This window comes from Burkholderia sp. YIM B11467 (assembly GCF_052952715.1).
On record NZ_JBQVSQ010000002.1, the window covers coordinates 219,919 to 334,637 of the forward strand.

At 68.2% G+C, this 114,719-nt stretch carries 93 protein-coding genes (1 of these 93 running past the window's edge); 49 read left to right on the forward strand and 44 right to left on the reverse strand.

Translation table 11 applies throughout. From position 1 onward, the window contains the following. Positions 1 to 8 precede the first annotated feature (8 nt). Both mgtA and ACTRWB_RS08215 read right to left on the reverse strand, forming a co-directional pair. Positions 9 to 2,771: a magnesium-translocating P-type ATPase gene (gene mgtA, locus ACTRWB_RS08210; protein ID WP_446901543.1), complete on the reverse strand. Its 2,763-nt coding sequence runs from the start codon at positions 2,769 to 2,771 to the stop codon at positions 9 to 11. A 713-nt stretch (positions 2,772 to 3,484) separates the two neighbouring features. Beyond that, entirely contained in the window at positions 3,485 to 5,125 is a 1,641-nt protein-coding gene (locus ACTRWB_RS08215; protein WP_419689590.1) for a S8 family peptidase, read from the reverse strand. Between the two features lie 420 nt (positions 5,126 to 5,545). Between ACTRWB_RS08215 and ACTRWB_RS08220 the strand changes: the two genes are divergently transcribed. The 3 genes from ACTRWB_RS08220 (at position 5,546) to ACTRWB_RS08230 (ending at position 8,620) form a co-directional block, all read left to right on the forward strand. After that, complete coding sequence (locus ACTRWB_RS08220) at positions 5,546 to 6,442, forward strand: glutamate/aspartate ABC transporter substrate-binding protein (protein WP_446901544.1); 897 nt, start codon at positions 5,546 to 5,548, stop codon at positions 6,440 to 6,442. Positions 6,443 to 6,760: 318 nt separating this feature from the next. After that, positions 6,761 to 8,008, forward strand: a complete 1,248-nt coding sequence (locus ACTRWB_RS08225; RefSeq protein ID WP_446901545.1) for a multidrug effflux MFS transporter — start codon at positions 6,761 to 6,763, stop codon at positions 8,006 to 8,008. Between the two features lie 90 nt (positions 8,009 to 8,098). Beyond that, complete coding sequence (locus ACTRWB_RS08230; protein WP_446901546.1) at positions 8,099 to 8,620, forward strand: GNAT family N-acetyltransferase; 522 nt, start codon at positions 8,099 to 8,101, stop codon at positions 8,618 to 8,620. A 28-nt stretch (positions 8,621 to 8,648) separates the two neighbouring features. On the opposite strand, the gene ACTRWB_RS08235 is transcribed toward ACTRWB_RS08230, so the two are convergent. From ACTRWB_RS08235 to ACTRWB_RS08245, 3 genes are all read right to left on the reverse strand, one after another. Further along, positions 8,649 to 9,338 carry a hypothetical protein gene (locus ACTRWB_RS08235; protein WP_446901547.1) on the reverse strand — a complete coding sequence of 230 codons (690 nt, stop codon included), beginning with the start codon at positions 9,336 to 9,338 and terminating at the stop codon, positions 8,649 to 8,651. Between the two features lie 262 nt (positions 9,339 to 9,600). Further along, positions 9,601 to 11,841 (reverse strand): penicillin-binding protein 1C, encoded by a 2,241-nt coding sequence (gene pbpC, locus ACTRWB_RS08240; RefSeq protein WP_446901548.1) that lies wholly within the window; start codon positions 11,839 to 11,841, stop codon positions 9,601 to 9,603. 7 nt (positions 11,842 to 11,848) lie between these two features. Further along, positions 11,849 to 17,881, reverse strand: coding sequence for an alpha-2-macroglobulin family protein (locus tag ACTRWB_RS08245; protein ID WP_446901549.1), 6,033 nt, complete (start codon positions 17,879 to 17,881; stop codon positions 11,849 to 11,851). 305 nt (positions 17,882 to 18,186) lie between these two features. Here ACTRWB_RS08245 and ACTRWB_RS08250 point away from each other — a divergent pair, with 305 nt between their 5' ends. The 5 genes from ACTRWB_RS08250 to ACTRWB_RS08270 all read left to right on the forward strand — a co-directional run bounded on the left by ACTRWB_RS08250 (position 18,187) and on the right by ACTRWB_RS08270 (position 23,369). After that, positions 18,187 to 18,693 (forward strand): sugar dehydrogenase complex small subunit, encoded by a 507-nt coding sequence (locus ACTRWB_RS08250; protein WP_446901550.1) that lies wholly within the window; start codon positions 18,187 to 18,189, stop codon positions 18,691 to 18,693. After that, positions 18,693 to 20,312, forward strand: coding sequence for a GMC family oxidoreductase (locus ACTRWB_RS08255; protein WP_193100339.1), 1,620 nt, complete (start codon positions 18,693 to 18,695; stop codon positions 20,310 to 20,312). The genes ACTRWB_RS08250 and ACTRWB_RS08255 overlap by 1 nt, the downstream gene beginning before the upstream one ends. Before the next feature lie 2 nt (positions 20,313 to 20,314). Then, positions 20,315 to 21,592: a c-type cytochrome gene (locus tag ACTRWB_RS08260; RefSeq protein ID WP_419689583.1), complete on the forward strand. Its 1,278-nt coding sequence runs from the start codon at positions 20,315 to 20,317 to the stop codon at positions 21,590 to 21,592. A 190-nt stretch (positions 21,593 to 21,782) separates the two neighbouring features. Further along, on the forward strand, positions 21,783 to 22,202 hold the full coding sequence (locus ACTRWB_RS08265; RefSeq protein WP_048252135.1) for a DoxX family protein: 420 nt from the start codon (positions 21,783 to 21,785) through the stop codon (positions 22,200 to 22,202). Positions 22,203 to 22,265: 63 nt separating this feature from the next. Continuing rightward, the gene (locus ACTRWB_RS08270) at positions 22,266 to 23,369 is read left to right on the forward strand and encodes a porin (protein ID WP_048252125.1); all 1,104 of its coding nucleotides are present in this window, start codon (positions 22,266 to 22,268) and stop codon (positions 23,367 to 23,369) included. 89 nt (positions 23,370 to 23,458) lie between these two features. Here ACTRWB_RS08270 and ACTRWB_RS08275 read toward each other — a convergent pair whose 3' ends face one another. Further along, positions 23,459 to 24,778, reverse strand: coding sequence for an MFS transporter (locus tag ACTRWB_RS08275; protein ID WP_446901551.1), 1,320 nt, complete (start codon positions 24,776 to 24,778; stop codon positions 23,459 to 23,461). Positions 24,779 to 24,820: 42 nt separating this feature from the next. Next, positions 24,821 to 26,005, reverse strand: a complete 1,185-nt coding sequence (locus ACTRWB_RS08280; protein ID WP_446901552.1) for a M20 aminoacylase family protein — start codon at positions 26,003 to 26,005, stop codon at positions 24,821 to 24,823. 182 nt (positions 26,006 to 26,187) lie between these two features. Between ACTRWB_RS08280 and ACTRWB_RS08285 the strand changes: the two genes are divergently transcribed. Next, a complete protein-coding gene (locus tag ACTRWB_RS08285) occupies positions 26,188 to 27,090 on the forward strand; it encodes a LysR substrate-binding domain-containing protein (protein WP_129515101.1) in 903 nt (300 codons plus the stop codon). 200 nt (positions 27,091 to 27,290) lie between these two features. Beyond that, entirely contained in the window at positions 27,291 to 27,611 is a 321-nt protein-coding gene (ppnP, locus tag ACTRWB_RS08290) for a pyrimidine/purine nucleoside phosphorylase (protein ID WP_006478890.1), read from the forward strand. 91 nt (positions 27,612 to 27,702) lie between these two features. Here the strand turns inward: ppnP and ACTRWB_RS08295 are convergent, their stop codons facing one another. From ACTRWB_RS08295 to ACTRWB_RS08310, 4 genes are all read right to left on the reverse strand, one after another. Then, the gene (locus ACTRWB_RS08295) at positions 27,703 to 28,038 is read right to left on the reverse strand and encodes a hypothetical protein (protein WP_021162025.1); all 336 of its coding nucleotides are present in this window, start codon (positions 28,036 to 28,038) and stop codon (positions 27,703 to 27,705) included. Between the two features lie 512 nt (positions 28,039 to 28,550). Next, a complete protein-coding gene (locus tag ACTRWB_RS08300) occupies positions 28,551 to 30,338 on the reverse strand; it encodes a chloride channel protein (protein WP_048252121.1) in 1,788 nt (595 codons plus the stop codon). 20 nt (positions 30,339 to 30,358) lie between these two features. Then, complete coding sequence (locus tag ACTRWB_RS08305) at positions 30,359 to 30,772, reverse strand: MarR family winged helix-turn-helix transcriptional regulator (protein WP_412024371.1); 414 nt, start codon at positions 30,770 to 30,772, stop codon at positions 30,359 to 30,361. Between the two features lie 121 nt (positions 30,773 to 30,893). After that, positions 30,894 to 32,069 (reverse strand): HPP family protein, encoded by a 1,176-nt coding sequence (locus ACTRWB_RS08310; RefSeq protein WP_446901553.1) that lies wholly within the window; start codon positions 32,067 to 32,069, stop codon positions 30,894 to 30,896. A 363-nt stretch (positions 32,070 to 32,432) separates the two neighbouring features. Here ACTRWB_RS08310 and ACTRWB_RS08315 point away from each other — a divergent pair, with 363 nt between their 5' ends. Then, positions 32,433 to 33,401: a LysR family transcriptional regulator gene (locus tag ACTRWB_RS08315; protein ID WP_129515097.1), complete on the forward strand. Its 969-nt coding sequence runs from the start codon at positions 32,433 to 32,435 to the stop codon at positions 33,399 to 33,401. A 39-nt stretch (positions 33,402 to 33,440) separates the two neighbouring features. Here ACTRWB_RS08315 and ACTRWB_RS08320 read toward each other — a convergent pair whose 3' ends face one another. Both ACTRWB_RS08320 and ACTRWB_RS08325 read right to left on the reverse strand, forming a co-directional pair. Next, positions 33,441 to 34,805: an MFS transporter gene (locus tag ACTRWB_RS08320; RefSeq protein WP_446901554.1), complete on the reverse strand. Its 1,365-nt coding sequence runs from the start codon at positions 34,803 to 34,805 to the stop codon at positions 33,441 to 33,443. Positions 34,806 to 34,867: 62 nt separating this feature from the next. Then, positions 34,868 to 35,806: a 2-hydroxyacid dehydrogenase gene (locus ACTRWB_RS08325; RefSeq protein ID WP_446901555.1), complete on the reverse strand. Its 939-nt coding sequence runs from the start codon at positions 35,804 to 35,806 to the stop codon at positions 34,868 to 34,870. 113 nt (positions 35,807 to 35,919) lie between these two features. Here ACTRWB_RS08325 and ACTRWB_RS08330 point away from each other — a divergent pair, with 113 nt between their 5' ends. The 3 genes from ACTRWB_RS08330 (at position 35,920) to ACTRWB_RS08340 (ending at position 39,432) form a co-directional block, all read left to right on the forward strand. Further along, positions 35,920 to 36,828, forward strand: a complete 909-nt coding sequence (locus ACTRWB_RS08330; protein ID WP_446901556.1) for a LysR substrate-binding domain-containing protein — start codon at positions 35,920 to 35,922, stop codon at positions 36,826 to 36,828. A gap of 682 nt (positions 36,829 to 37,510) precedes the next feature. Next, on the forward strand, positions 37,511 to 38,284 hold the full coding sequence (locus ACTRWB_RS08335) for a hypothetical protein (protein ID WP_446901557.1): 774 nt from the start codon (positions 37,511 to 37,513) through the stop codon (positions 38,282 to 38,284). 20 nt (positions 38,285 to 38,304) lie between these two features. Further along, positions 38,305 to 39,432, forward strand: a complete 1,128-nt coding sequence (locus tag ACTRWB_RS08340) for a transporter substrate-binding and LysM peptidoglycan-binding domain-containing protein (RefSeq protein WP_446901558.1) — start codon at positions 38,305 to 38,307, stop codon at positions 39,430 to 39,432. Positions 39,433 to 39,521: 89 nt separating this feature from the next. On the opposite strand, the gene ACTRWB_RS08345 is transcribed toward ACTRWB_RS08340, so the two are convergent. Next, entirely contained in the window at positions 39,522 to 40,610 is a 1,089-nt protein-coding gene (locus tag ACTRWB_RS08345; RefSeq protein ID WP_446901559.1) for a calcium:proton antiporter, read from the reverse strand. A gap of 550 nt (positions 40,611 to 41,160) precedes the next feature. Between ACTRWB_RS08345 and ACTRWB_RS08350 the strand changes: the two genes are divergently transcribed. The 5 genes from ACTRWB_RS08350 to ACTRWB_RS08370 all read left to right on the forward strand — a co-directional run bounded on the left by ACTRWB_RS08350 (position 41,161) and on the right by ACTRWB_RS08370 (position 46,849). Then, positions 41,161 to 42,717 carry a 3-hydroxyacyl-CoA dehydrogenase gene (locus tag ACTRWB_RS08350; protein WP_446901560.1) on the forward strand — a complete coding sequence of 519 codons (1,557 nt, stop codon included), beginning with the start codon at positions 41,161 to 41,163 and terminating at the stop codon, positions 42,715 to 42,717. Between the two features lie 59 nt (positions 42,718 to 42,776). Further along, the gene (gene paaK / locus ACTRWB_RS08355; RefSeq protein ID WP_193100355.1) at positions 42,777 to 44,090 is read left to right on the forward strand and encodes a phenylacetate--CoA ligase PaaK; all 1,314 of its coding nucleotides are present in this window, start codon (positions 42,777 to 42,779) and stop codon (positions 44,088 to 44,090) included. Positions 44,091 to 44,128: 38 nt separating this feature from the next. Beyond that, positions 44,129 to 44,929, forward strand: a complete 801-nt coding sequence (locus tag ACTRWB_RS08360) for an enoyl-CoA hydratase-related protein (RefSeq protein ID WP_446901561.1) — start codon at positions 44,129 to 44,131, stop codon at positions 44,927 to 44,929. A gap of 127 nt (positions 44,930 to 45,056) precedes the next feature. After that, positions 45,057 to 45,728 carry a MarC family protein gene (locus tag ACTRWB_RS08365; RefSeq protein ID WP_048250875.1) on the forward strand — a complete coding sequence of 224 codons (672 nt, stop codon included), beginning with the start codon at positions 45,057 to 45,059 and terminating at the stop codon, positions 45,726 to 45,728. A 140-nt stretch (positions 45,729 to 45,868) separates the two neighbouring features. Next, on the forward strand, positions 45,869 to 46,849 hold the full coding sequence (locus ACTRWB_RS08370; RefSeq protein ID WP_446901562.1) for an aldo/keto reductase: 981 nt from the start codon (positions 45,869 to 45,871) through the stop codon (positions 46,847 to 46,849). A gap of 34 nt (positions 46,850 to 46,883) precedes the next feature. Here ACTRWB_RS08370 and ACTRWB_RS08375 read toward each other — a convergent pair whose 3' ends face one another. Continuing rightward, the gene (locus ACTRWB_RS08375; RefSeq protein ID WP_193100358.1) at positions 46,884 to 47,750 is read right to left on the reverse strand and encodes a CPBP family intramembrane glutamic endopeptidase; all 867 of its coding nucleotides are present in this window, start codon (positions 47,748 to 47,750) and stop codon (positions 46,884 to 46,886) included. A gap of 92 nt (positions 47,751 to 47,842) precedes the next feature. Beyond that, positions 47,843 to 48,499, reverse strand: a complete 657-nt coding sequence (locus ACTRWB_RS08380) for a VC0807 family protein (RefSeq protein WP_412024382.1) — start codon at positions 48,497 to 48,499, stop codon at positions 47,843 to 47,845. 318 nt (positions 48,500 to 48,817) lie between these two features. Between ACTRWB_RS08380 and ACTRWB_RS08385 the strand changes: the two genes are divergently transcribed. Continuing rightward, entirely contained in the window at positions 48,818 to 50,029 is a 1,212-nt protein-coding gene (locus tag ACTRWB_RS08385; protein WP_446901563.1) for an MFS transporter, read from the forward strand. A gap of 44 nt (positions 50,030 to 50,073) precedes the next feature. Continuing rightward, a complete protein-coding gene (locus tag ACTRWB_RS08390) occupies positions 50,074 to 50,559 on the forward strand; it encodes a DUF3331 domain-containing protein (RefSeq protein ID WP_446901564.1) in 486 nt (161 codons plus the stop codon). A gap of 24 nt (positions 50,560 to 50,583) precedes the next feature. Here the strand turns inward: ACTRWB_RS08390 and ACTRWB_RS08395 are convergent, their stop codons facing one another. Further along, on the reverse strand, positions 50,584 to 51,786 hold the full coding sequence (locus tag ACTRWB_RS08395) for a GNAT family N-acetyltransferase (RefSeq protein ID WP_446901565.1): 1,203 nt from the start codon (positions 51,784 to 51,786) through the stop codon (positions 50,584 to 50,586). 167 nt (positions 51,787 to 51,953) lie between these two features. Here ACTRWB_RS08395 and pdxR point away from each other — a divergent pair, with 167 nt between their 5' ends. The 4 genes from pdxR (at position 51,954) to ACTRWB_RS08415 (ending at position 57,351) form a co-directional block, all read left to right on the forward strand. After that, positions 51,954 to 53,426, forward strand: a complete 1,473-nt coding sequence (pdxR, locus tag ACTRWB_RS08400; protein WP_446901566.1) for a MocR-like pyridoxine biosynthesis transcription factor PdxR — start codon at positions 51,954 to 51,956, stop codon at positions 53,424 to 53,426. Positions 53,427 to 53,641: 215 nt separating this feature from the next. Next, positions 53,642 to 55,216: a trypsin-like peptidase domain-containing protein gene (locus ACTRWB_RS08405; RefSeq protein ID WP_446901567.1), complete on the forward strand. Its 1,575-nt coding sequence runs from the start codon at positions 53,642 to 53,644 to the stop codon at positions 55,214 to 55,216. Between the two features lie 227 nt (positions 55,217 to 55,443). Next, a complete protein-coding gene (locus tag ACTRWB_RS08410; RefSeq protein WP_446901568.1) occupies positions 55,444 to 56,655 on the forward strand; it encodes an MFS transporter in 1,212 nt (403 codons plus the stop codon). Positions 56,656 to 56,805: 150 nt separating this feature from the next. Beyond that, positions 56,806 to 57,351, forward strand: a complete 546-nt coding sequence (locus tag ACTRWB_RS08415; protein WP_446901569.1) for a DUF4303 domain-containing protein — start codon at positions 56,806 to 56,808, stop codon at positions 57,349 to 57,351. A 57-nt stretch (positions 57,352 to 57,408) separates the two neighbouring features. Here the strand turns inward: ACTRWB_RS08415 and ACTRWB_RS08420 are convergent, their stop codons facing one another. The 7 genes from ACTRWB_RS08420 to cobA form a co-directional block, all read right to left on the reverse strand. Next, on the reverse strand, positions 57,409 to 58,107 hold the full coding sequence (locus ACTRWB_RS08420; RefSeq protein WP_048250865.1) for a fumarylacetoacetate hydrolase family protein: 699 nt from the start codon (positions 58,105 to 58,107) through the stop codon (positions 57,409 to 57,411). Positions 58,108 to 58,233: 126 nt separating this feature from the next. Then, complete coding sequence (locus tag ACTRWB_RS08425) at positions 58,234 to 59,175, reverse strand: helix-turn-helix transcriptional regulator (protein WP_048250863.1); 942 nt, start codon at positions 59,173 to 59,175, stop codon at positions 58,234 to 58,236. Between the two features lie 91 nt (positions 59,176 to 59,266). Then, the gene (locus ACTRWB_RS08430) at positions 59,267 to 60,055 is read right to left on the reverse strand and encodes a YkgJ family cysteine cluster protein (protein WP_446901570.1); all 789 of its coding nucleotides are present in this window, start codon (positions 60,053 to 60,055) and stop codon (positions 59,267 to 59,269) included. A 61-nt stretch (positions 60,056 to 60,116) separates the two neighbouring features. Then, on the reverse strand, positions 60,117 to 60,716 hold the full coding sequence (locus ACTRWB_RS08435) for a uracil-DNA glycosylase family protein (protein ID WP_446901571.1): 600 nt from the start codon (positions 60,714 to 60,716) through the stop codon (positions 60,117 to 60,119). A 102-nt stretch (positions 60,717 to 60,818) separates the two neighbouring features. Continuing rightward, a complete protein-coding gene (locus tag ACTRWB_RS08440; RefSeq protein WP_446901572.1) occupies positions 60,819 to 61,871 on the reverse strand; it encodes a CmpA/NrtA family ABC transporter substrate-binding protein in 1,053 nt (350 codons plus the stop codon). Between the two features lie 5 nt (positions 61,872 to 61,876). After that, a complete protein-coding gene (locus tag ACTRWB_RS08445; RefSeq protein ID WP_129515077.1) occupies positions 61,877 to 62,473 on the reverse strand; it encodes an ANTAR domain-containing response regulator in 597 nt (198 codons plus the stop codon). Positions 62,474 to 62,593: 120 nt separating this feature from the next. Then, a complete protein-coding gene (gene cobA, locus ACTRWB_RS08450; RefSeq protein ID WP_419689543.1) occupies positions 62,594 to 63,355 on the reverse strand; it encodes a uroporphyrinogen-III C-methyltransferase in 762 nt (253 codons plus the stop codon). Positions 63,356 to 64,005: 650 nt separating this feature from the next. Between cobA and ACTRWB_RS08455 the strand changes: the two genes are divergently transcribed. Genes ACTRWB_RS08455 through ACTRWB_RS08470 form a run of 4 tightly spaced genes read left to right on the forward strand, consistent with a single transcriptional unit; the run spans position 64,006 to position 72,537 of the window. Further along, entirely contained in the window at positions 64,006 to 65,331 is a 1,326-nt protein-coding gene (locus ACTRWB_RS08455; RefSeq protein ID WP_193100371.1) for an MFS transporter, read from the forward strand. Between the two features lie 21 nt (positions 65,332 to 65,352). Further along, entirely contained in the window at positions 65,353 to 67,950 is a 2,598-nt protein-coding gene (gene nirB, locus ACTRWB_RS08460) for a nitrite reductase large subunit NirB (protein WP_446901573.1), read from the forward strand. 38 nt (positions 67,951 to 67,988) lie between these two features. Beyond that, positions 67,989 to 68,333 (forward strand): nitrite reductase small subunit NirD, encoded by a 345-nt coding sequence (nirD, locus tag ACTRWB_RS08465; RefSeq protein ID WP_047903106.1) that lies wholly within the window; start codon positions 67,989 to 67,991, stop codon positions 68,331 to 68,333. A gap of 16 nt (positions 68,334 to 68,349) precedes the next feature. Beyond that, positions 68,350 to 72,537, forward strand: coding sequence for a molybdopterin-dependent oxidoreductase (locus ACTRWB_RS08470; protein WP_446901574.1), 4,188 nt, complete (start codon positions 68,350 to 68,352; stop codon positions 72,535 to 72,537). Positions 72,538 to 72,580: 43 nt separating this feature from the next. On the opposite strand, the gene ACTRWB_RS08475 is transcribed toward ACTRWB_RS08470, so the two are convergent. Continuing rightward, positions 72,581 to 73,357 carry an SDR family oxidoreductase gene (locus ACTRWB_RS08475; protein WP_446901575.1) on the reverse strand — a complete coding sequence of 259 codons (777 nt, stop codon included), beginning with the start codon at positions 73,355 to 73,357 and terminating at the stop codon, positions 72,581 to 72,583. A gap of 4 nt (positions 73,358 to 73,361) precedes the next feature. Then, positions 73,362 to 73,799, reverse strand: a complete 438-nt coding sequence (locus ACTRWB_RS08480; RefSeq protein WP_412024399.1) for a GlcG/HbpS family heme-binding protein — start codon at positions 73,797 to 73,799, stop codon at positions 73,362 to 73,364. A 95-nt stretch (positions 73,800 to 73,894) separates the two neighbouring features. Here ACTRWB_RS08480 and ACTRWB_RS08485 point away from each other — a divergent pair, with 95 nt between their 5' ends. From ACTRWB_RS08485 to ACTRWB_RS08500, 4 genes are all read left to right on the forward strand, one after another. Next, positions 73,895 to 74,803 (forward strand): LysR substrate-binding domain-containing protein, encoded by a 909-nt coding sequence (locus ACTRWB_RS08485; RefSeq protein WP_446902034.1) that lies wholly within the window; start codon positions 73,895 to 73,897, stop codon positions 74,801 to 74,803. Positions 74,804 to 74,883: 80 nt separating this feature from the next. After that, positions 74,884 to 75,318, forward strand: coding sequence for a hypothetical protein (locus ACTRWB_RS08490; RefSeq protein ID WP_446901576.1), 435 nt, complete (start codon positions 74,884 to 74,886; stop codon positions 75,316 to 75,318). A gap of 429 nt (positions 75,319 to 75,747) precedes the next feature. Then, complete coding sequence (gene mprF, locus ACTRWB_RS08495; protein ID WP_446901577.1) at positions 75,748 to 78,342, forward strand: bifunctional lysylphosphatidylglycerol flippase/synthetase MprF; 2,595 nt, start codon at positions 75,748 to 75,750, stop codon at positions 78,340 to 78,342. Continuing rightward, positions 78,339 to 79,619: a virulence factor family protein gene (locus tag ACTRWB_RS08500; RefSeq protein ID WP_446901578.1), complete on the forward strand. Its 1,281-nt coding sequence runs from the start codon at positions 78,339 to 78,341 to the stop codon at positions 79,617 to 79,619. Before mprF ends, ACTRWB_RS08500 begins: the two co-directional genes overlap by 4 nt. A gap of 302 nt (positions 79,620 to 79,921) precedes the next feature. Here ACTRWB_RS08500 and ACTRWB_RS08505 read toward each other — a convergent pair whose 3' ends face one another. From ACTRWB_RS08505 to uxuA, 7 genes are all read right to left on the reverse strand, one after another. Beyond that, positions 79,922 to 81,328 carry a hypothetical protein gene (locus ACTRWB_RS08505; RefSeq protein ID WP_446901579.1) on the reverse strand — a complete coding sequence of 469 codons (1,407 nt, stop codon included), beginning with the start codon at positions 81,326 to 81,328 and terminating at the stop codon, positions 79,922 to 79,924. Positions 81,329 to 81,888: 560 nt separating this feature from the next. Then, the gene (locus ACTRWB_RS08510) at positions 81,889 to 82,332 is read right to left on the reverse strand and encodes a DUF934 domain-containing protein (RefSeq protein WP_446901580.1); all 444 of its coding nucleotides are present in this window, start codon (positions 82,330 to 82,332) and stop codon (positions 81,889 to 81,891) included. Then, on the reverse strand, positions 82,329 to 84,113 hold the full coding sequence (locus ACTRWB_RS08515; RefSeq protein ID WP_446901581.1) for a nitrite/sulfite reductase: 1,785 nt from the start codon (positions 84,111 to 84,113) through the stop codon (positions 82,329 to 82,331). Before ACTRWB_RS08515 ends, ACTRWB_RS08510 begins: the two co-directional genes overlap by 4 nt. A gap of 205 nt (positions 84,114 to 84,318) precedes the next feature. After that, entirely contained in the window at positions 84,319 to 84,708 is a 390-nt protein-coding gene (locus tag ACTRWB_RS08520) for a hypothetical protein (RefSeq protein ID WP_343494445.1), read from the reverse strand. A gap of 86 nt (positions 84,709 to 84,794) precedes the next feature. Further along, positions 84,795 to 86,228: an aminotransferase-like domain-containing protein gene (locus tag ACTRWB_RS08525; protein ID WP_446901582.1), complete on the reverse strand. Its 1,434-nt coding sequence runs from the start codon at positions 86,226 to 86,228 to the stop codon at positions 84,795 to 84,797. A 117-nt stretch (positions 86,229 to 86,345) separates the two neighbouring features. Beyond that, entirely contained in the window at positions 86,346 to 87,656 is a 1,311-nt protein-coding gene (locus ACTRWB_RS08530) for an MFS transporter (RefSeq protein ID WP_048250834.1), read from the reverse strand. Between the two features lie 71 nt (positions 87,657 to 87,727). After that, entirely contained in the window at positions 87,728 to 88,780 is a 1,053-nt protein-coding gene (gene uxuA / locus ACTRWB_RS08535) for a mannonate dehydratase (RefSeq protein ID WP_446901583.1), read from the reverse strand. Positions 88,781 to 89,048: 268 nt separating this feature from the next. On the opposite strand from uxuA, the gene ACTRWB_RS08540 reads away from it, so the two are divergent. The 3 genes from ACTRWB_RS08540 to ACTRWB_RS08550 all read left to right on the forward strand — a co-directional run bounded on the left by ACTRWB_RS08540 (position 89,049) and on the right by ACTRWB_RS08550 (position 92,839). After that, the gene (locus ACTRWB_RS08540) at positions 89,049 to 89,771 is read left to right on the forward strand and encodes a FadR/GntR family transcriptional regulator (RefSeq protein WP_343494448.1); all 723 of its coding nucleotides are present in this window, start codon (positions 89,049 to 89,051) and stop codon (positions 89,769 to 89,771) included. 171 nt (positions 89,772 to 89,942) lie between these two features. Then, positions 89,943 to 91,067, forward strand: coding sequence for an extracellular solute-binding protein (locus ACTRWB_RS08545; protein WP_446901584.1), 1,125 nt, complete (start codon positions 89,943 to 89,945; stop codon positions 91,065 to 91,067). Further along, positions 91,064 to 92,839, forward strand: a complete 1,776-nt coding sequence (locus tag ACTRWB_RS08550; RefSeq protein WP_446901585.1) for a diguanylate cyclase domain-containing protein — start codon at positions 91,064 to 91,066, stop codon at positions 92,837 to 92,839. The genes ACTRWB_RS08545 and ACTRWB_RS08550 overlap by 4 nt, the downstream gene beginning before the upstream one ends. Before the next feature lie 113 nt (positions 92,840 to 92,952). Here ACTRWB_RS08550 and ACTRWB_RS08555 read toward each other — a convergent pair whose 3' ends face one another. From ACTRWB_RS08555 to ACTRWB_RS08565, 3 genes are all read right to left on the reverse strand, one after another. Further along, entirely contained in the window at positions 92,953 to 93,252 is a 300-nt protein-coding gene (locus ACTRWB_RS08555; RefSeq protein WP_129515059.1) for a DUF4148 domain-containing protein, read from the reverse strand. Positions 93,253 to 93,527: 275 nt separating this feature from the next. Continuing rightward, on the reverse strand, positions 93,528 to 93,782 hold the full coding sequence (locus ACTRWB_RS08560) for a hypothetical protein (RefSeq protein WP_027791787.1): 255 nt from the start codon (positions 93,780 to 93,782) through the stop codon (positions 93,528 to 93,530). 54 nt (positions 93,783 to 93,836) lie between these two features. Then, on the reverse strand, positions 93,837 to 95,162 hold the full coding sequence (locus ACTRWB_RS08565; RefSeq protein ID WP_446901586.1) for a D-serine ammonia-lyase: 1,326 nt from the start codon (positions 95,160 to 95,162) through the stop codon (positions 93,837 to 93,839). Positions 95,163 to 95,265: 103 nt separating this feature from the next. Between ACTRWB_RS08565 and ACTRWB_RS08570 the strand changes: the two genes are divergently transcribed. Further along, the gene (locus tag ACTRWB_RS08570) at positions 95,266 to 96,222 is read left to right on the forward strand and encodes a LysR substrate-binding domain-containing protein (protein ID WP_446901587.1); all 957 of its coding nucleotides are present in this window, start codon (positions 95,266 to 95,268) and stop codon (positions 96,220 to 96,222) included. Positions 96,223 to 96,546: 324 nt separating this feature from the next. Here the strand turns inward: ACTRWB_RS08570 and ACTRWB_RS08575 are convergent, their stop codons facing one another. After that, the gene (locus tag ACTRWB_RS08575) at positions 96,547 to 97,395 is read right to left on the reverse strand and encodes a sulfite exporter TauE/SafE family protein (RefSeq protein WP_412024414.1); all 849 of its coding nucleotides are present in this window, start codon (positions 97,393 to 97,395) and stop codon (positions 96,547 to 96,549) included. A 331-nt stretch (positions 97,396 to 97,726) separates the two neighbouring features. On the opposite strand from ACTRWB_RS08575, the gene ACTRWB_RS08580 reads away from it, so the two are divergent. Together ACTRWB_RS08580 and ACTRWB_RS08585 are read left to right on the forward strand one after the other, a co-directional pair. After that, positions 97,727 to 98,623 (forward strand): LysR family transcriptional regulator, encoded by an 897-nt coding sequence (locus tag ACTRWB_RS08580; RefSeq protein ID WP_446901588.1) that lies wholly within the window; start codon positions 97,727 to 97,729, stop codon positions 98,621 to 98,623. A 128-nt stretch (positions 98,624 to 98,751) separates the two neighbouring features. Further along, positions 98,752 to 99,384: a LysE family translocator gene (locus ACTRWB_RS08585; RefSeq protein ID WP_193100392.1), complete on the forward strand. Its 633-nt coding sequence runs from the start codon at positions 98,752 to 98,754 to the stop codon at positions 99,382 to 99,384. A 100-nt stretch (positions 99,385 to 99,484) separates the two neighbouring features. On the opposite strand, the gene ACTRWB_RS08590 is transcribed toward ACTRWB_RS08585, so the two are convergent. The 4 genes from ACTRWB_RS08590 to ACTRWB_RS08605 all read right to left on the reverse strand — a co-directional run bounded on the left by ACTRWB_RS08590 (position 99,485) and on the right by ACTRWB_RS08605 (position 103,271). Continuing rightward, on the reverse strand, positions 99,485 to 99,913 hold the full coding sequence (locus tag ACTRWB_RS08590; RefSeq protein WP_446901589.1) for a VOC family protein: 429 nt from the start codon (positions 99,911 to 99,913) through the stop codon (positions 99,485 to 99,487). Between the two features lie 120 nt (positions 99,914 to 100,033). Then, positions 100,034 to 100,978: an aromatic amino acid DMT transporter YddG gene (yddG, locus tag ACTRWB_RS08595; protein WP_446901590.1), complete on the reverse strand. Its 945-nt coding sequence runs from the start codon at positions 100,976 to 100,978 to the stop codon at positions 100,034 to 100,036. 215 nt (positions 100,979 to 101,193) lie between these two features. After that, complete coding sequence (locus ACTRWB_RS08600) at positions 101,194 to 101,475, reverse strand: hypothetical protein (protein ID WP_446901591.1); 282 nt, start codon at positions 101,473 to 101,475, stop codon at positions 101,194 to 101,196. 110 nt (positions 101,476 to 101,585) lie between these two features. Beyond that, complete coding sequence (locus ACTRWB_RS08605; protein WP_446901592.1) at positions 101,586 to 103,271, reverse strand: purple acid phosphatase family protein; 1,686 nt, start codon at positions 103,269 to 103,271, stop codon at positions 101,586 to 101,588. 317 nt (positions 103,272 to 103,588) lie between these two features. Here ACTRWB_RS08605 and ACTRWB_RS08610 point away from each other — a divergent pair, with 317 nt between their 5' ends. From ACTRWB_RS08610 to ACTRWB_RS08650, 9 genes are all read left to right on the forward strand, one after another. Then, complete coding sequence (locus tag ACTRWB_RS08610; protein WP_048251049.1) at positions 103,589 to 103,888, forward strand: YXWGXW repeat-containing protein; 300 nt, start codon at positions 103,589 to 103,591, stop codon at positions 103,886 to 103,888. 226 nt (positions 103,889 to 104,114) lie between these two features. Then, positions 104,115 to 104,900 carry an RNA polymerase sigma factor gene (locus tag ACTRWB_RS08615; RefSeq protein WP_446901593.1) on the forward strand — a complete coding sequence of 262 codons (786 nt, stop codon included), beginning with the start codon at positions 104,115 to 104,117 and terminating at the stop codon, positions 104,898 to 104,900. Then, positions 104,897 to 105,316 carry a hypothetical protein gene (locus ACTRWB_RS08620; protein ID WP_446901594.1) on the forward strand — a complete coding sequence of 140 codons (420 nt, stop codon included), beginning with the start codon at positions 104,897 to 104,899 and terminating at the stop codon, positions 105,314 to 105,316. The genes ACTRWB_RS08615 and ACTRWB_RS08620 overlap by 4 nt, the downstream gene beginning before the upstream one ends. Beyond that, the gene (locus ACTRWB_RS08625; RefSeq protein ID WP_446901595.1) at positions 105,313 to 105,816 is read left to right on the forward strand and encodes a periplasmic heavy metal sensor; all 504 of its coding nucleotides are present in this window, start codon (positions 105,313 to 105,315) and stop codon (positions 105,814 to 105,816) included. The genes ACTRWB_RS08620 and ACTRWB_RS08625 overlap by 4 nt, the downstream gene beginning before the upstream one ends. Positions 105,817 to 105,937: 121 nt before the next feature. Next, the gene (locus ACTRWB_RS08630; protein WP_446901596.1) at positions 105,938 to 106,696 is read left to right on the forward strand and encodes a phage holin family protein; all 759 of its coding nucleotides are present in this window, start codon (positions 105,938 to 105,940) and stop codon (positions 106,694 to 106,696) included. A gap of 240 nt (positions 106,697 to 106,936) precedes the next feature. After that, on the forward strand, positions 106,937 to 108,331 hold the full coding sequence (locus ACTRWB_RS08635; protein WP_048251054.1) for a DUF1800 domain-containing protein: 1,395 nt from the start codon (positions 106,937 to 106,939) through the stop codon (positions 108,329 to 108,331). 2 nt (positions 108,332 to 108,333) lie between these two features. Beyond that, positions 108,334 to 109,491, forward strand: a complete 1,158-nt coding sequence (locus ACTRWB_RS08640; protein WP_446901597.1) for a DUF1501 domain-containing protein — start codon at positions 108,334 to 108,336, stop codon at positions 109,489 to 109,491. 58 nt (positions 109,492 to 109,549) lie between these two features. Continuing rightward, a complete protein-coding gene (locus tag ACTRWB_RS08645; RefSeq protein WP_129515042.1) occupies positions 109,550 to 109,768 on the forward strand; it encodes a YXWGXW repeat-containing protein in 219 nt (72 codons plus the stop codon). Between the two features lie 174 nt (positions 109,769 to 109,942). Further along, complete coding sequence (locus ACTRWB_RS08650) at positions 109,943 to 110,341, forward strand: lysozyme inhibitor LprI family protein (RefSeq protein WP_446901598.1); 399 nt, start codon at positions 109,943 to 109,945, stop codon at positions 110,339 to 110,341. Positions 110,342 to 110,422: 81 nt separating this feature from the next. On the opposite strand, the gene ACTRWB_RS08655 is transcribed toward ACTRWB_RS08650, so the two are convergent. After that, complete coding sequence (locus tag ACTRWB_RS08655; protein ID WP_446901599.1) at positions 110,423 to 111,616, reverse strand: tyrosine-type recombinase/integrase; 1,194 nt, start codon at positions 111,614 to 111,616, stop codon at positions 110,423 to 110,425. A gap of 188 nt (positions 111,617 to 111,804) precedes the next feature. Further along, positions 111,805 to 112,980 (reverse strand): helix-turn-helix transcriptional regulator, encoded by a 1,176-nt coding sequence (locus tag ACTRWB_RS08660; RefSeq protein ID WP_193100404.1) that lies wholly within the window; start codon positions 112,978 to 112,980, stop codon positions 111,805 to 111,807. Positions 112,981 to 113,203: 223 nt separating this feature from the next. On the opposite strand from ACTRWB_RS08660, the gene ACTRWB_RS08665 reads away from it, so the two are divergent. Beyond that, positions 113,204 to 113,584 (forward strand): DUF4377 domain-containing protein, encoded by a 381-nt coding sequence (locus ACTRWB_RS08665; RefSeq protein WP_446901600.1) that lies wholly within the window; start codon positions 113,204 to 113,206, stop codon positions 113,582 to 113,584. Positions 113,585 to 113,593: 9 nt separating this feature from the next. Here the strand turns inward: ACTRWB_RS08665 and ACTRWB_RS08670 are convergent, their stop codons facing one another. Further along, on the reverse strand, positions 113,594 to 114,719 hold the 3' portion of the coding sequence (locus ACTRWB_RS08670; RefSeq protein ID WP_446901601.1) for a DHA2 family efflux MFS transporter permease subunit. The gene runs 263 nt beyond the window's last position; 1,126 of the gene's 1,389 nt are visible here — the last part of the coding sequence; the start codon falls outside the window, past its right edge — the gene reads right to left on this strand; the stop codon is at positions 113,594 to 113,596.

Below are 114,719 nucleotides of genomic sequence, written 5' to 3' on the forward strand. Positions count from 1 at the left end.
GAACGGAATCAGAACCACTGCTTGTAGCGGCGCACGTAGATCGTCTTGACGATCTGCGCGAGCATGATGTAGCCGACCATCGTCGCGACGAGCCACAGCCAGAAGGTGCCCGGCAGGTGCATGAAGCCGATTGCTTCCGCGAACGGCGAGAACGGCAGCCAGCAGCCGATCGCGATCGCGGTGAACGTCGACAGCAGCACCGGCAGCGACGCCGTGCTTTGCAGGAACGGGATCTTCTGCGTGCGCAGCAGGTGCACGACGAGCGTCTGCGACACGAGGCTCTCGATGAACCAGCCGGAGTTCATCACGATCTGGCCGCCCGTGCCGCCGTTCAGGTGATACATCGCGCCCGCGCCGAACACGGTCCACATCAGGATGTACGTCGTGATGTCGAACACCGACGACGTGGGCCCGACCCACAGCATGAAGCGGCTGATGTTGCCGGCTTCCCACTTGCGCGGCTTCTTCAGGAACTCGGGATCCATCTTGTCCCACGGCAGCAGCATCTGCGACGTGTCGTAGATCAGGTTCAGCACGAGCAGCTGCGTCGCGAGCATCGGCTCCCACGGCAGGAAGGCGCTGGCGACAAGCACCGAGAACACGTTGCCGAAGTTCGAGCTCGCGGTCATGTTCAGGTACTTCAGGATGTTGCCGAACGTCTCGCGGCCCTTGATCACGCCTTCCTCGAGCACCATCAGGCTCTTCTCGAGCAGGATGATGTCGGCGGTTTCCTTCGCGATGTCGGCGCCGCTGTCGACCGAGATGCCGACGTCGGCGTCGCGCAGTGCGGGCGCATCGTTGATGCCGTCGCCGAGGAAGCCGACCGTGTGGCCGTTCGCCTGAAGCGCCTTGACGATGCGCGCCTTCTGCAGTGGCGTGAGCTTCGCAAACACGGTCGTGCGTTCGACGACCTGCGCGAGCGTCGCGTCGTCGAGCGCTTCGATTTCCGCGCCGAGCATCGGCTTGCCGGGTTCGAGGCCGACCTGGCGGCACACCTTCATCGTGACGGTCGCGTTGTCGCCCGTCAGCACCTTCACCGCGACGCCGTTTTCGCGCAGCGCGGCGAGTGCCGGTGCGGCCGATTCCTTCGGCGGGTCGAGGAAGGTCAGGAAGCCGCGCACGACGAGATCGTGTTCGTCGGCGGTGCGGTACTGCGCACGCTCGTCGCCGCGCGGAATCGTGCGGGTCGCGACCACGAGCACGCGGAAGCCGTCCTCGTTGTACGCGTTGGCCTGTTCGAGCAGCCGCTTGCGTGCGACGAAGTCGAGCGGGCGTACGCCGTCTTCGTCCTGGACGTGGGTCGACACGGCCAGCATTTCCTCGACCGCGCCCTTGCAGATCAGCAGGTGCGTGCCGCGCGTGTCCTCGACGACGACCGACAGGCGGCGCCGCACGAAGTCGAACGGCAGCTCGTCGATCTTCTTGTAGCCCTGCGGCTTCACGCGTTCGCCGATCTCGTCGGCGCGCGCGACGACCGCGATGTCGATCAGGTTCTTCTGGCCGCTCTGGTGGAAGCTGTTCAGCCAGCCGAGCCGCAGGATTTCCTCGTTCTTGTGACCGGACAGGTCGAGGTGGTGTTCGAGGATGATCTTGTCCTGCGTGAGCGTGCCGGTCTTGTCGGTGCACAGCACGTCCATCGCGCCGAAGTTCTGCACCGAGTTGAGCCGCTTGACGACCACCTTGCGGCGCGCCATCGCGACCGCGCCGCGCGCGAGGTTCGCGCTGACGATCATCGGCAGCATTTCGGGCGTCAGGCCGACGGCCACCGCGAGTGCGAACGTGAGCGCGCTCAGCCAGTCGCCCTTGGTCAGGCCGTTGATCATGAACACGATCGGCACCATCACGAACATGAACTTGATCAGCAGCCAGCTCACGCTCGAGACGCCGCGATCGAAGCTCGTCTCGATGCGCTTGTGGCTCACGACGTTGCGCGCGAGCGAACCGAAGTACGTGTCTTCGCCGGTCGCGACGACGACGGCCGTCGCCGTCCCGCTGACGACGTTGGTGCCCATGAAGCAGACGTTCTCGAGATCGAGCAGCGACGCCGACGTGTCGGTCGCCGCGCCGGCCGCGCGCGTGCTGGCGGATTTGCCGGCCACCGCGCCGAGCGTGTCGTACTTCTCGACGGGCAGCGCCTCGCCGGTCAGCACGGCCTGGCTGATGAACAGGTCGCGCGATGCGAGCAGGCGCACGTCGGCAGGGATCATGTCGCCGGCCGACAGGTGCACGATGTCGCCAGTCACGACTTCGCGCATCGGCACCTCGCGGCGCGTCGGCTCTGACGTATCGGTCATCGCGCGCTGCACTGTGGCGGTCGTGCGGACCATCGCCTTGAGCTTCTCGGCCGCGCGCAGCGAACGGAATTCCTGCACGAAGCGCAGCAGCGCGCTGATCGTGACCATCGTCAGCAGGATCGTCATGCCGACATAGTCGCGATCGTCGGGCGCGGCGAACCAGACGTCGGTGCAGAAGCTGATCGCGGCCAGCACCAGCAGCACGTAGACGAACGGGTTGTGGAACGAGAGCAGCAGCTGGCGGGTCCAGTGCGGCGGCTTGTCGTGCGCGATTTCGTTCGGGCCGTAGTGCTGCAGACGGTCGGCGGCCTGATCGTAGGTGAGGCCGCGCGTGCTGGTATGCAGCGACTTCAGCGTGTCCTCGAGCGGGCGGGCTGCTTCCTGCGCCGCCCGCATGATGCGCGGTTCGTTCTGCTGGCCTGCACCAGCCTTGATGAAGCCGCGCTGTTTCTTTTGCGATGTGTTGTGTCGTGTCATGAGTCGCTCCTTGCGCACGAGGCGGCGGGCGGGGAGCGACCGTGACGTTATCGACGCACGAGCGCTCCCCGCCGCGTCGCGTCAGGCGCGATCGGATTGGGATCGGGGAAAGCGGGAACGCTCGCCGGCGCGCATGGTGCGGTCGGCGTGTCGATGCGCAGCGTCGCACCGGCGAGCGGTAATCGACTACTGTCGTCTGAGTTCATCTGCACTCCTGTCGGTTGCGGATAATCGGCACGGGCGATCGGCAGCGGCGCACGCACGAAGGCGCGCGGCCGGACGGCACGCGAACGGAGAACGCACGCGGCTGGCGCCGCGCGCAACACGAACGCACACGCGCGACGGCGCGTCGCGTGCATTCGACAACATTGAAAATTCGGCGGGAGATCTGGCCAGTCAGGCCGGAAGGACGCCGCATCCTGCTTCCCGGGATGCGGCAGAAGACGAGGCTCTGCGCGTTTTCCTCAGGCAGCAGTCGAGTTGGTCAAGCACCAACTACAACTCGCATCGGTGTTCACAGAACACTCCATGTAATTAGACGGGAGCGATGGTAATGGCTCGCTGTGCGAAGCGTCAACCCTTTTGTCAGGCGTTATTTCGAGAAACGTAATCGGGTCGATACGCGCGCGCCGGATCGCCGCATTGCCGGCAACAAAACGGCCGCGCGCACGCCAGGTCGGCATGCGCGCGGCCGCATCGAGGCAGGGTGCCGGTTACTGGTTGGCTGCCGCGACGGCGGCCCCTGCGTCGACGATGCCCGAGCCTGCCGGCATCGCGGTGCACGACGTGCCGGCCGCCAGCTTGGTCGTGCGCGCGCCGCCTTGCAGCTTCTGCTGGATCTGCGCAGGCGTGAGGTTGCCGTTCACCGACAGCATCAGCGCGGCGATGCCCGTCACCTGCGGTGTCGCGAGGCTGGTGCCGTTCGCTAGGCCGTAGGTGTCCGTGCCCGGCGTCGTCGTGCCGGTGTTCGACGTCGACAGAATGTTGACGCCCGGCGCGCTCAGCGCGACATCGGCGCCGAAGTTGCTGAACGATGCGCGGCGGCCCGTTGCGTCGGTCGCGCCGACGCTGATCACGCCGCGGCAGTTCGCGGGCTGGTCGAGACCGGTCGACAGGCCGTCGTTGCCGGCGGCGACGACGACGGTCACGCCCTTCGCGGTCACATCGTCGATCGCCTGCTGGAACGTCGTGCTGCACGCGCCGACGCCGCCGAGGCTCAGGTTGATGACCTTCGCGGGCGTCGGGTTCGTCGGGGCGCCGTTCACCGGGATGCCGGCTGCCCAGCGCATTCCGTCGGCGATGTCGCTCGTCACGCCGCCGCATTTGCCGAGCACGCGAACCGGCAGGATCCGGCCGAGCCACGATATGCCGGCGATGCCGGTACCGTTGTTGGCGGTCGCGCCGATCACGCCCATCACGCGCGTGCCGTGCCAGCTGCTGTCGCTCGCCTGGGTCGCGCATTGGTAGTACGGGCCGCTGGCGTTGGCGAGTTCCTGCGGCGTGACCCAGTCGCCCGGATCGGTTGCGTCAGGGCCGCGCGACAGGCCGTTGTTGCTGGTGTTGACGTTGGTGATGAAGCTGTAGCCGGGCAGCAGGTTGCCGACGAGGTCGGCATGCGGCCGATAGCCGGTGTCGAGCACGGCCGTGACGACGGTCGGCGAACCCTTGGTCGTGCTCCACGCGGGCGACATGTCGATGCCGGCGGTCGGGTCGGACAGGTACCACTGCTGGTTGTAGAGCGGGTCGCTGGGCGTGTCGCGGATCGCCATCGGATGATCCGGCTCTGCGTAGTCGACGTCGGTATCGGCCGCGAACGCCTGCGCGAGCGCGGTCGCGTCGGTGGCCGCGATGCGCTGGCCGAGCGACAGCACGGCCGCGCCGTTCGAGATCGTCCGTTCGACCTGCACGTTGAGCGGCAGTTGCGAAACCGTGCTCGCATAGGCGCGTGCGCTGCCGGCCACTGGTGCCGTCCAGCGCGTCATCGAGCGCTGGATCACCGCGTCGAGCCGCGTGCCGTTGTCGATGGTGGCCATCGCACGCGTGGCCGTCAGCGTCTTCAGCTTGACGATCAGGTGATCGACGGGCGGTTCGACCGGTGCCGCCTGCGCAGCCATCTGAACGGCGGCCTGCTGCGTCGCGCATGCATTGCTGCCGGTCGTGGCGGGTGGGGTCGTCGGGGCGGGGGCCGGCGCGGGTGCCGGTGCGGCGTTGGAAGAAGACGGGTTGCTGCCGTCGCCGCCGCCGCCTCCGCCGCAACCGGCGAGGGGCAGGAGGGCGGCGGCAGACAACATGCCGGCGAGCATGCGCGCATGAGCGGAGCGGGCCAGCGCGAAATTGAAACGTTTGGCTCTCATGTTGAGACTCGATCCTCGTAGATAACCGTCGTGCCGGCGGTAAAGCTGGGTCCGGCAAGACCGGACCTCGTCGTTTTTTGTCTGACGGCAGCAGGGTTGCTGCTACGCGCCATGCTCTGGGTAACGGCCGGCGTGGCGGGTTCTTGAGGCGATTTCGCGAGAAAAAAACAGGGGCGCGCAAACGATTACGTTGCTGCTTTGCGGCATGAACGCGCGTTTGGAACGGATGGCACAAAAGGTGCGGCGAGCCCGTGCGCGGCGGGTCAGGCGAAACGTGCGGCGCGGGCCGGTTTGCGCGGCACGGAAAACGTCTTTCACGGCCCGGCCACGCTGGAAGGTTGTTTACGCTTTCCCTGATGCGACGCGAATTTTGTCGGGCGTACGATCGCGATTCGATCAACGTTTCGTCAGGAGAAAAGCATGGATCGCCGCTTCCGTTGGCTGGCCGTCGCGCTGTCCTGTGCGCTGGCGGGCCCCGCGCATGCGCAAGCCCTCACCGGTACGCTGAAGAAGATCAAGGACACGGGCATCGTGTCGCTGGGCATTCGCGAATCGTCGGTGCCGTTCTCGTATTCGGACAATCAGCAGAAAAACATCGGCTACTCGCGGGACATCTCGTCGCGCATCATCGACCAGTTGAAGACGGAGTTGAACCTGCCGAGCCTCACGGTGAAGGAAATTCCGATCACGTCGCAGAACCGGATTCCGCTGCTGCAGAACGGGACGATCGATTTCGAGTGCGGATCGACGACCAACACGCTCGAACGGCAGAAGCAGGCCGCGTTCTCGAACAGCATCTTTCTGTACGGGATCCGCTTCAGCACGCGCAAGGATTCGGGCGTGAAGGACTTCGCGGACCTGGCCGGCAAGACGGTCGCAACGACGGCCGGCACGTCGGACGAGCGCCTGCTGCGCAAGCTCAACGAAGAAAAGGCGATGAACATGACGATCATCAGCGCGAAGGATCACGCCGAAGCGTTCATGAACGTCACGACCGGGCGCGCGTTCGCGTTCGTGATGGACGAGCCGCTGCTGTACGGCGAGATCGCGAAGGATCGCAACCCGGGTGCGTATACGGTGGCGGGCACGCCGCTCGTGCACGAGAACTACGCGTGCATGATGCGCAGGGACGATCCGGCGTTCAAGCATGTCGTCGACGGCGTGATCGCGAAGCTGCAGACGTCGGGCGCGGCCGAGAAGCTCTACAACCAGTGGTTCACGCAACCGATTCCGCCGAAGGGCGTGAGCCTCAACTATCCGTTGTCGGCGGAAATGAAGCAGCTGTTCAGGAATCCGACGGACCAGGCGCAGTATTGATCTGATGCCGTACTGATCGCGGTATCGCGACGAAAAACCGCCGGCGCATGCCGGCGGTGTCGAGGATGGGAGCGAGCGGCGCGCCATGCGCCGATTTCCGGGCCGCGTGCGGCCGGGGCCGTGACGATCGAAATCGCCCCGGCGCTAACGCATTTCCAGGTGTGCCGCAATCGGCATTCAACCGCGTCCGCGCCAGGGGCATCCTGTCGCCTGACGCAACAACAGGCACAATACGCCATTCGCCACGACCGCACGCGTGTTCGCAATTCGAACATCGCGCGGCTGCGTCACCGCTGCCCGACATCCTTCCCAGTCGTCATGAACGCCACGCCCACCCCCGCGCGCGAGTCGAATTCGCCGCGCTTCCTGCTGTTCCTGATCTGCCTGTTCGCGTCCGCGGGTCAGCTCGCGATCGATATCTACGTGCCCGCGCTGCCCGATATGGCACGTTCGTTCGCGACGACGCCGCAGGCGATCCAGTCGAGCGTGTCCGGCTACATGGCGGCCTACGCGCTCGGCCAACTGATCTTCGGCCCGATCGCCGACGCGTACGGGCGCAAGCGCGTGCTTGCGTTCGGGCTCGTGATCTACACGATCGGCTGCCTGCTGTCGCTCAGCGCGCAGAACCTCGAGACCTTCGTGCTGGCACGCTGCCTGCAGGGCTTCGGGATCGCGACCACCAACCTGCTCGCGAAGGCGATCATCACCGATTCGTTCTCCGGCCAGGCGCTGATGCACGCGTTCACGTACATGTCGATCGCGTGGGGGCTCGCGCCGATCGTCGCGCCGGTGATCGGCGCGCACCTGCAGACGTGGTTCGGCTGGCGCGCCTGCCTCGTGTTCCTGCTCGTCTACTCGCTGGTGATGTGGGCGCTGCTGTGGCGCTATCGGGAAACCTTGCCGAAACCGGTGCATCTCGAGCCGCGCACGCTGATGGCGAATGCGGGCAAGGTGCTGGCGAGCCCGGTGTTCCAGAGCTGCTTCCTCGCGCAGGGGCTGTGCTACAGCATCCTGCTCGTGTTCAACATCGTCGGGCCGTTCATGGTGCAGACCACGCTGCACAAGCCGCCGACCTTCTTCGGTTATCTCGCGCTCGGCATCGGGCTGATGTATTTCCTCGGCGGGCTGTCGAACCGGATTCACGGGCGCGGGCTGCCGAGCGCCGAGCAGCGGCTGCGCATCGGCGCGCGCGTGATGGCGGGCGCGTCGGTCGCGATGCTGGTGCTCGCGCTGACCGTCGGCCTGCGCGTGTGGACGCTCGCGACGCCGGTGCTCGTGATGGGCTTCTGCGCGGGCGCGATGTATCCGACGCTGATGGCCAAGGGCAATTCGCTGTTTCCGCATATCGCGGGCCTGACAAGCGCGATCCTTGGATGCGCGCTGCTGCTCGTGTCGTCCGCGATGATGGGGCTGGCCGGTTTCGTGTCGATCCATGTGCTGACGCCGCTCGCGGTGTTCTTCGTTGCGCTGTCGTTCATCGTCGTGTGGATGGTGACCAAGCTGCTGCGGTACCTGACGCTGCAGCAGGCCGCGCCAGTCGCGTGCGGGAGCGGGGAAGCCGCGTAAGCGTTTCGTTGAACGATCGCGGGCGACCGGCGCGGGTGAACGGCCGCGCTTGCCGGACCACCCGTGCAATCCATCGCATCCGACCGAACCATGAGCCTGATCCTGCTGAACCGTGTCGCGCGTACCGACGCCGCCGACCTGATCGCCGCCAATCGCGCGAGCCGGAGCCACCATCTGCCGTGGGTCGATTCGTTCTCCGACCAGGCGGGATTCGACCAATGGTTCTCGCGCTGCCTGACGGGGCCGAATGTGGGCCTCGTCGCGCGCGAGCGGACGTCCGGGGCGGTAGCCGGAGTGGTGAACCTCAACGAGATCGTCGGCGGCGTGTTTCAGAGCGCGTATCTCGGCTACTACGGGATGGCGGAATTCAGCGGCAAGGGGCTGATGACGGACGCACTGCGCGCGGCGATCGGCGTCGCGTTCGACGAGCTCGGGCTGCATCGGCTCGAAGCGAACATCCAGCCCGGCAACCACGCGTCGATTGCACTGGTTCGGCGGCTTGGTTTCCGGAAAGAGGGTTTTTCGCCGCGCTATCTGCGTATCGGCGGCGCATGGTGCGACCACGAACGGTGGGCGCTGCTGGCCGACGATACGCGCGAAGCGGGCGCCTGACGCCCGCTCCGTTGCCGCGGCGGTCCGCCTACAGCGGATGCGCGGCGCCCGCCTGAGTCAGCAGCGACACGGCAACCGGGTCCGGCAGTCCGTTCGAATCGATCGCACCGGCCTTGGCCAGCGCGACGAGATCGCTGTCGACGCCCGGTTGCCCGACCACGAACGACGTCGTCAGGAATGCCGGCGTAACCAGCGTGAGCGCATAACGCTGCTGCAGATTCGTCACGACCGCCGATTGCGCGTCCTGCACCGTATTCGGGCTGTTCATCACCTGCTGGAAGTGCAGGTTGCCCTGGAAATTGCCGATCAACCCGGCCGTGTTCGTGCCGAGCTGCGCGGCGAGATAGACCAGCATCAGCTCGGTCTCGGGCGTCGTGTTGAAGGTGCCGCCCGCATACGCGAGCGAATGCAGGCTCGTGCCGCCCGACGTCACGGTGATCACGCACGGCAGAGCGGCGTTGAGCGTCAAGCTGTAGTTGCCGCCGCCGTCAGTCAGCGTCGTGGCCGAGCCCACCGCGCAACTGACCGCGACCGGCGCGCTCGCGAGCGCGTCGCCCGTGGCGGCCGTGCCCGACAGCGACACGGTTTGCGTGTTGTTGTTGAAGCAGACATCGACGCCGAAGCAGGCGTCGCCGTTGCAGGCCGGAAGCGCCGCGAGCGTGGCGGCGCAGAGCGCGCCCAGTGCGGGGCGGGTGAAGCGCGTAGGGCGAATGTTCATGGTCGCGGGTGTCCGGGAGAAGGGAGCAACCGGTGTGCGCCCGGGGTAGCGGCGCTGTTCCTATTCTAGGTTCCGGATCCGCGCGCTGCTTGCCCGTTTGCGTATCGGGCCGGAATCCTTTCAGTTCCGTTCGGAACGGGGCATGCCGGGCGTCGAACGAAAACGTCGAGAGAACGCATCGTTCCCGCCGGGCGGGCGCGCTGTCCGGCGGCGCGCGCCTTGCGGTAGCGCGGCGCGGTCGGCAAGCGGCCGGCCCATGCGCTCAGGGCTTGCGCGCGGCCGTTTTCGCGAATGCGCCGCGCACCTCGAAGCTGATCGTATCCGCAACATTCCCGCGCGCGTCGACGAGTTCGAGCCGGTGTCGCCCCGGCCACGGCATCCACGCGACGCGGTCGGCATGCCCAATCACCTTGTCGTCGAGCCGCCACGCGAACTTCGTGGCGCGTCCGGCCGAGCGCTCGAACCAGATTCGCTGGTTCTTCGGCGGAATGTCCGGGTCGATCGCGAAGATCGTGCCGTCGGTTGGTGCGCCGATCGTCAGCGGCGCGCGCGCGCCGTCCTTGCCCGGCGTGACGGGTGCGGCGAGGCGGATCGTGTCGAGCGCCGTGCCCGCGATGAACCACTCGTTGCGCGCAGGCTCGATGTCGCGCTCGAACGTGATGCGGCGCGTCTCGACGCCGGCCGGCGCGCGCGGCGCACGGCTCGGCAGGTCGCGGTGCAGGTAGCCGACGATGGCCGACCACACGGGCGACGCGCCCGTGACGCCCGACACGTCCCACATCGGCGAGCCGTCCGCATTGCCGACCCACACGCCGACCGTGTAGCGCGACGTGAAGCCGACGGTCCAGTTGTCGCGCATGTCCTTGCTCGTACCGGTCTTGACCGCCGAGAAGAAGCGCGTCGCGAGCGGGTTGTCGAAGCCGAACGTGCGAACGCGCGCGTTGTTGTCGGAAAGGATATCGGTGACGACGAAGCTGGCCGCTTCGCTGAATACGCGCGTGCCGCCGTCCGCATGCGCGGGCGCCGAAGCGCCGGACGCGCCGGACGCCGGCGCGGGCAGGTCGACGACCTTGCGCGCGACGCCACCGTTTGCGAGCGCGCGATACGCGTTGGTCAGCGACAGCAGCGTAACGTCGGCGCTCCCGAGCGCGAGGCTGAAGCCGTAGTAGTCGCCTTCCTGCGCGAGCGGCAGGCCGAGCGCGGTCAGCGTGCGGGCGAAGCGGTGCGGCGTGACGAGCACGAGCGTGCGCACGGCCGGCACGTTCAGCGAGCCGCCGAGCGCGCTGCGCACGCTCACCCAGCCCTTGAAATCCTTGTCGTAGTTCTGCGGAATGTACAGGCCGCCGCCGGCGGCGAGGTTGATCGGCGCGTCGTCGAGCAGCGACGCGGCCGTCAGCCGCTTTTCGTCGAGCGCCTGCGCATAGAGGAACGGCTTGAGCGTCGAGCCGGCCTGGCGCGGCGCGAGCACGGCGTCGACGTCGCGCGCGCTCGACAACGCCCCCGATGATCCGACCCATGCGCGTATCTCGCCGGTCGCATTGTCGATCACGACGGCCGCGCCGTCCTGCACGTTGCGTCGGTGCGCGGGCGCGTTGAGTTCGGTCAGCGCGCGCATCAGCGTGTCGCGCGCGAAGCGCTGCAGCGGTGCGTCGAGCGTCGTGCGCACCTGCGCACCGGCCGCCGGCCGGACCTCGGCCGCGATGCGCCGCGCGAAATGCGGGGCGAGGGCTGCGCCGTCGTCGCGCACGGCATTGGCCGGGCGCGCGGTGACGAGCTGCACGTAGCCGTCGAGCGACGCGCACGCCTGATCGGCATGCATGTCGTGCAGGATCCGGCAGGCGCGCTCGGCGACCTTTGCGGGCGTCGCGTTGGGCGCACGCACGAGCGCGGCCGCGATCGCGGCCTCGCGCGCATCGAGGCCGGACGGTGCCTTGCCGAACAGCACCTGCGACAGCGCGCCGAGCCCGACCGTCTCGCCGCGGAACGGCACCAGATTCAGGTAGGCCTCGAGGATCTGGTCCTTGCGCCAGCCGCGTTCGAGCAGCAGCGCGTTCATTGCCTGCGTGGCCTTCTGCGGCAACGAGCGTTGGCCCGAGCGGCGCGGCGAATCGCTGAGCAGCCCGGCGAGCTGCATCGTCACGGTCGACGCGCCGCGCGTGCGCTCGTTCCACAGGTTGCCCCACGCGGCGCCGGCGATGCCGCGCCAGTCGACACCGCTGTGTTCGTAGAAGCGCTTGTCCTCGGAAACGACGATCGCCTCGCGAAACGCGGGCGATACGTCCGCGAGCGACACCCAGTCGCCGCGCCGTTCGGTGAGGTCGACGCGTGTGCGCTGCAGCGGCGTGCCGTCGCGTGCGAGCAGCACCCAGTCGGAACTGCGCCAGTTGCGGCGCACGTCGTCGTAGCCGGGCAGCGCGTGTGCGACGAGCGGCGCGGCCAGCACCACGGCGACGAATACGCGGCCGGCGAAACGCGCCGGCCGCGGCAAGACCCGATCAATCATCACATGCTCACGACTTGCCCGCGTCGGCCGGCTTCACGGTCATCGGCGGGTTCGGCCACAGGCCGTAGACGGACGGCGCGTACAGCGCCTCGACGCGTGTCGGCGGCAGCCCGAACGTGCCGACGTTGTTCAGCCGCACCGTGTACTCGACCGAGAATTTGCCCTTCGGCAAATAGTCGTAGTACGCGCGATAACCGTCGAAGTCGCGCTCGATGAAGGCCGGCCACGTGCCGTCCGATGTCTTCTCGCCCTGCGTTGCCGCTTCGGAATCGCGGCCGAGGCCCGAACCGAGGATCGTCGCGCCGGACGGGATCGGATCGTTGACGACGACCCACGTCATGTCGCTCTGCGCGTCGATGTCGAGATGCACGCGCACGACGTCGCCGCGCGTCAGCACGCCCTTGACGGCGGGCGACACGGGCGTGACGGTCTTCGTGATCCGGTAGCCGGCCGCGAACGGCGCGCGCAGCGGCACGGCCGCGAGGCTCTCGATCGTCGCCCACGGGCGGCCCGTGCCGTCTTGCGTGACGGACAGCGTGGCCGGTGCCTGCGCCGCGCGCGGCCACGGCAGCATCACGCTGCGCGCGGCGGCGGCGCGGGTGGCCGCGGTGGCCGGCGTATCGGCGGGCGCCGGCGCCTGCGACCACGAGATCGAGCGCGCGTCGCCGCCGAGCGCGACCTTCGTCGCACCGGAGACGGGCGTGCTCTCATAGGTGCGCGAGAAGCGCTCGACCGCGAGCTGCCCGAGCGCGTTCGACGTCGTCGTCTGCCATGCACCCTGGCGCTGCAGCGCGAGCAGGCCGGCCGTCACGCGCGGCATCTCGTCCTTCCACGCCGGATCGCCCGCGAATTCCAGCGCGAGACGGGCAGCATTGGTCTCGTTGCTGGTCATCAGCCACCATAGGTCGTCGTCGCGCGCGGTCGAGAACACGAGCTGCGTGCCCTGGTACGTGAGGCGTGCCCGCAGGATCTGCTCGACCTGCGCGCGCTTCTCGTCGCGTTGCGGGATGTCCTTCACGCGCGTCAGGATCGCGTGATAGTCGATCACCGCCGACGTCGGCCACTGGTTCGGCGCGATCTCGATCGAGCCGAGCATGCGGCCCTGCGCGGCACCGTAGCGCGACAGCGCCTCGATCGCGGCGAGCTTGCGCAGGTCGCGATCCTGGCGCGGCGCCCACGCGTTGCGCTCGATGCGACCGTCGACGAAGCGCGCGAGCCCGGCTTCGAGCTGCGTGCGCAGGTCTTCCGGCAGCGCGAAACGCGGGTCGAGACGGCTTGCCTCGTCGGACACCACGAGCAGGTACGACGACAGCGTCGGGCTGCCGTAGTGCGAATCGTCGGACGACGGCGGGAAGTAGCTCGCGAGCCCGTCGCTGTCGAGGTAGACGGGCATGCGTGCCACCAGCGCCTGCCATTGCGCGGCGTCGTGCAGGCCGATCGCGCGCGACGTTTGCTGTTCGAGGCAGCGGTACGGATAACGCTCGAACCAGCGCTTCACGCCGGGCAGCCCGTCGGCGAGCTTCGACTGCAGCGACACGGCGATGCCGCCGCGCGGCAAGCCTTGCGCGTTGTTCGCGGCGCCAGCCGGGGAGGCCACCGGCACCGTCAGCGTGCCGTCCACCTGCGCGAGCGTCGCCTGCTGCACGGTCACCGGCAGCGCGGGCACCACCTTCTGCGCCACCGCCAGCGCGTCGGACGCGCGCTTGCCGCCTTGCTCGGCCGCTTCGATGCGCCAGTTCAGCGCACCGGCCGCGTCGAGCGCCTGCTCGGGCACGGTGATCGTCCACGCGACCTCGGTCGCCGTATTGGCCGCGAGCGACACGGTTTGCGGCGCGACGTCGAGACCCGTCACGCGCGGCGTCACGACGACCTGCATCGCGCGGTCGGTCGTGTTGCGCAGCGTGACCTGCGCGCGGAACGCGTCGCCTTCGCGCACGAGCGGTGGCAGGCCGGAGATCAGCTGCAGATCCTGCGTGCTGCGGATCGACGTGCTGCCGGTGCCGAAACGGTCGGGGCCGACCGCCGCGATCGCGACGATCCGGAAGCGCGTCAGCGCGTCGTTCAACGGCACCTCGACGGTCGCGCTGCCGTTCGCGTCGAGCGTCACGCGCGGATTCCACAGCAGCAGCGTGTCGAACAGCTCGCGCGTCGGCGCGCTGCCGCCGCCGCCGCCGGCCGGCACGGCCTTGCGGCCGAAGTGGCGGCGGCCGACGATTTCCATCTGCGCGGTGGCCGTCTCGACGCCGTACGCGCGCCGGCGCAGCATCGCGTCGAGCAGGTCCCAGCTGTTGTTCGGCATCAGTTCGAGCAGCGCCTCGTCGACGGCCGCGACCGCGATCTGCGTGCCGGCCGGCGCGGGCTGGCCGTTCGGCAGCGTGACCTTCACGTGCGCCTGCGCCTTGCTGCGCACCGTGTAGCGCGTCGCGTCGGTCGTCACGGTCACGCCGAGACGGTGGACGCCCGTGCCGACCTTGATCTCGCCGAGGCCGTAGCGGAACGCGGGCTTCGACAGGTCGACGAACGCGGTCGGCGCTTCATAGTGGCGGCCTTCGCGCCAGAACGCGCGCGCCCATTCGACCGGCGCTTTCCAGCCCCACGTGAAGAACGAGTACCACGGCACTTCGCGAATCCGGCCGCGCAGCGCGAGCACCGACACGTAGACGTTCGGCCCCCACGATTCGCCGACCTTCAGGTCGACGGTCGGGTTCTTGCCGTTCAGCTCGACGATGTGCGTTTCCATCACGCCGCCGCGTTCGACCGCGACGAGCGCAGTCGCGTAGCGGAACGGCATCCGCACCTGGAAGCGGGCGGTTTCGCCCGGTTCATACGAGGTCTTCTCGGGGATCACGTCGATCCGGTCGGTGTTGTCGCCGCCGAACCAGAGTTCGTCCTCGCGCGTGACCCAGACCGACGTCGATGCGTTCGACGTGCGGCCGTCGCCGTCCTTCGCGACCGCGATCAGCTGGATGTTGCCGGCCTGTTCGAGCGTCGCGTCGCAGGCCATGCGGCCCTTGTCGTCGGTCTTGCCCGAGCACAGCACGCCGAGGTCGCGCGTGTCGCTCTTGTTGTCGTATGCGTAGAAGCCGCCGACCATCCGCTTGCGCGACGACGTCGTGATGTGCGCGACGCCCTTGATCTCGATCGGCACCGACGCACGCGGCTTGCCCTGCAGGTCGACTGCGAGCGCCTGCACGGGTACGCGCTGGCCGACCGACACCCAGCGGCCGGCCTTGATGCCGGCCACCACCGCGGCCGGCCACAGGATCGTGTCGCCGCGAATCGTTTGCACTTCGCCGTTCGGGTCCGCGAACGTCGCCTCGAGCGCGATGCGCTTCGGCGCGTCGACGTCGGGCAGGCCCTTGAGCGTGACGGTGCCCGCGCCGTTGCGGTCGAGCGTGAGCGGCAGCTTGTCGGCGATCAGCTTCGTCGCATCGGGATCGTTGTTCGACGCCGACGCGTTGTCGCCGTCCTGCGAATCGTCGTCGGCGTTGCCGTCGCTCGTGTCGGGGCGATACGGCGTGAAGCTGAAATCCTCGAAGCGATCCGCGAACGGCGGCGACGCCCACTTCATCAGCGCCGACACCTGCACGGGCAGGTTCGATGCGCCGCCGCCCGACACGTAGTCGATCTGCACCGCGAGCGGCGCTTCCTTCACGGCGACGAGCGGGCTCTTCTGCGCGTCGCGCGCGCCGATCGATCCCTTCAGCACCGGCAGGCGGAAGGCCTCGACGCGGAAGCTGCCGCTGTAATAGGTGGCGGTCGGCGCGTCTTCCGGGCCGCCTTCGAGTTCGACGCTGTATTCGCCGAGCTTCGCGGCGGGCGGCAGCGTGAACTGCGTATCCGCGCTGTGGTCGGCGGCCCACGTGAGCGGCAGCTTGTACGTCTGGCCCGTGCCGAGATGGCGGATCGTCACGCGCGTCGGGTATTGCGACGGGAACGCGAGGCTCTGCAGCGTCTCTGTACGGATGAAATGCTTCATCGACACGGTTTCGCCCGCGCGCAGCAGCGTGCGGTCGAACACCGTGTGCGCACGCACGGTCGGCGCGCTGTCGGTGTCGGTCGGCACGTTGAAGCGCCACGATTCGATCCCGCGGTTCCAGCCCGAGCTGACGAACGCCATGTCGGGGCCCGTCTTCGGATCGTCGACGCGTGCCGACACGAAGTAGTCGTCGAAGCGCTCGGACGAACTGCATTCGTGCTTCGGCTCGAACGGCCCGTCGATCTTCAGCAGGCCCTGCGCGTCGGTCTTGCCGGCCGCGATCTGATCGCCGTTGCAGTCCGACACGCGGATCTGCGCGTTCGGCACGGGCTTGCCCTTGTCGAGCGTCGTGACCCACACGAGGTTGTTCTCGCGGCCCTGTTTCAGGTGCACGCCGAGGTTCGTGACGAGCACGGTGGTGCGCACGTACATGCTCGACGGCTTCGCGAGCAGCGAGCGGCCGAGCGCGGGCGACGCGAGTTCGAGCACGTAGAAGCCGGGCTTGTCGATCGGCACGCCGACGATCTCGAACGGACGCAGCGTCTTCGGGTCGGCCTGCGGCAGCGTCAATGCCTGCGCGCCGGGCTCGCCCTTGAGCAGCGACAGCGAGCGCACGTCGATGCGGCGGTCCTTCGCCGCGGGCTGCTTTTCGCCGGCCTGGAGCGGCACGTAGACGGGGTGCTGGCCCTTGCGCTCCAGCAGGCCGGGAATCTGGCTGTCGATCGAACCGGCCGTCATCGACCAGTTGTCGAAGCGGTCGACGGTGCGCATCCACTGGCGGATCGCGGTGTCGTTCTCGACCTTCAGGTTCGCGAATTGGGCGCCGCCCGCGTTGAGGCCCGCGATATGCAGGTCGGCCTCGACGTTGCGCAGCGTGACGGGTACGAGCGCGGGCGTGTCGGGTTCGGCGAAGCGCTCGATGATCCCGAAGGTGCCCGACGAGAATTTCGCGAGCGGCGGCATCGGCGCGGTGCGCGTCGCGAGCGGGAACAGGTCGGCGTTGGACAGCGCGCGGTCGGTCACGTCGCGCAGGCCCGACGGCAGCTCGATCGTCAGGCCGGCCTGCGCGGGCAGCGGCGGGTTGAACGTGACGGTCGTCACTTCCTCGCTGTGGTCGTCGGCCGCGAAGGTCGGCGACAGCGAGCCGTCGGGGCCGCGCACCTTGATCGCCTCGGCGTTCTTGCGCGAGATCGGCGCGTTGAACGACAGTGTGAGCGGGCGCAGCGGCGTGCACGGCGCCTTCGCGTTCTCGCGTTCGCACGAGAAGCTCGCGGCGAACGGCGCGCGCACGGTGAAATCGAAGCGCCGTTCGGTTTCGTTCGCGATGCCGCTCGGGCTCGCGACCCCCTTTCCGTACACGAGCTGCATCTTCGCGCTGGCCGGCAGCGCCTGCGCGCACGACAGCGTCAGCACGCGCGCGGCATCCTTCTTCAGCCCGAAATGGTCGAGTAGAGCGTTGCGCGTATCGTCATCGGCGGCCGTGACGGGAATGCGGTTGCCGATACCGGCCGCTTCACACCAGATGTTTGCGAGCGCCGAGCGCGGTTCGGCCGGGCCGTTCAGCTTCATCACGAAGACCTGCCGTTCCTCGATCTCGCGCGAGCCGGGGCGCACGTTCACCGGGAACGGGCCGCCCGTCTGGAACGTGAAGCGGCGCGGGCCGCTGGCCGCGTTGCCGGCGACCGAGCGCAGCGTATCGTTGAGCGCGACCGAGCAGCGCACGCCGGGCGGCAGGTCGTTTTCGAAATCGTAAACCCAGGTCTTGTCGTCGAGCCAGTGGCCCTGGCCGCGCGCGGCGGTGGAGTCGTTGCAGGTCACGCGCGCGGGATTCGGCGCGGAGGCCGAGCCGAACGCGACCATCGGTTCGTCGAACTTGACGACGCTCTGCCGGACTTCGGTGACGGTGCCTTGCGGCGATACGCTCACCGTGCGCGCCGCGAGCGCATGCAGCGACAGCGCCGCGGCGGCGCCGAGCACCGCGACGGCGCCGATGCGCCAGACGAGCCGCGTGGTGTGGTTGGTTCGCTTCGTTTCGTTGTTGTGCTTGTCGTACTGCTTCATCGCTCGATGCCCTCGGAGGGAAGCTTTCTGTTTGATTGCTGGCGATTCTAACCGACGGCCGTGCCGGCGCATCGCGGCACGCAGTGTGTCGCCGGCATGCGACACGCGTGTGTGCGCGCCGCAATTTTGTCGCGCCGACGACACAAAAAAGCAGCGAAATGTCGATTGTCTCGGATTGCGGAACATTTAATGGACTATAAAAAGATTGTTCGATCCGATTTGAGCGCGTACATTTCAGGTCCGCGCCAATGTTTGAGAAATATCAAGCGTGGTTTTCCCGAATCCGGTGTTCGAGAGAAGGAAACATGCACAACGACAACACCCCCCACTCGCGTCGCAATGGCGACGCAGCCGCAACCGGCATCACGCGGCGTCAATGGCTGCAGGGCGCACTGGCGCTGACGGCGGCGGGCCTCACGGGCTCGCTGGCGTTGCGGGCCCTGGCCGATGATCCCGGCACCGCGCCGCTCGATACGTTCATGACGCTTTCCGAAGCATTGACCGGCAAGAAGGGGCTGAGCCGCGTGCTCGGCCAGCGCTTCCTGCAGGCATTGCAGAAGGGTTCGTTCAAGACGGCCGACAGCCTGCCGCAACTCGCCGGCGCACTCGCGTCCGGCTCGCTGAATCCCGATCAGGAAGCGCTCGCGCTGAAGATTCTCGAAGCGTGGTATCTCGGCATCGTCGACAACGTCGTGATTACCTACGAAGAAGCATTAATGTTCAGCGTCGTATCCGATACGCTCGTGATCCCTTCGTATTGCCCCAACAAACCCGGCTTCTGGGCCGACAAACCGATCGAGAGGCAAGCCTGATGGCGGATACCGATACGCAAAAGGCCGACGTCGTCGTCGTCGGGTCGGGTGTCGCCGGCGCGATCGTGGCGCACCAGCTCGCGATGGCGGGCAAGTCGGTGATCCTGCTGGAAGCCGGCCCGCGCATGCCGCGCTGGGAAATCGTCGAGCGCTTTCGCAACCAGCCCGACAAGACGGACTTCATGGCGCCGTACCCGTCGAGCGCGTGGGCGCCGCATCCGGAATACGGCCCGCCGAACGACTACCTGATCCTGAAGGGCGAGCACAAGTTCAACTCGCAGTACATCCGCGCGGTGGGCGGCACGACGTGGCACTGGGCCGCGTCGGCGTGGCGCTTCATCCCGAACGACTTCAAGATGAAGACGGTGTACGGCGTCGGCCGCGACTGGCCGATCCAGTACGACGACCTCGAGCATTATTACCAGCGTGCCGAGGAAGAACTCGGCGTGTGGGGCCCGGGCCCCGAGGAAGATCTTTACTCGCCGCGCAAGGCGCCGTACCCGATGCCGCCGCTGCCGTTGTCGTTCAACGAGCAGACGATCAAGAGCGCGCTCAACGGTTATGACCCGAAGTTCCACGTGGTGACCGAGCCGGTCGCGCGCAACAGCCGTCCGTACGACGGCCGGCCAACCTGTTGCGGGAACAACAATTGCATGCCGATCTGTCCGATCGGCGCGATGTACAACGGCATCGTGCACGTCGAGAAGGCCGAGCAGGCCGGCGCGAAGCTGATCGAGAACGCGGTCGTCTACAAGCTCGAGACCGGGCCGGACAAGCGCATCACCGCCGCGGTCTACAAGGACAAGTCGGGCGCCGACCATCGCGTCGAAGGCAAATACTTCGTGGTGGCCGCGAACGGCATCGAGACGCCGAAGATCCTGCTGATGTCGGCGAACCGCGATTTCCCGAACGGCGTCGCGAACAGCTCCGACATGGTCGGCCGCAACCTGATGGACCACCCGGGCACCGGCGTGTCGTTCTACGCGAACGACAAGCTGTGGCCGGGCCGCGGCCCGCAGGAGATGACGTCGCTGATCGGTTTCCGCGACGGCCCGTTCCGCGCGACCGAAGCCGCGAAGAAGATCCACCTGTCGAACATGTCGCGCATCAACCAGGAGACGCAGAAGATCTTCAAGAGCGGCAAGCTGATGAAGCCCGAGGAGCTCGACGCGCAGATCCGCGACCGCGCCGCACGTTTCGTCGAGTTCGACTGCTTCCACGAAATCCTGCCGCAACCCGAGAACCGCATCGTGCCGAGCAAGACGGCCACCGACGCGATCGGCATCCCGCGCCCCGAGATCACGTATGCGATCGACGACTACGTGAAGCGCGGCGCCGTGCACACGCGCGAGGTCTACGCGACGGCCGCGAAGGTGCTGGGCGGTACCGAAGTCGTCTTCAACGACGAGTTCGCGCCGAACAACCACATCACGGGCGCGACGATCATGGGCGCGGATGCACGCGACTCGGTCGTCGACAAGGACTGCCGCACGTTCGACCATCCGAACCTGTTCATCTCGAGCAGCTCGACGATGCCGACCGTCGGTACGGTGAACGTGACGCTGACGATCGCGGCGCTCGCGCTGCGGATGTCGGACACGCTGAAGAAGGAAGTCTGACCGTGCGGAAATCTACTCTCACCTTCCTCGTCGCCGGCTGCCTCGCGCTGCCGGGTCTCGCGCGCGCGGCCGACGCGGCCGATCCGGCGCTGGTCAAGCGCGGCGAATACCTCGCGGTCGCGGGCGACTGCATGGCGTGCCACACCGCGAAGGGCGGCAAGCCGTTCGCGGGCGGCCTCGGGATGCCGGTGCCGATGCTCGGCAAGATCTACTCGAGCAACATCACGCCCGATCCCGATACGGGCATCGGCAACTGGACCTTCGACGACTTCGAGCGCGCGGTGCGCCACGGCGTGTCGAAGAACGGCGACAACCTGTACCCGGCGATGCCGTACGTGTCGTACGCGAAGATCAACGACGACGACGTGCAGGCGCTGTACGCGTACTTCATGCACGGCGTCGAACCGGTCAAGCAGGCGCCGCCGAAGAACGAGATCCCCGCGCTGCTGAGCATGCGCTGGCCGCTGAAGATCTGGAACTGGCTGTTCCTGAAGGACGGCGCGTACGAGCCGAAACCGGCGCAAAGCGCCGAGTGGAACCGCGGCGCGTATCTCGTGCAGGGCCTCGCGCACTGCAGCACGTGCCACACGCCGCGCGGCATCGCGTTGCAGGAGAAGTCGCTCGACGAGACGGGCGGCAGCTTCCTGTCGGGCTCGGTGCTCGCGGGCTGGGACGGCTACAACATCACGTCCGACCCGAATGCGGGGATCGGCGGCTGGACGCAGCAGCAGCTCGTCCAGTACCTGCGCACCGGCAGCGTGCCGGGTGTCGCGCAGGCGGCCGGTCCGATGGCCGAGGCGGTCGAGCACAGCTTCTCGAAGATGACGGAATCCGACATCGGCGCGATCTCGACGTACATCCGCACGGTGCCGGCGGTTGCCAGCGGCGACGCGAAGCAGTCGCGCTCGTCGTGGGGCAAGCCGGCCGAGGACGGACTGAAGCTGCGCGGCGTCGCGCTCGCATCGTCCGGCATCGATCCCGCGCGGCTGTATCTCGGCAACTGTGCGACCTGCCACCAGATGCAAGGCAAGGGCACGCCGGACGGTTATTACCCGTCGCTGTTCCACAACTCGACGGTCGGCGCGTCGAATCCGACCAACCTCGTGCAGGTGATCCTGAACGGCGTGCAGCGCAAGGCCGGCAGCGAGGATGTCGGCATGCCGGCGTTCCGCTACGAGCTGTCGGATGCGCAGATCGCCGCGCTGACGAACTACCTGACCGGGCAGTTCGGCAATCCGGCCGCGAAGGTGACCGAGCAGGACGTCGCGAAGCTGCGTTGACGCGGCGCGCGACGGCGCGGCAGGGCAATATCGAAGAAGAGCGGCATCGAAGAAGAGGAGGAGCACAGCACATCGGGCGGACCCCGATGCCGGTTGTTGCAGAGCGGGGCGGGCGGCGCAGGCGGCGGTCCGTCCCGGTTCACAGGCAATCCGGTGCGCCAGCCGCGCATCGTTTTCGTTGATCGACACCATGACACCGAATCAACCGTTTCTCGCGTCCCAACGCGATGTGCTGCTGCTGCTTTCGCGCATCCTCCTCGTGATCCTGTTCGTGATGTTCGGCTGGAAGAAGATCATCGACTTCCCCGGTACCATCGCGTTCATGGGCTCGGAAGGCGCGCCCGCGCCGATCATGTCCGCCGCGATCTCCGTCGTGATGGAGCTGTTCGTCGGGATCGCGATCCTGGTCGGCTTCCAGACGCGCGCACTCGCGTTGCTGCTTGCGCTGTATACGATCGGCACCGGCATCATCGGCCACCACTACTGGACGATGACGGGCGGCGAGCAGATCAACAACATGATTCATTTCTACAAGAACATCGCGATCTCGGGCGGCCTGCTCGCGCTCTGCGCGGCGGGCCCCGGGCGTTTTTCGATCGATCGCGGATAAACAGACCCAGGGCGCGCGCATGGGGCACGCGTCGGATGGTCGAGACTCCGAGGGGGCATCATTTTGCGACTCAAACATTTCGCATGGCTGATTGCGGCCGCCACGCCGGCGGCCGCTTTCGCACAAACGAGCGTAACGCTGTACGGCCGTGTCGACGGCGGCATCGAGTACCTGAACCACATCGCGACGCCGAACGGCAGCAAGTCGCGCTGGGCCGCGGAAAGCGGCGACTGGGGCACCAGCATGTTCGGCCTGAAGGGCATCGAGGATCTGGGCGGCGGGCTGTCGACGGTCTTCGATCTCGAGACCGCGTTCCAGGTGATGAACGGCCAGACGGGCGGCGGACGCATGTGGTCGCGGCGCGCGTATGTCGGCCTGAAGAGCAATACGTGGGGCCAGTTGCAGGCCGGCCGCAACCTCTTCATCGACAGCGACGGCGTGTGGGAATTCGATCCGTTCGTGCAGCAGGCGTTTTCGTCCGCGTCGCTCGTGCGCGGCCGCAACTGGCAGCAGACCAGCAACAACATCGAATATCACAGCCCGGTGATCGGCGGCTTCGACGTGCAGGCGCAATACGCGTTCGGCAACCAGTCGCGCGGCTTCAACTACGGCGCGGCCGACGATTTCGGCCGCTCGGACGGGATCATGATCTCGTACCACTCGCCGCTGCTCGACGTGCGCGGCATCTATGACGAGCTGCGCGACAACAACGGCAAGTTCAGCAACATCTTCACCGCGTCGCGCGAGTATTTCGTCGGCGCGAACGTGAAGGTGTCGAAGTTCAAGATCCAGGGCGCTTACACGCATTACCAGGCGCCGGACAGCCCGGCCGGTGTCGCCGATCGCGCCGATCACTACTGGCTCGGCGCGACCTACACCGCGACGCCGCAGTGGGCCGTGACGGGCGGCGGGTACTACGTGAAGGTCGGCGACGGCGGCGGCGATGCGTCGCACGATCCGTCGGGCCACGCGATGATGTATGTGCTCGGCACCACGTACAACCTGTCGAAGCGCACGTTCCTGTACGGCACGGTCGCGTACGTACGCAACGGCGGCAACTCGAACTTCTCGCTGCTCGCGACGCCGCGCGATGCGACGTCGGGCACGAGCCCGCTGACGGGCGAGTCGCAGACGGGTGCGTATGTGGGGATGATGCATACGTTCTGAGCGCGAGCGGCGCCAGATGCGAAAAAGGCACGGGTCGTCGAACCCGTGCCTTTTTGCGTTGACGGCGCGCACCGCGCATCGACCGTCGTTCAGTCGAGTGCCTTCCCGGCCTTTTCGTCCATGCAGCGGATGGCGAGCAACGTGCACGCGCCGCAGCCGATCGCATACCACGCGGGCGCATTCGGGTTGCCGGTCGCCGCGATCAGCCACGTGACGAAGAACTGCGCGAAGCCGCCGAAGATCGCGACGCCGACGCTGTACACGAGCGCGCCGCCGGTCGCGCGTACCGCACGCGGAAAGAGTTCGCCGAGCACCGCGCCGGTCGCGCCGACATTGATCGCATGCACGATCGACAGCGCCGTGATGATCGACAGCAGCGACGCGGCGCCCGGCCAGCGGTTCAGCGCGATGAACGCCGGGTAGACCGCGACCATCAGTACGATGCGGGTCCACCAGATGATCCGGTTGCGTCCGTAGACGTCGGACAGGTGGCCGCCGATCGGCGTCACGAGCATCAGGATCGCGCCGGCGACGCAGCCGGCCGTCATCGACAGCCAGGTCGGCAGGTGCAGCACCTGCACGCCGTAGATCGCCATGTAGAACACGATGATGTAGTGGATCGACGTGCCGCCGATCGTCACGCCGAGGCCCGCGAACACGGCCCTGCCGTGATGGCGCAGCACGTCGGCGAGCGGCAGCGATGCGACCGGCTCGTCATGCGCGGCGGCGGGCGCGGCAGCCGGCACTTCCTCGACGGTGCGGCGCAGCCAGTAGCCGAGCGGCACGAACAGCGTGCCGATGATGAACGGCACGCGCCAGCCCCAGCTTTCGAGCTGCGCGGCAGTCAGCGTCGACGTCAGTGCGACGCCGGTGAGCGCACCCGCGAGCGCGGCGAGCCCCTGGCTCGAGAACTGGAACGACGCATAGAAGCCGCGGCGGTGCTGCGGCGCCTGTTCGAGCAGCAGCGTGGTCGACGCACCGACTTCGCCGCCCGACGCGAACCCTTGCAGCAGGCGCGCGAGCACGAGCAGCAGCGGCGCGGCGATGCCGGCCTGCGCGAAGGTCGGCGCGACCGCGATCGTTGCGGTGCCGAGCGCCATCAGCAGCAGTGTCAGGATCATGGCCTTCTTGCGGCCGGCGCGGTCGGCGTACATGCCGATCACGAGTCCGCCGAGCGGACGCGTGACGAAGCCGACGCCGAAGCTCGCGACCGCGAGCATCAGCTGCCCGAACGACGAATGCACGGGAAAGAACAGCTTGCCGATCAGGATCGCGAAGAAGCTGTAGACCGTGAAGTCGTAGAACTCGAGCGCGTTGCCGACGGCGGCGGCGGCGATCAGCCGGCGCTTCTTCGCGGCGGCGTGTGTATCGGGCGGCGTGCCGGCGAGCGACAGGGCAGACGTTTCCATGGGGTTCCCCCGGTAAGCGCGAAACTGCGTGATGAAGGGCCGTCAGGCCGCGAGCCAGGCTTCGGCGACGCGAACCCAGTAGCTCGCGCCGATCGCGAGGATGTCGTCGTTGAAGTCGTAGCCGGGGTTGTGCACCATGCAGCCGCCCTTGCTGCCGATCCCGTTGCCGATGAACGCGTAGCAGCCGGGGCGGGCCTCGAGCATGAACGCGAAATCCTCGCTGCCCATCAGCGGCGCGGCGTCGGTTTCGACGCGCTCGGCACCGAGCATCTGGCGCGCGATGTCGGCCGCGAACGCGGTCGGTTCCGCGTGATTGACGAGCACCGGGTAGCCGTAGTCGTAGTCGATTTCCGCCGTGATGCCGAAGCTTTCCGCCTGGCCTTTCACGAGCGCTTCGATGCGGCGTGCGAGCAGCGCGCGTACATCAGCGTTCAGCGCGCGCACCGACAGCTTCATCACGACGGTTTCGGGAATGATGTTGAACGTCTCGCCGGCCTGCACGCTGCCGACCGTGATCACGGCCGCATGCTGCGCGTCGACCTCGCGCGCGACGATCGTCTGCAGCGCGACCATGATGCTGCCCGCGGCCGACATCGGATCGCGTGCAAAGTGCGGCATCGCGCCGTGGCCGCCGACACCGCGCAGCGTGATCGTCACGCGGTCGGCCGACGCCATCGCGGCGCCGGTGCGGAATGCCATGTCGCCGGCCGCGCGGCCCGGCATGTTGTGGATCGCGAAGATCGCGTCGCACGGGAAACGATCGAACAGGCGGTCGTCCATCATCGCCTTCGCGCCGCCGAAGTTTTCCTCGGCCGGCTGGAAGATCAGGTTCAGCGTGCCGGAGAACTGGCGCGTCGCCGCGAGGTGGCGCGCCGCGCACAGCAGCATCGCGGTGTGGCCGTCGTGGCCGCATGCATGCATCTTGTTCGCGTGGCGGCTCGCGTACGGCAGGCCCGTGGCTTCCGCGAGTGGCAGTGCATCCATGTCGGCGCGCAGCCCGACGGTGCGCGTGCCTTGTCCTTCGCGCAGCACGCCGACGACGCCCGTCTTGCCGATGCCGCGATGCACTTCGTAACCCCAGCCGGCGAGCAGCTCGGCGACGAGATCGCTCGTGAGCGTTTCTTCGAACGCGAGTTCGGGATGCGCATGGATGCGACGGCGCACCTCGACCAGCTCGGGGGCGATCGCGGCGATACCGGGGATGACGGGGTTCAAGGCTTGCAGCATGGTCTCTCCTGTGGGGCAGGTGGGGCGTTTGACGTGCATATGACGAGAGAGCATATAAATTTCTTTTGCTCACTAGAAGCTGATAAATTGCTTTGGTGCACACCACCGGTTGCCGCTCGGGAATACCCTGAACCGGTGCGCACGGCCGGGTACAGGGTTTCCACGGATCACGCATTGCCGCCATGAAATACCATCAGTTGAAAGCGTTCGTCACCGTCGCGGAAGAAGGGAGTATTCGCGCGGCCGCGCGGCGCCTGAACGTGTCGCCGGCGGCGCTGACGAAGGCGGTCAAGGAACTGGAGATCGCGCTCGGCGTGTCTCTCGTCGTGCGTACCGCGCGCGGCGTGCAGCTCACCGCGTTCGGCCAGCAGCTGCAGGTGCGCGCGCGGCTGATCGTCGCCGAGATGCAGCGCGCCCGCGACGACATCGAGCAGGCGCAGGGGGCGCTGACGGGCTCCGTGTCGGCGGCGATCACGCCGGCTGCCGCGGTGACGATTCTGCCCGACGCGTTTCGCGCGTTCCGGCGCCGCTTTCCGGTGGCGCGCGTCAACCTGATCGAAGGGTTTCCGGGCGTCGCGCTGCCACGCCTGCACGATGGCTCGCTCGATTTCGCGGTGGTCGTCGTCGTGCCGGAACTGCTGGCGGCCGAGTTCGATCATGCCGAGCTCTACGCGAGCCGTTCGCTGATCGTCGCGCGCAAGGAGCATCCACTCGCGTCGGCCACGTCGCTCGCCGATCTCGTCGAGGCCGACTGGCTGATGAATCCGTCGCCGGAAAGCTCGACGCAGGCGCTGTTCAATTCGTTCGTCACGTACGGTCTGCCGGTGCCGGCGCGCGTCGTCGAATGCCCGAGCTTCGGGCTCGCGCACCGCCTGTTGACGGGTTGCGACCTGATCGCGTCGATGCCGGAGCAACTGTTGGAGGCAGAGTGGGCGCGCGATCAATTGGCGGTGCTGCCGATTCGCGAGCGCTTGCCGGCCGTGTCGGTGCAGGTCGTGACGCGTCGCGACAGCCCGTTGACGCCGGCCGCGGCGATGCTGCTCGATTGCTTGCGCGATTCCGCGCGACGCAAGGGGCTGCGGTGAGTCGGCAACCGAGGCGTGCGCTCGTCATCATGTAGTGATCCTGACGATCTGGCACTGCTGCCGTTTCACGGGATGACGCGGGCAAGGCGTCGTGCGGTTGCGGCGTGCGTCGCGCGAGCCGGTATCATAGCGGCCGGCCCGCCGCTCCGGCCGGCCTCCAACCACATCGCCATCCGGCATCCAGCAATCAGAGGCATCACATGACCAGTGCAACCCAATTCGACAACGTATCGGTCGTCAAGCGCGCCAACGTCTATTTCGACGGCAAGTGCGTGTCGCATACCGTGCTCTTCCCGGACGGCACGCGCAAGACGCTCGGCGTGATCCTGCCGTGCGCGCTCAACTTCGGCACGGACGCCCCCGAATTGATGGAAGTGCAGGCCGGCAAGTGTCGCGTGAAGCTCGACGGCAGCAGCGAGTGGCAGACCTACGGCGCCGGTGAATCGTTCTCGGTGCCGGGCAAGAGCCGCTTCGACATCGAAGTGCTCGAGACGCTCGATTACGTCTGCAGCTACCTGTAAGCGCGGGCGGCAGAAAAAGAAAAGCCCCGCCGAGGCGGGGCTTGTCGCAAGCGGATGGCGCAAGGCCATCCGAAGCGCCTGTTCTCGTTACTTACAGGCAGGCGTTGATGTCGCCGGCCGACGACGCATCGCCGCCGCGGAAACCGACCCAGGTCTTCGCGTTCGCAGCGTTGGCCGGACGCACCACGGCGGCGGCGCCGTTCGGCGGCTGCTGGCCCGGCGCATAAACGGCCATCGCGAGGCCGTTCGCCAGTTCGTACTGCGACGTTACCTGTTGCTGCGACTTGTCGGCCCAGGTCTTCGCGATGCACTGCGCCACCTGGTCGGCGGGTTTCTGGCTTTGTCCCACGTTCTGCAGGGCAGAATCGGCTGCATGAGCAGAAAATGCCACGGTCAATGCGATGAGCGGTAAATATTTTGCGTTCACGTTATCTCCCTCGAGTCGTGATTGATTGAGTGGGATGCGCAGCAGGACTGCGTGCAAGTGAGATCGCGTCGAACAAGCACGGTTCCGGCTATTCCGAAACAAGTTGTTAACGCGCTTGCCAAATGGAGGCTCCGGTGCTTGGCGGCGCTGCTGCGGCACAACATGCATCGTGTGCGGCCCGTCGGTGGACGGGTGACGCGGCAACGACGTCATGCGTTGCCCGGTCGGCGCGCTGCCCGGTCGCGTGGTGAGGTGACGGCCACGGCGAGCGGCATGTCGATGCATGCCGTGCCGCGACTCTTTATGTGATTGCGAATTGGAATGGCTGAATTGTTTGTTGGCCCCGTCGCATGGAGACCATGATGACAAACTTTCGTCGGTTCGACTGTTAACCAACTTTAAACGCGGGAAGCTGCGGAATGCGATGCGGCGCGCGCGGTGCGCGCTGCATCGTGCAACGAGGTGGGGTGAGTGGGCCGTGCGCGGCTGTCGTGCCGCGCAGGCTCGCGGCGTCAGCCTGCCTTGCGCGTGCCGGCGTCGCGCAGGTTGACCGGGACGACCGGGCGGAAGCGCTCGCGCTTCTGTTCGTCGTCGAAATGCTGGAGCGCGGGCTTGATCAGGTCGCTGCGCGACACGATGCCCGTGATGCGCAGCGATTGCTCGTCGTCGACGACCGGCAGGCGTTCGAGGCCGAGCATCGCGAGTCGCGACGCGACGACGCGGCACGTTTCGTGCGCAAGCGCGACGGCGGGCGCGCGGTTGGCGAACGCGCCCGAGATCGGCGTGTCGGCTCCGGCTTGCGCGCGCTGCGCATCGAGCGTCGCGCGATCGACGAGGCCGAGCAGGCGGCCGTTCTGCACGACCGGGTATGCGCGGTGCGTCTGCTTCGCGCCGAAGTACTGCGACTCGACGGTGTCGAGCGTCGACGCGCCGTCGATCGCGACCAGCAGATCGGCGGACGTCATCACTTCGGCGATGTCATGCCGTTCGAGCGGATCGACGCCGTATTCGCGATAGATGTGATAGCCGCGGCGCGCGATCTTTTCCGTCATGATCGAGCGTTTCATCACGATGGTCGCGAAGCCGTGCGCGACGAGCGTCGCTGCGAGCAGCGGCAGCAGCGCGTTGGCATCGTGCGTGAGGCCGAACGCGAACACGATCGCGGTCAGCGGGGCGCCGAGTGTCGCACCAAGCGTCGCGGCCATGCACACGAGCGGCCACAGCGCCGGATCGCCGCCCGGCAGCATCGGCGACAGCACGGTGCCGAGACCGGCGCCGAGCATCAGCAGCGGGGCGAGCACACCGCCCGACGTCCCCGAGCCGAGCGCGATCACCCACATCACGGCCTTCACGATCAGCAGCGCGAGCGCGATCTTCAGCGCGATGTGCTGGTGCAGCAGGTCGCCGATCACGTCGTAGCCGACACCGAGCGCGCGCGGCTCGAGCCAGCCGCCGATACCGATCACGATCGCGCCGAGCGCGGGCCACCACATCCAGTGCACGGGCAGCTTCGCGAAGGTGTCCTCGACGCGATACAGCGCAGCCGACAGGCCGCAGGCGAGCATGCCCGACAGCAGGCCCGCGACGATGCACGACAGCAGCGCGACGGGCGTCGGCGCGGCCGTGGTCAGCGGAAACAGCGGATCGACGCCGAAGAACAGCGCGCGTGCAAAACCGGCCACCGCGCACGCGAGCGCGACCGGCAGGAAACTGCGCGGGCGCCATTCGAACAGCAGCAGTTCGACCGCGAGCAGCACGGCGGCGACCGGCGTGCCGAACACGGCCGTCATGCCGGCGGCCGCACCCGCGACGAGCAGCGTCTTGCGCTCGGCGGCGGTCACGTGCACGCATTGCGCGATCAGCGAGCCGAGCGCGCCGCCCGTCATGATGATCGGGCCTTCGGCGCCGAACGGGCCGCCGCTGCCGATCACGACGCCGGACGACAGCGGCTTGAGGATCGCGACCTTCGGCGACATGCGGCTCTTGCCGAACAGGATCGCCTCGATCGCTTCGGGAATGCCGTGGCCGCGGATCTTTTCCGAACCGAAGCGCGCCATCATCCCGACGATCAACCCGCCGATCACCGGCACGACGATCACCCACGCGCCGAGCGTGTTGTTCGCGGGAGAGCGGTCGGCGAACGAGAACTGCTGGAAGAAGAACAGGTTCGTGAACAGGTGGATCAGGCTCAACAGCACGAACGCGGCAAGCGTGCTGAGGAGGCCGATCCCGGCGGCAAGCAACGCGATCCTGGGCAGGCGGTCGTTGGTCGAGAAATCGCGTTTGTGTGGTGCGTTCATCGGCGTGGTGGAAGCAAGGGTCAGTAATCTATCTGGGGAACCTGGAACGCGTCCTTGAGCGACTTCAGCTCGGCGCGATGCATGGCTGCGAGGCGGGCGAGCAGCGTCTCGCCGGCTGGTTCGAGGTGGACTTCGACCTGCCGGCGATCCGCTTCGCTCGTCTTGCGCTTCACGAGCCCGAGCGCCTCGCAGCGCGTCACCAGCGCGACGACGCCGTGATGCTGCGCCTGCAGGCGTTCCGCGAGTTCGCCGATGGTCGCCCATTCGCGGTGCGGATAACCCTTGATGTGCAGCAGCAGCAGGTATTGCAGCGGCGTCACGCCTTCGCTTTGCGCGGCGCGTTCGGAGAAGCGCTCGAAGCGGCGCATCTGGTAGCGGAACTCGGACAGTTGCTGGAAATCGCTTTTGTTCAGCGCGCGTCGGGTATCGTTCATCGAGGTCGGTCGGGCAGTCGGTTTCGGTAGCGATAAATATATCACAATATGATATAAATGGCCGAAATGAAGCGAAATGAATCCATTTTGCGTCGCATCGCGTCGGCGCGTTGCGCCCGCGTTAAGCGGCCTCGAGCATTTGCGTCTGCTGGTAGAGGCCCGTCACCAGATCCGTCTGCGTAATGATCCCGACGAGTCGGCGCGATGCGTCGACGACCGGAATATGGTGATGGCCCGAATGCGTAAACAGCGGCACGAGCGCGGTGATCGGCATCGTTTGCGGCACGAACGCGACGTCGCGCGTCATCACGGTGGCGACGCTGGCGGGCTGGCCGCCGAGCGATTGCGGCAGCCGTGCGGACAGGCGTTGCCACAGCGGGGTCGGGCGGCGCAACTGGCGCGTGAGGTCGGCGCGCGTGACGATGCCGGTCAGGCGGCCGTCGCCGTCGACGACGGGCAGTGCCTTTACGCGGTGGCGGTCGAGCAGCGTGAGTGCGGCCGTCACCGACGTCGACGGCGCGACCTCGATCGCATTCTTCGTCATCAGGTCGGCGCACGTGAGCTGGCCGAACGTGCGCGTATAAGCCTGCATCTCGGTTTCGCGCAGCAGCGTTTCGAGATCGTCCGGATCGACGTCGAGCCATTCGCTGCGGCGCTTCAGCACCGCGTCGAGGTCGCTGCGCGTAAAGCCGCCGCGCGCCGGGGCGGCGCCGCCCGCCTGCGGTTTTGCTTCGGGACGCGCGCCGCCGTGCGGGTAGCGGTGCCCGGTCAGCGCGTGATAGGCGAGCGCGGCAGACAGCAGGATCGCCGATTGCAGCGCGATCGGCTCCAGCACGAAACTGAATCCGAGCGCATGGATTGCCGGGCCGCCGACCACGGCCGTGAGCGCGACGGCGCCTGACGGCGGGTGCACGCAGCGCAGCACGAACATGCCGCCGATCGCACACGCGATCGCGACCGCGGCGGCCGTGATCGGATCGGCGATCCATAACGCGCACGCGACACCGACCGTCGCCGCGACCAGATTGCCGCCGATGATCGACCACGGTTGCGCGAGCGGACTCGCCGGCACCGCGAACAGCAGCACGGCCGACGCCCCCATCGGCGCGACGAGCAGCGGCACGAGGCCCGGCACGCCGGGCAGCAGCCGCATCGTGACGCCGACCGTCGCGATGCCGACGAGCGCGCCCGTGCACGAGCGCAGGCGCTCGCGCCAGCCGAGCGACATCGGATGGGGAATGAAGCTGTGCAGCCATTGCCGCAAGGTGCGGCGCGACGAAGAGGAGCCTGACGACATGGACGGTAAGCGGTAAAAATGACAGCGCGGACGCGCGCCGCCACAAGCGCGGAATTATATCGCGTTGTGATACAAATTGTCGCGGTGCATCAAGCCGTTGCACGTGCGCGACGCGCGACACTTGCAAAAACCTTTCATCGGAAGAAAGCTTGAGCGCCGGGCAATCGCGCAAGTTTGTCCGCGGCGGCGTACAATTCGGGCCACTGAATCCCCCGTTATCCCAGAACCACGTACGCGATGCCCGCTCTCCCGCCTTTCTCCCGGCACGGTGATCGATTCGACGTGGTTCGCGGCCGCGTTCCGTTTCCCACCTGACGCGAGCGCCGCCGACGTCTCCTCACTGACTCTCCCCAAGCCAATTCAATGGACATGCTCGAAAACATGCGCCTGTTCGTGCGCGTTGTCGAAGCCGGCAGTTTTACTGCGGTCGCGAAGGAAATCGACGCGACCACCGCGCAAGTGTCGCGCGCGGTATCGAACCTCGAAGCGCACGTACAGACGCGCCTGCTGCATCGCACGACGCGCCATCTCGGCCTCACCGAAAGCGGCGAACGTTATTTCGAGCGCGCGAAATCGATCCTCGCGGAATTCGACTATGCGAACGCGGAGGCGCGCAACGCGCTGCTGCGGCCGAGCGGCAAGATGCGCATCCATGCGATGACGGGGCTCGGGCAGAGTCATGTCGTGTCGTCGATCGTCCGCTATCAGGAGGACAACCCCGACGTGTCGGTCGAGCTGACGCTCGCGCAGCGGATGCCGAATCTCGTCGAAGAGGGCTACGACGTGTCGATCGTGACGGCGTCGCAGTTGCCCGACTCGGGTTATGTCGCGCAGACCTGCGGCACGAGCTGCAGCGTGCTCGTCGCGTCGCGCGAATACCTGGCACGACACGGCACGCCGCAGTCGCCCGACGAATTGCCGAACCACGTGTGCCTGCGTCTCGATACGCCGGCTTCGCCGGCCGGCGAATGGCGGCTCGAGCGCAACGACGGCGAGGAGACCGTCTACGAACTGCAGCCGGCGCCGTTCCAGGTCAACGTGCCGGACGCGCTGTGCGTTGCGGTGCGCGCCGGGCGCGGGATCGCGTGTGTCGCGTTGTATACGGTGCTCGACGACATCCGCGAGGGGCGGCTGATTCGCGTGCTGCCCGAGTACCGGTTGCAGACGGTGAGCGTGTATGCGGTCTACGCGACGCGCCGTTATCTCGACGCGAAGATCCGCACGTTCCTCGACCACCTGCGCACGACGCTCACGCCCGCGCTGGAGAACGACCTGCGCGAACTCGACCGGTTGACGATCGAGCACACGCCGGGCGGTCGCAAGCGCGCTTGAGGGGACACGTGGTCCGAACCGTGTGCGCCGCGGCGCGGCTCATGCGCCCGGCGTGATGCGAATCCGCTCGAAGCGGCCCGCGAGCCATGTGTACGCGGCGATGCCGATCAGCCCGTGCGCGGCGACGAACCACAATGCGCCGGCGAACGAACCCGTGCTGGCGACGAAATAACCGATCACGAGCGGCGTGACGATCCCGGCGATGTTGCCGAGGCCGTTGAACACGCCGCCGCTCAGGCCGACCATCCCTTCCGGCGCCGTATCGGCGAGCACGGCCCAGCCGACCGCCGCGAGCCCCTTGCCGAAGAACGCGATCGTCATCAGCGCGATCACGACGGCGTTCGACGATGCGCCGTTCGCCAGCACCAGCAGTGTCGCCATTGCCATCCCCACGACGAACGGCGTCTTGCGCGCGCGCGACGGGTGCATGCCGCGCCGGATCAGCCAGTCCGACAGCACGCCGCCGAGCACACCACCCGTGAACCCGCAGATCGCCGGCAGCGCGGCAACCCAGCCGGCTTCCATGATCGTCATCCCGCGTCCCTTGATCAGGTAGATCGGGAACCACGTGATGAAGAAGTAGGTGAGCGCCGTGATGCAGTACTGGCCGATATAGATCGCCCACAGGTTCCGGTGGCGAAACAGTTGCGACACGTCGTGCCACGACACGCGCGGCCGATGGCGCACGCGGTTCGCCTCGAGATCGACGAGCGCGCCGTGCGCGCGCAGGTAGTCGCGCTCCGCGTCGCTCATGCGCGGGTGGCCATGCGGCTCGCGATACCACGCGAACCACAGCGCGGCGAGCGCGACGCCGAGCAGCCCCATCCACAGGAATACGTGTTCCCAGCCGAGCGCATGCGTGAGCCACGCCATCGCCGGCGTGAACAGCACGACGGCCATGTATTGCGCGGAATTGAACAGCGCGGACGCCGTGCCGCGTTCGGCGGTCGGGAACCAGCACGCGACGATTCGCGAATTGGCCGGGAATGCCGGCGATTCGACGAGGCCGAGCATGAAGCGCATCGCGAACAGCGCGAGCGTCGCTGATGCACCCTGCACGGCAAGCCAGCCGACCGTGCCCTGCAGCATCGTGAATACCGACCACAGCAGCAGGCTCAGGCCGTATACGCGTCGCGCGCCGAAGCGGTCGAGCAGCCAGCCGCCCGGGATCTGGCCGATCGCATAGGCCCAGGCGAACGCGGAAAAGACGATGCCGAGCTGCACCGGCGTCAGCCCGAGGTCGTGCGCGACACCGGTGCCGGCGATCGACATCGTCGCGCGATCCGCATAGTTGATGACGGTGACCGCGAAAATCAGCGCGAGGACGGTATAACGAACGCGGCCGATCGTACGCGAGGCGGCGGGCGACGCGGCGAGGGCGGCGCCACTGGATCGATTGGGCATGCGTGTCTCCTGGCCTCCGTCGTGCGGAGGCATCCGGTGTTGTAACGGTGGGCGTGCGGCGGTCAGCGCGTGACGCTGGTCGGCGGGCGCTGGCCCGCGAAGCACGCGGCCAGGTTGGCAAGCACGATCCGGCCCATCTCGTCGCGCGTCTCGCGCGTGGCACTCGCGCGATGCGGCTGCACGACGACGCGGTCGAGCTCGAGCAGCGCGGCCGGCACGTGCGGCTCGTTCGCGAACACGTCGAGACCGGCGCCGGCGATCGTGCCGTCGGCGAGCGCGCGCACGAGCGCGGTTTCGTCGATCAGCTTGCCGCGCGCGACATTGATCAGGAATCCTTTGGGGCCGAGCGCGGCGAGCACGTCGGCCGTCACGAGCACGTTGCCGTGATCGGCCGATGCCGCGATCACGAGCACGTCGCTGTCGCGCGCGAGCGCGGCGAGGTCGGGCACGAAGCGATAGCCGCTGTCGCGGTGCTCGCGCGGGCCGAAGTAGCTGACGGGCATCCGGAACGCCTGCGCGCGCTCGGCGATCGCGCGCCCGACACGGCCGAGGCCGACGATGCCGAGCCGCTTGCCGGTCACCTGCGTCGCGAGCGGCTGGGCCGTCTTGCCCCAGCGGCCGGCGCGCACGATCCGCTCGCCGACGCCGAGGTCGCGCAGGGTCATCAGGATCAGCCCCATCGCCATGTCGGCGACGTCGTCGGTCAGCACGTCGGGTGTCGTCGTCACGTGGATGCCGCGTGCCCGCGCGCGGTCGAGATCGACGGCGTCGGTGCCGATGCCGCTGATCGCAACGATTTCGAGCGCGCTCAGCCGGTCCATCAGCGCGGCGGACAGCCCGTTCGCGCCGCCGGTGACGACGCCGCGGATCCGCGATGCAACGCGATCGAGCAGCGCGTCCGGTTGTTCGGCCGCATACAGCCGGTGCACGGCGTAGCGGGCGGACAGTTCGGCGTCGATGGCGTCGGGGAGCGGCTGGGTGAGCAGGATGTCGATGGTCATGAAGGTCTCGGTCGTCGTGCGCGGCGCGGGCCGTGCATCAGGTGCAACCGAGTATAGAAATCGTATCGATATCGGTCTAACATCAAAAGACTATCGATTGATTCAAGATTTGGATGATTGAACTGCACCAGCTTCGCTGCTTCGTCGCGGTCGCCGAGGAACTGCATTTCGGCCGCGCGGCCAGGCGGCTCTTCATGACCCAGCCGCCGCTCAGCCGGCAGATCCAGCTGCTCGAGCACGCGCTCGGCATCGCGCTGCTCGAGCGCAGCAGCCGGCAGGTCAGGCTGACCGCGGCCGGCGAGCGCTTCCTGCGCGATGCGCGGCACATCCTCGAATTCTCCGCACGGGCCGAGCAGGCCGCGCAGCGCGTCGCGCACGGCGGGGCCGGCCGGATCACGCTTGGTTTCACGGCCGTCAGTGCCTACCGGATGATTCCGGAGTTGCTCGCGCACGCGGCGCATGCGCTGCCGGACGTCGATATCGAGTTGCGCGAGATGGTGTCGACCGTGCAGATCGACGCGCTCGCGTCGCGGATGCTCGACGCGGGTTTCGTGCGCCAGCGCGCCGCGCGCCAGCCGCTCGAATACCGGCTCGTGCAGCGCGAACCGATGCTCGTCGCGGTCGCGGAAGGCGCGCCGCTCGCCGCGTACGAGCAGATCGGCCCCGACGAGCTCGACCGGCAGCCGTTCATCGCGTATTCGCCGAACGAGGGAAAGTATTTCCACGACATGATCTCGGGGATGTTCGCGGGCGCCGGGCGGCTGCCGAACTACCTGCACTACGTCGGGCAGACGCATACGATCCTCGGCCTCGTGCGCGCGGGGCTCGGGGCGGCGCTGGTGCCGGCGTCGGCGCGCGAGCTGCACGTCGACGGCGTGATGTTCCGGCCGCTGGCGGGCGTCGATGCGGCGGCCGAGCTGTATCTCGCGTGGCGCGCGGACAACGATAATCCGGTGCTGCCGGTGTTCAACGCGATGGTCGAACGGTTTCTCGCGCAGGAGCAGGGCGGCGCGGCGGCGTAGCGCGTTCGCATTGCGTCACAAGCTTTCAATCCGGAAGCTTGCGGTGCCGCGATGGCAAGCAATCCTGAGCGAGCGCGGGATGGATCGAGCGCAGGAATCCTTTCCGTTTCGAAAGCTGATGCGGTGCCCGTGTTCCATCGCAGGAACGGAGCGGGCCGTACGTGCTCACGCGACCTTCCGGGAGGCGCCGCGCGGATCGCTTGACGCTGCATGCCGGTCGGCGCAGGATACGTCCGTGCATTTGGAGCGGGACGCGCCGGCCGCGCGGTTCCTGCACCCGCGACACGCAAAAGAACAACGATGAGCCTTTACGTACTCGTACCGGAATACCGGCCCCGCCTCCGTCGGCCCGCCGGAACTACGTTTCACCCGACGCCCGTCGCGTCACGTATCCGTCATCCCGTTTCGTACCGTGCATCGGTACACTCTCCCGTTTGCGCGATGGCCGCGACGATGAACGGCGCCGCTCCGACCCGCCGCATCGCGCCGCAGCCCGCTACCCCCGATCACCGCATCCTGAACGGCACCTACACCGGCGTCTCGTGACGCCCGCCGGCGCCCGTTGTCGTATTGCGCCGCCGGCTGTCCTGACCGTCCGGCGGCCCCGGAGTCCGAAGCATTTCGATTCAGCTTGAAGAAGCAAATTCACGCAGTTCGGTTCGAGGTTCAAGGAGAAAAACTCATGTCGCAGCTTTCGAATGAAGAAGCAAACGGCAGTTCGGGGAGTGGCAAGGTAAAGCTGGTCAAGTGGGCGATCATCATTGCCGGCGTCGCGATCGCGGCACCGGCCGCGCTGTTCATCCTGAAGGGGATGATCGCGCTGATCACGGCGGGCGTCATCGGCCTCGGCGCGATCTATTTCGCGCCGGTCGTCGCGATGAAGTTCGCGAACCAGAAGGTGAGGATGATCGTCGAGGAGGCGCAGGCGAATCCGATCGAGACGCTCATCAACCAGCTCGCGGAAAAGCGCCAGGCGGCGCAGAAATTCGCGGACAGCATCACCGCGTTCCGCACCGAGGTGAAGAACTTCGAGAGCAAGACGGAGCTGTTCGAGAAGCAGTATCCCGACGACGCGCCGCGCTTCCGGTCGCAGCTCGACACGATGAAGCAGCTCCTCGCGTTTCGCGAAGGCCGCTACAAGCAGGTGCAGGCGGAACTGAAGAATTTCGCGTCGGCGATCGACCGCGCGAAGGCGATGTGGGACATGTCGCAGGCGGCGCAGCAGATGAACAAGCTCGCGGGCCGGCAGGCGTCCGACACGTTCGAGCAGATCAAGACCGACGTGGCCGTCGATTCGGTCATGCGCTCGGTCAACAAGGCGTTCTCCGAAATGGAGACGTCGCTGATGGATAACCCCGAGGTCAAGCAGGCGCAGCAGCAGGCGGTGTTGAACGGCAGCCATGTGCCCGGACCCGATGCGGCGAATCCCGCCCAGCTGCCGTCGAAACAACAATAACTTCCTGCAGGCACGCAACCATGAAAAAACTTCTTGGCGCAGTCGCGTTTCTGGTAGTGCTCGTCGGCGTATGGATCGTCCATCAGGGCGGCCTGTCGACGCTGATTCCCGCGCATGACGCGGCCCCGTCCTCGACGTCCGCCCAGACGGGCGACACGGGCCAGCCCGCGCAGCCGTCGGCCAGCGTGCTGCCGGCCGGCTTCACGCCGCAGGCCAGCGCGCTGAAGTCGATTGCCGAAAACGGCATCGTGCGGATCTCGGTGCAGAACCCGAGCGAGCCGTTCTTCGGCGAGGACAAGGGCGCACCGCACGGCTTCAACGTCGAATTCGCGCGGTTGCTGTTCGCGGATCCGTCGTTCTCGCACGGCGGCAAGCCGATCGTCGTCGATACGCGTCACGAGGTCGACACGTACCCGGGCGTGCCGAAGCAACTGCTCGACACCGATGCCAAGGGGAACCACGTCGTCGACGTGGCGATGGACGGGCTGACGTTCCCGGACAACACGCCGTCGGGCGTCGTCTATTCGGTGCCGTACGTCGACGATTTCGGTTATTCGCTGATCGTGCGGCAAGGCTCCGCGATCCGCTCGACCGACGATCTCGCGGGCAAGACGGTCGGCATCCTGAAGGGCGACCCCGACGTGCGCGCGTTCGTCACGCGCCAGTATCCGAACGTCCGGTTCGTCGAGGTCGACGATTCCGATCCGGCCTTCATCGCGAAGAGCATCGACGGGCATACGGTCGACGCGTTCATCTACGACTATCCGTTCGCGGTCAGCTCGATCAAGGACACCGACCTGAAGTTCGCGGTGACCAAGCTCGACGGTTCGAACATCGCGTACAAGATCGGCGTGCGCGCCGACGACCAGGATCTGCTGATCTACCTGAACGCCGCGATCGCGAAGCTCAAGCAGTCGCCGCGGTATCTCGACCTGCTGCGCAAGTACTTCGTCAGCGACCAGGCGGTGACGACCGCGGCCGCGTCGGGCGAGCTCACCTATGTGGTGAAGGCGGGCGACACGCTGAACATGATCGCGGCGAGCAAGCTCGGCAGCGGCCAGCGTTATCGCGAGATCCAGCGCCGCAACAACCTCGCCAACCCGAACCTGATCCTGGCGGGCCAGCATCTGGTGATTCCGGTCCGGTAACGATGGCGTGACGTGAACGAAGGCGGGTGAAGGGACGTAAAAAAACGCGGCCCGGCGGAGTGATCCGCCGGGCCGCGCGTTTTCAGGCGTCAGTGGGTGATCGACAGGAACAGGTACGCAGCGAACAGCGACAGGTGCACGATGCCGTGCAGCACCGTCGTGCGCCCCTGGCTGAGCGTCAGCGTGCTGACCAGCAAGGTGAGCGCCAGCAGCACGGTTTCCATCGGCCCGATGCCGAGCGTAAGCGGCTGGCCGATCCAGATGAACACGGCCGCGACGGTCGGGATCGTGAGCCCGATGCTCGCGAGCGCGGAACCGAGCGCGAGGTTCATGCTGGTCTGCAGGCGGTTCGCACGTGCGGCGGTGACGGCCGCGAGTGCTTCCGGCAGCAGCACGAGCGCGGCGATCACGATGCCGACCGCGGCTTCGGGCGCGCCAAGCTTCATCACCGCGTGCTCGACGGCCGGCGACAGCAGCTTCGCGAGCAGCACGACCGCGACGAGGCTCACGAACAGCAGGACCATGCTGATGATGGCGGTACGCGTGCTCGGCGCCGCGGCGTGCACCGACTCGTTTGCGCTGTCGTGCGCGGCGAGGAAGTAGTCGCGGTGGCGCACGGTCTGGACGAACACGAATGCGCCGTACAGCACGAGCGACGATACGCCGGCAAACGCGAGCTGCGATTTCGAAAAGAACGGGCCCGGCGCGGCGCTCAGGTAGTTCGGCATCACGAGCGACAGCACGGACAGCGACGCCAGCACCGCGAGCGCCTTGCTCGCGCCGCGCCCCTGGAAGTCCTGTTCGCCGTGCTTCCACGCGCCGACCAGCAGGCAGATGCCGACGATGCCGTTGCAGATGATCATCACCGCGGCGAATACGGTGTCGCGCGCGAGGCCCGATTTCTCGGGGCCCGCGCCGAGCATCACCGACACGATCAGCGCGACTTCGATGACGGTCACGGCAACCGCGAGCACCAGCGTGCCGAACGGTTCGCCGACGCGATGCGCGACGACTTCCGCATGATGGACGGCGGAGAATACGGCGCCGGCGAGTGCGGCGGCGAATACTGCGATGACGAGGCCTTCGGCCGGCACGACGCGCGACAGCGCGAGTACCAGCCATGCGGCAAGCGGGGCCAGGAGGGTCCAGCGCGGGAGCTGGTTGGACGAGAGCGGCATGGAGGGTTTCCTTATGCGAGTGGCGGCGCGCGACGCGCCATCACGGGGTGACGAAGCCCGGCCGTACTATCCGCCGAACGAGGACGATGAAACCGAAGGGTGGCCGCGCGCGAGGACGCGGCCCTGGGTTCGCCGCGGCGACGCGGCGAGGGGCGCGGGCGGGCCGAAGCCCGTCGCTGGGTGAAACGGTTCGATGCGGGTGGCCGCCGGTGGCGGGGCGAACGATCGTGACGACGCGCCGGCCGGAGGCTCGGTTCCGACCCTGGAAGGGCGGCGGACGATGGACAGCGGTGGCGGCGCAGCACGCGGTTTCCCCCTGATATCCGGCGGTTTGTCGAATTTTATCAGGCGTTTGGGGGCCACTATCTCATATTCGAACGCTTACGTTGACCTTTCGGTTTGCAAAAAGTGCCCCGATCCTTCAATTTTTTGTCTTTGCAGTTTCCGTAACGGTCTCTTGCACGACAAATTCGGGCTCGCCCTGACATAAATCTACCGACCGGCCGGTTTATAATCGCTCGCACCTCCACTTCATGACGGATCGCAAGCGATGGCTGTTTCCTCTGCACATTCGGTGAACTCGGGCGCGCTGGCGCCGTCGGCCGTCGTCGGCGTGATCGGCGCCGGCGCGATGGGCGCGGGCATCGCGCAGGTCGCGGCGGCGGCCGGCCATACGGTGCTGCTGTACGACCTGAACGAAGCGGCCTGCGACAAGGCGCTGGCCGGCATCCGCGCGCAGTTCGCGCGGCTTGCGGAGAAAGGCCGGCTCGAACCGGCGCAGGCCGACGCGGCCGGCAACCGGATCCGTGCGGTGCGCGCGCTGGCCGACTTCGCGGGGGCCGCGCTGATCGTCGAGGCGGCGGCCGAGCGGCTCGACGTGAAGCGCGAGATCTTCGCGACCCTCGAGGGCCATGTCGACGACGCGTGCCTGCTGACGACCAACACGTCGTCGATCTCGATTACGTCGATCGCGGCCGGGTTGCGCGTGCCGCAACGCGTCGCCGGCCTGCATTTCTTCAACCCGGCGCCGCTGATGGCGCTCGTCGAGGTGGTCAGCGGGCTCGCGACCGCGCCCGAGGTCGCGCAGGTCCTGTACTCGACCGCCGCCGCGTGGGGCAAGAAACCCGTGATGGCGAAATCGACGCCGGGCTTCATCGTGAACCGCGTCGCGCGTCCGTATTACGCGGAGGCGCTGCGCGTGCTGAGCGAGCAGGGCGGCACGCCGGCATCGATCGACGCGGTGATGCGCGAGGCCGGCGGCTTCCGGATGGGGCCGTTCGAGCTGATGGACCTGATCGGGCACGACGTGAACTTCGCGGTGACCGAGTCGGTGTTCCGTGCGTACTTCAACGACCCGCGCTACACGCCGTCGCTGATCCAGCAGGAACTCGTGAACGCGGGTTTCCTCGGGCGCAAGTCGGGGCGCGGCTTCTATTCATACGCGGACGGCGCGACGCCGCCCGCACCCGATCTCGAACCGCCGCGCGACGCGCCGGCCGACGTCGTGCTGTACGCGCAGGACGGCCCGGCCGCCGCGCTGCACGCGCGCTTCGCCGAACGCATCGCGCTCGCCCGCCAGGCCGGCGCGCATCCGGACGACCTGCTCGCGACGGCCGGCCGCGCATCGATCGCGCTGACCGATGGCCGGACGGCAACCGCGCGTGCGGCGCAAACCGGCGTGGCCGATCTCGTGCTCGTCGACCTCGCGCGCGATTACGCGCAGGCCGGGCTCGTCGCGCTGACGCGCGCGCTCCAGTGCGGCGATGCGGCCTATGCGGACGCGGTCGGCCTGTTCCAGCAGGCGGGTTTTCGTGTGGTCGGCGTCGCGGACGTGCCGGGGATGGTCGCGATGCGCACCGTCGCGATGCTCGCGAACGAGGCGGCCGACACGGTGAACCAGGGCGTGTGCTCGCCCGCCGATCTCGATCTCGCGATGGAGAAGGGCGTGAACTACCCGTGCGGCCCGCTCGCGTGGGCCGATGCGATCGGCATCGGCCGCGTGTTTCGCGTGCTGTCGAACCTCGCGGCGAGCTACGGCGAGGACCGCTATCGCGTGTCGCCGCGCATCGCCGCGCTGCATGCGGCCGGCCGCACGTTCCGGTCGTAGCCGCCGGCCCCGTCACTTCGATCACGATAACGACATCACTCCATTGGAGGAGCACCCCCATGACTCACCCTGCCGCCGCCCTCGAGCCGATCGAGACCGCCAGCCGCGACGAACTGCAGGCGCTGCAGCTCGAGCGCATGAAGTGGTCGCTGCGCCACGCGTACGACAACGTCCCGCACTATCGCCGCACGTTCGATGCGGCGGGCGTGCATCCGGACGACCTGAAGACGCTCGCCGATCTCGCGAAATTCCCGTTCTCGACGAAGAACGACCTGCGCGACAACTATCCGTTCGGGCTCTTCGCGGTGCCGCGCGAGCAGGTCGTGCGCGTTCACGCGTCGAGCGGCACGACGGGCAAGCCGACCGTGGTCGGCTACACGGCGCGCGACATCGACACGTGGGCGAACGTGACCGCGCGCTCGATCCGCGCGGCCGGCGGCCGCCCGGGCGACACGCTGCACAACGCGTTCGGCTACGGGCTCTTCACGGGCGGCCTCGGCATTCATTACGGCGCGGAACGGCTCGGCTGCATGGTCGTGCCGATGTCGGGCGGGCAGACCGAGAAGCAGGTGCAGCTGATCCGCGATTTCGAGCCGAAGATCATCCTCGTCACGCCGTCGTACATGCTGAACCTGATCGACGAGATGGTGCGGCAGGGGATGGACCCGGCCGAGTCGTCGCTGAAGATCGGCATCTTCGGCGCCGAGCCGTGGACGCAGGCATTGCGAGAGGAAGTGGAGACGCGCGTGGGCATTGACGCGCTCGACATCTACGGGCTGTCGGAAGTGATGGGCCCCGGCGTCGCGTGCGAATGCGTCGAGACGAAGGACGGCCCGGTGATCTGGGAAGATCATTTCTATCCGGAGATCATCGATCCCGTCACGGGTGAAGTGCTGCCGGACGGCAGCCAGGGCGAGCTCGTGTTCACGTCGCTGACGAAGGAAGCGATGCCGGTGATCCGCTACCGCACGCGCGACCTCACCGCGCTGCTGCCGCCGACCGCGCGCGCGATGCGCCGTCTCGCGAAAATCACGGGCCGCTCCGACGACATGCTGATCGTGCGCGGCGTGAACGTGTTCCCGAGCCAGATCGAGGAGATCGTCGTTGCGCTGCCGCTGCTGTCGGGCCAGTTCCAGATCACGCTGTCGCGCGACGGTCACATGGACCGGCTCGACCTCGCGGTCGAGTTGCGCTCCGAAGCCGAGGCGTCCGTCACCGACGGCGATCGCGCGGCGCTTGCGCGCGAGCTGCAGCACCGGATCAAGACGATGGTCGGCGTGTCGTCCGGCGTGACGGTGCTCGCGGCCGGCGGCATTCCCGCGACCGCGACCGGCAAGGCCCGGCGCGTGATCGATCGCCGCCAGGCTGCCTGATTCCGATATTTGCCGTTCTACCCGAGGAAACCTGTTCGATGGATGGATTGAAGACCCTGGCCGTCGCGGTCGATGCGCGCGGCATCGCGACCGTCGCGCTGCAGCGCGGCGACGTGCTCAACGCGTTCGACGAGACGATGATCGCCGAGCTGACCGACGCGTTCACGGCGCTCGGCCAACGCGACGACGTGCGCGCGATCGTGCTGCGCTCGGACGGCCGCGCGTTCTGCGCGGGCGCCGACCTGCAGTGGATGCAGCGCGCGAGCGCGAACGACGCGGCCGCGAACCTGCGCGACGCGGAGCGGTTCGCCGCGATGATGCGCGCGATCCGGCAATGCCCGAAACCGACCGTGGCACGTGTGCAGGGCCACGCGTTCGGCGGCGGCGTCGGCCTGTGCGCGGCCTGCGACATCGTGATCGCGAGCGACCACGCGCGTTTTTCGGTGAGCGAAGCGCGTTTCGGGATCCTGCCGGCCGTGATCGGCCCGTATCTGGTCGAGGCGGTCGGCCAGCGCCAGGCGCGCCGGCTCGCGCTGACCGCGACGCAGCTCGCCGCCGGCGAAGCCGTCGCGATCGGCCTGATCCACCAGGCCGTGCCGCTCGACGCGCTCGACGAAACGCTCGAACGGACGCTCGCCGAACTGGGCCGCAACGGCCCGAATGCACTGATGGAGATCAAGCGCTTCTTCGACGCGATCGGCGAGTATCCGCCGTCGGACGCGCGCGCGGCGTTCACCGCGCAGACAATCTCCCGCGTGCGTGCGACGCCGGAAGCGAAGGAAGGCTTTTCCGCGTTCTTCGCGAAGCGGCCGCCGGCATGGGAGGCGGGCGCCGAATAACGGGCAGCGGCGACGCTCGACGGCGTGGCGGGCCCGGCCGCATTTTGCGTCTCGGGCCCGGGCGCTTGCTCTACAATGCGTGACCCCCGGCGCGCTGCCGGCCCAGCCCCGACCGATTCCTCGCCTGATGATCGTCAACCGCCTTATCTCCGAGATCCTGTTCGGCTTTACCGGCCTGATCGGCATCATCAATCCGATCGGCATTGCGTTCCTGTTTCTCGAGCGGACCGAGGCGCTCACCGAGCACGAGCGGGACCTGCTCGCGCGGAAGGTCGCGTTCAACGCGTTCATCGTGCTGATGGTCGCGTTCTTCGCCGGCACGCCGGTGCTGCATTTCTTCGGGATCTCGATGGAGGCGCTGCGGATCGGCGGCGGCCTGGCGGTCGCGGTGGCCGGCTGGCAGATGCTGAACGAGCCCGACGTGCCGGGCGGCGGCGACACGCCGGTCAAGCCGATCGACGCGAACGCGATCATGACGCGCGCGTTCTTCCCGCTGACCGTGCCGCTGACGGTCGGCCCCGGCTCGATCTCGACCGCGATCGCGCTGAACGCGAACCGCACGCACAAGCTGTCGGAATTCATGCTGTCGAGCATCGTGTCGATCGCCGTCTCCGTGCTGGTCGCCATCGTGATCTGGCAGACCTACAGCCGCGCCGCGCTGCTGTCGCGCTACCTCGGCACCGAAGGCACCAAGGTCGCGATGCGCGTGTCGGCGTTCCTGCTGCTGTGCATCGGCGTACAGATCATGCTGACCGGCTTCTCCGCGTTCCTGCAGCCGATCGCCGACCAGGTCAAGTAACCCGGTTCGCCCTTTCCCGCCGCGTGGCCCGCACGCGAGCGCGGTCATACGCGTTCGCGCCGTGCGGGATAACATGCCACGTCTGGCGGATGCGCGGCGCGCATCCGGCCGCAAACCCAACTTGAGTGGCGAGGCGTGCGATGGAATACGTGAAATTCGGGTCGACCGGGCTGGAAGTGTCGAAGCTGGTGCTGGGTTGCATGACGTTCGGCGAGCCGTTGCGCGGCACGCACCCGTGGACGCTGCCGGAAGCGGAGAGCCGCCCGATCATCCAGCGGGCGGTCGAAGCCGGTATCAACTTCTTCGATACCGCGAACATGTATTCGGACGGCACGTCGGAGGAGATCGTCGGCCGCGCGCTGCGCGATTTCACGAAGCGCGACGACGTCGTGATCGCGACCAAGGTGTTCTACCGGATGCGGCCGGGCCCGAACGGCGCCGGCCTGTCGCGCAAGGCGATCATGACCGACATCGACCAGAGCCTGCAGCGGCTCGGCACCGACTACGTCGATCTCTACCAGATTCACCGCTGGGATGACGGCACGCCGATCGAGGAGACGCTCGAGGCGCTGCACGACGTCGTGAAGGCCGGCAAGGCGCGTTATATCGGCGCATCGTCGATGTTCGCGTGGCAGTTCGCGAAGGCGCTGCACACGTCGAAGCAGAACGGCTGGACCCGCTTCGTCAGCATGCAGAACCACCTGAACCTGCTGTATCGCGAGGAAGAGCGGGAAATGCTGCCGCTGTGCGAAGCCGAGGGCATCGCGGTGATTCCGTGGAGCCCGCTTGCGCGCGGGCGCCTGACGCGCGGCTGGGACGAATCGTCGGAACGGCAGCAGAAGGACGAAGTCGGCCAGCGGTTGTACGACGCGACGGCCGATGCGGACAAGGCGGTCGTCGAGGCCGTCGCGGCGATTGCCGCCGCGCGCAACGTGCCGCGCGCGCAGGTCGCACTCGCGTGGGTCGCGCACAAGCGCGGCGTCACCGCGCCGATCGTCGGCATCTCGAAGCCGCATCAGCTGGACGATGCGCTCGGCGCGCTCCAGCTGAAGCTGACGGACGACGAAATCGCCACACTCGAAAGCCCGTACGTGCCGCACGCGGTCGCCGGGTTCAACTGAACGCGGCATCGCCGGGCGGCGCCGCGCGCCGCGTTCAGTGCGCGGCGGCGAGCATCGGGTAGGTGAACAGCCCGAAGTGGACGACGTTCAGCCCCGCATGCGCGAGTGCGGACGCGAGCAGTCCGCCGCGCCGCCACGCCAGGCCGTAGCCGACGCCGGCTACCGTGCCGAGCACGATCCATGGCCAGCCGCCGGCCGCGTGCGCGGCGCCGAACAGCACCGCGCCGATCGCGAGCGCGGCCCACGGCCCCCACGCGAACGCGCGGAGTGCGCGCGTCAGCCCGCCTTGCACGTAGCCGCGGAACAGCGCTTCCTCGGCGAGCGTCACGAGCAGCAGGTTGTTCACGAGCCACAGCCAGCCGGACGGCGGCCATTTGGGCGCCCAGCCGACCATCCCGAACGCGAGCGCGCCGGCCAGGCACGCGGCGGCCGTCGCGACGGCCGCCACCGCGCCCGTGCGCAGCGCACGCGACAGCGCGACGTCGGGGGCGACCCACGGCAGCACCCACAGCAGCCACAGGCCGATGAGCGGCTTGTCGTAATTCAGATACATCGTGAACGGCACGGCGTCCGGCGTGAAGCGCGTCGGCGCGATCACGCGCGGATTATGGAAGCCGGGAATCAGGTGCAGGCTCAGCGCGATCGCGAGCGCGGCAAACACGATGTGCGCGGCGATGCGCACCGCGAGCGGGCGCGCGGGCAGCACGCCCCAGGCGGCCGCGGCCAGCAGCGCGAGCGGTGCCAGCGTGATCGGCGCGAGCTGGCCGAACGCGAGGGCGCCCGCATAGCCGAGCGCGGCGAGGCCGACGCTCAGGCCGTGCAGCGGGCGATGCCACGCGAATGCGGCGGCCGCGAACAGCGCGAGCCAGATCGTGGCACACGGAAGGAGCGAAAGGGACATAACGGGAGAGGCATGATTCGTCGGACGAGACGCCGCGCATCATACAGCAGGCACGGTGACAGGCCGCTGGGCCGGCGCCGGCCGGTCGGCCCTCAGCGGCCGGCGACCTCGGTGACGCCGTCGCGGCCGCCGATGTGGACGCTGTTACGCACGCGCATCCGCCGCCGGTACCAGAACGTCCACAGCAGCAGACAGCCGAACACGGTGTAGCCGATGATCGGCGACACGACCAGCACGCGCTCGACCGGCCACGTGATGACCATCCAGCAGCGCAGCAGCATTTCCAGCGTCATGAACCCGCCCCACACGAAGGTCATCCGCCGGAGCATCTGCCGCAGCCCGGGCTGGGCGGCCCAGACCGATTCGAAGTGCGCGGCGCCGCCGTCCATCTCGCGGGCGACCGTCGCGCGAGCGAGATAGAAGATCAGCGGACGTTCGCGGAACAGCGACAGCAGGAACACGACGCCGATCGTGCCCGACGCGAGCGATTCGCGCATCAGCAGCGTGCGCGGGCTGCCGCCGAGCGCCATCCCGATGATCGACAGCGCGATGCCGAGCAGCACGATGGCCGCCACCGCGTCGACGCGGCGCGAGCGGATGAATTCGACGATCGACCAGATGATGGGGGGAACAGCCGACGCGTACAGCGCGCCGGTTTCGCCGAAATGCGGATGCGCGACCCGGTAGGCGACCCAGGGCAGCAGCAGGTTGACGAAGAGTTCGAGAATCAGTCCGGCTCGCGGTTTCACGGTGCGCAAGTCCACGCAGGTTGGGGCGAACGCACGAAGGGCGTGGTTGCCCTCGGTTGCCCCGAAAAGGGTTCGGTCCAGTATATCGAAGAATCAGGCGGGGCTGCGGGGTTGCAATGGTGGCTTGCGCCGGCGCGGGCGTCGCGCATTCGCGGCCGCCGGCAGCCCGAATCCCGCCCATTGCAGCGATCCGCGAAACGCAGCGTTGCGCACATTTCCCTTTACTTGAAGTTAACTTCAATTTGTATCATGTGCGCCAGTCCGATCGCGGCCGCGTGAGACATCCCGTTGCACGCGGCCGCTTCAACGGAGGTGGAGATGACCGAATCGTCTGTCGCGGCCGATGCCGCCGCGCTGCCGTCGCGCAGCTACCGGGCCGCCGTCGCGAACGTCGTGCTGGCGAGCATCGTGTCGGCGTTGCACGTCGGCAAGGCGACGATCGCGTTGCCGTCGCTCCAGCACGAATTCGGCGGCTCGCTCGCCTCGCTGAGCGGGATCATGTCGGTGTTTCCGTTCGTCGGCGTGTTCGGCGGGATCGCGGCCGGGCTGCTGGTGCGCCGCTGGGGCGACCGGCTGCTGCTGATGACGGGCCTCGTCATCCTCGGCCTGTCGAGTCTCGCCGGCGCGTGGGCGGGCAGCTTCGCGCTGCTGCTGGCCACGCGCTTCGCCGAGGGGCTCGGTTTCGTGACCGTGGTCGTTGCCGCGCCGGCGGTGCTGAATCGCGTGACGCCGCCCGCGCGGCGCAATCTCGCGTTCGGCCTGTGGAGCACGTTCATGCCGGCCGGCATGGCGCTGTCGATGCTGGTCGGGCCGCTGCTCGGCGGCTGGCGCAACGGCTGGCTAGCGGCCGCGGCGCTGACGCTCGTCGCGGCGGTCGCGGTACCCGTCACGACGTCCGCCGACTCGCCATCGCGGCAGGCGGCCGCGCCGCGTATCGGCGCCGCGCTGCGCGACGTGCTCGCGTCGCGCTCGACGACGTTGCTGGCGCTGGGCTTCGCGACCTACAACGTGCAGTTCTTCGCGGTGATGACGTTCCTGCCGGTGTTCCTGATGCAGCGCCTTGGCGTCGCGGTCGGCGCGGCGGGGCTGATCAGTGCGGCGATCGTCGCCGCGTGCGTGATCGGCAACCTGAGCGCCGGCTGGCTGCTGTCGCGCGGCGCGCGGCCGGGGATCGTGATGGCCGCGACGTCGGTCGCGATCGGCGCGGCAGGCGCAGGCCTGTTCAGCGCGGCGACGCCCGCGCCGCTCGCGGTCGCGCTGGGTTTCGCGTTCTCGGCGATCGCGGGCATGTTGCCCGCGACGATCCTCGCGTGCGCGCCGGGCTCCGCACCGTCGCCGTCGCTGGCGCCGCTCAGCATCGGCTGGGTCGTGCAGGGCAACTATCTCGGACAGGTGATCGGGCCGCTGACGATCGGCGCGATCGTCGGCGCGTTCGGCTGGTCGGGCGGCATCGGGCTGATGCTCGCGGCAGCCGTCGCGGGTGCGGCGATCGGCCTGGCGCTGCTGCGCGAACCGATGGACCGGCGCTGAGCGCGGCGCCTGGGCCGTTCAACCTGCACGGAAATCCGTCAAGCATGCTCAACACCATGGAAAGCCTGATCTGCGAAGAAGACGTGGCGTGCGATGCGCCGGCATCCGGCGAACACGAAGCGGCACCGTTGCGCGGCTGTGACGTCGCGCATCCGCCGGTGACGATCGGTCACGCGCCGGCTCCGGAACATGCCGCGGCAGCGGTCTCGCCGTTGCGCCCGCAACTGTTCGTCACGGTGCTGGAGGCCGGCGACGACAGCCTGCTGATTCGATGGGTCGAAAGTGGCCGTTGCCATTACGGCGAGCAACGCTGGCGTTTGCGGGTCGCGTTGCAGTCGGGTCGTTGCGCGATCTCGGGACGGCCGATCGAGCCGGGCGAGCCGGTGTTCCGGCCGGTGCGGCGGCCCGTGCCGGCCAACGGCGACGAGATGATCTGCCCGGCATCGGTGCCGGGCGCGGCCGGCGTGGCGTGCCCGGATTTTGCATCCGGGCACGACGATGAGCGGGATCCGGCCGACGTTCTCGACTGAACGTAGGCCGGCCGCGCAGCCGCGTTACTTCTTCAGGTCCTTCCGGTACTGGATGAACCCGGCATTGTTCGCGAGCCTGTCGTACAGCGCGCGCGCGGTCGTGTTGGTTTCGTGCGTGAGCCAGTACACGCGGCTCGCACCGGCTTCGCGGGCATGTTCGTACACGGCCTCGATCAGCGCGCCGCCCGCGCCTTGCCCGCGTGCGTCGGCCGCCGTGTAGAGATCCTGCAGATAGCAGTACGGCCCTTCGGTCCAGCACGAGCGGTGGTAGATCGAATGCACGATCCCGACCAGCGCGCCCGATGCGTCGAATGCGCCGAGCACGAACATCGGTTCGGCCGGGTCCATCAGGCGGGCCCACGTCGTCGCGAACACCGCGTCGCTCAGCGCGGTGTCGTAGAACTTCTGATAACCCTGCCACAGCGGGCGCCACGCGGCTTCATCGGCGGCGACCAGCGGGCGCACCGTGACACGCGTCGCGTCGTTCGCGCGGCCGGCCGCGTCCCGGGCGCTGGCCTGCGCATGGCGGATCGCGGTGAGCGACTGGCGCTGCTCGCCCTGCGCGTCGAAGTTCTCCGGCGCGAGCCACGCGTCGAACGCGGCGCGGACGTCCGGCCATTCGCCGTCGATGATCGAGAACCACGCGGTGTCGCGATTGCGGCCCCGGTAGATGATCGCCTGCCGGAACGTGCCTTCGTAGCGGAAGCCGAGCCGTGCGGCCGCCTTGCGCGACGGCGCGTTCAGGTCGTCGCACTTCCATTCGTAGCGCCGATAGCCGAGCGTGTCGAACGCGTACTTCATCAGCAGGAACTGCGCTTCGGTCGACACGGGCGTGCGCTTGAGCAGCGGCGAGAACGTGACGGAGCCGACTTCGATCACGCCGTTGGCCGGATCGATGCGCATCAGCGCGAGCGTGCCGACCGCGCGGCCGGTGGCACGGTCGATCACCGTGTAGTGCAGCGGATCCGCGCTGGCCTGCGCGCCGCGCGCGTAGTCGCGGTAGCTCGACTCGTCGGCGTACGGGCCGTGCGCGAGATAGGTCCAGTCGCTGCCGTCGGGCGCTTGTGCGTAGGCGGCGTGCAGGTCGGCTGCGTGGCGTTCGGCGTCGAGCGGCTCGAGCCGGCAGTAGCGGCCTTCGAGCACGATGCGCTCGGGGCGCGGGCGCGCGGACCAGTCGGGAACGGGGTGGCCGATGGGCTGTTGGAAGGCGTTGGTCAGCGTGGACAAGGTCGATCTCGCTTCGGTTGGCGGCCGGCGACATGCCGACATGCAGACGATCGTAGTCGCGCCGAGGTACCATGAGAAGCGCCAGCCTTCGGCAAATTTATGGTGCCACGATCCGGGTGCCACTAGCCGTGCGCCGTGTTTCGCCCCTTTCACGTTGCGATGTTCCGATGACGACTGCCTTTCCTTCCGGCGACGCCCCGTTGCTGCCGCTCGACGCGCCGCTGGCGCGCACCCAGGGCGCGCCTTCGCTGCAGCGCCAGTTGCTGCGCCGCCTGCGCGACGCGATTCTCGGCGGCGCGATGCCGGCCGGCACGCGGCTGCCCGGCACGCGCGCGCTGGCCGAAACGCTCGGCGTGTCGCGCAACACGACGGCCGCCGTCTACGAGCAACTCGTCGCCGAAGGTTTCCTGCAGTCCGACCGCCGCGGCACGCGCGTCGTCGGGCTGTCGCGGCCCGCGCCGCCGCGCCGGCGTGCCGCGCCGCCGGCCGTCGCGCAGCGGCTCGGCCGGATCCGCCCGAGCCTCGTCGGCACCGGTGAATCGGAGGGCTTCCGGCCGGGCGTGCCCGCTCTGTCGCATTTCCCGGTGGATGCGTGGCGGCACGCGATCGACCGCGCGCTGCGCCGCGCCGGCCGCGACCTGCTCGCGTACGGCGATCCGCTCGGCGAGCGTGCGCTGCGCGAATCGATCGCGCGCCATCTGGCCGTGACGCGCGGCGTGCGCTGCGATCCCGAGCAGATCGTGATCACCGAAGGCGCACAGGGCGCGATCTCGCTGTGCGCGCAATTGCTGACGAACCCGGGCGATACGGTGTGGGTCGAGGAGCCCGGTTATCGCGGCGCGCGCACCGCGATGCAGGCGGCCGACCTCGACGTCGTGCCGATGCCGGTCGATATGGAAGGGTTGCGCGCGGACGAGGACGACTGGCGCGAGCGGCCGCCGCGCCTCGTCTATACGACACCGTCGAACCAGTTCCCGACCGGCGCCGTGCTGTCGATCTCGCGCCGGCTCGCGCTGATCGATGCCGCGCGCCGGCATCGCGCGTGGATCATCGAGGACGACTACGACAGCGAATTCCGTCACACCGGCGAGCCGATCGGCGCGATGCACGGGCTCGCGCCCGATTCGCCCGTCGTTTATCTCGGCTCGTTCAGCAAGACGATGTTTCCGGCGCTGCGGATCGGCTTTCTGGTGCTGCCGGAGGCGCTGCTGGCCGCCGTGCGGACGGTGCTGCCGGAGATGCTGCGCGGCGGGACGCGCCATGTGCAGCTCGCATTGGCGGATTTCATCGAGACGGGGGAATACGGCCGGCATCTCGGGCGGATGCGCCGGCTGTATCGCGACCGGCGGCGCTTGCTGCTCGCCGCGCTCGACGGCAGCCTGAGCGTGCCGCACCAGGTCGAGGGCGGGCCGTGCGGATTGCATCTCGCGCTGCGGCTGCCCGCGCGTTATCGCGACCGCGCGATCGTCGACGCGGCGCGTGCGCACGGTATCGGGCCGTTTCCGCTGTCGGGGTTTTCGATCGAGGCGGCACGGGCGGGCAACGGGCTCGTGCTCGGTTTCGGCAATACGTCGGCCGATGCGTTCGAGCCGATGTTGCGGATGTTGTCGGCGATCGCGGAGCGGGTGAGCGGCGATTGAACCGTTGCCGGACTTGTGCGGATTGACGAATCGCGCACTTTGTCCGGAACGAGCGCCATCGCGGCTTCGCGGCCGTCGCACCACCCGGCATGCGGGTTTCGATTCATCTGTTCGAACAGGCCGCGTGGAGTATAAATGGATGCGTGTACCGGTGCTTGTCGGGCGCCTGCGCGTCTCGCGCAGGTCGGCGCCGCGACTGCCGGGGGAGGTGCACCGTGGTTCGCCAGTCGCTTGCTCGCGCCGTGTTTCACACCGCGCTGTTGGGAGGCGCGTTCGCCTTTTTTGTGTCGACGCCGCCGGCCGCCATGGCGGGGAGCGTCGCGCAGCCCGCCACACCCCCCGTCATAAAGGGCAGGCCGGCCGCCGCGCCTTATGCGATGCCGGTCGATTTTCCGGCCATCGTCGATCGTTACGGACCTGCGGTCGTGACGATCATGACCGCGCTCGAGCAGCAAACCGGCGGGCCGTCCTTCGCGATCCTCGATACCGACGATCCGCTCGCCGCGTTCTTCCGGCGCGCCGCGCCGCCGCCCGCGCAGGGTGTGCCGGCGCCGCCCGACATGTCGCCGCGCGCGGTGTCGGGCAGCGGCTCGGGTTTCATCGTCAGCGCCGACGGCCTGATCCTGACGTCCGCGCACGTGGTCGACGAAGCGACCGACGTGACGGTGCGGCTCACCGACCGCCGCGAATTCAAGGCGACGGTGCTGGCCGTCGATCCGCAAAGCGACGTCGCCGTATTGCGTGTCAACGCAACGAAACTGCCGTTCGTGCGCATCGGCGATTCGGCGAAGGTGCGGGCGGGCGAACCGGTGATGACGATCGGCGCGCCGGACGGATCGGGCAACACGGTCACGGCCGGCATCGTCAGCGCGACGTCGCACCGGCTGCCGGACGGCAGCGCGTTTCCGTTCTTCGAAACCGATATCGCGCCGAATCCCGACAACTCGGGCGGCCCCGTGTTCAACCGTGCGGGCGACGTGATCGGCATCGTGGTGGAGGTCTATACGGGCGCCGACCGCTACGCGAGCACGACGTTCGCGATTCCGATCGCGTTCGCGGCAAAGGTGCGCGCGCAGCTACAGGCACAGATGCAGGAGCAACAGGCGCAGCAGGCACCCGCGCCGGGCGCGCCGTCCGGCAACGCGTTCGGTCTCGACGTGCAGGATGTCGGCATCGGGCTGGCCGCGGCGTTCGGGCTGCCGCGTCCGGCGGGCGCGCTCGTCAACGGCGTCGCGCACGGCTCGCCGGCCGCCGCGGCCGGCGTGAAGCCCGGCGACGTGATCGTGAAGCTGGGCGACAAGGCGATTGGCCACTCGGCCGAACTGAACGACCTGGCCGCCGCGCTGCCGCCGGGCCAGAAGGCGCCGCTGCGCGTGATTCGCAAGCGCGCGCCGGTGATGCTGACGATCACGGGCGCCGACGAGGCGGCCGGCAACGCGGGCGCGACGGTCGGCATGGCTGCGCCGATGGCCGCTGCGCGACCGGGCCCAGGGCCGGGAGCGGGGCCGGCGGCGGGGGACGGTGGCGACCGTCTCGGGCTGACGATGCACGCGCTGAGCGACGACGAGCGCCGTTCGACGGGGCTCGCGGTCGGGATGATGGTCGACGCGGTGCATGGCCCGGCGGCGAACGCGGGCATCCAGCCGGGCGACGTCGTGCTGGAGCTCAACGACACGCTGCTCGAGACGCCGGACGACGTGCCGTCGCTCGAAGCGAACGGCGGCAGCGTGATTGCCGTGCTGATCCAGCGCAACAACGCGCGGAAGTTCGTGTCGGTGCGTGCGCGTTAACGCGTTGACGCGGTTGGCGTCGTCCGCCTACCATCGTTCGATATCGCTGGCAGTCAATCAGGCATTCAGGAGCCATCCGGCATGAAAGCGGCATTCATCATCGTAGTCGTACACAGGCGCAGGGTCCGGTAGCGGCACCGCGCCGGCACCCCTGCGCCCCCGACTCGTTCGGGGGCTTTTTTTTGCATTGCGCACGGCCATGCGGCGCGTGCGCGGAGGGCATCCGCTTGCAAACGAACCTGCCGATCGCTTCCGAACCGGCGTCGCCGAGACACGCGACGCTCATCTTGCTGTGCGCGTTCTCGGTGCTGCCGCTGAGCCTGTTCCTGCCGTCGCTGCCGGCAATCGCACGCGACCTGCGCGCCGACTATGCGCTCGTCGCGCTGTCGCTCGGCGGTTACGCGGCGGTGGCCGCGTCGCTCGAGTTCGTGATGGGGCCGCTGTCGGACCGGTTCGGGCGACGGCCGATCGTGCTGACGAGCGTCGGCGTGTTCGCGCTCGGATCGCTCGGCTGCGCGATGGCGACCGATATCCGCGTGTTTCTCGCATGCCGGCTGATGCAGGCGGCCATCACGTCGGTCTATCCCGTGTCGATGGCGACGATCCGCGACGCCGGTGGTGGCAGCCGTGCTGCGAGCCGGATCGGCTATGCGGCGATGGCGGCCGCATTCGCGCCGATGCTGGGCCCGACGCTCGGCGGCGGGCTCGACCAGTCGGTCGGCTGGCGCGCGAGCTTCTGGTTGCTCGGCGCGGCCGGCATCGCGTTGTTCGGCTGGTGCGCGTTCGATCTCGTCGAAACCCATACGAACCGGTCGTCGAGCCTCGGGCGGCAGCTGCGCGCGTATCCGGCGCTGCTCCGTGCGCGCCGTTTCTGGGCCTACGCGCTGTGCATGGCGTTTTCGACCGGCTCGTTCTACGCATTCCTGGCCGGCGCGCCGCTCGCCGCGAAAACGGTGTTCGGCATCGCGCCGGCGGAGATCGGCTTCTACATGGGGACGATCACGGCCGGTTTCGTGTGCGGCAGCTTTCTGGCCGCGCGTTACGCGCGCCGCTTCGCGCTGGCCACGACGATTCTGTGCGGGCGCGTCGTCGCGTGCGCGGGGCCGCTGATCGCGCTCGCGCTCGTGTCCGGCGGCGCGACGCATCCGATCGCATGGTTCGGGCCGTGCGTGCTGGTCGGCATCGGCAACGGGCTGAGTAATCCTGGCGCGCATGCCGGCGCGGTGTCGGTGCGTCCGGATCTGGCGGGCAGCGCATCGGGGCTGGCCGGCGCGATGACGATCGCCGGCGGCGCCGCGCTTTCGTCGCTGACCGGCGCGGTGCTGACGGCCGGCAACGCGGGTTATGCGCCGCTCGCGATGATGCTGCTGTCGGCCGCGATTGCGCTGGTGGCCGCGGTCTGCGTGCACGTGTTCGATGCGCGGGACGCCGGGCGGTGAACGCGGGCGCGGCACACCGAAGCGCGGAAATGCGGGCCCGCTACCGTGTGACAGGCGATTGGCGGACAATTCGGCCCAGGTCGGGAGACGACGAACCCTCCGCAAGCCGTATTCCCCGACGCATGCGAAGGGCGAATGGACGAGGTAACGATGGACGACTTTTCTGATTTCCAGCGGGAAATTGCCGACGCTGCGCGGGCCACCTTCAACGCGCTGCGCGCGCTGCACCCGGACGAGCATTTCTACGCGTTCGCGCTTTATACGGACAGCGGCGCGATGACGGTGGTGCCGGCGGCCAATTCGGTCGAAGGGCTGAGCCGGATCCGCGCGCAACAGGCGATCGCCGATGACGATCGGGACCCGTGGTACACGTGGGGCTTTTCCGAGTGGGCGTACGCGGCGGCGGAAGCGTCGCCGTTCAATGCAATCTGCGGAAAGCTGGCCGATGCCGTGCTGAGCCCGCAGTTTGTCCGGTCGAGATTCGCGGAATTTTCCCGGCAACTCCACGCGGACATGATCGAGGCGTTGCGGCTGCTCGATCGCGAGGGCCTGTTCGGCACGGGCGAGGCCAGGGTGGCCATCACGCTGTTCGTGTCGATCAGCGACGACGATGCGGCCGAGGCACTGGAAAACGAATCGGTGAAAGCGCTGAATCCGCCGGCCGTCGTCGACACGTTCCTGCGCCGCTACGACTGACCGGAAGCGGGACAGGGCATGGCGGCTACCGGACGGACGGCCGCCATGCCCGCGTCGTCAGGGCTTCGCGCCCATCACGAACTCGAACGTCGCGACGCCGTCGACGCCGCCCGTCACGCGGTCGCCCGGCTGCAGTGCGCCGACGCCGGCCGGCGTGCCGGTGAAGATCAGGTCGCCGGCCTTCAGCTCGACCGAGCGCGACACGTACGCGATGACGTCGGGCACGGCCCAGATCATGTCGGCCAGATCGCCTTGCTGACGCGTTTCGCCATTGACCGCGAGCCAGACGCGGCCCGTTGCCGGGTGGCCGGTGGCCGCGGCCGCGCGCAGCGCGGTCACGGGGCCCGACGCGTCGAAGCCCTTCGCCCAGTCCCACGGACGGCTCAGCTTCTTCGCTTCGGCCTGCAGGTCGCGGCGCGTGAGGTCGACGCCGACGCCGTAGCCCCACACGTGCGACAGCGCGTCGGCCGGGTCGATCGAGCGGCCGTCCTTGCCGATCGCGACCACCAGTTCGATCTCATGATGGAGGTCGTTCGTCAGCGGCGGATACGGGACGGTGCCGCTTGCCGGGACGATCGCGTCGGCCGGCTTCGTGAAGAAGAACGGCGGTTCGCGGTCGGGATCGGCGCCCATTTCCCGGGCGTGGTCGGCGTAGTTGCGGCCGACGCAGAATACGCGGCGCACCGGAAAGCGCGCGGACGCTTGTTCGACTTCGACGGAAGGACGCTCGGCGGCGTCGATGACATAGGCGGACATCGGATGGCCTCGTTCGGTAGGAAGACGGATGCCGGCGCCCGTGCGGCGCACGGGCCGGCATGCATGCAACGATACCGGACGCGCGTGCGGCCGGATGCGACGCAAGTGCGTTTTACCGGGACAAAACTACGCGTCGGCGGCCGCCGGCGCGTCGTCGCCGGCCGGCAACGCGGCGTTCGCGTCGCGGTAGGCCTTCGGCGACACGCCGACCCGCGCGCGAAAGCGCCGCGCGAAATACCCTTCGTCGCGGAAGCCGACCGAGCGCGCGATGTCCGCGATGCGCCGGCTCGTATGGGCCAGCAGCGATTGCGCGAGCGCGATCCGGCGCTCGGTCACGAGATCGGTGAACGTGCTGCCGGTTTCCTTGCGGACCAGGTGCGCGAGGTAGTTCGGCGACAGGAACGCGGCCTCGGCGGTCGCGGCGAGCGTCAGGTCCTCGCGGGTCAGGTTCGCGCGCACGTGCCGCAGCACGCGGGCGAGTGCGTCGCGCCGGCCCGCGCGCTGGGCGCCGCGCTGCGCGAGCTTGTCGAGTGCGCCCGCGTATTGCGTGCAGACGAGCCCGATCAACTGCAGCAGGTAGCCGCGCAGCAGCGTGGTCGAGCCGAAGGTGCGCACGCGATCGGTGTCGAGCATGCACAGCGCGAGGCGGCGCGCTTCGTCGTAGGTGTCGCCGGTCAGGATGAAGTCGAGATGTTCCTGGAAGCGGAACGGCGTCAGCTCGGGAAAGCGCTGCGCGGGCACATCCTCGAGATCGAGCGGATCGACGTCGAGATCGGCGCGCAGGAATGCCTGGCTGAAGTTGATCACGATGAAGTGCGCGCCTTCCGGATGCGGGATCAGATGCTCGCGGTGCGGCAGCACGAAAGCGAGCGCGCCGCGCGGAAACGGCCGCGTGACGCCGCCGATCCGCTGTTCGGTGTCGCCGCCGAGATTGAACTGGATCTGGAAATACGCGTGCCGGTGCGGCTCGGTGATCGCCTGGCGCGACGCCTGGTCGCGGATGTAGAAATCGAGCCGGTCGCTGCGTTCGGGCATCCCGTACAGGCGCGGCGGGGCGGTGGAGGGCATGAAGGATTCTGCTGTTCGTGACGCGGTTGAGCCGCGATGGTACAGCGAACCGGGCGCGGCCGGAATGTGCGGCGGCCGCGCCCGGCGGCGATCAGGCGTCCGGATGGAAGCCGAGATAGCGGGCGTCCGGGCCCGCCAGGCTAGCGGCAAGCTGGCTCGACGCGTCGACCGACGCGAGTGCATCCGTCGTCGCCGCGCGGTTCGACACCAGCGTCCATGCGAGCGTGTCGTCGGCGGCCACCGTCGGCGTCGCGAGCAGATCCGCCAGCGCGGCGAGCAGCGCGGGCGCGGGCGGCGCATGAATCACGAACCCTTCATTGGCCACGGCCGCCGTGTCGATCCCCAGCACCGCGCACAGCCGTGCGCGCAGCGGCGTCTCGGCTTCGCTCGCCGCTCGCGAGCGTGCGATGCTCTCGCGCGTGTCGGCGTCGACGATCGTGCCACCGCGGATCAGCGGCGTCTGCTGCCATGCGTCGGACGGGCATTCCTTGCCGCCGGGCGTCAGCGGCACGAACGGATTGATCTCGGCCGGGTAGATCCGGCACACGAGTGGGCGTTCGTCGTAGATCGCGCAGCGCAGGTCGTCGCGCAGGTTCGGGCAGGGCCCTGCATGGGCGGCGGTGAGCACGACCGTGACACGCACGGGCAGCGAGCCGCTGAGCGCGGGGGTCGAACGGGCGCGCTTGTAGGCGGCGAACGCATTGTCGGGCTCGGGTTCGACGAGCCATGGCATCGCGTCGCACAGCAACTCCACGTGACCGCCGCGCCGCAGCCACGCGATCGCCTCGCCGATCGTCAGGGGAATGCGCAGGTCGCGGCAGCATCCGCCGCAGCCGGTGCAGGCGAAGTCGATGTCGGGGGCGGTGACGGTATCGTTCATGGGGTGTGTATCGGGGGTTCGGGCGCGCCGCGAAGCATCGCGACGCCGCCGGTGGTTTTGTTCATCGGTCGAGCAGCGGTGCCACGCGGCGGCGCAGCTCGGGCACGACGTCGGCGTCGAACCACGGATGGTGCTTGAACCACGCCTGGTTGCGCGGCGACGGATGGGGCAGCGGCAGCACGTCGGGGCCGTAGTCGCGCCATGCGTGCACGGTGTCGGTGAGCGTCGACTTGCGCGTGTCGCGCAGGAAATGCCGCTGCGCGTACTGGCCGACCAGCAGCGTCAGCCGGATCGACGGCAGCTCGGCGATCAGCCGGTCGATCCACAGCGGCGCGCATTCGGGACGCGGCGGGTTGTCGCCGCTCGCGCCGCGGCCCGGGTAGCAGAAGCCCATCGGCACGATCGCGAAACGCGTTTCGTCGTAGAAGGTGTCGGCGTCGACGCCGAGCCAGTCGCGCAGCCGCTTGCCGCTCGCGTCGTCCCACGGGATGCCGCTCGCATGGACGCGTGCGCCCGGCGCCTGTCCGACGATCAGGATTTGCGCGTCACGATGGGCGCGCACGACGGGGCGCGGGCCGAGCGGCAGGTCGGCTTCGCAGACGCGGCAGGCGCGGATTTCGGTGAGCAGCACGTCGAGCGGCGCGTGCGTTCGTTTCGGCATCGATTCGGATCGGGGACGGAGTGGCCATGCGGTGTCGCCCGGGTGGCCGGAGCGGCGTGGTGTCGCGCCGGCGCGCGCGCCGCATGCATCACGCGGCGCGCATCAAACCCGCGACGGGCCCGGTGCGCCGCCTTCGGCGACCGCAGCATCATACAACGCGGTCTGCGCGATCGCCGCGGCGATTTCCGTGTCGTCGTGCGAACCGTCGAGCATGCCCCAGCGCCGGTATTGCGACAGGAACCACCGGGCTTCGAGCGGATCGGGCCGGTTCACGGCGCCGCCGTCGTGGAAGCGGATCGGCAGCGGCGGCTCGGCGTAAGGCCCCGCGCCGTAGTCGCCGAGCAGGCGCGGCGCGATCAGCCGGGCCGGCACGCCGAGCGCGTCGGGCGACGCGAGCCAGTCGGCCGCCTCACGGCGGTGCGCGGGGCTGTCGAGCCACGCGCACGCATCGACGAGCGTGCGGATCAGCGCGCGCGTGGTGGCTGGATACAGTGCGACGAAGTCGCGCCGGGCCGCGAGCACCTTCTCCGGATGATCGGGCCAGATCTCGCTCGTGACGGCGACGGTCCGGCCCGCGCCGCAGGCGTCGGCCACCGCATGCCACGGCTCGCCCGCGCAGAAGCCGTCGAGTTCGCCGTTCGCGAGCGCGGCGACCATCTCGGGCGGCGGGATCACGACGCTGCGCACGTCGCGCAATGGATCGACGCCGTGCGACGCGAGCCAGTGATTCAGCCACATCGCGTGCGTGCCGGTCGGGAACGTCTGTGCGAGGAGCGGCTTGCGGCCGAGCGTCGCGAGGGCCGCGCGCACGCTGCCGCTTTCTCGGTACGCATCGGCGAGGCTGCGCGAAAACGTGATTGCCTGGCCGTTGCGGTTCAGCACCATCAGCGCGGCCATGTCGGCCTGCGGGCCGCCGATGCCGAGCTGCAGCCCGCAAACGAGCCCGTACAGCGCATGCGCGGCGTCGAGCTCGCCGCTCAGCAGCTTGTCGCGCACGGCGGCCCACGACGGCTGACGGTGCAGTTCGAGCGTCAGGCCGTGCGGTGCGCCGAGGTCCAGGCGCTGCGCGACGATCAGCGGGGCCGCGTCGCTCAGCGCGACGAACCCGAGGCGAAGATGCGCGCGTTCCGGCGCGGCGGGGGGCGAAGTATTCATGGCGGTCATGGCTGAGGTGTCGCGTCGAGCAGTTGCCGCGCGACGTCGACGATGCGCAGGCCCTGATCCATCGCGCGCTTGCGCAGCGCCGCGTACGCATCGTGCTCGGACAGCCTGCGCTGGTCCATCAGCACGCGTTTCGCGCGATCGATGAGTTTGCGCTCGGCGAGTTCGCGCTCGACGTCGGCGAGCCGGCGGCGCAGCGCATCGTCGTGCGAGAAGCGCGCGAGCGCGACTTCGAGAATCGGCGCAAGGCGCTCGGCCGACAAACCTTCGACGAGATACGCGCTGACGCCCGCGCCGACTGCCGCGCGGATCAGCGCCTGGTCGCCGTCGTGGCTGAACATCAGCACCGGGCGCGGCGCGGTCGCATGCATCACCGCGAGTTGCTCGAGCGTATCGCGCGACGGCGAATCGGTATCGATGATCACGACGTCGGGGCGCTGCTCCTCGACGGCCGCCGGCAGGCGCGCGGGCGTCGCGACGTCGTTCAGCATCTCGTAGCCGAGGCGCGCGAGCGCGTCGCCGAGTTCGCCGATCGGCTTGTCGGTGTCGGTGACGAGCAGCACGCGCAGGCGGGCGGATGGGGCAGACGAACTCATGAGGCGAGCAGCAGGGGCGGCGAAGCTTTGGTGCCGGGCGCGAACGATGGATGCCGGCCGCAAGCGCGGCCGGCGTTGACGGCAAGGGGGAGCGGCTGAAGCCGCGCGATGCCGCGCATGCTAGGCGGCCCTGGACAGCGCCGCTTCGCCGGCGGCATCCGCGCACTGCACGGCGGCTTCGCCGATCGCCCCGCCGACGAGGATCACGGCCGGGCTGCCGAGCCGCGCTTCGTCGATGCCGCGCGCGAGACCGCCGAGCGTGCCGGTCCAGCGGCGTTCGTCGGGCGTGCCGGCCCATTGCACGGCCGCGGCCGGCGTCGCAGCCGGCAGCGCGGCGAGCAGGCCCGCGGCGATGCTGTCGACACGGCTCATCCCCATGTAGATCGCGAGCGTGGTGCCGGTCGCCGCGAGTCGCGACCAGTCGGGTTCGCCGTGGTCCTGGCGGTGCGCGGTGACGAACGTGACGCCCTGGCAGTGCTCGCGGTGCGTGAGCGAGATGCCGAGACTCGCGGCGGCCGCGAATCCCGACGAAATACCGTTGACGATCTCGACCGGAATCGCGGCGGCGCGCAGCGTCGCGAGTTCTTCGCCGGCGCGCCCGAACAGCAGCGCGTCGCCGCCTTTCACACGGACCACGTGCGCGCCGCGCTGCGCGTAGCGGCGCATCAGCCGCTCGATGAACGCCTGCGGCGTGGAGCGGCAGCCGCCGCGCTTGCCGACGCGGATGACGCGCGCCTGCGGTGCGAGTTCGACGATGCCGGGGGCGACGAGATCGTCGAGCAGCAGCACGTCGGCGGCGGCCAGCGCCTTCACGGCCTTCAGCGTGAGGAGATCGGGATCGCCGGGGCCGGCGCCCAGCAGCGTGACTTTGCCAGTCGTCATGTCGTGTTCCAGTGCCGCGTGCGTGCGGCGGTCGTTAATGCATTGTCGGCGTGGCGGCGGGCGGTCGAAGCACACGGGCGTCCGGCCGTGCCGCGCACGGGGGGACGCCGTTGTCCGGATGGGCCCGTCTTGATCGACGGGCAAGGTTTGCGGGGACTGCCCACCGGCGCCGTTGCCGGTGTGATGCAGAAGGTTCAGCAATATCCGGGCCAGCCGCCAACACGCGCGGCGGGCGCGTCGCGCAACGCAACACGAGACGGCCGCAGACCTGCCTGCGACTGCCGCGCGCGGGCAGACGCCATGCCGCAACGGCGTGCATCGTGCCCCGCCAGCACGCACCGCGATGTCGCACGGCGACAGTGCTGCAGCGCACCACATCTGTGCCTCGCTGCATCACGGCGCATCGCGCGCCGCGGGCCGGACGGCCTCGCGCGCTGGCCGGCGAGCCTTGCGCGGCGGGGCTGCCGGCCCGATTCGGACCGACATGGCACGGCGTTTGCGTAAGCTGGTTCGGGCGGATCAACGGCGATTCGTCCGCAGTACCGATTACAGACGCGCCCGGCAACGGGCTTCATGGGCAACGGCGTCCTACACATCGGGTCTCGACGAGACCGGGTGTGCAGGACGCCGTTTTTCGTTTGGCGGATGACATGACCGACAAAGCTACCCGTATCGATCTCTTCAGCTTCCGCACCGCGCCGATGCGCGCGTTCCACCTGACGTGGATGGCGTTCTTCGTCTGTTTCTTCGCGTGGTTCGCGTGCGCGCCGCTGATGCCGCTCATCGCGCGCGAATTTCACCTGACGGCCGCACAGGTCGCCAACATCAACATCGCCGCGGTGGCCGCGACGATCGCCGTCCGGCTGCTGGTCGGCCCGCTGTGCGACCGCTTCGGCCCGCGCCGCGTGTATGTCGGCCTGCTGCTGCTCGGCGCGATCCCCGTGTTCGCCGTGTCGTTCACGCACGACTACCTGTCGTTCCTGATCTGCCGCCTCGGTATCGGCGCGATCGGCGCGGGCTTCGTGATCACGCAGTACCACACGTCGGTGATGTTCGCGCCGAACGTGGTCGGTACCGCGAACGCGACGACGGCCGGCTGGGGCAATGCGGGTGCGGGCGCGACGCAGGCGCTGATGCCGCTGCTGGTTGCCGCCGGCCTGATGCTCGGCTTCGGCGATGACTCGTCGTGGCGCATCGCGCTGGTCGTGCCGGGCGTCGCGATGCTCGTGATGGCGTGGGCGTACTGGCGCTTCACGCAGGATTGCCCGCAAGGCGACGTGATCGCGCTGCGCAAGGAAGGCGTGACGGTCGACAGCGGCAAGAAGGGCGGCTGGGCGAGCTTCTTCGCCGCGTGCGGCAACTATCGCGTGTGGATGCTGTTCGTCACGTACGGCGCGTGCTTCGGCGTCGAGGTGTTCATCCACAACATCGCCGCGCTGTACTACGTCGATCACTTCAACCTGTCGCTGAAGGACGCGGGTTTCGCGGTCGGCCTGTTCGGGCTGCTCGCGCTGTTCGCCCGCGCGCTCGGCGGCTGGCTGTCCGACAAGATCGCCGCGCGGCGCAGCCTCGACGTGCGCGCGACGCTGCTGTGCGCGCTGATCGTCGGCGAAGGGCTCGGGCTGATCTGGTTCTCGCATGCGCAAAGCATCGGCATCGCACTCGTCGCGATGCTGACCTTCGGCCTCTTCACGCACATGGCGTGCGGCGCGACCTACGCACTGGTGCCGTTCATCGACCGCAAGGCGCTCGGCGGCGTCGCGGGGATCGTCGGCGCGGGCGGCAACGTCGGCGCAGTCGCCGCGAGCTTCCTGCTGAAGGGCGTCGGCGACGTGCAGCACACGCTGAGCGTGCTCGGCCTCGCCGTCACCGCGACCGCGCTGTGCGCGATGGCCGTGCGCTTCAGCGACGAACACAAGGCACGCGAAGCCGAGCTGCGCGACCGCGCGCTGGCCGCCGGCAGCGTCGCCAACTGATCGACCGAAGGAAACGTCATCATGAAACTCATCGTCATCGGCCACGGCATGGTCGGCCACAAGCTCCTCGAATGCGTCGCGGCGGAAGCGGGCGCGGCGGGCGCACTGCAGGTCACCGTGCTCGGCGAGGAACCGCGCCCGGCCTACGATCGCGTGCACCTGTCGGAATTCTTCGCGGGCAAGTCGGCGGACGACCTGTCGCTCGTCGAACCCGGCTTCTTCGAGCGTCATCCGCAGTTCGACCTGCGCCTGAACGCATGCGTCGCGTCGATCGACCGCGCCGCGCACACGGTCACGCTCGTGTCGGGCGAAACGCTCGCGTACGACAAGCTGGTGCTCGCGACGGGTTCGCGCCCGTTCGTGCCGCCGATGCCGGGGCATGATCGCGCGGGCTGCTTCGTGTACCGGACGATCGAGGATCTCGAAGCGATGCAGGCGTGCGGCACGCACGCGAAGCGCGGCGTCGTGGTCGGCGGCGGGCTGCTCGGCCTCGAATGCGCGAAGGCGCTGCGCGACATGGGGCTCGATACGCACGTCGTCGAATTCGCGCCGCGGCTGATGGCCGTGCAGGTCGACGACGGCGGCGGCCGGATGCTGCGCGCGAAGATCGAGGCGCTCGGCGTGAGCGTGCATACGGGCAAGAACACGCTCGAGATCGTCGACGGCGAAGCAGGCACGCACCGGATGGCGTTCGCCGACGGCACGCATCTCGACGCCGACATGATCGTGTTCTCCGCCGGCATTCGCGCACGCGACGAACTGGCGCGTGCCTGCGGGCTCGAAACCGGCCCGCGCGGCGGCGTCGCGATCGACGACGCATGCCGCACCAGCGACGCCGACATCTACGCGATCGGCGAATGCGCGGCATGGAACGGCATGGTGTACGGCCTGGTCGCGCCTGGCTACGACATGGCGCGCGTGGTCGCGAAGCAGCTCGCCGGCAGCGCCGACGAGACGGGCACGGCCGCGTTCGCGGGCGCCGACATGAGCACGAAGCTGAAGCTGATGGGTGTCGACGTCGCGAGCATCGGCGACGCGCACGGCACGACGGCCGGCAGCCGCACCTACCAGTACGCGGACGAGCGCCGCCAGGTCTACAAGAAGCTCGTGGTGTCCGATTGCGGCAAGTTCCTGCACGGCGCGGTGATGGTCGGCGACGCGGCCGAATACGGCACGCTGCTGCAGATGATGCTGAACCGCATCGAGTTGCCCGAGTCGCCCGAATTCCTGATCCTGCCGTCGTCGGACGGTGTCGCGAAGCCGGCGATCGGTGTCGACGCGCTGCCGGACGGCGCACAGATCTGCTCGTGCAACAACGTGTCGAAGTCGCAGATCTGCACGGCGGTCGCCGACGGCGCGACGAGCCTCGGCGCGCTGAAGTCGTGCACGGGCGCCGGCACGTCGTGCGGCGGTTGCGTGCCGCTCGTCACGCAGATCATGAAGGCCGAGATGAAGAAGCAGGGCCTCGCGGTCAACAACCATATCTGCGAGCACTTCCCGCATTCGCGCCAGGAGCTGTTCCACCTGATCCGAGTCGAGCGCATCACGACGTTCGACGAACTACTCGCGAAGCACGGCCACGGGCTCGGCTGCGACGTGTGCAAGCCGGCCGTCGCGGGCATCCTCGCGTCGTGCTTCAACGAGTTCGTGCTGAAGAAGGAACATGCCGGGCTGCAGGATTCGAACGACTACTACCTCGCGAACATCCAGCGCGACGGCACGTATTCGGTGGTGCCGCGCATGCCGGGCGGCGAGGTTACGCCGGAAGGGCTGATCGCGGTCGGCCAGGTTGCGCAGAAGTACGGGCTCTACACGAAGATCACCGGTGGCCAGCGCGTCGACCTGTTCGGCGCGCGCGTCGAGCAACTGCCGTCGATCTGGGAAGAGCTGATCGCGGCCGGCTTCGAATCGGGCCACGCGTACGGCAAGGCGCTGCGTACCGTGAAGTCGTGCGTCGGCTCGACGTGGTGCCGCTATGGCGTCGACGATTCGGTCGGTCTCGCGATCGACTTCGAGAACCGCTACAAGGGCCTGCGCGCGCCGCACAAGATCAAGTTCGGCGTGTCGGGCTGCACGCGCGAATGCGCGGAAGCGCAGGGCAAGGACGTCGGGATCATCGCGACCGAGAAGGGCTGGAACCTGTACGTGTGCGGCAACGGCGGGATGAAGCCGCGCCACGCGGAACTGCTCGCGTCCGACCTCGACCGCGCGACGCTGGTCCGCTACATCGACCGCTTCCTGATGTTCTACGTGCGCACGGCCGACCGCCTGCAGCGCACGAGCGTATGGCGCGACAACCTCGAAGGCGGCCTTGACTACCTGATCGACGTCGTCGTGCACGACAAGCTCGGGATCGCGGCCGAACTCGAAGCCGACATGCAGCATGTGGTCGACACCTATGAATGCGAATGGAAGAAGGCCGTGACCGATCCCGAGACGCGCAAGCGCTTCCGCCACTTCGTGAACAGCGACGCGCCGGACGCGAACATTGAATTCGTCGAGACGCGCGGCCAGATTCGCCCCGCGACGCCCGGCGAGCGCGTGCGCGGCAAGCCCGTGACGATTCCCGTCGTTGTCGAAGGCGCGACGCAGGCCGTGACCGAATCCGCAACCGTTTGACCCTGACCGACACCAGCGTCTTTTCCAAGGAGCTCATCATGAACGATCGTCTTCCGCTGTCCTGGACCCGTGTGTGCCCGCTCGACGACATCGTGCCGAACACCGGCGTGTGCGCGCTCGTCAACGGCGAGCAGGTCGCGGTATTTCACGTCGCGCATGCCGACGGCGGCGTGTTCGCGATCGACAACGTCGACCCCGTGTCGCAGGCGGCCGTGATGTCGCGCGGGCTGATCGGCAGCCTCGGCGAGCGTGTTGTCGTCGCGTCGCCGCTGTACAAGCAGCATTTCGACCTGCGCACCGGCGAGTGCCTCGAAGCGCCGGAGCAGTCGGTGAGCGCGTATCCGTCGCGGGTCGAGGACGGCTTCGTGTGGATCGCGGCCTGACCGTCCCGGAGCGCGCATGACCGCCACCCCCGTCAAGAGCGTGTGCCCGTACTGCGGCGTCGGCTGCGGGATGGTGCTGCACGTCGAGGATGGCGAGGTCGTCAAGGTGTCCGGCGACGCCGACCATCCGACCAACTTCGGGCGGCTGTGCACGAAGGGTTCGTCGGCGCACGTCGCGCTGCGCCGCTCGGGGCGGCTCGACCGCGCGTTCGTGCGCCGCGCGCGCGAGGACGACCTCGTGCCGCTGCCGGCCCGCGACGCGATCGCCGAGACCGCGCGCCGCCTGCGCGCGGTGCTCGATGCGCACGGCCCCGACGCGCTGTCGTTCTACGTGTCGGGGCAGATGTCGATCGAGGCGCAGTATCTCGTCAACAAGCTCGCGAAGGGCTTCGTCGGCACCAACAACATCGAGTCGAACTCGCGCCTCTGCATGGCGAGCGCGAGCACCGGCTACAAGCAGTCGCTGGGCGCGGACGGCCCACCCGGGTCGTATCAGGACTTCGATCGCGCGAACCTGTTTTTCGTGATCGGCGCGAACATGGCCGATTGCCACCCGATCCTGTTCCTGCGGATGATGGATCGCGTGAAGGCCGGCGCGAAGCTGATCGTCGTCGATCCGCGCCGCACCGGCACGGCCGACAAGGCCGACCTGTTCCTGCAGATCCGGCCGGGCACCGATCTCGCGCTGACGAACGGGCTGCTGCACCTGCTGCATGCGAACGGCCGCACCGATGGCGCGTTCATCGACGCATACACCGAAGGCTGGGACGCGATGCCCGCGTTTCTCGCCGACTACACGCCCGAGCGCGTCGCGGCGATCACGGGGCTCGCGGAAGCCGACCTGCGCACGGCCGCGCAATGGATCGGCGACGCACCGGAGTGGATGAGCTGCTGGACGATGGGGCTCAACCAGAGCACGCACGGCGTGTGGAACACCAACGCGATCTGCAACCTGCATCTCGCGACCGGCCGCATCTGCCGCCCCGGCAGCGGGCCGTTCTCGCTGACCGGCCAGCCGAACGCGATGGGCGGGCGCGAGATGGGCTACATGGGCGTGGGGCTGCCGGGCCAGCGCTCGGTGCTGTCCGACGACGACCGGCGCTTCGTCGAGAATCTGTGGCGCGGGCCGGCCGGCACGCTGCGCAAGGAAACCGGCCAGGGCACCGTCGACTTGTTCTCGCGGATGGCGGCCGGCGACATCAAGGCGTGCTGGATCGTCTGCACGAACCCGGTCGCGACCGTGCCGAACCGGCAGAACGTGATCGCCGGCTTGCAGGCGGCGGAGCTCGTGATCGCGCAGGACGCGTTCCTCGACACCGAGACCAACCGCTACGCGGACATCCTGCTGCCCGGCGCGCTGTGGGCCGAGGGCGACGGCGTGATGGTCAACTCCGAGCGCAACATGACGCTGATGCGCGCCGCCGTGGCGCCGCCCGGCGACGCGCTGCCCGACTGGCGCATCGTCGCGGAAGTCGCGCGTGCGATGGGTTTCGGCGACGCGTTCGACTATGCGTCGGCGGCCGACGTGTTCGACGAGATCGTCCGTTTCTCGAATCCGGCGACCGGTTACGACCTGCGCGGCGCGAGCCACGCGGCGCTGCGCGACGGGCCCGTGCAGTGGCCGGTCGCACCGGGCACCGCGCGCGAGCGGCACCCGATCCGCTACCTGAACGACGGCGTGAGCCAGACGTTGCGCACGGTGGCAGACGAGAGCGACGCGCCGCGCATTGCGTTCCCGACGCCGTCGGGCAAGGCGCGCTTCTTCGCGCGGCCGCATGTCGATCCGGCCGAGCTGCCCGACGACACGTTCCCGATCGTGCTGAACACCGGGCGGCTGCAGCATCAATGGCACACGATGACCAAGACGGGCAAGGTCGCGATGCTGAACAAGCTGAACCCGCGTCCGTTCGTCGAGCTTCACCCGGACGACGCGAGCGCGCTCGGCATCGCCGCGAAGGACAGCGTCGAGATCCGTTCGGCGCGCGGCCGCGCTGTGCTGCCGGCCGTCGTCACCGAGCGCGTGCAGCGCGGCAACTGCTTCGCGCCGATGCACTGGAACGACGTGTACGGCGACGACCTGTGCATCAACGCGGTGACGAACGACGCGATCGATCCCGAATCGCAGCAACCCGAACTGAAATATTGCGCGGTCGCGCTGCGCCGCGTCGAGACCGATGCGTTCGCGTCCGACGACGACGGCACGGCGCAACCCGATGCATGCGCCGACGACGCGCGGCCCGCGCCGGCGATGGTGCAGGCCACTGCTTCACAGGAATCCGACATGGCAGACATCGACACTTTCGCGGCCGCGCTCGGCGTCGCCGATCTCGCGCCGCCGCCGTTGACCGACACCGAGCGGCTGTATGTGGCCGGCCTCGTCAGCGGGTTGAGGGCGAGCGCGGGCCGGCGCGAGGGCAGCGTGCCCGTGCTGCCGGCCGGCGCGCCGCTCACGCCGCCGGTGCGGTTCTGGCTCGACGGGATGCTCGCCGGTTTGTTCAGCCGCTCGGCGCCCGCCCATGCACACGCGCTGGATGCCGTAACGCCGGCCCAGTCGGCCGACGCCGGCGGCGGCGTGCGGATCGTGCGCACGCGCCCGAAGGTCGTGCTGCTGTGGGCATCGCAGACCGGCAACATCGAATCGCTGACCGAGGACTACGCGACGCTGTTGATGAACGCGGGTTTCGAGATCCGCACCGCGTGCATGTCCGACTATCCGGTCGCATCGCTTGCCGGCGCGCAATACGTGCTGCTGATGACGAGCACGTTCGGCGACGGCGATGCGCCCGACAACGGCACCGAGTTCTGGGACGCGCTGCAGGCCGGCAGCGCCGCGCGCCTCGACGGCGTGCACTTCGCGGTGCTTGCGTTCGGCGATCGCAACTACGACCAGTTCTGTGGCCACGGCCGCCGGCTCGATGCGCGGCTGGCGGAACTCGGCGCGGCGCGCCTGTGCGCGCGCGTCGATTGCGACGTCGAATTCCAGCGCGATGCCGACCAGTGGCTCGAACGCGTCGTCGCGCGGATCAAGGAGGCGGACGCCGCGCTGCACGCGGTGCCGACCGGCGGGATGAGCCCGTCGGGGCTGCTGCCGACGAAGGCGCATCCGGCACCGTCGAAGCTCGTCGCGAACCTGCGGCTCAATCGTCCGGGCGCCGCGAAGGACACGCGTTATGTGTCGCTGTCGACCGAAGGCGCGAACCTCGAATACGAAACCGGCGACGCGCTCGGCGTGTGGCCGACCAACTGCCCGGAGCTGGTCGACGAGCTGCTGTCCGTCACCGCGCTGAAAGCCGATGCGCCCGTATCCATCGCGGGCGTCGGCGACGTGCGGCTCGGCGATGCGCTCGCGCGCCACTTCGACATTACGCGCCCGCATCCGGACACGCTCGCGTTCATCGCGTCGCGCAGCGCGAACGGCGCGCTGAAGTCGCTGCTCGGCGACGAACGCAAGGGCGACCTGAAGCAATGGTTGTGGGGACAACAGCTTGCGGACGTGCTGCACGAGTTTCCGGTCGAGCTGTCGGGCACGGAGCTGGTCGGGATGCTGAAGCGGATGCAGCCGCGTCTCTATTCGATCGCGTCGAGCCCGAGCGCGCACCAGGGCGAGATCCACCTGACCGTGTCCGCCGTGCGTTATCACAACGGCCGGCGCGCACGCAAAGGCGTTGCGTCGACTTTCCTCGCCGATCGTGCGGACGACGGCCGCGTGCCCGTGTTCGTGCAGAAGTCCGCGCATTTCCGGCCGCCGGTGAACGGCGACGTGCCGATCGTGATGGTCGGCCCGGGCACCGGCGTCGCGCCGTTCCGCGGCTTCCTGCACGAGCGGCAGGCGCGCGGCGCACGCGGGCGTAACTGGCTGTTCTTCGGTGAGCAGCACGCGCAGACCGATTTCTATTACGGCGACGAACTCGGCGCGATGCACGACAGCGGTTTCCTGACGCGGCTCGATCTCGCGTTCTCGCGCGACCAGGCCGACAAGATCTACGTGCAGGACCGGATGCGCGAGCAGGGTGCCGAGCTGTTCGCGTGGCTGGAAGAAGGCGCGCACTTCTACGTGTGCGGCGACGCCGCGCGGATGGCCAAGGACGTCGATATGGCGCTGAAGGCGGTCGTCGCCGAGCACGGCGGCATGTCGGACGACGACGCGAACGATTACGTCGCGCGGCTCGCGAAGGCGCGGCGCTACATGCGGGACGTGTACTGACCGCGTGGGCGGCGGTCCACCCGCCGTCCCGCGGCCGTAGAGGTTATTGCTGCCGGTCCCACGCACGCGCCTGTTCGGCGCGCACGAACGCTTCCGACGATTTCGGCAGCAGGTTGCGGAACGCGCCGCCGTCCCTATCGATCACGTCGACCATCTTCGCGATCATTTCCTCCGGATCGTGCTGTTCGAGCGGGAACGTCAGCCGCTCGGGCGTCACCGTGTGGACGGCCGGATCGCGCCAGCGCCGCGTCGTCTCCATCATCCGGTCGTTGAAGCCGGTGCTGTACGGGCCGGGGTTCACGACCGCGACGCGAATGCCGTGCGGTGCCAGTTCGGCGTGCATCGCCTCGGCCATCGATTCGACCGCGTGCTTCGACGCGCAATAGGCGCCCGTGAACGGCCCCGTGATCAGCCCCGCGATCGACGACACGAACACGATCTTGCCGTGCCGGCGCGCGAGCATCCCGCGCGCGATCTGCTGCGTCAGTTCGAGCGGTCCGAACACGTTGACGTCGAACAACTCGCGCACGATCTCGACCGGCAGGTCGACGAGCGCGCCGGCTTCGCCGACCCCCGCGTTGTTCACGAGCACGTCGATGTCGAGTTCGGCCGCACGGGCCCGGTCGTGCGCGGACGTGACGTCGAGCTTGATCGCGCGCAGCGCGGTGCCGCGTTGCGCGGCGGCGGCCGCCAGTTCGTCGATCTCGGTCGTGACGCGCACGCCGGCCGTCACGTCGTGACCGCGCTCGGCGAGCCGCAGCGCGACTTCGCGGCCGAAGCCGGTGCCCGCGCCGGTGATGAGGATGCGTTGCTGTGCCATGTGCTTACCTTGTGGTGAGGAGCGTTGCGTGAAAGCGATCGCGGCAATGTCGGGCGATCGCGGTGTCTTCGTCGACGCTGCCGCCCGATACGCCGATGGCGCCGATGCAGCGTCCGTTGCCGTCGACGAGCGGTTCGCCGCCGCCGAACGTGACGAGTCCGCCGTGACTGTGTTCGATGCCGCGCAGCGGGCCGTCGCCCGACATCGCGCCGAGCGAGCCGGTCGATGCGCGGAAGCGGACGGCGGTCAGCGCCTTGCGCTGCGCCAGATCGATCGCGCCGAGAAAGCAGTCGTCGGTGCGCACGAACGCGAGCAGGTTCGCGCCGGCATCGACGATCGCGATGGCGACGCCCGCGACCCGCAGCGACGCGGCGTGCGCGAGCGCGGCTTCGATCGTGCGGCGGGCGGCTGCGAGCGGCAGCGCGGCGGTGAGCGGGTCCATTCGAGGCTCCAGTGGGACGGCAGGGCCAGTGTAGGTCGTCGCGGTATATGGGAGAATCCGCATTCCGCTCGAAGGAGTTTCAAGTTTTTTTAATGATGGGCAGACGCGATCCGATGGCCGGGCTGCACGTATTCATGAGCGTCGCGACGGCCGGCAACTTCACGCGGGCTGCCGCCGCGCTGGGCCTGACGCCGGCCGCCGTCAGCCTCGCGATCGGGCAGCTCGAGGGCGAGCTGAACGTGAAGCTGTTCAACCGCAGCACGCGCGGCGTGAGCCTGACGGAAGCCGGGCAGCGCTACTGGCAGCAGACGGAGCCCGCCTACCGGCAAGTCATGCAGGCGCGCGACGCGCTGAAGGACGCGCGCAGCGAGCCGAGCGGGCTGTTGCGCGTGACTGCGCTGCCGCTGGCGCGCTCGCTCGTGATCGCGCCGGTTCTCGCCGCGTTCCGTGAGCGCTTTCCGAAAGTCCGGCTCGAAATCCGCTACGAGAACGAGCTGGTCGACATCGCGAAGGACGGGTTCGACGCGGGGATCCGCCTTGCCGACCGGCTGCAGCCGGGCATGATCGGCGTGCGGATCGCGCCCGCGCTGTCGTGCGCGCTCGTCGCGTCGCCCGATTATCTGGCGCGGTACGGCGCGCCCGCGTCGATTACGGAGCTCGAGCGTCATGCGTGCATCCGCTTCCGGTTTTCGGAGAGCGGGCGCCTGCACAAGTGGCTGCTGCACGACGGGCGCCGCGACGTCGATCTCGATCCGGACGGCGTGTTCGTGACGAACGATGCCGACGCGGTGATCGATGCGGCGCGTGCGGGTGTCGGCATTGCATTTGCGTTCATGCGCGAACGCATCGAGCAGGACCTGCGCGACGGCACGCTCGTCGAGGTGCTGCCGGGAGCATGCCGCACGCTGCCACCGATGTGGCTCTATTACGTGAATCGCAAACACGTGCCGGCGAAGCTGCGCGCGTTCATCGACATCCTGCGCGAGCGGGCCGGCGAAGCGTAATTCGACGACGCCGCTTGCCGGCAGCGATGCGCGCGGCGGCGCATGATGGCGGCTCCATCCACGCAGCCAGGGAGCGCGTCATGCCGGCCTTCCCGCATTTCCCGATTCGAACCCTCGTGATCGCCGCAGCGCTGGTGGCCACCGCGACCTGCGGCGCGCCGGCCTTTGGCCAAACGTCGACCGTGCCGGCCGGCACGGCCGCCGCGACGCCCGACAACGCGGTGCTGCTGACCGTGTTCCTGAAGCACGACCAGTCGCGCCCGCTCGCCGAGTTGAACGCGCAGCTCGCGAAGCAGGGGTTCTACAAGGCGTTTCCGCCGCCGGGCGTCGAAGTGGTGAGCTGGGCCGTGACGATGGGGATCGGCCAGATCGTCGTGCTGAGGTTGCCGGCGTCGCGGCTGCGCGAGGTCAATCGGGTGCTCGAGGATACGGCGTGGGGGGCGTACCGGACGGAGTTCTATCCGACTTACGACTACAAGGCGATCGGGTTGGGCGAGCATGAGCGGGCGAAGTGACGGTACGCAGTGCGATTCCGTCACGGTGGAAAGCGGATACGAGCGCGCCGAATCAACCTGTCCCCATTCCCGAAACGCCCCGCGCCGTCACGTTTTCATCCTCGCCTGTCGGGCCTCGCCCGGGAGATTTCTCCCAAATGCATCACAAGTCATTCATCCGATGAAAAAATGGACCCGGTTCCCGGTATGATGCGCACCTTGCGTTTTTCGGTCGCACGATTTTGATGCGATGTTTACGCGCCCGCGCGCCACAAAACCGCACAATGCGAACCTGAAAGATTCTGTAATATAAATTCCGTATACTCGTAAGTTCTGATTCAGGCGCCACCTGCCTCCGTCTTCGGCCGACCGCCCACGCAGAACAACCAGATTCGTCGCCGCCTGGCCGTCTTGCGCCGCGACACGCTATGCACCACCACTGAACAATCTATGTCTTCCCGCCACTCTGGTTCGCCCGGCCGTGCCGCGGCGGTGATCGCTCGTGTCCGGGCGCTGATCCGCCATGAGCGCGTGCTGTCGCCGCTGCTCGCGCTCGGCATCGGCCTGCTGCTGATCGTGGTTTTCCAGCATCTGTCGGAATCCGTCGACTACCGGTCGGTGATCCGCCAGTTGCGTCACATGTCCGTTGGCGAGTGGGGCGCGTCGCTGGCCGCGACGGCGCTCAGCTATCTCGCGCTGGTCGCCCGCGACGCGGTCGGCCTGCGTTATGTCGCCGCGAAGGTGCCGCGCGTCGCGCTGTGGATCGGCGCGATCGCCGGATCCGCGCTCGGCAACGCGACCGGTTTCGGCGCGCTGACGGGCGGCGCGGTCCGCGCGCGCGTGTACGGCGTGTCGGGCGTCACGCCCGCGCAGATCGGCCGGATGACGGTATTCACGAGCGGCACGCTGGCGCTCGCGATGGTGCTGATGACGGCGGTCGGCATGGTTTGCGTGCCGGAGGCGCTTGCCGCCATGCTGCACGTCGCACCCGGCGTGCTCACGTGGAGCGGCGCCGCGCTGCTCGTGGTGCTGGCCGCGATGGTCGTGATGTGCGGCAACACCGCGCGCCCGGTCGTGACGCGCTTCAAGTGGCTGTCGTTCGACGTGCCCGCGCGGCGCGATCTCGTCGCGCAGGTTGTGTACGCGGTGCTCGACGTCGTCGCGGCGGGCCTGACGCTGTGGGTGCTGCTGCCGGCCGCGCCGGTCGGCTTCCCGACCTTCATCACCGTCTACGCGGCCGCGTTGCTGCTCGGGATGATCGGCCATACGCCGGGCGGGATCGGCGTGTTCGAAGCCGCGATGGTGTTCACGCTCGGCCGCGAAGTGCCCGCGCATGCGATGGTTGCCGCGCTGATCGCGTATCGCGCGATCTACTTCGGCGTGCCGCTCGTGCTGTCGGCCGGCCTGCTGGCCGGTTTCGAGGGCCGCGCGCTGCGGCGCCGGCTCGTGTCGCGGCAGGCCGCGCGCGTGTCGCAGCTCGCGCCGGTGTTCCTGAGCCTCGTGACGTTCGCGGTCGGCGGGATGCTGGTGATCTCGAGCGCGACACCCGCGTTCTGGCACCGGATCGCGATCCTGCGCCACCTCGTGCCGTTGTGGGTGCTCGAAGGCTCGCAGGTGATCTGCAGCGTGCTCGGCGTCGCGCTGCTGTTCGTCGCGCGCGGATTGCTGCGCCGCCTCGACGGCGCATGGTGGATGACCTTCGCGCTGACGCTCGCGAGCCTCGCGCTGTCGCTGGCGAAGGGCCTCGCGTTCGTCGAGGCCGGCGTGCTCGGCACGCTGCTGGTGCTGCTGCTCGTCAGCCGCCGCCGCTTCAACCGTCATTCGTCGCTGCTCGCCGAGCGCTTCACGGTCAGCTGGTTCGTGTCGGTGACGATGGTGCTGATGCTGGCGGTGTGGGTGCTGTTCTTCGCGTTCCGCGACGTGCCGTACACGCGCGACCTGTGGTCGCATTTCTCGTTCGACGCACGCGCGCCGCGTGCGCTGCGCGCGACGCTCGCGAGCGGCGTGTTCGTCGCGATGTTCGCGCTGTGGCAACTGCTGCGCCCGGCCCCCGGCCGTTTCGTGAAGCCGGTGCCGCAGGACCTGTTCGACGCCGAGCGGATCATCCGCGCGCAGGAGTGCAGCGATGCGGGCCTCGCGCTGATGGGCGACAAGTCGTTCCTGTTCTCGGAGTCGCGCCAGGCGTTCCTGATGTACGCGAAGTACGGCCGCACGTGGGCCGCGCTGCACGACCCGGTCGGGCCGCGCGAAGAATGGCCGGCGCTGATCGGCAAGTTCATCGCGCTCGCGCATGCGCACAGCGGCCGCGCGGCGTTCTACCAGGTGCGAGCGAATGCGCTGCCGCTGTATCTCGACGCGGGGCTCACGCTGATGAAGCTCGGCGAGGAAGCGCATATCGCGCTCGACCAGTTCGACCTCAAGGGTTCGAACCGTTCGCACCTGCGCTACGCATTGCGCCGCGGCGACAAGGACGCGCTGGCGGTCGAGGTGATCGCGCCGTGCGACGTGCCAGTCGCGCTGCCGAAGCTGCGCGACATCTCCGACGGCTGGCTCGACAGCCGCGACGCGCGCGAGAAGAGCTTTTCGGTGGCCGCGTTCCACGACGGTTATCTCGCGACGCAGTCGGTGATGCTCGTGCGTCAGGCCGACAAGCCGATCGCGTTCGTCACGTTCATGACGACCGACCTCAATACCGAGGCGACGGTCGGTGTGATGCGCCATCTGCCGGACGCGTCGCCGTACGCGATGGAGTATCTGTTTACGCAGCTCGCGCTGCATCTGAAGGAAGCGGGCTTTCGCAAGCTGAGCCTGGGCATCGCGCCGTTCTCGGGGATGGGGGCGGCGAAGATGCCGTCGCCGTGGCACCGGCTCGGCCTGATGGTCTGGCGCTTCGGCGGCCGCTTCTACAACTTCCGCGGCTTGCGCGCATTCAAGAGCAAGTTCGAACCGCACTGGGAGCCGCGTTACCTCGCGGCCTCGGGCTCGGTCGGCGTGTTCGTCACGCTGGCGGATCTGTCATTGCTGGCTGGAGGTCGGCGTTCATGATGTTGAAGAAGGGATTCGCGCGGGCGGCAGCCGCCTGCGCGGGAATGATGCTGGCCGGCGCCGCGTGCGCCACGCAGCCGGCCGCAGTGAAGGCCGAAACCGTGTCGGGCGGCCGTTATGGGCCCGTTACCGTCACCAAGCCGAGCGGGCCGCTGCGCGGTTTCGTCGTGCTGTTCTCGCGTGAGGCCGGCTGGAATGCCGCCGATCAGCAGGCCGCCGATGCGCTCGCGAAGGCCGGGGCGATGACGGTGGGTGTCGATTCCGAGCGTTATGCGATGAATCTCGCCGCGAAGCAGGAGACCTGCCACCACCTCGACGGCGACGCCGAGGCGGTCAGCCACCAGCTCGAACGCCTCGCGCAGTCGTCGCGCTATTTCACGCCGATCGTCGCGGGCGTGGGCCAGGGCGGTGCGATCGCGAAGCAGATCCTGTCGATGGCGCCGGAGAACACGATTGCCGGCGTCGTATCGGTCGATCCGGCGGCGAAGCTCGATCCGCGCTTCAAGCCGTGCCCGCCCGATCCGACGATCGTGCGCCGCGCGATGCCGGGTTTTGTCGACACGGCTGCCGCGGGCGATACCGCGAAGCTCGTGTCGCTCGTCACGTCGCACCTGCGTGACAACAGCAGCGGCGACGAACTCGACGTGTCGGATCTGCCGCTCGTCGAGCTGCCGGCCAAGGGCGGCAGCGACCGCCTCGCGATCGTGATCTCGGGCGACGGCGGCTGGCGCGATCTCGACAAGACGATCGCCGAGGCGCTGCAGCGCGACGGCGTGTCGGTGGTCGGCATCGACAGCCTGCGTTATTTCTGGAGCGAGAAGCCGCCCGCACAGGTGAGCCGCGACCTGGCGCGCGTGATGCGTACGTACACGGCGCGCTGGCATGCGAACCGCGTGGCGCTGGTCGGTTACTCGTTCGGTGCCGACGTGATGCCGTTCGCATACAACCGGCTGCCGGCCGACCTGCGCGACAAGGTCGCGGTGATGTCGCTGCTCGGCTTCGCGCCGTCCGCCGATTTCCAGATCCGCGTGACGGGCTGGCTCGGCATGCCCGCGAGCGACAAGGCGCTGAAGGTCGCGCCGGAACTGGCCAAGGTGCCGCCGCAGCTCGTGCAGTGCTTCTATGGCGCGGAAGAGAAGGACACGATGTGTCCGGCGCTCGTGAACACGGGCGCCGACGTGATCAAGACGCAGGGCGATCACCACTTCGGCCGCGACTATATCGCGCTCGAGAAGAAGATCCTCGGTGCGTTCGGCAAGCCGGTGGCGCGCAACTAGCCGCGTCTGGCGTGCCGGCGGAACACACGCGCGTTCCGCCGGCGACACGTGCACGTGAGCGTGGCTTGGCTCTCGAACGCGATACCGCGCTTCGCGTCGCGCTGCGGCAAAGGATGGCTCTCTTTTTCCCAGTCGCCTGATGGTCCGGTAGCAGCCGGCGCGTCGCGTTGCCCGGATCGGGTTCGTCGGGCATTGTCAGGGGCGCGTCGAACAGGTCGTTGCCGCCTGCCGACAGCACGATCGCATCCCATGAATACGCTGGCGTTCCTCCCGCCAGATAGGTGGCGAATTTCACTTCGCTATCACAGCGCCGGGTCGAGCGGCGTGATCCGAGCCAGCATCAACGTGTACTCTTCCGCGGCAATCTGGCCGAATTTCATTTTCACGACCGCTTGTGCCTGGGTCGTCGCGGGTTCGGCCTGCGCATTGGGAAACAGGCACGTGGCGGCGGCTGCGATGATGGCGTCGGGATTTTCGAGCGGCGGCGCATTGGTTGGTATGGGGGGCGATTCCGCGCCCGGCGCCCGGCTTTTAAGCGCCTGCACCAGCAGGAAGATCGGCACGACATCCGCCAGGCCGATCGGCAGCAATTTCGACGCATCCGGACCGAAATGCCGGCGTACGATCGCTTGCGAACCGAGTCGCAGCGTGAAGCGAAACGGAAAGCCCGTGCGGATCGACAGCGTGACGGGGTCGGCCGCCGCCATTTGCTCGATCGACGTGATGCCCTCCGCCTGCAGCAACGCCGCCACGAACTTCGTGACGCCGCTCAGGTTGAGCAGTTCGTCCGGAACGTCCTCGTCCTGTTCGAGTTTGCTCATGTTCAGCGCGGCGAGGCGACGAATCGTCTTCATGATCTGATCGACCGGGAGGATCATCAGCGTGAACGCGATCACGACATGCGGCGGGCTGCCGGCCGACGGTGCATATTCCGCGACAAGAGCAAGCGGGATCGAGAGGAACAGCCGCAGCGAATACCAGTACACGTCGGATGCGTTGAGTGCGCGGCGCCGGATCCCCAGCACGGCATCGCTGACGACGAACATCAGCGCACCGGCGATCGACGACACGATCAGCGGGGCACTGAGTCCGAAAATGCAGGTCGCCTGGTTCGACGACGAGCAAGCCCCCTGCGTACACAGCCAGGTCGCGATGGACGTGATCGCGTACGTCACCACGAGCAGGATCAGAAACGGCGGCACGAACGCCCACAGGCCGTACTGCTCGTGGTAGATATTCGCGAACAGGCGGTCGCCCAGCGTCGGCCAGCGTTCCGAGAAGTCTTTCATGAGGTCCGTGTTGCTGCCCGCGCTCAGCGCCGTGCGTTCCTGATGTTCCGCGAACTGGATCGTCTGCAGCAGCCACTTCGACCAGAAACGCTTGAGGTAGGCATCGAGCGCGTCGTTCTTCAGGCTGTTCTGGAATTCGTCATAACGCGCGTACCAGCCCAGGCACAGGAACGCGATCAGCGGCACGCCTACCAGCACGGTTGCGATCGCGCTGACCATGATGATCGTCCCCCACTGATCCCAGAAAATCCCCGCGCGAACCGGTTGTTTGATCGCATAGGCGGCGACCGCAGCACCCGCCGCGTTGACGAGAAGCAGATAGAGACCTAATGAAATGGCCCTGCCACGTGCCGTCCAGTGATTCATTCTCACGGGATTGATCGTCGGCGGCCGGGCTTCAAACGGATTGGAGGTAGCCATGTGCATGCTCGAGAGTGATCGCACCTGCTTCCACGCACGACCTTGCGTGCGGAAGACAGGCTAATGTCACGTCCCGCCGCCGAACGGCGAAACGATTCTCTTTGCTTCGATGAAGTGAATCAGGGAAGGGGCAGCGGGGTCAGCGCGGAGGGGCAAGGAGATGCTTCGACGCGCGCACGGGGGGAATGGCGGCTTCGCATGCCGACGCGCGCGACGCGTCCGCGAACGGAGCGATCGCGGTGGTGTTTGTGACGCCGCAAGACGATGACTTGTCCATGGCGAGTCCCCAGGTTGAAATTTCTTTGTATAACTTAATTATTGTGTCGAATCTTCACGCGATTCATGTGTCCCGATATGAATCGTACAGAATGTGCCGCGCATTTGATCCGTAGAGTCAAGCTAGGTTATACGTTGAAAATGTCAAGCAATGACCGAATCAAATGCGCGGTTTCGCTGTTGTTGCCAGATCGTGCGAGGGCTGGCATGAGGAATGCAGGTTGAATGATCCTATGAATGACTTTCCCGTCGTGGCGAGTGTGGCCGCGCGCTTGCGAATCAAGTCAATCGTCTGACATTATCTCGCGCGGCGATGCCGGCGCTTCCGATCTCGCATCGCGCTGATAGAAACCCGGAAACCTGTCGAGCTGCCGCCGCGCGGCCGCGATGTCCGTGTCGTCGCCGAGCACCGCGCTCGAAAACCCCGTGCGCTCCATCAGCAGCAGCTGGTCGATCAGCACGTCGCCGGTCGCGCGCAAGTCGCCGGCGAAGCCGAAGCGCTTGCGCAGCAGGTAGGCCTGGCTGTACGCGCGGCCGTCGGTAAACGACGGGAACTGCAGGTCGATGCGCGCAGCCTGCGCGATCCGCGCCGCGAGCGGCGGCAGTTCCTCGTCGTTGCCGATCGTCAGCGTCGCATCGTCGTGCTGCTGCGTGTCGCGGGCGTGTTCGGCCGGCGTCAGCAGCCGGATGCGTGCGTGGATGCTGTCGTTGTCGTTGGCTGGCTTCATGCGTGCTCTGCCTGATGGCGCGCGTCGTTCGCGGCGGCCCTGAAGGGTTCCGCGCCGATGCGGCGCACCGTGTCGATGAATCGTTCGCTGCGGCCGTTCGCATCGATCCGCGCGTCGAGATACGCGTTGACGATCGCGTCGACGACATCGACGATCTCGTCCGCCGAAAACGACGGGCCGATCACCTTGCCCGGCCGCGCGGGGCCGCTCGCGGTCGAGCCGTCCGACCCGCCGAGCGTCACCTGGTACCACTCCGCGCCGTCCTTGTCGACGCCGAGGATGCCGAGGTGGCCGCTGTGATGATGGCCGCAGGAATTGATGCAGCCGCTGATGTGCAGGTCGATGTCGCCGACGTCGTGCAACATGTCCAGATCCTGGAAGCGCTCGGCGATCGCGTCGGCGATCGGGATCGAGCGCGCGTTCGCAAGCGCGCAGAAGTCGCCGCCCGGGCACGCGATCATGTCGGTCAGCAGCCCGACGTTCGCGCTGGCGAGCCCGATCGCACGCGCGTTTTCCCACAGCAGGAACAGGTCGTCGACGTGCACCCACGGCAGCACGACGTTCTGCGTGTGCGTGACGCGTGCCTCGCCGGCCGAGTAGCGCTCGGCGAGATCGGCGAGCGCGTCGAGCTGGTCCGGCGACGCGTCGCCGGGCGCCTGCAGGCGACGCTTGAACGACAGCGTGACGATGCGCAGCGCCGGGTCGCGGTGCGCGGTGACATTGCGTGCGAGCCAGCGCGCGAACGCCGGATGGCGGGCCGCCTGTGCGGATACGCGCGCATTCGCGTCGTGCAGGTCGAGCGTGCGCGGCTTGAGCCGTGGCGGAACGAACGACGCGGCGACGCGCTCGAACTCGGCCCGCGGAATCGTATGCGGGCCGCCGTCATGGTCGACGATCTGGCGGAATTCCTCCTCGACGTCGTCGATGTAGCGCTGCCCCTCGGTCTTGACGAGGATCTTGATCCGCGCCTTGTACTTGTTGTCGCGGCGGCCGTAGCGGTTGTACACGCGGACGATCGCCTCGATGTAGTTCATCACGTGCTGCCACGGCAGGAACGCGCGCAGCAGCGTCGCGATCATCGGCGTGCGGCCCATCCCGCCGCCGACGCTCACGCGAAAGCCGAGCTCGCCCGTCTCGTCGCGCACGAGCTTCAGCCCGACGTCGTGCCAGTCGGTCGCCGCGCGATCTTCGGTCGCGCCGGTGATCGCGATCTTGAACTTGCGCGGCAGGAACGCGAATTCGGGGTGCAGCGTCGTCCACTGGCGCATCACTTCGGCGAACGGGCGCGGATCGGCGATCTCGTCCGGCGCGACGCCCGCGCGCTCGTCGCACGAAATATTGCGGATGCAGTTGCCACTCGTCTGGATGCCGTGCATGTCGACTGTCGCGAGCAGCTCCATCACGTCGGCCGCTTTCGCGAGCGGAATCCAGTTGAACTGCACGTTGGTGCGTGTCGTGAAGTGCGCGCTGCGGGTCGGCAGGCGCAGCGTGCCGAGCAACGCCTGCGCGTCGCACGCGGCGCGATAGGTGGCGTCGTCGGGCACGTCGTAGTCGCGCGCGATCCGCGCGAGCACGCGAAGCTGGGCGCTCGACAGTTCGCCATACGGCACGGCGACGCGCAGCATCGGCGCGTGGCGCTGCACGTACCAGCCGTTCTGCAGGCGCAGCGGTCGGAACGCGTCTTCGCTCAGCGTGCCGTGCTGCCAGCGTTCGAGCTGGTCGCGAAACTGGGCGGCGCGGCTGCGCACGAGCGCCCGGTCGAAATCGGTATATCGATACATGACGTGATACGCGAGAGGAGCCGCGGCGCGCGCGGCTCGAAAGGGATGTTGCGACGGGTGTCAGGCAACCGGAGACAGCGTAGGGAACGCGGGGCGGCGGGACAAGCAGCAGATCGGGACGAAAAGGGCGCAGCAGATGGCGGGCGCGACGCCGGTCGTGGCGGCGCCCGCGCGGGCCGGGCATGCATTGATGCCCGTGGCGGATTCAGGCGTCGACGACGAGCGCCGGATCGAGCGCGCGAATGCGCTGGTCGATGAAGTAGCCGCCGCCTTCCTGATAGCGCAGGAACAGGCGGCCGCACGAGCGGCAGCGGCTGACGTTGCAGCGGTTGTACGGGAAATGGCGCAGCGCGATCGGCGCATCGTCCGACGCGTAGCGCGTACCGGCCGGATGATATTCCGCATAGGTCGGCTCCATCTCACCGGGCGGCGCGAGCGTGGCTACTTCGGTCAGTTGCGCGTCCTGCAGCGACAGCGGCAGGCTCGTCCAGCCGGCAAGCGAGGTTTTCGTGCACGTGCACGGCTGCGCGACGTGCGCCGCTTCGGCCGTCAGTTTCAACAACGCGTCGTGATCGAGGTAGGGCAGTTGGCTCATGGAAAATCGTGAAGGGGCAGCGGGATCAGCAATGTAACCCGCGCGCCGATTGCCTGCATGGACGTGACCGCGTACACCGGGTGCGATCAACCAGCCTTGCGCACCGACGGCTGCGCGACCAGCTCGCCAAGCACGCGGATCGCGCGCTCGATGTCGCGGCTCCATGGATGGCCGAAGTTCACGCGCACGCAGCGCTCGAAGCCGTGCGTGGCTGAAAACAGCGGCCCCGGTGCGAAGCTGATCCCGCGTGCGATCGCTTGACGATGCAGTTCCATCGCGTCGATCGCATCGGGAAACGCGAGCCACAGGAAATACCCGCCGTCGGGCCGCACCCATTCGACGCCGGGCGGCAGCCAGCGCCGCAGCGCGTCGTCCATCCGGTCGAGCTGCGTGTGCAGCGCGCCGCGCAGCTTGCGCAGGTGACGGTCGTAGCCGCCGTGCTCGAGATAGTTCGCGATGCCGGCCTGCGCGGGAATGCTGGCCGACAGCGTCGTCATCAGCTTGAGCCGCTGCACCTTCTCCGCGAACCGGCCGGCGGCAGCCCAGCCGATCCGGTAGCCGGGCGCGAGCGTCTTCGAGAACGAACTGCAGTGCATCACGAGGCCGTGGCGGTCGAACGCGCGCGCGGGCAGCGGATAGTCGGGGCCGAAATGCAGCTCGCCGTAGACGTCGTCCTCGATCAGCGGCACGTCGCGCGCCGCGAGCATGTCGACGAGCGCGCGCTTTTTTTCGACGGACAGCGTGACGCCGGTCGGATTCTGGAAATTGGTCATGAACCAGCACGCGCGGATGTCGTGCCGGTCGAGCGCGTGCGCAAGCGCATCGAGATCGAGGCCCGTGCGCGGATCGACGGGAATCTCGACCGCGCGCAGGTCGAGCCGCTCGATCGCCTGCAGCGCCGCATAGAAGCCGGGCGCTTCGACGGCGACGACGTCGCCGGGCCGCGTGACGGCCATCAGGCACAGGTTCAGCGCTTCGAGCGCGCCGTTCGTGACGACGATCTCGTCGATCGACTGCGACACGCCCGTCGCGAGATAACGCCGCGCGATCTGCTGGCGCAGCGCCTCGTTGCCGGGCGGCAGGTCGACGACCGTGCTCCACGGGCTGACGAGCCGCGTGGCCTGCGCGAGCGACTTCGCGAGACGCGGCAGTGGAAACAGCTGCGGCGCCGGGAACGCGGAACCGAGCGGCACGATGCCGGGCTGCGTGGCCGCGTCGAGGACCGAGAACACGAGGCTGCTGATGTCGACCTTGCGCGATGCGCCGGCACGGCTCGCGCGACGCTTCGCGGCCGGGGCTGCGTCCGGTTGTGCACCCGGCGCGACGTAGTAGCCCGAGCGTTCGCGCGCACGGATCAGCCCCCACTGTTCGAGCAGGTAGTACGCGCGAAACACCGTCGACTGGCTCACGCCATGCTGCGCGATGATCTGCCGCAGCGACGGCAGGCGCGTGCCGACCGCGAGGTTGCCGTTACGGATGTCGTCGGCGATCGTGTGGGCGAGGGTTTCGTAGCGTTTCATCGGCGAGGGCGGGAGCGCGTCGCGCGCGGGCGGCTCATTGTCCGATGCGCGGCCCGAAAAGGAAAGCGCGGGCGGCGCGGCGAAGGCGCCGCAGCCGCGCCGCGCTGCCCCGATGCATCAGGCCGCGTTCGGCTCCGCGCCACGCCCGTTCGCGCCGCTGCGCAGCGGCGGCAACGGTTCGACCTTGCCGACGATGAACAGGTACGACAGCGCGCCGACCACGCACAGCACACCGGCCACGGCGAGCGGCACGACGAACGAGCCTTTCGTGATCGACAGCATCACGCCGGTGAACGTCGTGATGAAGATCCCCGCGAGATTGCCCGCGAAGTTCTGGATGCCGCCGATCGACGCGACGTGCGCGGGCGTCGGCGCGACTTCGCCGACAAGCGTCCACACGTTCGCACCGGCAAACGACAGGCTTGCATACGCGAGGGCGAACAATCCGAGGCACGCCCACACGCTTTCGACGAACGCGGACAGCGCGATCGACGACGACAGCAGCATCCCGAGCACGAGGCAGGTCTTGCGCGCGGCGGTCGCGCTCCAGCCGCGGCGGAACAGGCTGTCCGACACGTAGCCGCCGAGCCAGCCGCCGGGAATCGCGAGCAGCGCGGGCAGCATGCCCCACGTGCCGAGCGACGCGAGCGAGAAGCCGCGCGATTGCAGCAGATAGCTCGGGAACCACGTGATGAAGAAGTAGATCGCGAAGTTCAGGCAGAACAGGCCGATCATCATCCCCCACACGGTGCGGTAGCGGAACAGGTCGAGCCACGACACCTTCGCACCGTCGGTTGCGGCCGCAACGGTTGGCGCGCCGCGCTGTGCGAGCAGCGCGTCGACGGCGTCCGGCGCGATCGCGCGATAGCGTTCCGGGTCGCGATAGATGAACCACCACGCCAACGCCCACACGACGCCGATGCCGCCCGTGATCACGAACGACCCGCGCCAGCCGACGATCGAGATCAGCCACGCGACGAGCGGCAGCGACAGCGCGGAGCCGACGCGCGAACCGCTGTCGAAGATGCTGCTCGCGAGCCCGCGTTCGCTGCGCGGGAACCAGTTGAACGCGACCTTCGCGAACGACGGGATCGCGGCCGCTTCGCCGACGCCGAGCATCAGCCGCACGCCGACGAGTTGCGAGAGGCCGCGCGCGGCGCCCGTCGCGACGGTAAACACCGACCACCAGCCGACCGCGAGCGCGAGGCTGACGCGCACGCCGACCTTGTCGATGAACCAGCCGGCGGGTAGTTGCAGGAACGCGTAGGTCCAGAAGAACGCGCTCAGCACGAGCCCCATGCCGACCGCGTCGAGGCCGAGGTCGGCACGGATGCTGGGCGCCGCGATTGCGAGGTTCGCGCGGTCGATGAAGTTGATAACGTTGGCCAGGAAACACATCAGGATCATGGCCCATCGGATGCGTGGCATGCGGTGTCTCCGCGCGGAATGTCGTGACGGGCGACCGGCGTTCCGCTGCGCCGGCCGCCTCGATGGGGGTGTTACTGCGGCGCGCGGTCGAACTTCGCCAGCGCTTCCCACAGGCCGTTCAGGTAGACCGCGCCGAGCGCGCGGTCGTAGAGGCCATAGCCGGGCTTGCCCGTCTCGCCCCAGATCATCCGGCCGTGGTCGGGGCGCACGTAGCCCGTGAAGCCGGTGTCGTGATACGCCTTCACGATCGCGGCGATGTCGAGCGAGCCGCAGCTCGACAGGTGCGCGGTTTCCTCGAAATCGCCGTTCGCGTCGACCTTCACGTTGCGGATGTGCGCGAAGTGGATGCGGCCCATTGCGCCGAACTCGCGCACGAGCGCTTCGACATCGTTCTGCGGGCCCGCGCCGAGCGAGCCCGAGCACAGCGTCAGCCCGTTCGCGGGCGTGTCGACGATGCGCAGGATCCGCGCGAGATCGTCGCGGTTCTTCACGATGCGCGGCAGCCCGAAGATCGGGCGTGGCGGATCGTCGGGATGGATCGCCATCTTCACGCCGGCTTCTTCCGCGACGGGGATGATCGCCTTCAGGAAGTATTCGAGGTTCGCCCACAGCGCGTTTTCGTCGACGTCGCGATAGTCGGCGAGCAGCGCCTGCAGTTGTTCGGGCCGGTAGCTCGAATCCCAGCCGGGCAGCGCGATGCCATCGTTCGGATCGATCCGGTCGACCGATTCGGTGCTGAACGCGAGGCAGGTCGACCCGTCGTCGAGCGTCTTCGACAGCTCGGTGCGGGTCCAGTCGAACACGGGCATGAAGTTGTAGCAGATGACGCGGATGCCGGCCGCGCCGAGATGGCGGATCGTCTGCCGGTAGTGGTCGATCAGGCGGTCGCGGCCCGGCTTGCCGAGCTTGATGTCCTCGTGGACGGGCACCGATTCGACGACCTCGAAGCGCAGGCCGGCGCGTTCGATCGTCGCCTTCAGCGCGTCGATCTTGTGCGCGGGCCAGACTTCGCCCACCGGCTCGTCGTAGATCGCGGACACGATGTGCGTGACGCCCGGGATCTGGCGGATGTATTGCAGCGAGACCGGATCGGACTCGCCGTACCAACGGAAAGACATCTTCACTGGAGCGGCTCCTGGCTGGCGGTTCATGCATCGGACGACCGGGCGGTAGCACGCCGGCCCGTCGTCGGTGTGCGGATTATGATTGGTATGCCAGTTAACCGGGATAGTGGTTTACCAGTTATCCGATTCCAGATCGCACGGTATGACGCCTCTGCGAATGCGCGGCAGGACTGGCCGACAGGCCGAACGGGACGCGGGCCGGAATTGGTGTACCATTTTGGCGATCCGGTGCCGCGATGGCGCCGGCCAGCCTGTTGCGAGCCTTTCGATGACCGATCTTTCCAGCCTGCCCGCCAGCCGCGACACCGATGCCGCGGACCGCTCCTATATCGGCCTTGCGCGGCAGATTCACGCGATGGTGGCCGCCGGCGCGTTCGAAGCCGGCGCGCGGCTGCCGTCGGAGCGCAGCCTGGCCGACCAGTTCGGCGTGAGCCGCACGCAGGTGCGCGAGGCGATCATCGCGCTCGAGGTGCAGGGGATCGTCGAGGTGCGGATCGGTTCGGGTATCTACGTGTCGGCGGCCGATGCCGCACGGCCGGTGACGTTCGAGGTGCCGCGCGGCCCGGGGCCGATCGAGACACTGCGCGCACGCGGGCTGATCGAGGCGGAAGTCGCGGCGCTCGCGGCGACCGAGCGCAAGGACGCCGATCTCGACCGGCTGTTTTTCTCGTTGACGACGATGCGCGAGCAGATGGACGACAAGGCCGCGTACGACGCGGCCGATCGCCAGTTCCATCTGCGCATCGCGGAATCGACCGGCAACACGGTGCTGCTGCACATGGTCACGGCGATGTGGGACTGCGCGCGCAGCGATCCGCTGTGGGACAAGATCGAAGAGCACTTTCATTCGAGCGCGCTGCGCGAGGCGTCGCAGGAGGATCATCAGCGGATCTTCGCGGCGATCATGGCGCGCGATGCGGCCGGCGCGCGCGATGCGATGCGCGCGCACCTGTCGCGCGTGATCGCGGAGTTCACGCAGGCCTGGCGCTGACGTTCGTTTCCTCGGATGAAAGCGGCGCGGCGTCATCGCGCTGCATTCCCGCTGCATTCCGCGTCGACGACGGCACGCACGCATGCCGTGTGCGGCTTCTTCCGATTGCGCGACCGTACGATTTATGGTCTCGTTGCGGGATATCGCATCGACTCGAAAAAGGACAGTCGAATGCAGCCGGGCGATTCGGGCGGGGACCGATTGATCAGGGGAATCGGCGCGCATGCGCGTCGACGCAGCGGCGTGTTCACGCTGCTCATCATATTGACACTGGGCTTACTGGGCCTGCCTGTTTTCGCCGCCTCTCCCGAAACCGTCAACGACAACGTGCTGCGCGTGCTGGCGTGGCCCGGTTACGCGGACAACGACGTCGTCAGCGCATTCGAGGCGCAGTTTCACGCACGTGTCGAAGTGACGTTCGTCGATTCCGACGAAGCGCTGTGGGCGCGGATGCAAAGCGCGTCGCCGCCGCCGTACGACGTGCTGGCCGCGAACACGGCCGAGATCCAGCGCTACGCGCGCGAACGGCTGCTCGCGCCGATCGACCTGTCGCGCATCCCGAACCGGCGGCGGCAGTTGCCGAACTTCCAGCAGCTCGCGACGATCGGCGGGCTCGTGCAGGACGGCGCGGCATACGCGATCCCGTTCACGTATTCGTCGATGGGGCTGATCTACGACCGCAAGCAGGTGCCGGCCGCGCCGCGCTCGATGCGCGAGCTGTGGAACCCGCGCTACCGCGGCAAGGTGCTCGACTTCAACAGCGCGCAGCACAATTTCTCGTTCGCGGCGCTGGCGCTCGGTTATCCCGATCCATTTCGGCTGTCGCCCGAGCAGACGCTCGCCGTCGCGCGCAAGCTGATCGACCTGCGCCGCAACCTGCTGACGTACTACACGCTCCCTGAAGAGGCGACCGCGCTGTTCGTCCAGCATCGCGCGGCGCTGATGTTTGGCAACTACGGCACGCAGCAGGTCGAGCTGTTGCGTCGCGCGGGCGCGGACGTCGGCTACGTGATCCCGGACGAAGGCGCGCTCGCATGGCTCGACTGCTGGGCCGTCACGCGCGGCGCGCAACATCCCGAGCTCGCGTTTGCGTGGATCAACTACATGCTCGAACCGGCGATCGGCGCGCTGCTGACCGAGCGCCAGGGGCTCGCGAACACGCTCGAGCCGCCGCCGGGCCTCGACGCCGGGCACGAGCGTCTCGTGTGGCTGCAACCCGTCGAAGACATCGCGCGACGCGAATCGCTGTGGGGGCGCATCGTGTCGGGCGACCGGCCTGAGCGGTTCGAAAAATGATCCGGCTCGGCCTCACGTCGAAGCTCTCGGTGCTGTTCGCCTGCATCGGCGTGATCGCATCCGGCACCACCGGCTACTACACGTATCGCGCGAATCGCGCGATGCTCGTGCAGGAAGCGCAGCACAGCCTGCTGATGTCGACGCAGTTGCTCGGGCAGCGCTTCACGACCGCGCTCTCCGACGTCGCGGACGATGCGCTCGTGCTCGCGCAGTTGCCGTCGTCCGCGCTCGTCGCGGGCAGCGACAACCCGGACCGCGCGCGACGCACGCGGCTCGAGCAGGTGTATTACAGCTTCATGAGAAATCATCCGGAATACCTGCAGATCCGCCTGATCGCGAGCGGGCATTTCGGGCTCGAACACATCCGCGTCGATCGCGACGCACGCGGCATCGTCGTGCTGCCGGAAAATGCATTCCAGGAGAAAGGGCAGTTCTCCTATGTATTCGATACGCTCGCGACGGCGCCCGGCCATATCTACCTGTCGCCGATCGTGATCAACCACGAGACGGGCTCGCACGCGGCTGAGGGGCTGCCGATCCTGCGCGTGGGTACGCCGGTCGTCGATCAGCTGGGCCAGACGGTCGGCGCGCTCGTCGTCGACGTCGAACTGTCGCGCGTGTTCGATCGGCTCGAACGCGATCTGCCGGACGACTATGCGGTGTATCTCGCGAACGAGTGGGGCGATTTCCTCGTGCATCCGGATCCGGCACAGACGTTCGGCTTCGATCGCGGCCGGCGCGTGCTGATGCAGGACCATTTTGTCGCGACACACGTGCTGTTCGACAGCGCGCGCGCGAACGTGACGTTCAATGGCCTGGTGCAGCCGGACGAGGCGCCGGGGCAGATGTTCGCGTTCGTGCGCACGCCGTTCGGGCACGACGAGGGCAACCGCTTCGTCGTGCTCGGGATGGCAAGGCCGCTCGCGGACGTCCTCGCGCCCGCCGGCATGCTTGGCGAACGGATCGTCCGGATGGTGCTCGTGTCGAGCTTGCTGGCGGTGATTCTCGCGATCCTGTTCGCGCGGGCGATGACGCGGCCGCTGCAGACGCTTGCGCGCGCCGCGACGCACGTGTTCGACGATCCGGCGGCGGAACGGCTGCCGGTCGGGCGCGCCGACGAGATCGGCGTACTCGCGCGCTGTTTCGACAGCATGCGCGTCGAGATCCGCACGCAGGTCGCGATGCTGCGCGCGAAGCAGCAGGAGTTGACGCACCTCGCGGGCCACGATCCGCTGACCGCGCTGCCGAACCGCCTGCTGTTCATGGAGCATCTCGATGCCGCGATCCGGCATGCGGCCGCGGTGCACGAAGGGCTGGCCGTGATGTTCGTCGATCTCGACCGCTTCAAGCAGATTAACGACCAGCATGGGCATTCGGCCGGCGATCGCACGCTCGTCGCGGTCGCGAAGCGGCTGAGCCTCGCGCTGCGCAGCGGCGACATGGTCGCGCGGCTCGGCGGCGACGAATTCATCGTGCTGATTGCGGACGTGCGTTCACCGGCGGTGATCGGCGAAGTCGCGTCGCGGATCCAGATCGTGATGGCCGAGGAACTGGAGGTCGGCGAGCGGCGCGTGGCCGTCGGCGCGAGCATCGGCGTCAGCGAGTTTCCGGCCGACGGCGCGTCGGCCGAGGAACTGCTCGTGAAGGCCGACGCGGCGATGTACGCGGCGAAGGCGTCCGCGCAGCGCGCATGCGTGCGCTATCAGGAACTGGTCGGCGGCGCCGCCGCAACGGAAGAGGCTGGCCGGGTCGCGTCGGGCGGCAGCCGGTGACGGAGGGCAGGTAAAACGGGCCGGTAAAACAAGCGACGCTAACGCAACGAGCCCGTCACGCGACGGGCTCGTTGCAGGTGCGGACTGCGCGCGCAGGGCGCGCGGCGGCAGGCTTAGTGGCCGAAGTAGACCGAGTCGCGCGGGCTTTGCACCTTGGCGGCCGGTGCGCCACCCTGGACGGTCGCGGCCGGTTGCGCACCGTAGCCGCTGTTGTCGGCGCCGCGCACGCGGGCTTGGGCGGCCTGGATGTCGGCCGGGTAGTACGGGCTCGACAGGCCCGGCTTGTAGCCGGCGCTTTCGAGTTGAACCAGTTCGTTGCGCACCTGGGCGCGGGTCACGGTGCTTTGTGCGAATGCACCGAACGAGGCGGACAGGGCGACAGCGGCAACGACTGCGGAAACGAGCGATTTCATGATGACCTCCGATGTTTGTCTTGGCTTTCCGCGTTCGACACCATGTCGTAAGCGGTTGAATACATCGTAGGCTTCGGCTGACCTAGGGTAAACGTGGATTTCGATGAAAGATCGTTGTCCCTGGAGTAATAATCGCGGGAGAAATACGCTCCGTCCCCATTCGGTATTGCCGGATTTGCAAGGGCACGGCGGGTGGGCGGGTGTCGCGCACGGGCGGGCGCCCGGCGGTAGAGGGGCCGGAGGAGACGACGCGTTCGGGCCGCGGTGCGGCCGGATCAGACGTCGTCGTCGATTTCCTTGCGTTCGCGGCGTTCCTCGTTGCCGCGGCGCGCGCGCAGGCGCTGGCGCGACAGCACGGCGATCACCTGCTGGGTCGGCGCGCCGGACGGCAGCTCGTTGCGGATGCGATCGGGCACCATCGGCAGGCCCGCCCGCTGCCGGCGCAGCGCCTTGGCGATTGCCCGGCGGCATTCGTCCCCGTGGCAATCCCATTCATCGCGGATTCTCTGGCAATAACGGCATTGTTCCATGTGGGACAGTCTAACGCGTCTTGGGAAACGGCGAGACGTGCGGGCCGAACGCGATCACGCGCCGGGCGCGGTACCGGCGAGCGCTTTCGCATGCGCCTGGAAGCGGCGGTGTTCTTCCGGCGGAACGAGCGAGCCGCCCGTTGCCCAGATCACGTGCGTCGCCGCGCTTGTGTCGATCGCATGGCGGCGCAGGTAGTCGCGGCCGACGGAAGACTGCGTCAGCCAGCCGGGCCCGCCGACGGCAGCCGCGGCCGACGGCTCCAGTTCCACGCCGGTGGCGCGCAGAACCGCGAGCAACTGCGCGTAAAGCTGCTCATCGCTGACGGTAAAGACGCCCGACAGCTGGGACGCCATCAGCGGGCTGACCAGATGCGAGGCCTGCGCGACGGCCAGGCCATCGGCCTCGGTCCGGTTGTCGAGCCCCACGTCGTAGACGGACACCGGCTGACGGGAGCCGGCGGCAAGCTGGACCAGCATGCATGGCGACGCGACGGGCTCGGCAAAAAAGCAATGCACGTGCTCGCCGAACAGCGCCTTGAGGCCGTACGTGATGCCGCCCGGTGCGCCGCCGACACCGCATGGGATATGGACGAAGAGCGGATGCGCGGCGTCGACGCTGCGGCCCGCCCCGGCGAGCTGCGCGGCGAGATGCCGGGCGCTGGCGGCGTAACCCAGGAACAGCATCAGCGAGCCTTCGTCGTCGACGAAATGGAAGCGCGGTTGATGGCGCGCCTGCGCTCGTCCGGCCGCGACGGCTTGCGCATAATCGCCGTCGTGCTCGACCACGCGAACGCCGCGTTTTCTCAGCCGCGCCTTCTTCCAGGGCTTCGCGTCGGTCGACATGTGAACGACCGACTCGAACCCCAGCGCGGCGGCCATCACGCCGATGCTCAGGCCAAGGTTACCGGTGCTGCCCACGATGACGGTGTGCGTGGCCAACAGCGCGCGTGCGGCGGTCGACGCCAGGATCCGCCGGTCGCCCGCGGGCTCGAGCAGCCCGTGTTCGATCGCGATCGACTCCGCGAGCGCGAGCACTTCATGAAAGCCGCCGCGCGCCTTGATCGAACCGGCAACCGGCAAGGCGTCGTCGCGCTTGATGAACCACGCGCCGTGCGCGTCGGCCGGATGCGACAACGCGCGCTGCAAGTCGTCCGCGGGCATCAGCGGCGACTCGATTTTTCCCGCACTTGCCGCAAGCTCGGGAAAGAGCTCGGCCATCAGCGGTTCGCATCGCGCCAGCCGGGCTTCCGCCGTCGCAATGGCGTCGAACGATGGCGCGTCCTGCGGCAGCGGGCTGCCGGCATCGGGGTTCAGCCACAGCAGCGGATGGCGGGATTGCAGTCTGGCTAATAGGTCGGCGGGTTGAAGCATGGCGGTCATGGATCGGCCTTGTGTTCGTCAAGCAGGATGCTGGACGGCAATGCTACGATTCCTGCAGACTGCGCAAAAGCGCCGATTTCTAATGCATGTATTAGCCTGACTTATGTCTATGCGACTTGATGGTTCGATCCTCGGTGCGTTGCTCTGCTTTGAAACCGCCGGCCGGTTGCTGAGCTTCACGAAGACGGCGCAGGCGTTCAACCTGACGCAAAGCGCCGTGAGCCAGCAGATCCGGCATCTGGAAGACCGGCTCGGTTATCCGCTGTTCGTGCGTCAGGCGCGCGGGCTGAAGCTGACCGAGAAGGGCGGGATCCTGCTCGGGACGATGTCGAGCGCGTTCTTCGACATCCATCGCACGCTTCAGGCGCTCGACATGTCGGATGCGCCGCTGCAGGTGAGTTGTCTGCCGTCGTTTGCGCTGCAATGGCTGATGCCGCGCCTGACCGAATTTCACCGGCAACAGCCGAACGTGTCGGTTCGCCTGAAAGCCGAGTTTCAGGTGCTGGACCGGCAGGCCATGGAATCCGACGACATCGACGTGGCGGTGCGCTACGACCCGGTGCAATACAGCCGGTTGCATGCCGACGTGATCCTCGACGAAACGCTGTTTCCGGTCGCCACGCCGGCGTATCTGGCGCAGCATCCGTCCTTTGCCGAAGGGAAGTCGCTCGACGGCGTCGTCTTGCTGCACGACGCCGCGCCGTGGGTCGGCGCGCCCGAGTTCGTGGAGTGGCACACGTGGCTGGAGGCAGTCCATCCGGCGTGGATCGCGCAGCTGGGCGGGCCTCAGTTCAATTTCTCCAGCCTTGCGATCACGGCGGCGCTGAACCATCAGGGTGTCGCGATGGCGCGCGCGGCGCTGGTGCATGACGAGATTGCGAGCGGACGGCTCGTCGACGTGTTCGGCACGCACGTGGGGGCACCGGCGCGCTATGTGCTGCTTTCCCGCAACCCCGAGGATCCGCGTACGGCGGCGTTTTCGGACTGGCTCAAGGCCGAATGCGCGCGCTTCGACGAAGCGCGGCCGCGCCTGCTTCCGGGCGGGAGCGGGCAGGCATGACGTGTGTGGCGGGATTCGATGCGGATGGCTTGCGCATCGACAGGTGTCGCGCGCGTCAGCGGAGCGACCAGATTCCCCAGATGGCGATCAGCAGGCCAAGGCCGAATCCGCAGCCCAGCAACACATAGGTTTCCATTTCGTGCCTCTGAAAACGTGGCGGCGCCGATGTCGGCATCGGCGCGCGAGTAGCAAAGTCGGTAACGTATCGTCCGCATCGTTTCACGATGTCCGGTGCCGTCGGGGGCGGCGATACGCCGGGTCCGCGAATACTACGCTTTGCAGCTTTCAGAACGCATGCGCGATCGAGGGCGGTGCGGCACACCGTTACTTCGTGACGGCGTGCCCGTTGCCCGTCTGCGTCACCTGCGATCCGCCGTGCCGGAATACGCCCGATTTCCAGATCATCTGCGATGCCGCGGCGAGCACGAACAGCAGGACGACCATCCTGAAGATCCTGGGCGACATCTTGTCTCGCAGCGGGCGCACGAGCCACATGCCGGCAATGGCCGGCAGGCTGGCCGCCGCCGAGATCGCGAGGTCGGCGCCGCTGGCGTGCGCGGCGCCGCTGAACGTCGTGATCAGCGTGACGATCGACACCACGAGGATGATCGCGATCTGCTTCGTGAACACGCGTCCGGTTGCGCCGGACGAAATCAGGTAGGTGGCCAGCAGCGGGCCCGGCACCGACGCGATGCTTTCCATCAGCGCCGCGCCGAATCCGAGCACGAAACCGACGGGCTTCTGCCACGCGTCCGGCAGGTTGAGTTTCGGCGCGGCGAGCATCAGCGTCGCGGCGAAGATCAGCAGCGCGCCGGATGCGGCCTGGGCGTGCCCCGGATTGAGCGACAGGAGAATGGCGACGCCGACGACGTTCCCGATCACGGTGCCCACGATCGGCGCGGCGATCTTCCGCGCCGTCGCCAGCACCTGGCCGCCTTCCAGCGCCTGCGGGATGTTGCCGAGGATGATCGGCATCGACAGCAGCAGCACCGCGTGCCGGATCGGCAGGAACTGGCTGAGTATCGGCATCGCGATCAGCGGCACGCCGATGCCCGTGATCCCCTTGGCCATGCCGCCCAGCAGCAGCGCGACGGCGATGCCGGCCAGATCGAGCGCGGTGAGCGCCTGCAGGCTGGAGACCAGCACACCTTCAGTGAGATTGAAATGCATCATGGCGTGGCATGTCGCGGGATGTCCGGCAGCGAGCGCTGCCGATGGAGTCCGTTGCGGTCGCGTGCGTTTTGCATGTATTCGTTCTGGATGGGCCTGAACCGGTCTTTCGATCGCATCGCGGCATTTCAGACGGGCGGGTGCGCCTGCAATCGACGTGTCGATTCGACGACGCATCTTACCTGAGCGTCGCCGCGGACATCTGCCTCGGCCGCCGCGCGGCGCGGGGAGCCGGCTGCGGCGACGCTCGCCGGTCTGCCGCACCGGTTCGATATCCTTCATGACGGCTGGCCGTATCATGTACGGCGTACATACCCCGGATCAAGGAGACCCGATGACGCTTGCCCAGTTGCAGGCTCTGGCTGCCGTAGTCGAACTCGGTTCGCTCACGGCCGCGGCCGACCGGCTCAGTCGCAGTCAATCCGCGATCAGTCATGCGTTGACCGAACTGGAGGACATCACGCAGGTCAAGCTGCTCTGGCGCGACCGGCAGCCGGTCGTGCTGACGGCGGCGGGCGAACGCCTGTGGCCGTACGTCCAGAACGTGGTTCGGGAGGCGCAGATGCTGCGCCAGCAGTTCAGCCTGTCGCGCGGCAAGCTCGAAGGGAAGCTGGTGGTCGCGTCGCTGCCGAGCGTATCGCTGGCGTTCGTCGTGCCCGCGCTCGAGGCGTTGAAGGAGATGCACCAGGGCGTGTCGGCGGTGCTGCTCGAAGGCACGGACAGCGAAGTCGAAGGGTGGATCGACGACGGTACCGCCGACGTCGGTGTGGTGGCCGGCACGAAGACGTTCGCGAACAATCTGCCATTGCTCGACGAGGATTTCGTCGCGGTGGCGGCAGATGGCATGTTCGCCGACCGCAAGCGCGTGTCGGCCAGGCAGCTGTCCACGGCGCCGTTCATTTTCTCGAAGGCAGGGTGCGGGCCGGTGATCGCCGATTATTTCGCGCGTGGCGGCGCGCCGCTGCGGGCCGCGTTCAACGTGGTCGAGATGCGCACCATTCTTTCGATGGCGGAGGCCGGCATGGGCGTGTCGATCGTTCCGCGCATCACGCTTACGTACACGCCGTTTGGCGGCCGCGTGCTGGAACTGTCGCCGAGGCTGCATCGTTCCGTGCGGCTGTCGTGGAATGCGGCCGGCAACGCGATCACCGACGAATTCGTGAGGCTCGTCGACGCACAGCGTGCGAAGGCAGCGAAGTCGCTCCAGACCCGCGCGAAAAAAGGCCGGTAACGCGCGGCCGGCGCGATGAAAAGCGCTCATGGGCGGCTTGCAGTTTATTCATGATGTTGGTGGACGAGATGCAATACATTGTTCGAACCTCGTCCCCCCTGACTGTGCTGCCCCAAAAGGAGATTGCCGTGCCGGCGTTGCCCACCTTGTTTGCTTTCGGACTCGTGTCGCTCGGCATGGTGCTGACGCCCGGACCGAACATGATCTACCTGGTTTCGCGCTCGATCTGCCAGGGCCGCCGTGCCGGGCTGGTGTCGCTCGGCGGGGTCGCGCTGGGGTTCGTTTTCTATATGTTCTGCGCGGCGCTGGGCATCACCGCGCTGGTGCTGACCGTGCCGTATGCGTACGACGCGTTGCGTTTTTGCGGTGCGCTGTATCTGTTGTACCTCGCGTGGCAGGCGCTGAAGCCGGGCGGTCGCTCCGCGTTCCAGGTCCGGCAGTTGCCGCATGACAGCCGCGTCAGGCTCTTCACGATGGGTTTCGTCACGAACCTCGCGAATCCGAAGATCGCGGTGATGTATCTGTCGCTGTTGCCGCAGTTCATTTCACCGGGGCACGGTAGCGTGCTCGCGCAATCGCTGGCGCTCGGCTGCGTGCAGATCGCGGTGAGCATCAGCGTCAACGCGCTGATCGCGTGCATGGCCGGGTCCATCGCGGGTTTTCTCGCGGGGCGGCCGGTCTGGGCGTCGGTGCAGCGCTGGTTGATGGGCACCGTGCTGGCCGGATTGGCGGTGCGTATCGCGCTGGAGTCGCGAAGCTAACGATGACGGGAGGAACGGCACAAGCATCGCGTCGATGCTTGCCGCCGCGCAACAGGATTCGGCGGACTTCCGGGACGCGGCGGAACGGGCGTTCCGCTCGTCATGCGCGTCGCTTGGGATTCCATGCCTTATGGACGAACTCGAGACGGTTACCGTCGAAGTCCGCGACGTTGGCGGCGTAGTAGCCGGGCGCGAAGTAGGTGCGATCGGCCGGTTTTCCCTCGTCGGTGCCGCTGGCCTTGATGGCAGCCGCATAGGCGGCGTCGACCAGTTCGTTGCTGTCGCAGACGATCCCGAGGTACAGCCCGGTCTCGCCGGGATTGCGTCGGCGCAGCCAGATGCTTGATCCGACCGCCGTTCCGTTGCCGTACATGTCGTCGCCGATGCCGTAAAGATCGGGGACGCCCGCGGGGCCCGACGACGAGTCGTAGTTGCCGAACAGGCGCCAGCCGAGCGGCTTCAACGCTTCGGCGTAGAAAGCCAGTGACTTGTCGATGTCGGTGACGGAGAGGTAGACGTGGTCGATCATGGGGTGGCCTTCGACGTGGGGGATGAGTAGCGTTTGCTCGTCCAACCGGAAACCGAACAAGTCGCGACGCCAATCTAGCATCCCGACGCGAAGCTGGCGAGCGCGCAACGAGCGGCGTCGTCACCCGTGGCAGTTGCCCTCGGCATCCTTCCCGACCGGGACTGGCGCTGTTTTTTCACTGCGTCGGCTGCGTGTCGAGAGCCAGCACAGGATCGACCCGCCGCACACCATCAACGCGCCTTGCCAGAATCCGATCGACAGCGGTGCATGCAGCAGCGTCGCGGCGAGCGCGGCGGCGAGCACCGGCGTCAAGTACGACGCGCCGACGATGATCGTCACATTGCCGTGCATGATGCCGGTGTTCCATGCGGCGTAGCCGAACCCCAGCGCCGATGCGGCCAGCACGACATACACGACCGCGTGAAGGCTGAACGTCATGCCGCCGCCGCCTTCGATCGCGAACTTGATCCAGAGCATCGCGGCAACCGCCATGAAGAACGGCGTGACGCCGTTCTTGCCGTCGGCAATGCGCGCCGTCACAGTGCAATAGCCGGCCCAGATCAGCGCGCCGAAAAACGCGAGGCCGTAGCTCAGCGGATTGTGCGCGACGTTGTGCAGCATGCCGGCCGGGTCGAGACCCTGGTCGCCGCCGAGCACCCGGCAGATGCCGAGCATCGACAGCAGCACACCGGGCACGACCAGCAGGTTGGCGCGCTGCTTGTTGAACAGGATCGCCGCGACCAGCGTGAAGCTCGGCCACAGATAGTTGACCATCGCGACTTCGATCGCTTGCCGGCCGTTGCTCGCATACCCGATCGACAGCGCCAGGCACAGCTCGTATGAAACGAACAGCAGCCCGCCCCAGAGCAGGTATTTCTTCGGGAATCGGCTCAGGTCGGGAAAGCCGATCGAAAACAGCAGTAGTACCGACGCCACCGTATAGATCATCGCGGCGCCGCCGGTCGCACCGAGACTTTCGCTGACCCCGCGAACGAGGGCGACCACCGAGGCCCACAACAACACCGCGCCGAGCCCGACGAGCGTTGCCTTATTCCTGCGTTTCATGCTTCCTGCTTGTTTCGACATTCAAATTCGGGATTGGATGATTCGGTTCCGCTCGCGCGTGCTGCGATCGCGGACGGTAATTCAACGTGGCTGTTGCGCCCGGAGATGCGTAGTTTACAGGGGGCGAGCTGGAAGGGACGAATGGCGGGCGTTGATGGAGAGACGACGCCGCGCGTGCGGCTGCTTCAGGCGAGTGGGCGATGCTGGGCAGCCGGTCACGCGTCGTCGATGTGCCATGCCGCGCCGATTGCCGACAACGCGCGTCCGATCGAGTCGAGCATCGCGTTCCGCGTCGGGCCGAGCGTCGTGACCAGGAAGAAACCGTCTTCGTCGGCCGACAGGCCGATCAGCGGCCAGCCGCCGGTCTCATCGCGAATTTCGAGTTGGCGTCGGTCGGGATCGATGTCGATATCGCCATGCGCTTGCCGCAGCGCATGCGCGATGGCATCGAATGCGTCGGCCGACGGAAGGGTGTGGATGCGGTATTCGAAACTCATGTGCATGGGCCGGTGTGCGAGGCGGGCAGTCTAACCTGCCCGATGACATCCCCGCCCGCCGATGCCGATGCCGATGCAACCGGCGCCCGCCACAGCGGGCGCCCGCCCGATCAGCGCTCGTGCCGCTTCTTGCTCAGCTCGATCGTTTCGAACAGCTCGTAATCCGCGGTCGGGTGCTGGTCGGCGCCCGGCGCATGGTAGTAGCGCATCGTGATCGTCGTGTGCCCGCCCGGCTTGCCCGGGTCGTGGTCGAACACGGCGATCCCGTACCCGGTGCCCGTATCGCGGCGCGCGGACCAGATCGCATCCTCGAGCGCATCGGCCGGCTGGCGCACGAACGTGTTCGGCGCCGTGCCCGGCACCGGCCGGTTCGGCTTCGTGAACACCTTGGCGCGCGCAAAGCCGGTCGCCGGATTCTCGCCGTACACGTCGAGTGGCGCGCTGGTGCCGCCGCCGCCGAGGATCAGGTGGATCGTGCCGTGGCTCGTGTCGAACTTCGTGCGGTCCGGGTCGTTCGATCCGACCGGACGCGGCTGCAGCGTCTCGACCACTTCGCCGGTCGACGCGTCGACGCCCGCGCGGTGATTGCAGCCGCGCACCGGGTAGCTGCGCTCGTAGTCGTGATCGTGGCCGCACAGCACGAGGTCGACGCCGTAGCGGTCGAACAGCGGCAGCCATGCCTCGCGGATGCCTTTGTCGGAGCCGTTGCCCGTCTTCGACGAACTGAGCGCGTCCTGGTGCATCTGCACGACGATCCAGTCGATGTCGTCGTCATGCGCGGCATGACGCAGCGTGTGTTCGAGCCAGCGCGTCTGCTCGCCATTGCTGTAGCCGCGCACGTAGAACGACGTGCCCGGTTCGATCGGCGGGCGGCCCGTGCTCGCGGCCGGCACGAGCGGGGCGGGGCCGCCGACGAACGCGGCGGCGTCCTGGTACACGACGTCATCGGCGTCGAGCGACACGAACAGCACCGAGCTCACGCGGAAGCTGTACCAGCGGCCCGGGAAGCGCGTGCCGTTCTCCGGCAGCGTATAGCGCGCGAGATACGAGTCGAGCCCCTGCGGGCCGTTGTTGAATTCGATCTCGTGATTGCCGGGGCACGGCATCCACGGACGATTCGCGGCCGACGTCTGGTTGTTGTTGCCGAAGTCGCGCCACACCTCGGGCTGGTGCGCGGGGTTCAGGTTCGCGTAGCAGAGGTCGCCGTTCAGCAGGTGGAACAGCGGCTGGAACTGTTCGACGGCCTGCACCGCGAAGCGGCTTTGCGGCGACGACAGCACCCACGCACCGTTCGGCGTCGCGAGATCGCCGTAGCTCGTGAAGCGGAACGGCGCGCGGCCGCGCGGCGCGGTCGAAAAATTCGCGGAGAACGGCTGCGCGACATTGCTGTCGTTGTCGGCCGTGATCTCGTAGCGGTAGTGCGTATTCGGCTTCAGCCCGTGCACGCGTGCGTGGTACGCGAACACGGTCTCGCCGTTCAGGCCGTCCGTGTACAGGCGCTGGACGCCGTGCACGGTGCGCGGCGGCTCGCCGTCGGCAACGATGCGCGCGCGCGGATTGACGGCCGGCGCGAGCGATGCCCACGAGATCACGACCTCGGACGTGGGGTCGTTGCCCCACGTCAGGTGGACCTGTTCAGGCGTGCCGTCCGGATTCGACGCGGCGGCCCTGGCGGCCGCGAGGCCGCCCGCGGCGGTGGCGAGGCCGGATACGCCGGCGAGTTTCAGGAAGCCGCGACGTGACACGGACGCGGCCGGCTCGTTCGGCTGGGCGGGGAGATTGTCCTGGTTCGACATGGTCGTAATTTTCGTTGATGAGGACGCGAGATGTGGAACCGCCAGGTCGTGCGAAAGCGCGAGCACGGCCGGGGCGTGGGCCGGAAGCGAGCGGGATCCCGGTGTCACGCATTGTCGAAGGGCAGTTTTGCCGGGTTGTGACAGCACCGCAACCCGGCGTGAGTGTGCGCCGGCGCGTCGCGATATCCAGCCCGCTCCGACGCGCATCCGGTCCGGCCGAAATTTTTTTGCCGATACCGCGACGGATTTTTTTCGCCCGTGCCGTTTAACGCATGAACGGCCGCTTCCGGCCGATGCCCGTTACTTCGGAGTCTTTCATGAAACTTTCTGTTCCATTGCGGTTTGCCGCAGCATGCGTGGCCGCGCTGGCGGCGTCCGCGACATTCGCGCAGGCCGTCATCGTCGCGCCTTACGCGCCGCCGGCGCCGCGTGTCGAAGTGATGCCGGCGCCGCGGGCGGGCTACGTGTGGGACCAGGGCCACTGGCACTGGCAGCAGGGCCGCTACGTGTGGATTCCGGGTCACTGGCAAGTGGTGCGCGTCGGTTACCACTGGGTGCCCGGGCACTGGGCCGCGCGCGGCCCGGCCTGGCGCTGGGTGCCGGGCCACTGGGCCTGACGTGTACGCCGTCGCGCGGCACGCGGTGCCGGCGCGGCGGATCCTTCACGCAACGTCATGAGTCGAAGCCATGCCTTTTCGAACCATCGTGATACTGGCGGCGGTAGCCATCGTGCTGGCCGGCTGCGTCGTGGTGCCGGCGCGTCCGGCGTATTACCGGCCCGCGCCGGTCGTCGTATATTGAGCACGCCGGCCGCCGGTCGCGCGGCTGGCCGACAGGATCGAGATGCCGCTCGAACCGGATGTCGATGAAACGGACATGGCCGACGCCGTGTGCGAGGCCGGGCGCGATGCGCGCGGCCTCGCCGAACAGTCGGCGTGGCGCCGTCCGGTGATGGCCCGACGCATGCAAGGAGAGCACGACGATGAGCTTCAGCCGGGCGGCGGGCACACCTGCCGGCACGTGGCGGCGCACGCGCGCCGCGCTGCGGAGCAGGCTGCGTTGAGCGATCGTGGCGACCGCGATCCGGACGCGGAACTCGTCGCGCGCGTCGGCGCGCGCGATTCGTCGGCAGTGCGTGTGCTCGTCGCGCGCAAGCTGCCGCGGCTGCTCGCATTGGCGACGCGCATGCTCGGCGACCGGAACGAAGCCGAGGACGTCGCGCAGGAGACGTTCTTGCGAATCTGGAACCAGGCGCCGCGCTGGCGCGAAGGCGAGGCGCGCTTCGATACGTGGCTGCATCGCGTCGTGCTGAACCTGTGCTACGACCGGTTGCGCGGCCGGCGCGAGGAGCCCGTCGATACGATGCCCGATGTGCCGGACCCGCAACCGGAGCCGGCCGCGCATGCGGAACTGCGTTCGCGCGATGCGCGCGTGCGGCAGGCGCTCGCCGCGTTGCCGTCCCGGCAGCGGGAAGCGCTCGTGCTCCAGTACTATCAGGAAATGTCGAATGTGGAAGCGGCCAACCTGATGGGCATCACCGTCGATGCGCTGGAAAGCCTGCTCGCGCGCGCGAGGCGCAACCTGCGCGCGCAGCTGGCCGGCGACACACCTAGCGAGGACAAGCGATGACACCCGAACGATTTCGTACCATCGTCGCCGCATACGGCTCGGACGCGCGGCGCTGGCCGAGCGGCGAGCGTGCGGCCGCCGAGGCGTGGGCGCACGCGAACCCGCGCGAAGCGCTGCTGGCACTGGACGATGCCGCCGACCTCGACGCATGGCTGTCGAACGACCTGATCGCACCGCCCGCGCCGGCGCTCGTCGAGCGCATCGTCGCGTCGGCGCCCGCGCCGCAACGCGCACGCCGGCGCGGCACCGTGTGGTGGTCGGGCGCGGCGTTCGCGGGCGTCGGCCTGGCCGGCGCATTGGCGGGCGCGGTGGCCGTGTCGATGCTGATGCTCGGCAGCGTGCCGTCATCGCTGCATGAACCGGGCTATCTGACGACAACCTTCGGCGGCCCGAGCGTCGACTGGAGCGAGGAATGACTGAACGGAGTTGGAAATTCATCCTCGTCGGCTCGGTCGTGCTGAACGTGTTCATGCTCGGCGCAATCGGCGGCGGCGCGTATCAGTGGTTCTCGACGCATGGCAACCTGCATGCGGCGGGTGCGCCCGCGCAACGTACCGCATTGCGTTTCGCGGCGGACGAATTGCCCGACGCGCGGCAGCGTGAGTTCGCCGCCGCGTTGAAGGCAGCGCGCAAGAGCGGCCGCGATTTCGCGCGGGAAGGGCGCGACGGCCGGATCACCGTGCTGGACCTGCTCGCCGCGCCGCAACTCGATCGTGCGGCGATCGACGCCGCGCTCGACCGCACGCGCGCGGCCGATACCGCGCTGCGTGTGCAGGTCGAGCGCAGCGTCGTCGATTTCGCGGCGACGCTGACGCCCGAGGAGCGCGCGAAGTTCGTCGACGGGTTGCAGCGCAGCGGCAACTGGCGTTTGCCGCCGAAGTTGCAGAAGAAACCGGACGCGCCGGCGAGCCAGTAAGCGACTGTTTCGAAAAGCGATCCGCTTGCCGCCTTGCATGAGATCGGACAGAATCGCGACGATCAAACCGGCTCGGACGTCCGTTTCGCGCAGCGCGGCGGATTCGCATATTGGCGCTCATATGCCTCCTCTTGTCGAAGCAATCCTTGACTGGGTCACGGTATCGCTCGCCGCACTCGGTCTGCTCTGCATGATGATCTGGCCGATGACACCGGACCGATGGGTGTTCGAGGCCGGCTATGCATGCGTGCCCGACGGTCGAAATCTGATCCTGTCTCCGCGGCGCATGCGCTTCGGATACTTCGTCTGGTGGTCGTTCGGCTTCGGTCTGGGCGCCATGGGGCTGGCCTGCGTGATCGGCGTACCCGCGTTGGCCGGGACCCTGACCGGAAACGCATCGCATGCATGGTACGAATGGCTCGGCCTCGGCGTCACCGGTGTGCTCATGATCGGTCTGGGTGTTCTGATGATCTGGATCGGCCGCAAGCTGATGCGCGCGCGCTGGTTCGCCGGCCCGCTGCGTGAAACCCGCTTCTGCTGGCGCGACGAAGAGCGCTGGATCGATATCAGCACCACACGTCTGCTACGCAAGCCGGTGCTGAATACGTACGCGTGTCGCGATCTGGATCGCCTGCTGGTTGGCGGTCGACGAAGTTTCGACGGCGCAGTCGTGGGCGGCTCGCTGGTGACGATCCGGCGCGATCTGGTGCAACTCGTGCTCGTTTTTCGCAACCGCCGGCCGATCGATCTGATGGGCCGGATCGATGATGGTGATGAAGCGCGCCGCATGGTCAACATGATCGGCGTCTGGTGCGGCATCGACGTGCAGCGGGTCGACGGCTTGCCGGACGTGACGCCGTTCAACTTCGACCGGATCTGACCGTACCTGCCGTTGACGGTGCGCGCCATGGGGGCCCGTTGATTGCCATGCGTTATGCAGATGTAGTCCGATCCAGGCGCGGCCGCCCAATTCCTGATTGACTTGCGTCGTTGTCGCGCATCACCTCCGCCGACTCTCCCGTTCCTTGCTTTCCCGATCCCGAAAATATTTGCCATCCCCGCGACGGATTTCCCGGCGCCCCCGCGTTAAACGGGGGTACGCACCGCAAGAGAGCCCGTCATGGACCACCCGAACGACATCACGCCGGCCGCCATCGCGCTGAACCGCTTCGGTCTCGGCGCGCGGGCCGACGAAGCACCGCCTGCCGACCCGAAGGCGGCGCTGGTCGCGCAATTCGACCGTTACGACGCGCGGCCCGCCGCGTGGGCCGGCGAGCCCGACGCAGTGGCGCTCGCGACGCGCTTTGCAAACGCGCGCAACGCGATGACGGGCGACGACGCGGCCGCGAAACGCGCGACCGCGCAATCGATCCGCCGTGACGGCTACGACGCGTATCGCAGCGCCGTCGCCGCGCGACTGAACAGCGCGTTGAACACGCCCGCGCCGTTCGTCGAGCATCTCGTGCATTTCTGGGCGAACCATTTCGCGGTATCGGTCGACAAGGGGCAAGTCGCCGCCTACGCGGGCGCATTCGAACGCGACGCGATCCGCCCGCACGTGCTCGGCCGCTTCGAGGACATGCTCGTCGCCGTCGAACAGCATCCCGCGATGCAGATCTTCCTCGACCAGGCGCGCTCGGTCGGCCCCGACAGCCCGGCCGCGATGCGCGCGCAAGCGCGCAATCCTTCCGCGAAACGCGGGCTCAACGAGAACCTCGCGCGCGAAATCATGGAGCTGCACACGCTCGGCGTGCGCACGGGCTACACGCAAGCCGACGTGACGGAATTCGCGCGCGCGCTGACCGGCTGGAGCATCGCCGGCGGGAACGGGCCGCAGCCGGGCGATGCCGCGCCCGGCGCGTTCGTGTTCCGCCCGAAGCTGCACGAGCCGGGCACGCGCACGGTGATGGGGCGCACCTACGACCAGCCGGGCGAAGCGCAGGCGCGCGCGATCCTGCACGACCTCGCGCATTCGCAGGCAACGGGCCGGCACATCGCATTCCAGCTGGCCCGTCATTTCGTCGCCGACAATCCGCCGCCCGCGCTGACCGACCGGCTCGCCCGCGCGTTCGATGCGAGCGGCGGCGACCTGCCGACCGTCTATCGCGCGCTCGTCGATGCGCCGGAAGCATGGGCGCCGGTCAACCGCAAGTTCAAGACGCCGTGGGAGTGGGCCGTGTCGTCGCTGCGCGGGCTCGGCTGGCGCGACACGGGCGAGCTGAAGGCCGCGCCGCTGCTCACGCAGCTCGGCCAGCCGGTGTGGCGGCCGGGTTCGCCGGCCGGTTACGACGACGTCGCCGCGAGCTGGGCCGCACCTGACGCGCTCGTGCGCCGCGTCGAGATCGCGCAGCGCCTGGCCGCACGTACCGGCGACCGGCTCGATCCGCGCACGCTCGGCAACACGCTGCTGGCCGGTTCGATGAGCGCGCCGACGGCGACCGCGCTGTCGCGCGCCGAAAGCGCCACCACGTCGCTCGCGCTGCTGCTCGTATCGCCCGATTTCCAACGGAGATGAACATGGCACTGTCCCGCCGACAATTCCTCAGCGTCGCCGCCGCCGGCGCAGGCGCGATCCTCGTCGCGCCGCGGATCGTGTTCGCGAACGTCGAGACCGACCGGCGCTTCGTGTTCGTGATCCAGCGCGGCGCGGCCGACGGCCTGAACATCGTCGTCCCGTATGCGGAACCGGCGTATGCGTCGCTGCGCGGTGCACTCGCGATCGATACGTCGGCCGCGACGCGGCTCGACGGCACGTTCGCGCTGCATCCGTCGCTCGCGCAGACCGCGCAGTTGTACCGAGACGGGCAGGCGCTGTTCGTCCACGCGATCGCGTCGCCGTATCGCGACCGCTCGCATTTCGACGGCCAGAACGTGCTCGAGACGGGCGGCCGCGCGCCGTACCAGGTGAAGGACGGCTGGCTGAACCGGCTCGCCGCGCTGCTGCCGGCGACGCGCGAAAGCGCGATCGCGTTCGCGCCGACCGTGCCACTCGCGTTGCGCGGCACCGTGCAGGCCGCGTCGTATGCGCCGTCCGGTTTGCCGGCCGCGCCGGACGACCTGCTCGCCCGCGTGTCGGCGCTCTACGAGGCCGACACGCAGCTCGGCCCGCTGTGGCAGTCGGCGATGGACGCACGCGGCCTCGCCGGCGATGCACATGCGCGGCAGGATCCGGCGGGCGTCGGCAAGCTCGCGGCGACCTTCCTCGCGCGCGACGACGGCCCGAGGATCGCGATGATCGAGACGGGCGGCTGGGATACGCACAGCGCGCAGAACGCGCGCCTCGCGAATCAGTTGAAGGCGCTCGACACGATGCTCGCCGCGCTGCGCGACGGCCTCGGCCCCGCGTGGCAGCACACCACGGTGCTGGTTGCAACCGAGTTCGGCCGCACGGCCGCGGTGAACGGCACGGGCGGCACCGATCACGGGCAGGCGTCGGTCGCGATGCTCGCGGGCGGCGCGGTCGCGGGCGGTCGTGTGATCGCCGACTGGCCGGGGCTGCGGCCCGGCGACCTGTACGAAGGGCGCGACCTGAAACCGACCGCGTCGCTCGATGCGCTGATCTCGGGGGCGGCCGCCGAAAGCCTGCGACTCGATCCCCGCCGCACCGCGTCCGCGCTGTTCGCGGAAAGCGGCGAGACGCGGCCGATGACCGGCCTGATCCGCGGGGTTGCGTGACGCGGCGCGTTGCCGCGTTCGTCTCCGCCGACCGATGACACAACAGGGAGAATCGAAGATGAAGTTCCGATCCGTTTCGCTTGCCGTGCTGGTGAGCGTGAGTGCCGCGCTGATGTCCGCATGCGTGGTCGAACCCGTGCGGCCGCCGCAGCCCGCGCCCGTCGCCGAGGTGCCGCCGCCACCGCCGGCACCGGGTTATCGCTGGGCAAAGGGGCATTACCGCTGGGCCGGCAATCACTGGGCATGGGTGCCCGGGCATTGGGTGGCCGTGTACTGATCAGGCGTGACGTGCCGCGCGGCGCGGGTGCCGGGAAGCGGGGCGGTGTATTGAACCGCGATGCGCATTGGCCTAAGCTTCCGGATTTCGGCGACGGGCATCCGATGGCGAGCGTTCCCGTTCGTCCGTCACGGCGAGCCGATGCGCGGCCGCCGTTTTTTCTACGGCACCCACATGAAGGCATGGCTCGTTGTACTGGCCGTCGCGGCCGGCATGACCGGCGCGCAGGCCGCGTCGTTCGACTGCGCGAAGGCGTCCACGTTCGTGGAGCGTGAAATCTGCGGCAATCCGGCGTTGTCGCGTCTCGACGATGCACTTAACGCGGATTACAAGCACGTCGTGGACGACTTCGCGAATTATCCGGTCGAGGATCCGCCCGAATATCACCAGTTCGTCGCGAGCCAGAAGGTGTGGCTGAAGGCGCGCAACCGCTGCACGACGTCGCAGTGCCTGATCGACAGTTACCGCAAGCGCATCGACGCGTTGTGCGGCCAGATCGACGTGCCGACGGAAAGCGACCGCGCGAAGTGCCGCAGCAACGGCGGCCTCGGCGGACTCGAACTCGTTCACTGAGCACCGGGACGAAACACGGGCCGGCGTCGACATCGACATCGGCGATACGCATTCGCGCGCAGCACGCGGAGCGTCTGCTTCCTACCACCCGATCCGGTGCTTCTCCTCCGTCTCGCGATGGCGCCAGTCGTCGTCCGCGTGCAGGTACTGGCTCGTCGTCGTGAGCGATGCGTGGCCGAGGTTGTCGCGCACGAGCCGCAGGTCGACGCGGCCGTCGGCCATATGCGAGCCCGCACTGTGGCGCAGCCAGTGCGCGGACGCCTGTTCGAGCACGCGCGCCTGTGCGTCGCCGGCCGCGCCGTTCGCGCGCAGCCGGTCGGCCGCATGCTGGAACACCTGCTTGACGATCCGGTGCAGCGCCGCACGCGTGAGCGGTTTGCGCGCCTGGCCGACCGGCAGCACGAGCGGCGTGGGCTCGCCGTCGGACGGCAGCGCGGGCAGGCCGTGCGCGCGCCGATAGCGCGACAGCTCGGCCATCATTTCGTCGGTGGCCGGCACGAGCCGCTGCCGGCCGCCTTTGCCCGTCACGTCGAGCCACCAGCGATCGTGCCCGTGCGCGTCGCGCCGGCAGAAGAACTGGCCCATCGTCGTGTCGGCCGCTTCGGTGATGCGCAGCCCGCCGAGATACAGCAGCGTGAACAGCCAGCGCGCGCGATCGGCGTGGAAGCACGCACGCGCGTCGTCGCGCGGCATCGCGGCGATCGCGTCCTTGACCGACTGCCACAGCGGTTGCCCGAGATGGCGCGTGACGCGCGGCGCGGGCCGGCGTTGCCGCTGCCGCGACAACGCGAGCGGATTGCCGGCCAGATAACCGGCCTGCACGAGCCACGAGAACATCACGTTGAGGATCACCAGCGCCTGCCGCTGGCTGGCCGCCGACAGCGGCCCGTAGAACGGCCGCCAGCGCGGATCGTCGCGCGGATGCTTGCGGCCGCCGTTCGCGCACCACAGGTCGGCCGGCGCGGGCGCGAGCAGGAACTGCCTGTAGACGACGAGATCCTCGTGCGTGAGTGACGACAGCGGCTTGCCGCACGCGATCACGGCCCACAGCAGCAGGCGCTCGGCTTCCTTGCGGTAGTTCTGGAACGTGGTCGGTGTATCGACGAAGCGCGCGAGCCAGGCGCGCACGGCGTCGAGATCGTTGGTCGCGGCGATCTGCGGATGCGCGCTGCTCGAACGGTTGGTGCCCGCGCGTCCGTCGAGCGCGGCCGGCACGGTCAGCGTATCGATCGGCAGCGGGCGCAGCGCGGCGTCGGACGGAACGGGTGGGGTCATGCGGAGAGGGAGCGCGGTGCGTGCCGCGCGGGCGTGGCCAAGCGGACGAACGCAGCGCGACGAAGCGTATCGGGAAGCGCCGATGGTACACGATCGTCACGCGGTGAATCGGCCATCGACGACGCTCGCCAGACCGGCAGCATGAGCGACATGACCGCGCGACGCACGTATCGCACGGCGCGAACGCGTCACCCCAGCGACAGCACGCTGTTCAACAACGTCCGCACGAGCGTCGCCTGCCGCGTCACCCCCGTCTTCGAAAAAATCGCGCGCAAATGCGAGCGCGCGGTGTTCTTGCTGATCGCGAGTTCGTCGGCCGCTTCCTCCAGCGTCTGCCCGTTGACGAGCGCGAGCGCCAGCGCGGTTTCGGCCGGCGTGAGGTCGAACAGCTTGCGCACGATGTCGTGCGACGCCTGCGACTTGCGTTCGGCATCGCGGATGAACACCGCGCACGCCGGCCGGCGCGGATTGTCCTCCGACCATTCGCTCAACGGCACCGCGCGGATCAGCACGCCGAGCCGCGGCTTGCCGGACGGGCGCGGCACCGCGATCGCCTGCACGACCGACGGCACGCCGCCCGCGCGTTCCGCGAGCACCTGGCGGATCAGCTTCTGCAGCTTGCGATCCTCCAGCGGATACGACGCTTCGAGCGCGCCGCCGCGCACGCGCAGGCCGTCGCATTCGGCGAAGATCTCGTCCGCGACGGAATTGGTCTTCATGATCGCGCCGCGCTCGTCGAGAATCGCGGTGCCGACGAGCATGCGGTCGATCGTGCTCGCATACAGCGTGCGCTCGGATTCGACCATCCCGAACTTCGCGTGCAGCCGCACCGCGCGCTTCAGATGCGGCAGCAGCGCGTTGCAGGCGGCCTTGTCGGTCGCGGAGAACGCGGCGCCGCGATGCGAGCGGCACACGCGGAAACGGCATTCGACGCCGTCATGCGTGCGCAGGTCGGCGCCCATCAGATAACCGACGTCGAGCGGTTTCAGGAATTCGGCGTACATCGCGCTGTTGCGCCAGACGCCCACGCCGAGCAGCTCGTCGACGGTGACGACGCGATCGGTCGGCAGGTTCACGAACGGATCGAGCGCGTAATAGTAATTGTTGTACGACGCGACGCCCGGCAGCGGCGCACTGTGGTCGGACGCATTGATCATCAGCCCCGCATGGCCGCTGGCGGGCCAGCGCAGGATCATCGTCACGTAGTTCGCATGCAGGTGTGCGCGGATCTGTTCGAGCGCGCCGCCCCACGGCACGTCTTCCAGCGGGCCCTCGTAGATTCTCGTGAGCAGCGCGTCGAATTGCTCGAGCGTCAGTTTCGATTGGGCAAGGTGCGGCGGAAGGGCCGCGGGCGCCGTGGTCATTCGGGTTGTCTCCTGTTGCGGCCGCCCGGTCGCAAGGCGCCCGGCGTGCACGTGCGGACCGCCGGCGGCGAGGCGCGCGGCTGAACCGGAACACGGTAACGTGTCGGCGTGCGCGCCACATCGCACGAATGAGGGGGGGGATTCGCTTCTGTAAGCTATTTGTGAACTTTCTCGGCGTGCCGGCCGTCTAATCGGCCCTCTAACGCTCCCAGAGGAACATCAGATGATTCGCCAATCCAGAATGCTGCTCGGCGCCGCCGTCATTGCCGGCAGCACGCTCCTCGCCGGGTGCCAGACCGACGCGGCCGTCACGGCGCCGAACGCGGCCCGCCCGGCCGAAGGCCGGCCGGTGACCAAGACCGTCTATGTCGCGCCGCAATCCGCGCGCTGCACGGGCGTCGCGCCGATGGAATGCCTGCAGGTGCGCAGCAGCCCGAGCGAGCCGTGGAGCCTGTGGTACGCGGGCATCGAAGGTTTCGCATACCAGCCCGGTTACCTGTACACGCTCGAAATCGACGAGTACCACGTCGCGCAGCCGCCGGCCGACGGCTCGTCGATCCGCTGGGTGCTCAAGCGCGTCGTCGAGCGCCGCCAGGCGAACTGACGGCCGCGCTCACACGGACGGCCGCGACGCCACCGCACGCGGCGGCGCGGCCGTATCGATCCGCCGGAACACGACGGACGACAGCAGCGTGACCACGCCCATGCACGCGAACGACAGCATGAACCCGCGTGCCATCGAGCCCCAATAGGCGGCGAACAGGTTGACGAGGCCGCCGCCGATCGACACGCCGAGCCCCATCGCCAGCATCTGCATCATCGTGAACAGGCTGTTGCCGCTGCCGGCGTCGGCATGCGACAGCCCCTTGAGCGTCACGCCGTTCATCGCCGCGAACTGCATCGAGTTCGCGGTGCCGAACACGATCAGCAGCACGATCTCCAGCACCGGCGCGGGCCGCGCCGACACCAGCGCGAACCCCGCGATCGCGCAACCGACGATCCCCGTATTCACGACGAGAAACGTCGCGTAGCCGAAGCGCTTCACGAGCGGCGCGATCCAGCGTTTCGCGATGACGCCCGCGATCGCGGCCGGCAGCATCATCAGCCCCGACTGCAGCGGCGTATAACCGAGCTGCACCTGCATCAGCAGCGGCAGCATGAACGGCACCGAACTCGTGCCGATCCGGCACAGCAGGTTGCCGAGCAGCCCCGAACCGAAGTTCGGCTCGCGGAACAGCCCGAGCCGGAACAGCGGCTGCGCGCGCCGCCGCGCGTGCGGCAGGTACGCCAGCGCGCTCGCCAGCCCGAGCACCGCGAGCCCGGCCGCCCAGGCGGCGCGGTGCGCGGACATCGGCGGGTCGATCGCGAGCGACAGCGCGATCATCGCGACCGACAACAGCGCGCAGCCGACGAAGTCGAACGGCGGCGGCTGTTTGGCCTGGTCGTGCGGCAGGTAACGCTGCACGGCAACGTAGCCGACCACGCCGACCGGCACGTTGACGATGAACACCCAGTGCCATGAAATCGCCTGCGTGAGCCAGCCGCCGAGCGTCGGCCCGACGATCGGGCCGAGCTGGCCGGCGATCGACACGAACGCGATCGCCGCGACGTATTGTTCGCCCGGCACGCGGCGCAGCACGGCGAGCCGCCCGATCGGCAGCAGCATCGAGCCGCCGATGCCTTGGACGGCGCGCGCGACGACGAGCTGGCCGAGCGTATGCGACGCCGCGCAGCCGATC

What these genes read in the sequence shown, in the direction of transcription:
- ACTRWB_RS08565 (WP_446901586.1), bottom strand. Translation starts at nt 95,162, where the DNA reads ATGACCGCCATGCTTCAACCCGCCGACCTATTAGCCAGACTGCAATCC.
- ACTRWB_RS08265 (WP_048252135.1), top strand. Translation starts at nt 21,783, where the DNA reads ATGACACCGAATCAACCGTTTCTCGCGTCCCAACGCGATGTGCTGCTG.
- ACTRWB_RS08255 (WP_193100339.1), top strand. Translation starts at nt 18,693, where the DNA reads ATGGCGGATACCGATACGCAAAAGGCCGACGTCGTCGTCGTCGGGTCG.
- ACTRWB_RS08530 (WP_048250834.1), bottom strand. Translation starts at nt 87,656, where the DNA reads ATGCCACGCATCCGATGGGCCATGATCCTGATGTGTTTCCTGGCCAAC.
- ACTRWB_RS08230 (WP_446901546.1), top strand. Translation starts at nt 8,099, where the DNA reads ATGAGCCTGATCCTGCTGAACCGTGTCGCGCGTACCGACGCCGCCGAC.
- yddG (WP_446901590.1), bottom strand. Translation starts at nt 100,978, where the DNA reads ATGAAACGCAGGAATAAGGCAACGCTCGTCGGGCTCGGCGCGGTGTTG.
- pbpC (WP_446901548.1), bottom strand. Translation starts at nt 11,841, where the DNA reads ATGATTGATCGGGTCTTGCCGCGGCCGGCGCGTTTCGCCGGCCGCGTA.
- ACTRWB_RS08650 (WP_446901598.1), top strand. Translation starts at nt 109,943, where the DNA reads ATGAAGGCATGGCTCGTTGTACTGGCCGTCGCGGCCGGCATGACCGGC.
- ACTRWB_RS08275 (WP_446901551.1), bottom strand. Translation starts at nt 24,778, where the DNA reads ATGGAAACGTCTGCCCTGTCGCTCGCCGGCACGCCGCCCGATACACAC.
- ACTRWB_RS08280 (WP_446901552.1), bottom strand. Translation starts at nt 26,005, where the DNA reads ATGCTGCAAGCCTTGAACCCCGTCATCCCCGGTATCGCCGCGATCGCC.
- ACTRWB_RS08645 (WP_129515042.1), top strand. Translation starts at nt 109,550, where the DNA reads ATGAAGTTCCGATCCGTTTCGCTTGCCGTGCTGGTGAGCGTGAGTGCC.
- ACTRWB_RS08455 (WP_193100371.1), top strand. Translation starts at nt 64,006, where the DNA reads ATGACCGACAAAGCTACCCGTATCGATCTCTTCAGCTTCCGCACCGCG.
- ACTRWB_RS08310 (WP_446901553.1), bottom strand. Translation starts at nt 32,069, where the DNA reads ATGTCGTCAGGCTCCTCTTCGTCGCGCCGCACCTTGCGGCAATGGCTG.
- ACTRWB_RS08515 (WP_446901581.1), bottom strand. Translation starts at nt 84,113, where the DNA reads ATGTATCGATATACCGATTTCGACCGGGCGCTCGTGCGCAGCCGCGCC.
- ACTRWB_RS08660 (WP_193100404.1), bottom strand. Translation starts at nt 112,980, where the DNA reads ATGACCACGGCGCCCGCGGCCCTTCCGCCGCACCTTGCCCAATCGAAA.
- ACTRWB_RS08485 (WP_446902034.1), top strand. Translation starts at nt 73,895, where the DNA reads ATGGGCAGACGCGATCCGATGGCCGGGCTGCACGTATTCATGAGCGTC.
- ACTRWB_RS08550 (WP_446901585.1), top strand. Translation starts at nt 91,064, where the DNA reads ATGATCCGGCTCGGCCTCACGTCGAAGCTCTCGGTGCTGTTCGCCTGC.
- ACTRWB_RS08560 (WP_027791787.1), bottom strand. Translation starts at nt 93,782, where the DNA reads ATGGAACAATGCCGTTATTGCCAGAGAATCCGCGATGAATGGGATTGC.
- ACTRWB_RS08335 (WP_446901557.1), top strand. Translation starts at nt 37,511, where the DNA reads ATGTCGCAGCTTTCGAATGAAGAAGCAAACGGCAGTTCGGGGAGTGGC.
- mprF (WP_446901577.1), top strand. Translation starts at nt 75,748, where the DNA reads ATGTCTTCCCGCCACTCTGGTTCGCCCGGCCGTGCCGCGGCGGTGATC.
- ACTRWB_RS08620 (WP_446901594.1), top strand. Translation starts at nt 104,897, where the DNA reads ATGACACCCGAACGATTTCGTACCATCGTCGCCGCATACGGCTCGGAC.
- ACTRWB_RS08225 (WP_446901545.1), top strand. Translation starts at nt 6,761, where the DNA reads ATGAACGCCACGCCCACCCCCGCGCGCGAGTCGAATTCGCCGCGCTTC.
- ACTRWB_RS08555 (WP_129515059.1), bottom strand. Translation starts at nt 93,252, where the DNA reads ATGAAATCGCTCGTTTCCGCAGTCGTTGCCGCTGTCGCCCTGTCCGCC.
- ACTRWB_RS08285 (WP_129515101.1), top strand. Translation starts at nt 26,188, where the DNA reads ATGAAATACCATCAGTTGAAAGCGTTCGTCACCGTCGCGGAAGAAGGG.
- ACTRWB_RS08215 (WP_419689590.1), bottom strand. Translation starts at nt 5,125, where the DNA reads ATGAGAGCCAAACGTTTCAATTTCGCGCTGGCCCGCTCCGCTCATGCG.
- mgtA (WP_446901543.1), bottom strand. Translation starts at nt 2,771, where the DNA reads ATGACACGACACAACACATCGCAAAAGAAACAGCGCGGCTTCATCAAG.
- ACTRWB_RS08520 (WP_343494445.1), bottom strand. Translation starts at nt 84,708, where the DNA reads ATGAGCCAACTGCCCTACCTCGATCACGACGCGTTGTTGAAACTGACG.
- ACTRWB_RS08655 (WP_446901599.1), bottom strand. Translation starts at nt 111,616, where the DNA reads ATGACCCCACCCGTTCCGTCCGACGCCGCGCTGCGCCCGCTGCCGATC.
- ACTRWB_RS08420 (WP_048250865.1), bottom strand. Translation starts at nt 58,107, where the DNA reads ATGTCCGCCTATGTCATCGACGCCGCCGAGCGTCCTTCCGTCGAAGTC.
- ACTRWB_RS08415 (WP_446901569.1), top strand. Translation starts at nt 56,806, where the DNA reads ATGGACGACTTTTCTGATTTCCAGCGGGAAATTGCCGACGCTGCGCGG.
- ACTRWB_RS08490 (WP_446901576.1), top strand. Translation starts at nt 74,884, where the DNA reads ATGCCGGCCTTCCCGCATTTCCCGATTCGAACCCTCGTGATCGCCGCA.
- ACTRWB_RS08545 (WP_446901584.1), top strand. Translation starts at nt 89,943, where the DNA reads ATGCAGCCGGGCGATTCGGGCGGGGACCGATTGATCAGGGGAATCGGC.
- ACTRWB_RS08345 (WP_446901559.1), bottom strand. Translation starts at nt 40,610, where the DNA reads ATGCCGCTCTCGTCCAACCAGCTCCCGCGCTGGACCCTCCTGGCCCCG.
- ACTRWB_RS08610 (WP_048251049.1), top strand. Translation starts at nt 103,589, where the DNA reads ATGAAACTTTCTGTTCCATTGCGGTTTGCCGCAGCATGCGTGGCCGCG.
- ACTRWB_RS08625 (WP_446901595.1), top strand. Translation starts at nt 105,313, where the DNA reads ATGACTGAACGGAGTTGGAAATTCATCCTCGTCGGCTCGGTCGTGCTG.
- ACTRWB_RS08635 (WP_048251054.1), top strand. Translation starts at nt 106,937, where the DNA reads ATGGACCACCCGAACGACATCACGCCGGCCGCCATCGCGCTGAACCGC.
- ACTRWB_RS08425 (WP_048250863.1), bottom strand. Translation starts at nt 59,175, where the DNA reads ATGCCCTCCACCGCCCCGCCGCGCCTGTACGGGATGCCCGAACGCAGC.
- ACTRWB_RS08445 (WP_129515077.1), bottom strand. Translation starts at nt 62,473, where the DNA reads ATGAGTTCGTCTGCCCCATCCGCCCGCCTGCGCGTGCTGCTCGTCACC.
- ACTRWB_RS08370 (WP_446901562.1), top strand. Translation starts at nt 45,869, where the DNA reads ATGGAATACGTGAAATTCGGGTCGACCGGGCTGGAAGTGTCGAAGCTG.
- ACTRWB_RS08360 (WP_446901561.1), top strand. Translation starts at nt 44,129, where the DNA reads ATGGATGGATTGAAGACCCTGGCCGTCGCGGTCGATGCGCGCGGCATC.
- ACTRWB_RS08390 (WP_446901564.1), top strand. Translation starts at nt 50,074, where the DNA reads ATGCTCAACACCATGGAAAGCCTGATCTGCGAAGAAGACGTGGCGTGC.
- ACTRWB_RS08245 (WP_446901549.1), bottom strand. Translation starts at nt 17,881, where the DNA reads ATGAAGCAGTACGACAAGCACAACAACGAAACGAAGCGAACCAACCAC.
- ACTRWB_RS08300 (WP_048252121.1), bottom strand. Translation starts at nt 30,338, where the DNA reads ATGAACGCACCACACAAACGCGATTTCTCGACCAACGACCGCCTGCCC.
- ACTRWB_RS08500 (WP_446901578.1), top strand. Translation starts at nt 78,339, where the DNA reads ATGATGTTGAAGAAGGGATTCGCGCGGGCGGCAGCCGCCTGCGCGGGA.
- ACTRWB_RS08640 (WP_446901597.1), top strand. Translation starts at nt 108,334, where the DNA reads ATGGCACTGTCCCGCCGACAATTCCTCAGCGTCGCCGCCGCCGGCGCA.
- ACTRWB_RS08600 (WP_446901591.1), bottom strand. Translation starts at nt 101,475, where the DNA reads ATGAGTTTCGAATACCGCATCCACACCCTTCCGTCGGCCGACGCATTC.
- ACTRWB_RS08540 (WP_343494448.1), top strand. Translation starts at nt 89,049, where the DNA reads ATGACCGATCTTTCCAGCCTGCCCGCCAGCCGCGACACCGATGCCGCG.
- ACTRWB_RS08250 (WP_446901550.1), top strand. Translation starts at nt 18,187, where the DNA reads ATGCACAACGACAACACCCCCCACTCGCGTCGCAATGGCGACGCAGCC.
- ACTRWB_RS08475 (WP_446901575.1), bottom strand. Translation starts at nt 73,357, where the DNA reads ATGGCACAGCAACGCATCCTCATCACCGGCGCGGGCACCGGCTTCGGC.
- ACTRWB_RS08375 (WP_193100358.1), bottom strand. Translation starts at nt 47,750, where the DNA reads ATGTCCCTTTCGCTCCTTCCGTGTGCCACGATCTGGCTCGCGCTGTTC.
- ACTRWB_RS08615 (WP_446901593.1), top strand. Translation starts at nt 104,115, where the DNA reads ATGCCGCTCGAACCGGATGTCGATGAAACGGACATGGCCGACGCCGTG.
- ACTRWB_RS08435 (WP_446901571.1), bottom strand. Translation starts at nt 60,716, where the DNA reads ATGCCGAAACGAACGCACGCGCCGCTCGACGTGCTGCTCACCGAAATC.
- nirB (WP_446901573.1), top strand. Translation starts at nt 65,353, where the DNA reads ATGAAACTCATCGTCATCGGCCACGGCATGGTCGGCCACAAGCTCCTC.
- ACTRWB_RS08505 (WP_446901579.1), bottom strand. Translation starts at nt 81,328, where the DNA reads ATGGCTACCTCCAATCCGTTTGAAGCCCGGCCGCCGACGATCAATCCC.
- ACTRWB_RS08440 (WP_446901572.1), bottom strand. Translation starts at nt 61,871, where the DNA reads ATGAATACTTCGCCCCCCGCCGCGCCGGAACGCGCGCATCTTCGCCTC.
- ACTRWB_RS08315 (WP_129515097.1), top strand. Translation starts at nt 32,433, where the DNA reads ATGGACATGCTCGAAAACATGCGCCTGTTCGTGCGCGTTGTCGAAGCC.
- ACTRWB_RS08510 (WP_446901580.1), bottom strand. Translation starts at nt 82,332, where the DNA reads ATGAAGCCAGCCAACGACAACGACAGCATCCACGCACGCATCCGGCTG.
- ACTRWB_RS08305 (WP_412024371.1), bottom strand. Translation starts at nt 30,772, where the DNA reads ATGAACGATACCCGACGCGCGCTGAACAAAAGCGATTTCCAGCAACTG.
- ACTRWB_RS08340 (WP_446901558.1), top strand. Translation starts at nt 38,305, where the DNA reads ATGAAAAAACTTCTTGGCGCAGTCGCGTTTCTGGTAGTGCTCGTCGGC.
- ACTRWB_RS08365 (WP_048250875.1), top strand. Translation starts at nt 45,057, where the DNA reads ATGATCGTCAACCGCCTTATCTCCGAGATCCTGTTCGGCTTTACCGGC.
- ACTRWB_RS08470 (WP_446901574.1), top strand. Translation starts at nt 68,350, where the DNA reads ATGACCGCCACCCCCGTCAAGAGCGTGTGCCCGTACTGCGGCGTCGGC.
- ACTRWB_RS08320 (WP_446901554.1), bottom strand. Translation starts at nt 34,805, where the DNA reads ATGCCCAATCGATCCAGTGGCGCCGCCCTCGCCGCGTCGCCCGCCGCC.
- ACTRWB_RS08665 (WP_446901600.1), top strand. Translation starts at nt 113,204, where the DNA reads ATGATTCGCCAATCCAGAATGCTGCTCGGCGCCGCCGTCATTGCCGGC.
- nirD (WP_047903106.1), top strand. Translation starts at nt 67,989, where the DNA reads ATGAACGATCGTCTTCCGCTGTCCTGGACCCGTGTGTGCCCGCTCGAC.
- ACTRWB_RS08480 (WP_412024399.1), bottom strand. Translation starts at nt 73,799, where the DNA reads ATGGACCCGCTCACCGCCGCGCTGCCGCTCGCAGCCGCCCGCCGCACG.
- ACTRWB_RS08330 (WP_446901556.1), top strand. Translation starts at nt 35,920, where the DNA reads ATGATTGAACTGCACCAGCTTCGCTGCTTCGTCGCGGTCGCCGAGGAA.
- ACTRWB_RS08605 (WP_446901592.1), bottom strand. Translation starts at nt 103,271, where the DNA reads ATGTCGAACCAGGACAATCTCCCCGCCCAGCCGAACGAGCCGGCCGCG.
- ppnP (WP_006478890.1), top strand. Translation starts at nt 27,291, where the DNA reads ATGACCAGTGCAACCCAATTCGACAACGTATCGGTCGTCAAGCGCGCC.
- ACTRWB_RS08325 (WP_446901555.1), bottom strand. Translation starts at nt 35,806, where the DNA reads ATGACCATCGACATCCTGCTCACCCAGCCGCTCCCCGACGCCATCGAC.
- cobA (WP_419689543.1), bottom strand. Translation starts at nt 63,355, where the DNA reads ATGACGACTGGCAAAGTCACGCTGCTGGGCGCCGGCCCCGGCGATCCC.
- pdxR (WP_446901566.1), top strand. Translation starts at nt 51,954, where the DNA reads ATGACGACTGCCTTTCCTTCCGGCGACGCCCCGTTGCTGCCGCTCGAC.
- ACTRWB_RS08580 (WP_446901588.1), top strand. Translation starts at nt 97,727, where the DNA reads ATGACGCTTGCCCAGTTGCAGGCTCTGGCTGCCGTAGTCGAACTCGGT.
- ACTRWB_RS08235 (WP_446901547.1), bottom strand. Translation starts at nt 9,338, where the DNA reads ATGAACATTCGCCCTACGCGCTTCACCCGCCCCGCACTGGGCGCGCTC.
- ACTRWB_RS08575 (WP_412024414.1), bottom strand. Translation starts at nt 97,395, where the DNA reads ATGATGCATTTCAATCTCACTGAAGGTGTGCTGGTCTCCAGCCTGCAG.
- ACTRWB_RS08590 (WP_446901589.1), bottom strand. Translation starts at nt 99,913, where the DNA reads ATGATCGACCACGTCTACCTCTCCGTCACCGACATCGACAAGTCACTG.
- ACTRWB_RS08385 (WP_446901563.1), top strand. Translation starts at nt 48,818, where the DNA reads ATGACCGAATCGTCTGTCGCGGCCGATGCCGCCGCGCTGCCGTCGCGC.
- ACTRWB_RS08630 (WP_446901596.1), top strand. Translation starts at nt 105,938, where the DNA reads ATGCCTCCTCTTGTCGAAGCAATCCTTGACTGGGTCACGGTATCGCTC.
- ACTRWB_RS08220 (WP_446901544.1), top strand. Translation starts at nt 5,546, where the DNA reads ATGGATCGCCGCTTCCGTTGGCTGGCCGTCGCGCTGTCCTGTGCGCTG.
- ACTRWB_RS08525 (WP_446901582.1), bottom strand. Translation starts at nt 86,228, where the DNA reads ATGAAACGCTACGAAACCCTCGCCCACACGATCGCCGACGACATCCGT.
- paaK (WP_193100355.1), top strand. Translation starts at nt 42,777, where the DNA reads ATGACTCACCCTGCCGCCGCCCTCGAGCCGATCGAGACCGCCAGCCGC.
- ACTRWB_RS08430 (WP_446901570.1), bottom strand. Translation starts at nt 60,055, where the DNA reads ATGAACGATACCGTCACCGCCCCCGACATCGACTTCGCCTGCACCGGC.
- ACTRWB_RS08570 (WP_446901587.1), top strand. Translation starts at nt 95,266, where the DNA reads ATGTCTATGCGACTTGATGGTTCGATCCTCGGTGCGTTGCTCTGCTTT.
- ACTRWB_RS08350 (WP_446901560.1), top strand. Translation starts at nt 41,161, where the DNA reads ATGGCTGTTTCCTCTGCACATTCGGTGAACTCGGGCGCGCTGGCGCCG.